This window comes from Streptomyces sp. Xyl84, assembly GCF_059731885.1.
This window is the reverse complement of sequence record NZ_AP029183.1, coordinates 1,254,172-1,366,709: the sequence shown is the minus strand read 5'-3', so window position 1 is coordinate 1,366,709 and position 112,538 is coordinate 1,254,172. Positions and strand designations below refer to the sequence as shown.

102 protein-coding genes and 2 pseudogenes (1 of these 104 running past the window's edge) are annotated in these 112,538 nt (G+C 73.9%); 45 read left to right on the top strand and 59 right to left on the bottom strand.

Annotated features, from left to right (window positions below; genetic code table 11):
- Nucleotides 1–106 precede the first annotated feature (106 nt).
- Nucleotides 107–682, bottom strand: coding sequence for a rhodanese-like domain-containing protein (locus AC6I72_RS37375; RefSeq protein ID WP_498006227.1), 576 nt, complete (start codon nt 680–682; stop codon nt 107–109).
- Nucleotides 683–761: 79 nt separating this feature from the next.
- Here AC6I72_RS37375 and AC6I72_RS37370 point away from each other — a divergent pair, with 79 nt between their 5' ends.
- A complete protein-coding gene (locus AC6I72_RS37370) occupies nt 762–1,043 on the top strand; it encodes a metal-sensitive transcriptional regulator (RefSeq protein ID WP_498006467.1) in 282 nt (93 codons plus the stop codon).
- A gap of 30 nt (nt 1,044–1,073) precedes the next feature.
- On the opposite strand, the gene AC6I72_RS37365 is transcribed toward AC6I72_RS37370, so the two are convergent.
- The 4 genes from AC6I72_RS37365 to AC6I72_RS37350 form a co-directional block, all read right to left on the bottom strand.
- The gene (locus AC6I72_RS37365; protein WP_498006225.1) at nt 1,074–1,943 is read right to left on the bottom strand and encodes a sulfite exporter TauE/SafE family protein; all 870 of its coding nucleotides are present in this window, start codon (nt 1,941–1,943) and stop codon (nt 1,074–1,076) included.
- Nucleotides 1,940–2,302 carry a rhodanese-like domain-containing protein gene (locus tag AC6I72_RS37360; protein WP_498006224.1) on the bottom strand — a complete coding sequence of 121 codons (363 nt, stop codon included), beginning with the start codon at nt 2,300–2,302 and terminating at the stop codon, nt 1,940–1,942. Before AC6I72_RS37360 ends, AC6I72_RS37365 begins: the two co-directional genes overlap by 4 nt.
- 142 nt (nt 2,303–2,444) lie before the next feature.
- Nucleotides 2,445–3,821 carry an MBL fold metallo-hydrolase gene (locus tag AC6I72_RS37355; RefSeq protein ID WP_498006223.1) on the bottom strand — a complete coding sequence of 459 codons (1,377 nt, stop codon included), beginning with the start codon at nt 3,819–3,821 and terminating at the stop codon, nt 2,445–2,447.
- A 476-nt stretch (nt 3,822–4,297) separates the two neighbouring features.
- The gene (locus tag AC6I72_RS37350; protein WP_498006221.1) at nt 4,298–4,969 is read right to left on the bottom strand and encodes a TetR/AcrR family transcriptional regulator; all 672 of its coding nucleotides are present in this window, start codon (nt 4,967–4,969) and stop codon (nt 4,298–4,300) included.
- A 173-nt stretch (nt 4,970–5,142) separates the two neighbouring features.
- Here AC6I72_RS37350 and AC6I72_RS37345 point away from each other — a divergent pair, with 173 nt between their 5' ends.
- The 3 genes from AC6I72_RS37345 to AC6I72_RS37335 all read left to right on the top strand — a co-directional run bounded on the left by AC6I72_RS37345 (nt 5,143) and on the right by AC6I72_RS37335 (nt 8,543).
- On the top strand, nt 5,143–5,541 hold the full coding sequence (locus AC6I72_RS37345; RefSeq protein ID WP_498006219.1) for a VOC family protein: 399 nt from the start codon (nt 5,143–5,145) through the stop codon (nt 5,539–5,541).
- Nucleotides 5,542–6,171: 630 nt separating this feature from the next.
- A complete protein-coding gene (locus AC6I72_RS37340; protein ID WP_498006218.1) occupies nt 6,172–6,801 on the top strand; it encodes a hypothetical protein in 630 nt (209 codons plus the stop codon).
- A complete protein-coding gene (locus AC6I72_RS37335) occupies nt 6,798–8,543 on the top strand; it encodes a M48 family metalloprotease (RefSeq protein WP_498006216.1) in 1,746 nt (581 codons plus the stop codon). Before AC6I72_RS37340 ends, AC6I72_RS37335 begins: the two co-directional genes overlap by 4 nt.
- Nucleotides 8,544–8,743: 200 nt before the next feature.
- Here AC6I72_RS37335 and AC6I72_RS37330 read toward each other — a convergent pair whose 3' ends face one another.
- On the bottom strand, nt 8,744–9,184 hold the full coding sequence (locus AC6I72_RS37330; protein ID WP_498006214.1) for an ASCH domain-containing protein: 441 nt from the start codon (nt 9,182–9,184) through the stop codon (nt 8,744–8,746).
- Between the two features lie 357 nt (nt 9,185–9,541).
- On the opposite strand from AC6I72_RS37330, the gene AC6I72_RS37325 reads away from it, so the two are divergent.
- On the top strand, nt 9,542–10,099 hold the full coding sequence (locus AC6I72_RS37325; RefSeq protein ID WP_498006212.1) for a YcxB family protein: 558 nt from the start codon (nt 9,542–9,544) through the stop codon (nt 10,097–10,099).
- 115 nt (nt 10,100–10,214) lie between these two features.
- Here AC6I72_RS37325 and AC6I72_RS37320 read toward each other — a convergent pair whose 3' ends face one another.
- From AC6I72_RS37320 to AC6I72_RS37310, 3 genes are all read right to left on the bottom strand, one after another.
- Nucleotides 10,215–11,036, bottom strand: coding sequence for a YceI family protein (locus AC6I72_RS37320; RefSeq protein ID WP_498006211.1), 822 nt, complete (start codon nt 11,034–11,036; stop codon nt 10,215–10,217).
- Between the two features lie 143 nt (nt 11,037–11,179).
- Nucleotides 11,180–13,681, bottom strand: a complete 2,502-nt coding sequence (locus tag AC6I72_RS37315) for an MFS transporter (RefSeq protein WP_498006209.1) — start codon at nt 13,679–13,681, stop codon at nt 11,180–11,182.
- Between the two features lie 85 nt (nt 13,682–13,766).
- Nucleotides 13,767–14,261, bottom strand: a complete 495-nt coding sequence (locus tag AC6I72_RS37310; RefSeq protein ID WP_498001593.1) for a MarR family winged helix-turn-helix transcriptional regulator — start codon at nt 14,259–14,261, stop codon at nt 13,767–13,769.
- Between the two features lie 198 nt (nt 14,262–14,459).
- Here AC6I72_RS37310 and AC6I72_RS37305 point away from each other — a divergent pair, with 198 nt between their 5' ends.
- The gene (locus AC6I72_RS37305; RefSeq protein ID WP_498006465.1) at nt 14,460–15,476 is read left to right on the top strand and encodes an NAD(P)H-binding protein; all 1,017 of its coding nucleotides are present in this window, start codon (nt 14,460–14,462) and stop codon (nt 15,474–15,476) included.
- Nucleotides 15,477–15,583: 107 nt separating this feature from the next.
- On the opposite strand, the gene AC6I72_RS37300 is transcribed toward AC6I72_RS37305, so the two are convergent.
- Nucleotides 15,584–16,465, bottom strand: a complete 882-nt coding sequence (locus AC6I72_RS37300) for an NAD(P)-dependent oxidoreductase (protein WP_498006208.1) — start codon at nt 16,463–16,465, stop codon at nt 15,584–15,586.
- A 96-nt stretch (nt 16,466–16,561) separates the two neighbouring features.
- On the opposite strand from AC6I72_RS37300, the gene AC6I72_RS37295 reads away from it, so the two are divergent.
- The gene (locus tag AC6I72_RS37295; protein WP_498006206.1) at nt 16,562–16,969 is read left to right on the top strand and encodes a winged helix-turn-helix transcriptional regulator; all 408 of its coding nucleotides are present in this window, start codon (nt 16,562–16,564) and stop codon (nt 16,967–16,969) included.
- Here AC6I72_RS37295 and AC6I72_RS37290 read toward each other — a convergent pair.
- Entirely contained in the window at nt 16,944–17,354 is a 411-nt protein-coding gene (locus AC6I72_RS37290; protein ID WP_498006205.1) for an SRPBCC family protein, read from the bottom strand. The two genes, AC6I72_RS37295 and AC6I72_RS37290, sit on opposite strands and share 26 nt — an antisense overlap.
- 103 nt (nt 17,355–17,457) lie before the next feature.
- A complete protein-coding gene (locus AC6I72_RS37285; RefSeq protein ID WP_498006203.1) occupies nt 17,458–17,622 on the bottom strand; it encodes a hypothetical protein in 165 nt (54 codons plus the stop codon).
- Nucleotides 17,623–18,034: 412 nt separating this feature from the next.
- Between AC6I72_RS37285 and AC6I72_RS37280 the strand changes: the two genes are divergently transcribed.
- The 4 genes from AC6I72_RS37280 (at nt 18,035) to AC6I72_RS37265 (ending at nt 22,600) form a co-directional block, all read left to right on the top strand.
- On the top strand, nt 18,035–18,733 hold the full coding sequence (locus AC6I72_RS37280) for a tectonin domain-containing protein (protein WP_498006201.1): 699 nt from the start codon (nt 18,035–18,037) through the stop codon (nt 18,731–18,733).
- Between the two features lie 141 nt (nt 18,734–18,874).
- On the top strand, nt 18,875–20,515 hold the full coding sequence (locus AC6I72_RS37275) for an alpha/beta hydrolase (protein ID WP_498006199.1): 1,641 nt from the start codon (nt 18,875–18,877) through the stop codon (nt 20,513–20,515).
- Between the two features lie 127 nt (nt 20,516–20,642).
- Nucleotides 20,643–21,542, top strand: coding sequence for a patatin-like phospholipase family protein (locus AC6I72_RS37270; protein WP_498006197.1), 900 nt, complete (start codon nt 20,643–20,645; stop codon nt 21,540–21,542).
- Nucleotides 21,539–22,600 carry a lysophospholipid acyltransferase family protein gene (locus tag AC6I72_RS37265; RefSeq protein WP_498006195.1) on the top strand — a complete coding sequence of 354 codons (1,062 nt, stop codon included), beginning with the start codon at nt 21,539–21,541 and terminating at the stop codon, nt 22,598–22,600. The genes AC6I72_RS37270 and AC6I72_RS37265 overlap by 4 nt, the downstream gene beginning before the upstream one ends.
- A 296-nt stretch (nt 22,601–22,896) precedes the next feature.
- Here AC6I72_RS37265 and AC6I72_RS37260 read toward each other — a convergent pair whose 3' ends face one another.
- Entirely contained in the window at nt 22,897–23,889 is a 993-nt protein-coding gene (locus tag AC6I72_RS37260) for a L,D-transpeptidase (RefSeq protein WP_498006194.1), read from the bottom strand.
- A gap of 387 nt (nt 23,890–24,276) precedes the next feature.
- Here AC6I72_RS37260 and AC6I72_RS37255 point away from each other — a divergent pair, with 387 nt between their 5' ends.
- Complete coding sequence (locus AC6I72_RS37255) at nt 24,277–25,956, top strand: beta-1,3-glucanase family protein (protein ID WP_498006192.1); 1,680 nt, start codon at nt 24,277–24,279, stop codon at nt 25,954–25,956.
- A gap of 317 nt (nt 25,957–26,273) precedes the next feature.
- Here AC6I72_RS37255 and AC6I72_RS37250 read toward each other — a convergent pair whose 3' ends face one another.
- Nucleotides 26,274–26,663: a winged helix-turn-helix transcriptional regulator gene (locus AC6I72_RS37250; RefSeq protein ID WP_498006190.1), complete on the bottom strand. Its 390-nt coding sequence runs from the start codon at nt 26,661–26,663 to the stop codon at nt 26,274–26,276.
- Nucleotides 26,664–26,819: 156 nt separating this feature from the next.
- Between AC6I72_RS37250 and AC6I72_RS37245 the strand changes: the two genes are divergently transcribed.
- The 5 genes from AC6I72_RS37245 to AC6I72_RS37225 all read left to right on the top strand — a co-directional run bounded on the left by AC6I72_RS37245 (nt 26,820) and on the right by AC6I72_RS37225 (nt 33,718).
- Nucleotides 26,820–27,548 (top strand): alpha/beta fold hydrolase, encoded by a 729-nt coding sequence (locus AC6I72_RS37245; protein ID WP_498006189.1) that lies wholly within the window; start codon nt 26,820–26,822, stop codon nt 27,546–27,548.
- Nucleotides 27,549–27,896: 348 nt separating this feature from the next.
- Nucleotides 27,897–31,112, top strand: coding sequence for a tetratricopeptide repeat protein (locus AC6I72_RS37240; protein WP_498006187.1), 3,216 nt, complete (start codon nt 27,897–27,899; stop codon nt 31,110–31,112).
- Nucleotides 31,113–31,703: 591 nt separating this feature from the next.
- Nucleotides 31,704–32,240, top strand: coding sequence for a hypothetical protein (locus tag AC6I72_RS37235; protein ID WP_498006185.1), 537 nt, complete (start codon nt 31,704–31,706; stop codon nt 32,238–32,240).
- Nucleotides 32,241–32,437: 197 nt separating this feature from the next.
- Nucleotides 32,438–32,590, top strand: a complete 153-nt coding sequence (locus AC6I72_RS37230; RefSeq protein WP_498006183.1) for a hypothetical protein — start codon at nt 32,438–32,440, stop codon at nt 32,588–32,590.
- 210 nt (nt 32,591–32,800) lie between these two features.
- Nucleotides 32,801–33,718 (top strand): LysR family transcriptional regulator, encoded by a 918-nt coding sequence (locus AC6I72_RS37225; protein WP_498006181.1) that lies wholly within the window; start codon nt 32,801–32,803, stop codon nt 33,716–33,718.
- A gap of 301 nt (nt 33,719–34,019) precedes the next feature.
- Here AC6I72_RS37225 and AC6I72_RS37220 read toward each other — a convergent pair whose 3' ends face one another.
- The 8 genes from AC6I72_RS37220 to AC6I72_RS37185 form a co-directional block, all read right to left on the bottom strand.
- Nucleotides 34,020–34,613 (bottom strand): TIGR03086 family metal-binding protein, encoded by a 594-nt coding sequence (locus AC6I72_RS37220; RefSeq protein WP_498006179.1) that lies wholly within the window; start codon nt 34,611–34,613, stop codon nt 34,020–34,022.
- 5 nt (nt 34,614–34,618) lie between these two features.
- Entirely contained in the window at nt 34,619–35,038 is a 420-nt protein-coding gene (gene paaI, locus AC6I72_RS37215; protein ID WP_498006177.1) for a hydroxyphenylacetyl-CoA thioesterase PaaI, read from the bottom strand.
- A gap of 31 nt (nt 35,039–35,069) precedes the next feature.
- A complete protein-coding gene (locus tag AC6I72_RS37210; RefSeq protein WP_498006176.1) occupies nt 35,070–36,395 on the bottom strand; it encodes a flavin monoamine oxidase family protein in 1,326 nt (441 codons plus the stop codon).
- On the bottom strand, nt 36,392–36,631 hold the full coding sequence (locus AC6I72_RS37205; RefSeq protein ID WP_498006174.1) for an acyl carrier protein: 240 nt from the start codon (nt 36,629–36,631) through the stop codon (nt 36,392–36,394). Before AC6I72_RS37205 ends, AC6I72_RS37210 begins: the two co-directional genes overlap by 4 nt.
- Before the next feature lie 25 nt (nt 36,632–36,656).
- Complete coding sequence (locus tag AC6I72_RS37200; RefSeq protein ID WP_498006172.1) at nt 36,657–38,138, bottom strand: amino acid adenylation domain-containing protein; 1,482 nt, start codon at nt 38,136–38,138, stop codon at nt 36,657–36,659.
- Nucleotides 38,139–38,153: 15 nt separating this feature from the next.
- Complete coding sequence (locus AC6I72_RS37195; RefSeq protein WP_498006171.1) at nt 38,154–39,431, bottom strand: MFS transporter; 1,278 nt, start codon at nt 39,429–39,431, stop codon at nt 38,154–38,156.
- A 296-nt stretch (nt 39,432–39,727) separates the two neighbouring features.
- On the bottom strand, nt 39,728–41,440 hold the full coding sequence (locus tag AC6I72_RS37190; protein WP_498006169.1) for a class I adenylate-forming enzyme family protein: 1,713 nt from the start codon (nt 41,438–41,440) through the stop codon (nt 39,728–39,730).
- On the bottom strand, nt 41,437–42,840 hold the full coding sequence (locus tag AC6I72_RS37185) for a KamA family radical SAM protein (RefSeq protein ID WP_498006168.1): 1,404 nt from the start codon (nt 42,838–42,840) through the stop codon (nt 41,437–41,439). The genes AC6I72_RS37190 and AC6I72_RS37185 overlap by 4 nt, the downstream gene beginning before the upstream one ends.
- A gap of 361 nt (nt 42,841–43,201) precedes the next feature.
- Here AC6I72_RS37185 and AC6I72_RS37180 point away from each other — a divergent pair, with 361 nt between their 5' ends.
- The 3 genes from AC6I72_RS37180 (at nt 43,202) to AC6I72_RS37170 (ending at nt 45,311) form a co-directional block, all read left to right on the top strand.
- On the top strand, nt 43,202–43,492 hold the full coding sequence (locus tag AC6I72_RS37180; RefSeq protein ID WP_498006166.1) for a GntT/GntP/DsdX family permease: 291 nt from the start codon (nt 43,202–43,204) through the stop codon (nt 43,490–43,492).
- A 10-nt stretch (nt 43,493–43,502) separates the two neighbouring features.
- The gene (locus tag AC6I72_RS37175; protein ID WP_498006165.1) at nt 43,503–44,441 is read left to right on the top strand and encodes a helix-turn-helix domain-containing protein; all 939 of its coding nucleotides are present in this window, start codon (nt 43,503–43,505) and stop codon (nt 44,439–44,441) included.
- A 96-nt stretch (nt 44,442–44,537) separates the two neighbouring features.
- The gene (locus AC6I72_RS37170; protein ID WP_498006163.1) at nt 44,538–45,311 is read left to right on the top strand and encodes an alpha/beta fold hydrolase; all 774 of its coding nucleotides are present in this window, start codon (nt 44,538–44,540) and stop codon (nt 45,309–45,311) included.
- A gap of 310 nt (nt 45,312–45,621) precedes the next feature.
- Here AC6I72_RS37170 and AC6I72_RS37165 read toward each other — a convergent pair whose 3' ends face one another.
- Nucleotides 45,622–46,080, bottom strand: coding sequence for a PPOX class F420-dependent oxidoreductase (locus tag AC6I72_RS37165; RefSeq protein WP_498006162.1), 459 nt, complete (start codon nt 46,078–46,080; stop codon nt 45,622–45,624).
- A gap of 254 nt (nt 46,081–46,334) precedes the next feature.
- Between AC6I72_RS37165 and AC6I72_RS37160 the strand changes: the two genes are divergently transcribed.
- Nucleotides 46,335–47,003, top strand: coding sequence for a class I SAM-dependent methyltransferase (locus AC6I72_RS37160; RefSeq protein WP_498006161.1), 669 nt, complete (start codon nt 46,335–46,337; stop codon nt 47,001–47,003).
- 185 nt (nt 47,004–47,188) lie between these two features.
- Here AC6I72_RS37160 and AC6I72_RS37155 read toward each other — a convergent pair whose 3' ends face one another.
- Entirely contained in the window at nt 47,189–48,124 is a 936-nt protein-coding gene (locus tag AC6I72_RS37155) for a LysR family transcriptional regulator (RefSeq protein ID WP_498006159.1), read from the bottom strand.
- A 96-nt stretch (nt 48,125–48,220) separates the two neighbouring features.
- Between AC6I72_RS37155 and AC6I72_RS37150 the strand changes: the two genes are divergently transcribed.
- Complete coding sequence (locus AC6I72_RS37150) at nt 48,221–49,246, top strand: amidohydrolase family protein (protein WP_498006158.1); 1,026 nt, start codon at nt 48,221–48,223, stop codon at nt 49,244–49,246.
- A 70-nt stretch (nt 49,247–49,316) separates the two neighbouring features.
- Here AC6I72_RS37150 and AC6I72_RS37145 read toward each other — a convergent pair whose 3' ends face one another.
- Nucleotides 49,317–50,396 (bottom strand): alkene reductase, encoded by a 1,080-nt coding sequence (locus AC6I72_RS37145; protein ID WP_498006157.1) that lies wholly within the window; start codon nt 50,394–50,396, stop codon nt 49,317–49,319.
- Nucleotides 50,397–50,751: 355 nt separating this feature from the next.
- Between AC6I72_RS37145 and AC6I72_RS37140 the strand changes: the two genes are divergently transcribed.
- Both AC6I72_RS37140 and AC6I72_RS37135 read left to right on the top strand, forming a co-directional pair.
- The gene (locus AC6I72_RS37140; protein WP_498006155.1) at nt 50,752–52,197 is read left to right on the top strand and encodes an MFS transporter; all 1,446 of its coding nucleotides are present in this window, start codon (nt 50,752–50,754) and stop codon (nt 52,195–52,197) included.
- A gap of 116 nt (nt 52,198–52,313) precedes the next feature.
- Nucleotides 52,314–53,174 (top strand): helix-turn-helix transcriptional regulator, encoded by an 861-nt coding sequence (locus AC6I72_RS37135; protein ID WP_498006153.1) that lies wholly within the window; start codon nt 52,314–52,316, stop codon nt 53,172–53,174.
- 130 nt (nt 53,175–53,304) lie between these two features.
- Here the strand turns inward: AC6I72_RS37135 and AC6I72_RS37130 are convergent, their stop codons facing one another.
- The 10 genes from AC6I72_RS37130 to AC6I72_RS37085 form a co-directional block, all read right to left on the bottom strand.
- Nucleotides 53,305–54,261, bottom strand: coding sequence for a 3-oxoacyl-ACP synthase III family protein (locus AC6I72_RS37130; RefSeq protein WP_498006152.1), 957 nt, complete (start codon nt 54,259–54,261; stop codon nt 53,305–53,307).
- 24 nt (nt 54,262–54,285) lie between these two features.
- A complete protein-coding gene (locus AC6I72_RS37125; protein WP_498006151.1) occupies nt 54,286–55,266 on the bottom strand; it encodes an aldo/keto reductase in 981 nt (326 codons plus the stop codon).
- Nucleotides 55,267–55,300: 34 nt separating this feature from the next.
- Nucleotides 55,301–55,855, bottom strand: a complete 555-nt coding sequence (locus AC6I72_RS37120; RefSeq protein ID WP_498006150.1) for a carboxymuconolactone decarboxylase family protein — start codon at nt 55,853–55,855, stop codon at nt 55,301–55,303.
- Between the two features lie 161 nt (nt 55,856–56,016).
- Nucleotides 56,017–57,573, bottom strand: coding sequence for an FAD-dependent monooxygenase (locus AC6I72_RS37115; protein WP_498006149.1), 1,557 nt, complete (start codon nt 57,571–57,573; stop codon nt 56,017–56,019).
- 15 nt (nt 57,574–57,588) lie between these two features.
- Nucleotides 57,589–57,882 (bottom strand): putative quinol monooxygenase, encoded by a 294-nt coding sequence (locus AC6I72_RS37110; protein ID WP_498006147.1) that lies wholly within the window; start codon nt 57,880–57,882, stop codon nt 57,589–57,591.
- Nucleotides 57,879–58,571, bottom strand: coding sequence for a histidine phosphatase family protein (locus tag AC6I72_RS37105; RefSeq protein ID WP_498006145.1), 693 nt, complete (start codon nt 58,569–58,571; stop codon nt 57,879–57,881). Before AC6I72_RS37105 ends, AC6I72_RS37110 begins: the two co-directional genes overlap by 4 nt.
- A 4-nt stretch (nt 58,572–58,575) precedes the next feature.
- The gene (locus AC6I72_RS37100; protein WP_498006143.1) at nt 58,576–58,839 is read right to left on the bottom strand and encodes an acyl carrier protein; all 264 of its coding nucleotides are present in this window, start codon (nt 58,837–58,839) and stop codon (nt 58,576–58,578) included.
- Between the two features lie 148 nt (nt 58,840–58,987).
- Complete coding sequence (locus AC6I72_RS37095; protein ID WP_498006142.1) at nt 58,988–59,989, bottom strand: beta-ketoacyl-ACP synthase III; 1,002 nt, start codon at nt 59,987–59,989, stop codon at nt 58,988–58,990.
- Entirely contained in the window at nt 59,986–61,023 is a 1,038-nt protein-coding gene (locus AC6I72_RS37090) for an AvrD family protein (RefSeq protein WP_498006140.1), read from the bottom strand. Before AC6I72_RS37090 ends, AC6I72_RS37095 begins: the two co-directional genes overlap by 4 nt.
- Nucleotides 61,020–61,442, bottom strand: coding sequence for a hotdog fold thioesterase (locus AC6I72_RS37085; protein ID WP_498006139.1), 423 nt, complete (start codon nt 61,440–61,442; stop codon nt 61,020–61,022). The genes AC6I72_RS37090 and AC6I72_RS37085 overlap by 4 nt, the downstream gene beginning before the upstream one ends.
- A gap of 301 nt (nt 61,443–61,743) precedes the next feature.
- On the opposite strand from AC6I72_RS37085, the gene AC6I72_RS37080 reads away from it, so the two are divergent.
- Nucleotides 61,744–62,721, top strand: a complete 978-nt coding sequence (locus tag AC6I72_RS37080; protein ID WP_498006137.1) for an aldo/keto reductase — start codon at nt 61,744–61,746, stop codon at nt 62,719–62,721.
- 228 nt (nt 62,722–62,949) lie between these two features.
- On the opposite strand, the gene AC6I72_RS37075 is transcribed toward AC6I72_RS37080, so the two are convergent.
- Both AC6I72_RS37075 and AC6I72_RS37070 read right to left on the bottom strand, forming a co-directional pair.
- Nucleotides 62,950–63,648: a helix-turn-helix transcriptional regulator gene (locus AC6I72_RS37075; protein WP_498006135.1), complete on the bottom strand. Its 699-nt coding sequence runs from the start codon at nt 63,646–63,648 to the stop codon at nt 62,950–62,952.
- Nucleotides 63,649–63,883: 235 nt separating this feature from the next.
- On the bottom strand, nt 63,884–64,705 hold the full coding sequence (locus AC6I72_RS37070; protein ID WP_498006134.1) for a helix-turn-helix domain-containing protein: 822 nt from the start codon (nt 64,703–64,705) through the stop codon (nt 63,884–63,886).
- Nucleotides 64,706–64,887: 182 nt separating this feature from the next.
- Here AC6I72_RS37070 and AC6I72_RS37065 point away from each other — a divergent pair, with 182 nt between their 5' ends.
- The gene (locus AC6I72_RS37065; protein ID WP_498006132.1) at nt 64,888–66,189 is read left to right on the top strand and encodes a beta-ketoacyl-[acyl-carrier-protein] synthase family protein; all 1,302 of its coding nucleotides are present in this window, start codon (nt 64,888–64,890) and stop codon (nt 66,187–66,189) included.
- Nucleotides 66,190–66,274: 85 nt separating this feature from the next.
- On the opposite strand, the gene AC6I72_RS37060 is transcribed toward AC6I72_RS37065, so the two are convergent.
- The 5 genes from AC6I72_RS37060 to AC6I72_RS37040 form a co-directional block, all read right to left on the bottom strand.
- Nucleotides 66,275–67,807, bottom strand: coding sequence for a cytochrome P450 (locus tag AC6I72_RS37060; RefSeq protein ID WP_498006130.1), 1,533 nt, complete (start codon nt 67,805–67,807; stop codon nt 66,275–66,277).
- Nucleotides 67,804–68,697: a menaquinone biosynthetic enzyme MqnA/MqnD family protein gene (locus AC6I72_RS37055; RefSeq protein ID WP_498006128.1), complete on the bottom strand. Its 894-nt coding sequence runs from the start codon at nt 68,695–68,697 to the stop codon at nt 67,804–67,806. The genes AC6I72_RS37060 and AC6I72_RS37055 overlap by 4 nt, the downstream gene beginning before the upstream one ends.
- Before the next feature lie 52 nt (nt 68,698–68,749).
- On the bottom strand, nt 68,750–69,523 hold the full coding sequence (locus AC6I72_RS37050) for a class I SAM-dependent methyltransferase (protein ID WP_498006126.1): 774 nt from the start codon (nt 69,521–69,523) through the stop codon (nt 68,750–68,752).
- 270 nt (nt 69,524–69,793) lie between these two features.
- A complete protein-coding gene (locus tag AC6I72_RS37045) occupies nt 69,794–70,441 on the bottom strand; it encodes a response regulator (protein WP_498006124.1) in 648 nt (215 codons plus the stop codon).
- The gene (locus tag AC6I72_RS37040) at nt 70,426–71,646 is read right to left on the bottom strand and encodes a sensor histidine kinase (protein WP_498006123.1); all 1,221 of its coding nucleotides are present in this window, start codon (nt 71,644–71,646) and stop codon (nt 70,426–70,428) included. The genes AC6I72_RS37045 and AC6I72_RS37040 overlap by 16 nt, the downstream gene beginning before the upstream one ends.
- Before the next feature lie 146 nt (nt 71,647–71,792).
- Between AC6I72_RS37040 and AC6I72_RS37035 the strand changes: the two genes are divergently transcribed.
- The 5 genes and pseudogenes from AC6I72_RS37035 to AC6I72_RS37015 form a co-directional block, all read left to right on the top strand.
- Complete coding sequence (locus AC6I72_RS37035) at nt 71,793–72,560, top strand: ABC transporter ATP-binding protein (protein WP_498006122.1); 768 nt, start codon at nt 71,793–71,795, stop codon at nt 72,558–72,560.
- Complete coding sequence (locus tag AC6I72_RS37030; protein ID WP_498006120.1) at nt 72,560–75,004, top strand: ABC transporter permease; 2,445 nt, start codon at nt 72,560–72,562, stop codon at nt 75,002–75,004. The genes AC6I72_RS37035 and AC6I72_RS37030 overlap by 1 nt, the downstream gene beginning before the upstream one ends.
- 435 nt (nt 75,005–75,439) lie before the next feature.
- Nucleotides 75,440–75,793 carry a hypothetical protein gene (locus tag AC6I72_RS37025; RefSeq protein WP_498006118.1) on the top strand — a complete coding sequence of 118 codons (354 nt, stop codon included), beginning with the start codon at nt 75,440–75,442 and terminating at the stop codon, nt 75,791–75,793.
- A gap of 187 nt (nt 75,794–75,980) precedes the next feature.
- On the top strand, nt 75,981–76,814 hold the full coding sequence (locus AC6I72_RS37020; RefSeq protein WP_498006116.1) for a helix-turn-helix transcriptional regulator: 834 nt from the start codon (nt 75,981–75,983) through the stop codon (nt 76,812–76,814).
- A 48-nt stretch (nt 76,815–76,862) separates the two neighbouring features.
- Nucleotides 76,863–77,339 (top strand): annotated as a pseudogene (locus AC6I72_RS37015) (DUF3291 domain-containing protein); the annotation flags it as partial.
- Nucleotides 77,340–77,517: 178 nt separating this feature from the next.
- Here AC6I72_RS37015 and AC6I72_RS37010 read toward each other — a convergent pair.
- On the bottom strand, nt 77,518–78,015 hold the full coding sequence (locus AC6I72_RS37010; protein WP_498006114.1) for a hemerythrin domain-containing protein: 498 nt from the start codon (nt 78,013–78,015) through the stop codon (nt 77,518–77,520).
- A 215-nt stretch (nt 78,016–78,230) separates the two neighbouring features.
- A complete protein-coding gene (locus tag AC6I72_RS37005) occupies nt 78,231–79,172 on the bottom strand; it encodes a hypothetical protein (protein WP_498006113.1) in 942 nt (313 codons plus the stop codon).
- A 284-nt stretch (nt 79,173–79,456) separates the two neighbouring features.
- Here AC6I72_RS37005 and AC6I72_RS37000 point away from each other — a divergent pair, with 284 nt between their 5' ends.
- A complete protein-coding gene (locus AC6I72_RS37000; protein ID WP_498006112.1) occupies nt 79,457–81,265 on the top strand; it encodes an FG-GAP repeat domain-containing protein in 1,809 nt (602 codons plus the stop codon).
- A 169-nt stretch (nt 81,266–81,434) separates the two neighbouring features.
- On the opposite strand, the gene AC6I72_RS36995 is transcribed toward AC6I72_RS37000, so the two are convergent.
- The 3 genes from AC6I72_RS36995 to AC6I72_RS36985 form a co-directional block, all read right to left on the bottom strand.
- Entirely contained in the window at nt 81,435–81,980 is a 546-nt protein-coding gene (locus tag AC6I72_RS36995; RefSeq protein WP_498006110.1) for a P-loop nucleotide/nucleoside kinase family protein, read from the bottom strand.
- Between the two features lie 35 nt (nt 81,981–82,015).
- A complete protein-coding gene (locus tag AC6I72_RS36990) occupies nt 82,016–82,396 on the bottom strand; it encodes a hypothetical protein (RefSeq protein WP_498006108.1) in 381 nt (126 codons plus the stop codon).
- Nucleotides 82,397–82,682: 286 nt separating this feature from the next.
- Complete coding sequence (locus tag AC6I72_RS36985; protein WP_498006107.1) at nt 82,683–83,081, bottom strand: DUF6234 family protein; 399 nt, start codon at nt 83,079–83,081, stop codon at nt 82,683–82,685.
- 181 nt (nt 83,082–83,262) lie between these two features.
- On the opposite strand from AC6I72_RS36985, the gene AC6I72_RS36980 reads away from it, so the two are divergent.
- The gene (locus tag AC6I72_RS36980; RefSeq protein ID WP_498006105.1) at nt 83,263–83,697 is read left to right on the top strand and encodes a VOC family protein; all 435 of its coding nucleotides are present in this window, start codon (nt 83,263–83,265) and stop codon (nt 83,695–83,697) included.
- 81 nt (nt 83,698–83,778) lie between these two features.
- On the opposite strand, the gene AC6I72_RS36975 is transcribed toward AC6I72_RS36980, so the two are convergent.
- A complete protein-coding gene (locus tag AC6I72_RS36975) occupies nt 83,779–84,453 on the bottom strand; it encodes a TetR/AcrR family transcriptional regulator (protein ID WP_498006103.1) in 675 nt (224 codons plus the stop codon).
- A gap of 132 nt (nt 84,454–84,585) precedes the next feature.
- Between AC6I72_RS36975 and AC6I72_RS36970 the strand changes: the two genes are divergently transcribed.
- A complete protein-coding gene (locus AC6I72_RS36970) occupies nt 84,586–85,197 on the top strand; it encodes an NAD(P)-dependent oxidoreductase (protein ID WP_498006102.1) in 612 nt (203 codons plus the stop codon).
- A 227-nt stretch (nt 85,198–85,424) separates the two neighbouring features.
- On the opposite strand, the gene AC6I72_RS36965 is transcribed toward AC6I72_RS36970, so the two are convergent.
- On the bottom strand, nt 85,425–86,414 hold the full coding sequence (locus tag AC6I72_RS36965; protein ID WP_498006101.1) for a LysR family transcriptional regulator: 990 nt from the start codon (nt 86,412–86,414) through the stop codon (nt 85,425–85,427).
- Nucleotides 86,415–86,484: 70 nt separating this feature from the next.
- On the opposite strand from AC6I72_RS36965, the gene AC6I72_RS36960 reads away from it, so the two are divergent.
- From AC6I72_RS36960 to AC6I72_RS36925, 8 genes are all read left to right on the top strand, one after another.
- Complete coding sequence (locus AC6I72_RS36960) at nt 86,485–86,802, top strand: hypothetical protein (RefSeq protein WP_498006099.1); 318 nt, start codon at nt 86,485–86,487, stop codon at nt 86,800–86,802.
- A complete protein-coding gene (locus AC6I72_RS36955) occupies nt 86,799–87,545 on the top strand; it encodes an SDR family NAD(P)-dependent oxidoreductase (protein ID WP_498006098.1) in 747 nt (248 codons plus the stop codon). Before AC6I72_RS36960 ends, AC6I72_RS36955 begins: the two co-directional genes overlap by 4 nt.
- 452 nt (nt 87,546–87,997) lie before the next feature.
- Nucleotides 87,998–89,026, top strand: a complete 1,029-nt coding sequence (locus AC6I72_RS36950) for a 3-oxoacyl-ACP synthase III family protein (protein WP_498006096.1) — start codon at nt 87,998–88,000, stop codon at nt 89,024–89,026.
- Nucleotides 89,023–89,763 carry a glycosyltransferase family 2 protein gene (locus tag AC6I72_RS36945; RefSeq protein ID WP_498006095.1) on the top strand — a complete coding sequence of 247 codons (741 nt, stop codon included), beginning with the start codon at nt 89,023–89,025 and terminating at the stop codon, nt 89,761–89,763. The genes AC6I72_RS36950 and AC6I72_RS36945 overlap by 4 nt, the downstream gene beginning before the upstream one ends.
- A complete protein-coding gene (locus AC6I72_RS36940) occupies nt 89,763–91,319 on the top strand; it encodes a class I adenylate-forming enzyme family protein (protein WP_498006093.1) in 1,557 nt (518 codons plus the stop codon). Before AC6I72_RS36945 ends, AC6I72_RS36940 begins: the two co-directional genes overlap by 1 nt.
- Nucleotides 91,316–92,092: a glycosyltransferase family 2 protein gene (locus AC6I72_RS36935; protein WP_498006091.1), complete on the top strand. Its 777-nt coding sequence runs from the start codon at nt 91,316–91,318 to the stop codon at nt 92,090–92,092. Before AC6I72_RS36940 ends, AC6I72_RS36935 begins: the two co-directional genes overlap by 4 nt.
- A complete protein-coding gene (locus AC6I72_RS36930; RefSeq protein WP_498006090.1) occupies nt 92,089–93,693 on the top strand; it encodes a hypothetical protein in 1,605 nt (534 codons plus the stop codon). Before AC6I72_RS36935 ends, AC6I72_RS36930 begins: the two co-directional genes overlap by 4 nt.
- Nucleotides 93,690–94,637: an NAD-dependent epimerase/dehydratase family protein gene (locus AC6I72_RS36925; protein ID WP_498006088.1), complete on the top strand. Its 948-nt coding sequence runs from the start codon at nt 93,690–93,692 to the stop codon at nt 94,635–94,637. The genes AC6I72_RS36930 and AC6I72_RS36925 overlap by 4 nt, the downstream gene beginning before the upstream one ends.
- Before the next feature lie 192 nt (nt 94,638–94,829).
- Here the strand turns inward: AC6I72_RS36925 and AC6I72_RS36920 are convergent, their stop codons facing one another.
- The 5 genes from AC6I72_RS36920 to AC6I72_RS36900 form a co-directional block, all read right to left on the bottom strand.
- The gene (locus tag AC6I72_RS36920; protein WP_498006086.1) at nt 94,830–95,771 is read right to left on the bottom strand and encodes an ROK family protein; all 942 of its coding nucleotides are present in this window, start codon (nt 95,769–95,771) and stop codon (nt 94,830–94,832) included.
- A 41-nt stretch (nt 95,772–95,812) separates the two neighbouring features.
- A complete protein-coding gene (locus AC6I72_RS36915; RefSeq protein ID WP_498006084.1) occupies nt 95,813–97,717 on the bottom strand; it encodes a dipeptide ABC transporter ATP-binding protein in 1,905 nt (634 codons plus the stop codon).
- A complete protein-coding gene (locus AC6I72_RS36910) occupies nt 97,714–98,613 on the bottom strand; it encodes an ABC transporter permease (RefSeq protein WP_498006082.1) in 900 nt (299 codons plus the stop codon). Before AC6I72_RS36910 ends, AC6I72_RS36915 begins: the two co-directional genes overlap by 4 nt.
- Nucleotides 98,610–99,569 carry an ABC transporter permease gene (locus AC6I72_RS36905; protein WP_498006080.1) on the bottom strand — a complete coding sequence of 320 codons (960 nt, stop codon included), beginning with the start codon at nt 99,567–99,569 and terminating at the stop codon, nt 98,610–98,612. Before AC6I72_RS36905 ends, AC6I72_RS36910 begins: the two co-directional genes overlap by 4 nt.
- A gap of 264 nt (nt 99,570–99,833) precedes the next feature.
- Nucleotides 99,834–101,648 carry a peptide ABC transporter substrate-binding protein gene (locus tag AC6I72_RS36900; protein ID WP_498006078.1) on the bottom strand — a complete coding sequence of 605 codons (1,815 nt, stop codon included), beginning with the start codon at nt 101,646–101,648 and terminating at the stop codon, nt 99,834–99,836.
- 319 nt (nt 101,649–101,967) lie between these two features.
- On the opposite strand from AC6I72_RS36900, the gene AC6I72_RS36895 reads away from it, so the two are divergent.
- The 3 genes from AC6I72_RS36895 to AC6I72_RS36885 all read left to right on the top strand — a co-directional run bounded on the left by AC6I72_RS36895 (nt 101,968) and on the right by AC6I72_RS36885 (nt 105,808).
- Complete coding sequence (locus tag AC6I72_RS36895; RefSeq protein ID WP_498006077.1) at nt 101,968–103,272, top strand: ROK family transcriptional regulator; 1,305 nt, start codon at nt 101,968–101,970, stop codon at nt 103,270–103,272.
- A 131-nt stretch (nt 103,273–103,403) separates the two neighbouring features.
- Complete coding sequence (locus AC6I72_RS36890; protein WP_498006075.1) at nt 103,404–104,927, top strand: M81 family metallopeptidase; 1,524 nt, start codon at nt 103,404–103,406, stop codon at nt 104,925–104,927.
- Between the two features lie 71 nt (nt 104,928–104,998).
- On the top strand, nt 104,999–105,808 hold the full coding sequence (locus AC6I72_RS36885; RefSeq protein WP_498006464.1) for a copper homeostasis protein CutC: 810 nt from the start codon (nt 104,999–105,001) through the stop codon (nt 105,806–105,808).
- 110 nt (nt 105,809–105,918) lie between these two features.
- Here the strand turns inward: AC6I72_RS36885 and AC6I72_RS36880 are convergent, their stop codons facing one another.
- The 5 genes and pseudogenes from AC6I72_RS36880 to AC6I72_RS36860 form a co-directional block, all read right to left on the bottom strand.
- The gene (locus AC6I72_RS36880; protein ID WP_498006073.1) at nt 105,919–106,683 is read right to left on the bottom strand and encodes a DUF4232 domain-containing protein; all 765 of its coding nucleotides are present in this window, start codon (nt 106,681–106,683) and stop codon (nt 105,919–105,921) included.
- Between the two features lie 334 nt (nt 106,684–107,017).
- Nucleotides 107,018–107,234: pseudogene (locus AC6I72_RS36875) on the bottom strand (gfo/Idh/MocA family oxidoreductase); the annotation flags it as partial.
- 209 nt (nt 107,235–107,443) lie between these two features.
- Complete coding sequence (locus tag AC6I72_RS36870) at nt 107,444–109,765, bottom strand: galactose-binding domain-containing protein (RefSeq protein ID WP_498006071.1); 2,322 nt, start codon at nt 109,763–109,765, stop codon at nt 107,444–107,446.
- 95 nt (nt 109,766–109,860) lie between these two features.
- Nucleotides 109,861–111,318, bottom strand: coding sequence for a M1 family metallopeptidase (locus AC6I72_RS36865; RefSeq protein ID WP_498006069.1), 1,458 nt, complete (start codon nt 111,316–111,318; stop codon nt 109,861–109,863).
- On the bottom strand, nt 111,315–112,538 hold the 3' portion of the coding sequence (locus AC6I72_RS36860) for an extracellular solute-binding protein (RefSeq protein ID WP_498006067.1). Its footprint extends 459 nt past the window's final position; only the last 1,224 of its 1,683 coding nucleotides appear in the window; its start codon lies off the right edge, out of view; its stop codon occupies nt 111,315–111,317. The genes AC6I72_RS36865 and AC6I72_RS36860 overlap by 4 nt, the downstream gene beginning before the upstream one ends.

Here is a 112,538-nt window from a genome sequence, read left to right as displayed (position 1 = left end):
CCCCGCTCCCCCCTGCCGCCCCGGCTCCGGCGGTCGGCGCGCCGGTCCCGTGGTCCGGGGCGGTGCGCTCCGGCGTGCGCCGGGGCGGCCGGGTGGACCGCGGGTGTCAGCCGGCGAGGGCGGCGAGCGTGGCGTCGAGGTCGGCGGCCCAGGGCCGGTTGTGCGGGAACCTGGCGAGGATCTTCGCCATGCCGCAGGTGTCGGTCACGGCGGAGAGGACCAGGCCGGCGGCCACGCCCGCGGAGAGCAGGCGGGCCCTGCGCCGGCCCCGTGCGGCCAGCAGGTCGGTCAGGATGAGGGATCCGGCGGCGAGACGGACCTGGCGGTCCATGGCCCAGGGGGTGCGGGCGCCGGTGGCACGGTGGAGGTCGTGGCCGAGCCGCTGCCAGGCGCCGGTGCCGCCGGTGAGGGTGGCCGCGGGCACGCCCTGCGCGGCAAGGAGCCGGGCGGCGGTCGCGGACCGGGCGCCGGAAGCGCACACGACGAGGAGGTCTCGGCGCTCGGCGGCCGTCTTCAGGGCGGGCAGGGCCTGCTCCAGGCGGTCGAGGGGGACGTTGTGCGCGCCGGGCAGGTGACCGGAGGCGTACTCGCCGGGCGTGCGGACGTCGACGACCGTCAGCTCCCGCAGGCGGGCGTGCGCCTGGGCGGCGCTGAGGGCGGTGGGGGCAGTGGGGGATGCCATGGGGCTTTCCTTTGCTCTTCCGGGGTCCGCCCCTTCGTTAGAATACCCAGAGGGGTATGACGAAAGGGCGTGGCTCGTGGTGGAACTGGCGATGGCGGCCGAGGAACTGAAGACGGTGGTCAACCGGCTGCGCCGGGCGCAGGGCCAGATCGCCGGGGTGATCAGGATGATCGAGGAGGGGCGGGACTGCGAGGACGTGGTCACGCAGCTGGCCGCCGCCTCGCGTGCGCTGGACAGGGCGGGTTTCGCCATCATCGCCACCGGGCTGCAGCGCTGCCTGACCGATGCGGACATGGCCGCGTCGGAGGACCGGGAGCAGATGCGTGCCCGGCTGGAGAAGCTGTTCCTGTCGCTGGCCTGACGAAGCGGTGCCGCGCTGCTGCGGCGGCTGTCAGGTGAGGGCGTCGAGGAGCATGAACGCGGCCACGGCGAGGAGCAGGACGGCGAAGGTCCGCCGCAGCAGGGCGCCGGTGACCTTGGCGGCCAGACGTCTGCCGTCCCAGGCGCCGAGGATCGCGGCCCCGGTGAACGGTGCGATCACCGCCCAGTCGACACCGGCCGTGGTGGCGCCGCGGGTGGCGAGCGAGGCCACGGAGTCCGCCGAGATGACCAGCAGACTGGTGCCGACGGCGTACGGCATCTCGAACGCCAGCACCGTGACCAGGGTGGGCACGGCGAGGAAGCCGCCGCCGACCCCGAGCAGTCCGGTCAGCGCGCCCAGCCCCGCCCCGGCGCCCGCGACCCTCGCCGGCCGCACCGCCGTCGTACGCTCGGCGGTCGTCCGTGCCGCCGACGTGCGGACGGTGGTCGTGTGTTCGGCTGTCGTCCGGGCGGGGGCCGTCCGGGCGTCCGCCGCCCCTGCTGGGGTCGTTGCGGGGGCGGTCGTTCCGCCGGCGGCCGTCCGGGCGGGGCGGAGCATGCGCACGGCGGCGAGGGCGGCGACGAGGGCGAACGCCGCGGTCAGTACCGGCTGGGGCAGCCGTGCGGCGGCGGCGCCGGCCGCGGCGGCGGGCAGGAGCCCGGCCGCCGCGAACAGGCCGCCGGCCCTCCACCGCACGCTGCCGGTACGGGCGTGGGCGTACAGGGCGCTGAGCGAGGTGGCGGCGACGATGATCAGGCTCGCGGTGGTGGCGGCGGCCGGGGTGAAGCCGAGCAGGTAGATCAGCGCGGGCACCGCCAGGACGCTGCCGCCCCCGCCGAGCGCGCCGAGCGTGAGCCCGACCACCGCGCCGGCGGTCAGGGCCAGGACCAGTGCGCTCACGCCACCACACCGCTGGTGCCGCCGCCGTCGACGACCGGCAGGCCCGCTCGGGCCCAGGCGGTCATGCCACCGGTGACGTCCGTGGCGTCCACGCCCCTGGCCGCGAGTATCCCGGCGGCCCGCCGGGAGCGGCGGCCGGAGCGGCAGACGGCGACGACCGGCCTGCCCCGTACCGCCGGCGGGAGACCGTTCACCACGGCCAGGCGGCTCAGCGGCAGGTGCACGGCGTCCGGCGCGTGACCGGCGTCCCACTCCGGCGTCTCGCGGACATCGAGCAGTACCGCCCGTCCGTCGCTGGTTCGCTCGTGGGCCTGTTCCGGGGTGAGGCGGCCGGGGCCGCGGCGAAGAAACGGGAACATCGGTTGATCACTCCGTGCGGGTGGTGCGGGTGTGCGGGTGGTGGTGCCGCGGCACGGTACATGCGCCTTGGGCTGTGCCTGTGGTGCCTGTGGTGCCTGTGGCGTGGTTGTGCTCGGGGTGCCTGGGGTGCGGGGACGTCGTTCAGCCGGTGCTCTCGGGGGCGGGGGCGGTCAGTCCCGCCTCGGCCGCGGCGTCGAAGCCGTCGTCGATCGCGACCACGGCACGGCCCGCCGCGTCGAGCAGCGACGCGGCGATCGCCGCGCGCGCACCGCCGGCGCAGTGCACCCACACCACCCCGTCCGGCACCTCACCGATGCGGTGGGGCAGTGCGTGGACCGGGATGTGGACGGATCCGCCGACGGATCCGCGCGCACGCTCGGCGTCGCGCCGCACGTCCAGCACCACGACCCGCTCGCCGCGCTCGCGCGCCTCGGCGAGGTCGGCGAAGCGGGCACGCGGGAAGGAGGCGAGCCGCTCGCCCGGGCGGATCCACTCGGCCGCCTCGCCGGTGGCGGCGGCCGCCGGGCGGTCGATGCCGACCCGGACCAGCTCGCGCTGCGCCTCGGCGACCTGCTCGGGCGTCTCGGCCAGAAGGGTGACCGGTTTGCCCCAGGGCATCAGCCAGGCGAGATACGTGGCGAGTTTGCCGTCGCCCTCGAAGTTGACGGATCCGGCGACGTGCCCCTGCGCGAAGGCGACGCGGTTGCGCAGGTCCACCACCCACTCCCCCGCGGCCAGCCGGGAGGCGATCTCCTCGGCGTCCGCGGGCTCCGGCGCGGTGAGGTCGACCGGCGCGGGACCGGCGGCGTTGGCCGGGCTCATGTGCGCGTAGTAGGCCGGAACGTCTTCCAGTCCGCTCAGGAGTCCGGCGACGAAAGTGTCCACGTCCTGGGTCAGCACGGCGTTGCGGGCGCGCTCCTCGCCGATCGTGGTCGCCGCGCCCTCGGCCGAGGCCGCGGAGCAGAAGCTGCCGAAGCCGTGGGTGGGCAGCACCGCGACCTCGTCGTCCAGCTCGTCGGCGAGGCGGTGCGCGGAGGAGTGCTGGGCGCGGGCGAGTTGTCCGGTCAGCCGGGGGTCGACCAGGTCCGGGCGGCCCACGGTGCCGATCAGCAGGGACCCGCCGGTGAAGACCGCGACCTCCCGGCCGCCCTCGGCGAGGACGTACGACGTGTGGTGCGGGGTGTGGCCGGGAGTGGCGATCGCCCGCACGGTCAGGCCGTCATCGACCGCATACGTGTCGCCGTCGGTGACCGGGGTCCGGGTGAAGGCCACGGACGCCCCGGCCGGCACCAGATAGCGGGCCCCGGTCACGCGGGCCAGCTCCAGACCGCCGCTGACGTAGTCGTTGTGCACGTGGGTCTCGGCCACCAGGGCGATGCGCACCCCGCGCCGGGCGGCCGCGGTGATGACCTGATCGATGTCGCGCGGCGGGTCCACCACCAGCGCGGTTCCGGCACCGCCGGCCAGGTGGCTGCGGTTTCCCAGACCCTCGATCTCCAGGGTGTCGACGAAGAACACGACTGCGACTCCTCTCTCGCAAAGTACCCCCGGGGGTATCTGCAAACCACTCTAACAGAGGGACATCGGTACCCCGGGGGGTATACGAGAGGCAGACGGGGCATCGGTCAGGGAGGTGCGCCGGACAGGTGTCCACCGAGGACAGGAGCGGGCCGGCACCGCACTGGTGGCGCGAGCCGCGGAGAGGGAGGGGAAGGGGAGGCGCGCGCGCGATGCCTCAGCCGCAGAAGAGGGGGCTGAGCAGCCCGCCGGAAAAAGCCGGCGCCGTGGAGAAGCCGGCGCGCAGGCCGGTCAGTTCCTCAAGGCGCTTCATTTCCGGGAAAATTGAAGACCGACCGACGCCGTGAGGCAGGTCAGCGCGTGAGGGCAGACCGGGAGGCCACCGGGGCGAGCCGCACCCAGCCGGCCGTGAGGACGGTGAGCGTTCTCAGGCCCCGGGGCCGGGGGTCGAGGGCGGTGCGGAGCCGGCGGGCGGCTCAGGCTGCTGCGTAGGCGGCGAGCGAAGGCTCCAGCAGGCCGAAGGCGCTGTCCGCCTCCGCGGTGACGGTGGCCGAGATCCGGGTGTTGTCCTGGCCGGTGAGGGTGAGTTCCTGGATGCGCTGGAACAGGGTGCGGTGCACGGCGCCGAGCAGGGCGGCGGCGGTGCGGGGGGTGACGTCGCCGCGGGGTGCGCCGGTGGCGTCCGCCAACGCGTCGGCCAGAGCCGCCTCCCGCAGGTCGTGCAGGTCACGCAGACGGGCGGAGAGAGTCGGACTGTCGGCGACCATGCGGGCGAAGCCGGGGCCGGAGAACCCGGCGACCGGGTCGGCGTCCGCGACCGCGTCGGCGAAGGCACGGCGCAGGGCCGACAGGGCCGGCTCACCGGGCTGACGGCCGGTCACCGTCGCGGCCAGGGAGGTGACGAAGACGTCCTGGTGGTCCAGGGCGAGGTCCTCCTTGCGCGGGAAGTAGTTGGTCACCGTCTTCTTCGCCACCCGCGCGGCGGCGGCGATCTCGGCGATGGTGGTCCGCTCGAACCCCTGGGCGAGGAACAAGCCGGTGGCCACGTCGGAGATGAGCTGCCGCGTCTCCTGCTTCTTGGATTCCCGCAGGCCGACGGGAGGAGGGGGAGGCACGGCGGCTTCGGAGGGGTGCGCGTCAGTAGACATGGCGCAATCTTACCCTCGTAGCATTTTTATATTGACTCCCCGAAGTGAACGGGGCTAACTTTACCCCCGTCGTAAGTTCTTCGGAGCGAAGAGCGGGTGGGCGCTGCGATCCGCCCGTTCGTCCGCCCCGGAAACCCGTCCCGTCGCCCCCGGACCCCATGAGGAGAAGCACTTTGCACATCACCGCGTCCACCGCCTCGCTCACCGTCGACGACGTCGCCGCGTCCCAGCGGTTCTTCACCACCCACCTCGGCTACGTCGAGCAGGCCGCCGCCGAGGGATTCGCCTCGCTGTCGCGCGACGACGCCGCGGTGGACATCGTCCTGCTCGCCCGAGGCACCGAGGTGCTGCCGGCCGGCCAGCGCGACCAGCGCGCCTCCGGCCTGATCCTCGCCTTCACCACCACCGGCCTCGAACAGGAGGAGAAGCGGCTGCGCGCGGAGGGCGTCGAGATCGTCATGCCGCTGCGTGAGGAGCCCTGGGGCGAACGCCTCTTCCAGGTCGCCGACCCCAACGGCGTGATCGTCCAGTTCGTCGAGTGGGCCGCCCCGGCCGCCGCCGAGAACACCTGACCGCCCACCGCATCACCACACCTGCCCCGCGCATCACCGCCGAGAATCCGGCAGCCCGTCACCGGCACCCGCACGCTCAGCGCCACCGACGTCCCACAACCAGCGGGGGCCGAGCGCCCTGTGAGGGGCGAGCCGGCCGGAGTGGACGGAACGGGGGGGCGTCGAGCGTACGTGCGCCGCGACCCCGGTCGCCCGGTCGGCGGGTGAGCGCACCGCCCGCCCCGGCAGTGGGCGTGAGCGGAGAGCCGCCCCGCACGGCTTTCCGGCGCCCGCGCAGCGTCCCGGGCCGGCCCGAGGGGGACTCGGGTCCGCCGTGGAGCCACCTCCTCGTGCGCGTGCGGGCGCGCCTTGCCGGTCTTGAGCTGGATCAGGTCGGTCTTCGGTGAAACGGCTGCGCCGTCCCGGCGGCGTACCGCACTATGACTGCGGTCGGATGATCCGTTCTGCTCCGGTGGGCTCCATGGTGACCGGTTGAGATCCGTGGGGATCGGTCGAGACCGTGGGGACCGGTCGGGCGCCCTCGGAACCGTCGGGTTCCGTCGGGCTCCCTCGGAACCGTCGGTATCCGTCGGACCTCACCGGGCGGGGCGGGTCCCGCCGGCAATCCGTGACCGAGGATCCGGGGGTGCGATGGGACGGACGTGGGGGCAGGAGGACGTCGTCCTGCTGGCGCGGTGCGCGGTCGAGGCGGTGGCTCCCGAGGAACTCTGGCTGCTGGAGACGACGGCCGCGGTGTACTTCCGGCGGCCGCGGCGGGGCCGGCGGAACCGGAGGACCGACGACATGCTGGGCTTCGGCCTGGGCGATTCGGTGTCGGCGCTGACCATGACCGCCCTGGGCACGACCCAGGCGGTCGTGACTTTCCTGGCGGCGCAGACGGTGCAGGCGGCCCGCGAGGAATCGTCGGGAGTGCTGGGCGAATGGATCAAACGTCTGTTCGACAAGCTGCGCCCGGGTCAGCGCGGCCAGGGCGCCGGGGCCGCCGAGGGCGAGGCGGGCGGCGGCACGGCGGGGGGTGCCGGGGCGGGAGGTGCCGCGACGGGTGGTGGTGACGGGGCCGCCGGGGCGGATGCGGCCGGAGGCGGGGCGGCCGGCCGTCTTCCGACCGACGAAGTGGCGCTGGACCAGGCTGTGTTGCGGCAGATCTGCGATGTCGCCTACCGCGAGGCGAAGAGGCTGGGCGTGCAGCACACTCAGGCGGAGCTGATGGCGGCGGCCATCGTGGGCCGGCTCGCGATGGGCCGGCAGGTGCAGGAGTGAACCGGCGGCCCGTCGCGGCCGCCGATCCCTTCGCGGTGCCTGGTGCGCTGTGGCCGCGGTTCGTGCTGATGGCCGTCTGTGTCGTGGCGGCCGCCGCCGACCTCGCCGCCCTGCTGGCCGACGCCGTTCCGCCGAGCCCGCTCATGACGTCGAGCCGCTGCAGCGCGATGCTGTTCGCCGCCGTACGGGGCCCGGACGCGAACAGCAGACTCGCCACGTTCATGGCGTACCACGACGACTGCCTGATACCGCCCGACCCGCTGCCGGTCCCACCGGAACTGGCCGTCCTCGTCGTGGTCGGGGCCGGATGCCTGCTCCTGTACGGGCTCACGCCCTACGTGATCGTCCTGCGCCGCGGCCTCGTCCGCATCGACCGGATGCCGGAGCTGAGCCGGGAACTCTCCCGCCTGGCGCGGACCGCCGGCGTCCGGGTGCGGTTTCTCGCCGACCCGCTCAACCCCGGGATCGGCGGCCTCGCCTTCGGACACGTGGGCGCCCGCCGCGTCGTGCTCAACCGGGGACTGCTGGCGCTCGCCGTGACCGACCGGCCCGCGTTCCGTGCCATCGTGCTCCACGAACTGGCCCACGTCCGCGGCGGCGACCTCGACGTCAGCTACCTCACGGTGATTCTCTGGCGGGTGTTCGTGGGGGTTCTGCTGCTGCCCCTCCTGTTCCTCTTCCACGGCAAGGTCGACGGCGTCGACCGGTCACCGCTGGGCGGGGCCGGTTTCTGGGGACAGCTGATCGCCCTCGCGGCCGTGGTCCTTCTCAACCACAACGCCGTCCTGCGGGAACGGGAGTTGTTCGCCGACGTCCGCGCGGCACGCTGGAACGGCAGCGGGAAACCGCTGCTCGCCGTGCTCGCGGCCGCCGAGGCGGCCCAGGACGGCGGCGAGCGCGGGGCGAGCGGCCGTCAGAAGCCGTGGGGGCGGCCGTGGTTGCGCCGGCTGCTCGCCTTCCACCCCCTGCCCGCGGCACGCCGCCGGGCCATCGCCGATCCCGCGGTGGCGCTGGCCCCGAGCGTGTGGCAGTGCTTCGCCGTGGGTCTCACCATCGGCCTCACCTGGGCCCCGGTGCTCAAGAAGGTCTCGCTGGGCCTGGCGCACCTAGGAGTGCCGCCGGCCATGCGGTCGTTCCCCCTGGAGGCCATGACGGCCCTGCCCGTGGCGGCCGTCCCCGCCGGTGCCGTGGTGGCCCTGGGCGTGTGGCGGACGCTGCTCGCACGGTACGGCCCGCGCCCGCTGCTCAGATCCCAGCTGTTCGGTGCCGCCGCGGGCGCGGGCATGACGGCCGCGGGTCTCCTCACCGACCAGGACGCCTTCCTGGGGCCGTACATATTCCGTCTGCCGCTGCCGACGCGCCTCGCGTGGTGGGGGCTGCTGACCCTGCTGAGCTGTGTGTGCGTGCTCTGGACGGCCCTGGCGGCCCTGGCGTGGCGGCCGGCGCTGCGGGGCTCCCGGTCGGCACGGATCGTGTCGCTGCTCGGTTCGTCGCTGGGCGCGACGGTGTTCGGGCTGGTGCTGTCCTGGGCGTTCAGCCTGCGGGTCGAAGTGGACACGCTGGGCCTTCCGCCCCGCGAGTTCCTGCGGCGGTCGCTGCACGGCGCCGCCCCCCTGCTGTCCCTCTTCCCCGGCCGCACCGTGACGCTCACGCTGCTCGCGCTGCTGGTCGCCTTCCCGCTCGCCGGTCTCGCCTCCGCCGCGGTGGTCCGTCTTCGCGGCCGGGGCGGCGGGGCCGGCTGAGAGCTGCGGACAGAAGGGGGTTCCGATCAGCGGGCGGTGCCCGGTGCGTGCGATCGCAAGGCGCCGGAAGGTCCTCGTAGCGGAGCTACCAGGAACCTTCCGACAACGCGACGAGAGCGCGTGCCCGGCGCCGCCCGCCGGGGTTTTTTTCTGTTCGCGGCTCCGAGGGGAACGCTCCGAGGACGGTGGTCACGGCGGCGCTACGGCCGCGGGTCACCGGCCGTTTCGCCGGGTTCGACCACGCGGAAGCGTTCCGCGACGACGAGAGTGTCGTCGTCGACGACCGGGGTGCGCCCCAGGTACTCGCTCACGCCCTCGCTCCGGAAGAACTCCTCGTGGGCGGCCCGCCATTCGGCCACGCCGGAGTAACCGCGTCCCTCGGCCAGCGCGAAGTCGTCGTCGATCTCCTTCATGGGGACGACGCGCACGTCAACGAGTTCGATCGTGACGGCAGGACGGCCTTCGGAATCGAGCACCGAGAATCGCTGACCGGGCGCCGGCACCGGCTCCCGGGCGTGCTCGTAGATCTCCAGGAGGCCCGTGAGCGCGGTCTTTCGACCGCTCACGATCGCCGCCACACCGCGGTCACGTTCCGGTCCGGGGAAGGCGAGTTCGAGGGCCGGAAGGTCGTCATGCGCCATCCGGCGAGCGTACGCAGCGCACACCCGTCGATCAACCCGTCGGGCCCCGGCCGGCTCAGGTGAGGGGAAGGGGTACGTCCCGCCGACGCCTTCCGTGCCGGGACGCGGTTCACCGGGCGGAGCCGGCTCCCCGGCGCACGAGACGGTCAGGGTCCGCCTGCCGCCGGACGCCCGCCAGGACCCGCACGCCGCGATCACCGCTCCTGACCGACGGTCAGGGCCGGCCTGCGGTCACCGTCGGTCCGAGATCGCCGCTGACCTGCGGTCACCGCTGACGAGCGTGCGCCGGGAGCCGCCGTGCGCCGCGAGCCTGATCCTGGTCTAGGATCCCCGGATCGTCTCACAGGGGGAGGGCCCATGGCCGAGGACAGCGCGGTCACCGGCGGCGGCGCGGAGGCCGCCGCCGATGCCGTGGAGGAGGGGGCGGTGCGGCTGGTGTACCGCCCGCAGCCCGCCGACACACTGGTCGGCCTGCGGGTCCGGGCGCGGATCAAGCGGTGGGGGCTGGTGCTCCGCAGCGTGTTCCTCGTGCTGTGGGTGGGCCAATGGCTGGTGGGCACCGTCCACCGGGGCAGCGCCGACGTGGTCTCCACCGCCCTGTTCCTGTTCGTCGTCCTGGTGGTGGGCGGCTACCCCCGGCTGCAGGCCGGCCAGGTGCAGCGGCTCGTCGGATGGCAGGGCGAGTACCGCACCACCGTCTCGCCGGCCGGGATCACCGCCAGGAGCGACTACAGCACGCTCATCCAGAAGTGGGCGGTCCTCCGGGGCTACCGGGAGACACGCGGGCACTTCGTCCTGCTCAGCCGGGACCCCAGCATCATGTGCCTGGAGGTCCTGCCCAAACACGCCCTGAGCGCGGCCGAGGACGTCGACCGGCTGCGGGCCCTCCTGGACCGGCACACCACCCGCGTCTGACGCGCGCGGACACGGACCCGGCCCCCGCGCCGCACCCTCGCGCCGCACCCCTGGGCCGTGCCGAGCGGGAGCGGGCCGGCGTGCGGCCGGGGCCGCCCGGCGGGGCGCGCGGAGGTCAGCCGGCCGGCAGCGATTCGCCCTGGACGGCCTGGATGTCGAGTTCGACCTTGAGGGTGGTGCCGATGGCGGCGATGCCGGCCTGGAGGACCTGGTTGTAGTTCATCGCGAAGTCCTCGCGGCGCAGTTCGGTGGTGGCGCGGAAGGCGGCGCGGGTGCCGCCCCAGGGGTCGGCGCCGGTGCCGAGGTAGGCGAGGTCGAGGTCGACCGGGCGGACGACGCCGTGCATGGTCAGTTCGCCGCCGACCGTCCAGCGGTCCGGGCCGGCGACGGTCACGGCGGTGGAACGGTAGGTGATCTCCGGGTACTGCTCCGCGTCGAGGAAGTCGGCGGACTTCAGGTGGCCGTCGCGCATCGCGTTGCCGGTGTCGATGGAGCCGGCCCGGATGACGGCCCGGACCCGGGACTTGGTGACGTCGTCCGGCGCGATCTCGATGGTGCCGCCGAACTCGGTGAACCGGCCGTGCACGCTGGAGATGCCCAGGTGCTGTGCGACGGCGGCGACGGAGGAGTGCGCCGGGTCGATGGTCCACGGTCCCGGCGGGGGCAGTTCGGTGCCGCCCTGGCGGGCGAGTGTCACCGTGCCCGCCTCGGCCCGGCCGCTCGCGGTGACGATCGCGCTGGAGGCGGCGGGCGCGTACCCGACCGCCGTGACGATGACGGTGTAGGCGCCGGGGGCCAGTTCGGTGGTGTCCCGTACGGCGCCCTCGTGGTCGGCCTCGGCGCGCAGCACCTGCGTGCCCGTCATGTCGGTCACCGTGACGACCGCGTGCGACACGGCCCATCCGTCCCGGGTGCGGATCCTCGCGGTCAGTCCCATCGACGTGTACTCCCTGGAAAAGCGCTGCTGGTAAGGCGTGACGAAAAAGGGTGGGGGAAGAAGCCGGCCCGCGGCCCGGGGGCGTGTGCCGCTCCGCTCGTCGGCGAAAGCGTGCGCCCCCGCTGCCGCGGGCCGGTGGACGGCTACTCGCCGGGGTGGGCGAGTTCGATGTCGTGGCCGTCGACGCCGCGGCCGGCCACGGTCAGCGCGGTCGCCGCCGGCGGGTAGCCCGTCGCGATGACCGTGTAGTCGCCGCTGTCCAGATCGGTGAAGGCGTACGCGCCGTCCGTACCGGTGGTGGCGGTACCGACCACGTTGCCCGCCGCGTCGACCAGCGTCACGCGGGCGTCGGCGAGCGGACCGTGCGGGGCACGGACCACGCCCTGGAGCTGCGCGCCGGCCTGGAGGTCGATCTCGATCCGGGTGACCCCGGCTCCGCCCACCTCCAGCGGCAGGGCGCGCGGCCGGTGCCCGGCGGCGTTCACGGCCACGGTCACCACACCCGGCACCAGCTCGGCGAAGGAGAACTCGCCGTTCTCACCGGTGGTCCCGGTGGCCAGCAGGTCGCCGCGCACGTCGGTGACGATCACCATGGCGTCCTTGACCGGCGCCCCGCTCTCGGCGGAGCGCACCACGCCGCTCAGTCCGCTGGTGCCGCTGAGCAGGATGTCGTACGCCACCGGCTCGCCGTTCACGACGATCGTGGACGCCTGCGGCTGGAAGCCGTCCGCCGAAGCGATCAGCACGTACGAACCCGCACCCGGCGCGTCCACCGCGTAGGCGCCGTCGCCCTGCGCGACCGAGCGGCCGAGCTGGCGGCCCGCCAGCGAGATCAGCGTGACCGCGGCCTGCGGAACCGGCGCGCTCTCCGCACCGCGCACGTAGCCGTGCACGGGGATCCCGCCGCCGCTCTCCCGGGCCGGTTCGCCCGGCGCCAGGGTGGCGACGGCCGCGAGGCGCTGGGTGCTCTCCGGGCCGGGTTCGGTGGTGGCCGCTGCGGTGGCCCAGCTCGGCACCCGCTGCTCGGCGGTGGTCTCGGCCGGGGCGGGTGCGGCGGCGAGGGTCCGGGCGGCCTCGTCCGGCACCGCGGCCGGCGCGGGGGCCTCGCCCGCGTTCTGCTGCTGGGCGGCCTGGGCCAGGGCGCCGGTGGTGCGCAACGGGACCTCCTTGATGAACAGGACGACGAGGAAGGCGACGAACGCGCAGGGCGCGGCGTAGAAGAAGGCGTCGGCGATGCCGTGCCCGTAGGCGCCCTCCAGCCAGGTGCGCACCGGGGAGGGGAGCGCGTTCATGTCGGGCAGTTCGCCGCCGGAACTCATCGCCTTGGCGGCGGCGGCCCGCGCGTGCGGGCTCAGGGACGTGATGGTGTCCTTGGCGTGGTGGCTGATCCGGGTCGACATCACCGAGCCGAGCACGCCGACGCCGACCGCGCCGCCGAGGGTGCGGAAGAAGCTGACCGTCGACGACGCCGAGCCGAGGTCCTGCGGGGCGACCTGGTTCTGCGTGGACAGCACCAGGTTCTGCATCGTCATGCCGACGCCGACGCCGAGCAGCGCCATGTAGAGGGACAGATGCCAGTACGGGGTGTCGTAGCGCATGCTGCCCAGCAGGCCCAGGCCCGCGGTCAGGCACGCGCCGCCGGCCACCAGCCAGGCCTTCCAGCGGCCGGTGCGGGTGATGATCTGGCCGGAGACCATGGAGGCGACGAACAGGCCGCCGATCATCGGGATCGTCATGACGCCCGACATGGTCGGGGTCTTGTCGCGGGCCAGCTGGAAGTACTGCGAGAAGAACACGGTGCCCGAGTACATGCCGACACCGACGAAGAGCGAGGCGAGCGAGGCCAGCGCGATGGTGCGGTTGCGGAACAGGCGCAGCGGGATGATCGGCGCGCTCGCCCTGGTCTCCACCAGCACGAACAGCAGCGCCAGGACGATCACGCCGCCCACCATCGTGAACGTCTGCCACGACACCCAGTCGTACTTGTCGTTCGCGAAGGTGACCCAGAGCAGCAGCAGCGAGGCCGCGGCGGTGATGAAGAAGGCTCCGGCCCAGTCGACCTTGACCTGGCGCTTGGCGACCGGCAGGTGCAGCGTCTTCTGCAGCACCAGCAGGGCGATCAGGGCGAAGGGGATGCCGACGAACAGGCAGTAGCGCCAGCCCAGCCAGGAGGTGTCGGTGATGACACCGCCGAGCAGCGGGCCGCCGACGGTGGCGACGGCGAACGTCGCGCCGGTGTAGCCGGAGTAGCGGCCGCGCTCACGGGGCGCGATCATCGCGGCCATGATGACCTGCACCAGCGCGGACAGGCCGCCCGCGCCCAGGCCCTGGACGACTCGCGCGGTGATCAGCATGGCGGGGTTCTGCGCCAGGCCCGCTATGACCGAGCCCGCGACGTAGATCACCAGGGCTAGCTGGACGAGCGCCTTCTTGCTGAGCAGGTCGGAGAGCTTGCCCCACAGGGGCACCGAGGCCGTCATGGCGAGCAGCGCCGCGGTGACGACCCAGGTGTACGCCGACTGGCCGCCGCCGAGGTCCTTGATGATCGTCGGCAGTGCGTTCGTGACGATCGTCGAGGACAGGATGGCGGCGAACAGGCCGAGCAGCAGCCCGGAGAGCGCCTCCATGATCTGACGGTGCGACATCGGAGCGCCGTCCGGGGAGGCGCCCCCGTGCCTGGCGTGAGCCCGCACACCGGCTGGTGTGGTCGTTGCCATGGGCTTCCTTTACTTACGTGCTTGCGGGTGTACGGGTGGTCTCTTCGAGTACGGGCCCGGGGAGCCGGACCGGGGCGGACCGGCAGTCGCCGAAACTGGCGCGCAGCCGGGTCATCAGCCCGATCAGCTGGCCGACCTCGTCGTCGGTCCAGTCGCTCAGCCGCTCCGCGAGCAGGTGCGTGGTCCGCCGGGACAGGTCGTCGAGCCGGTCCAGACCCGCGGGCGTCAGGCGCAGGATGCGCGAGCGCTTGTCCGCCGGATCGGGCAGCCGGTCGATCCAGCCGCGGGCGGCGACGTGCGCGACGTGCCGGCTGGTCACCGACAGGTCCACGGCGAGCAGCTCGGCGAGCTTGCTCATGCGCATCTCGCCGTGACGCCCCAGCAGGGTCAGCACGGCGGCGGAGCCGGCCGGGCAGTCGGACGGCAGGATCCGCCCCAGGTCCCGTTTCACGGCGCCGACGGCGCTGAGCTGACGCGCAAGCTCCTCGTACTGCGCCCGCTCGGCCACCGCACCTCCCGTAATCGTTGCTTGTAACAACCATAGAGGTGGTTAATTGCCTCGGGCACCCAAATCGGCCCGTGCGGCGCAAAACCTTGGCAAAGGCAAACATTGCGAAGGTAAACGTCGTCGATGACCCCGGTCGGCGACCGGTCCGAGGCGCCGGCTCGTGGGGGCCCGCCCGTGGGGGCCCGCCCGTGAGGCCGGCTGCGGCGCGCCCCGCGGCGCCGCACGCTCGACACCGGGCCCCGGTGGCCGCCGGGTCGAGGGGATCCGTACCGGCCGGTCGCGCCGCCCTGCCTGCCCAAGCGGCAACGGTGCGGCGGAAGCGGACCGCGGAAGCGACACGGACCGCGGGGAGCGACGCGGACCGCCGGAAGCGACGCCCACCGACGGAAGCGAAGCGGACCGCCGGAAGCGACGCCCGCCGCAGGCATCAACACGCACCGCCGGGAGCGACCGCGCTCCGGAACCGGCGGAACCCTCAGTCTCCGGACCAGCCCCAGAAGTAGATCTCCCGCGGCGTCCCCCGGTCGTCGTGCGAAACCGCGCAGCGGCCTCGGACCCGCCCTCGACGGAGCCGAGGCGCTGTTCCTGCTGACCTCCGGCGACTTCGTGGCAGCCGGCGGCAGCCTCCCGGACGTCGTGGAGGCCGTCCGTGCCGGTGGTGTCCGGCAGATCGTCCTGCTGTCCTCGCAGGGTGTCAGCACCGGCGACCACACCTCCGGGCTGGAGGACGCGGTCACGCGGTCGGGCCTGGAGTGGACCATGCTGCGGCCGGGGGGCTTCCACTCCAACACGTTGCGGTGGGCCGCCGCGGTGCGCGGACACCGCACGGTGACAGCCCCGTTCGGGGACGTGGCGCTGCCGACGGTCGACCCGGCCGACATCGCCGGCGTCGCGGCCGCCGCGCTGACGGACCCCGCCCACACCGGCAACGTCTACGAGCTGACCGGGCCGGCAGCGGTCTCCCCACGGGAGCAGACGGCCGCGATCGGAGCCGCGCTGGGCGAGCCGGTGCGGTTCGCCGAGCAGAGCCGGTCCGAGGCCAGGGCGGAGATGGCGCGGTTCATGCCCGAGCCGCTCGTGGAACGCACCCTCGACATCCTGGGCGCGCCCTCACCCGGTCTGCGGCGCGTCGGCCCGGACGTCGAACGGCTCCTGGGCCGCCCGCCCCGTACCATCGCCCAGTGGGCGGCACGCAACGACGCGGCCTTCCGGTGACCCGCCGCGACCGCGGGGACCGGCCGATGCCGCGCAGGGTCCGGCCACAGCGTCTCCGCCGGGGACCGTGACCAGCACCCGGCCGGGCCGCGCCGGCCGCTGGCCGGTCAGCGCACCAGCAGGTCGACCACCCCCGTCAGGTCCTCCTCGCCGCTGCCCTCGGCCAGGCGGCGGCGCATCAACCGGAAGTAGGGGGCGAGCAGTTCGGGGCTGGCCCCCTGCTGCTCGGCGGTGCTCAGGAAGGTCGGCGTGCCGGCCACCTGCATGGCCAGGCTGGAGACGACGCCCTCGGTGTAGTCGCCGCTGCGCAACCGGGCGGCGGTCTGGTGGAGCGCCGGGGCCATCGCCGCGAGCCAGTCGGCCAGCAGCGGGGCGAACGCCACGGGGTCGATGTCCTCCTTGCGGATCAGGGCGAAGGCGTGCGCGGCACCGGCGAACATCCCGTACATCGCGCTGAGCAGCGCCACGTCGTGCAGGGCCGCGAAGCCCGCGTCCTCGCCGACGTAGGTCGTGCCGGCCGGGACGCTCAGGGTCTCCTGGTGCCGCTCGATCAGTTCCCGCGAGCCGCTGTAGAAGACGTAGCCGCCCGCCTCGGGGACACCGATCATCGGAGGGACGGCCATGATCCCGCCGTCCAGGTAGCGGGCACCGCGCTCGCGGGCCCAGCCGGCGCGGGCGCGGGCCTGGGCGGGGGTGCCGGTGGTCAGGTTGACCACGTCCCGACCGGTCAGGTCGGTGCCGGCCAGCACCTCGCCGACCGAGGTGTCGTCCAGCAGGCAGACGACGACCAGGGTGTTCGCCGCGACCGCCTCGGCGGCGGTGTCCGCGACCCTCGCACCCTCGGCGGCGAGTGCCGCGGCGCGGGCCGGGGTGCGGTTCCAGACGGTGAGGGGGTGGCCCGCGGCGAGCCAGGTGCGGGCGAGCGCGGTGCCCATGGCCCCGAGGCCCAGCAGGGTGAGGGGAGTCTTCTCAACAGGGGTGTGTGTCATGGCGGTTAGGCTGGTCTCCCGCCCGGAGGTGATCAAGTACGCACTTGGGAGTGGGTGGTTACCCCGGGGTGAGCGAGCACGTCAGAGGGGTGGGGCATGACGACGCTGAACCGGCCCGGCACGGCAGGCGGCCACGTCTGCGGCATCGACACCGCCATGGAGGTGATCGGCGGCAAGTGGAAGGTGCTGATCCTCTGGGCGCTGCACGAGCACCCCTGCCGTCGCTTCGGCGAGCTGCGCCGGCTGCTGCCGGGGATCACCGAGAAGGTGCTGGCCTCTCACCTGCGCGAGCTGGAGGCGGACGGGGTGGTGCGCCGCGTCTGCTACGACGAGGTGCCGCCCCGGGTCGAGTACTCGCTGACCGAGGACGGCACGCGCCTCAACGACGCGCTCGGGCCGCTGGCCGCCTGGGGCCGGGAGCGGCCGGCCCCTTCCGGCCGGGACGAGGAGGCCGGCCGGGATGTGCCGCGGCAGGAGGTCAGGCGGACTCCATCAGCTTCTTGAGCCGGGCGAGGTCGGCGGCGACCATGCCGGCGTCCCGCTCGAAGTCGTCGTCGCTCGTCCCCGGCCGGCGGCGGAGGGTGAACACCACCTCGCTGCCCGTGCCGTCGGCGATCACCCGGACCGGGTTGTGGACGGTCTCCCCCGAGGGCAGGGTGACGTCGTGGTCGAGCACGCCCAGCTCGTTGCGTGGCGTGAAGGCGACCTCCACCCGCCCCATGGGGGAGGACGGCGCGACCCATCGGCCATCGGTCTCCTCGATGGAATCTCCCAGCCCCTCGGCCCACGCGGGCAGGTTGGCCGGGTCCGACGCGTACGCGTAGACGTCCTCGACGCCGCGGTCGATGCGGACGCTGAGGTGGCGTGATGCGTTGCCGGTGCTGTTCATGGCAGTCACGGTAGCGGGCCGCCGGCACCGTCCTCTTGAACGAATCAGACAGGGACCGGGCCGGCCCGGCGCTCCGGGGCCGCCGCGGCGCGGGGGCCGCGGGTCAGAAGGCGTAGCGGAGGGTGAGCCAGGGCGGGTGCGCGGCGATCAGTTCCCGTACGCGCTGCACGGCGGCCCCTTTCAGGCCGGTGCGGTAGCGGACGTCGTCGTCACCGTTCTGCGAGCGCTTGGCCTGCTGGAGTTCCGGGCGCGGCATGAGGTAGGGCATGAAGTGAGGTAACGCCTGGTCCCTCCATTGTTCTCCCTCGTCCCCCCGTCCGTTCTCCCTCGTCCCCCGTCGGTGCCGATCGTGTTCCGACCGGGGCCGTACCGGCCTCCGCGGCGGGCACGGGACGTCGTCTCACGCAGGGACGCCCGACCACCGTCCGCCCGCCGGCGCCGGGCGGGACCGGGAACGTCAACAGATCACCCGGCAGTGCCCCACACGAGCGAGCACGATTCGCGTCACCTCGACGGGTGCGCGATGCGTGCGGCGGCCTTGCCGCGCACGGCGACCACGCGCGCAAACACATCGTTCCGGACAACAGGGACGGCCGGCCATTAGATTCGCTTATCAGGAGAATCGTTCCGCTGGGGGAACCTTCGGGTGCATCGTCCCTGAGCGGAAAGGAGTCGTCCGCATGGCCGACTGGAAGCAGATCAGCGGTGGCCTGGTCCGGATCGCGGTGGGGTCCCGGACCAGCGTCTGGGGAGTGAACTCGGCCGGGAACATCTACCGTTACACGAACAACGACGCCAGCCCGTGGCAGCAGGTCCCCGGCGCACTCACCGACATCGGCGCGGGCGCGGACGGCACCGTCTGGGGCGTCAACTCCGCCGGGAACATCTACCGCTACACCGGCGACCAGGACACCAACCACTGGAAACAGATCAGCGGCGCTCTCGTACGGATCGCGGTGGGGTCCCGGACCAACGTCTGGGGGGTCAACTCGGCCGGGAACATCTACCGTTACACGAACAACGACGCCAGCCCGTGGCAGCAGATCCCCGGCGCACTCACCGACATCGGCGCGGGCGCGGACGGCACCGTCTGGGGCGTCAACTCCGCCGGGAACATCTACCGCTACACCGGCGACCAGGACACCAACCACTGGAAACAGATCAGCGGCGGCCTGAAGGCCATCTCCTCGGGATCGCGCACCACGGTGTGGGGTGTGAACGCGGGCGGGAACATCTACCACTACACCAACAACGACGCGAACCCGTGGGTGCAGATTTCCGGCGCACTCACCGACATCGGCACGGGCGCGGACGGCACCGTCTGGGGCGTCAACTCCGCCGGGAACATCTACCGCTACACCGGCGACCTGCCCGGCTGACCCTGGACCTCGCCGCCCCCGGCGGTGCCACCGGGGCGGGGCCGCGTCCGGTGAACCGTCGGCTGCCGCTGTGGGGGTATCGACCCCAACCTCCGGCGCTCACCGGTGACTTGAGGGTTCCGTCACGCCATAGTGACCGGCATGACCACTTCACCACGTGTCACTGGCGCACCAGGAAGGGCCGGCGCGACGCGGCGCACGGCGCTCGGGGGACGGCCGCCGGCCCGGCGGAGGGCGCTGCGGGGAGCCGGGCTCGCCGCGGCGGCGGCCTTCGTGACGGCGCTGCTCGCGGCACCGGACGCGACGGCCACGGCCCCGGCTGCCGGGGCGACGGAGACGGCCGCCACGGCCACGGCGGCCGCGTCCACCGGTTCCGGTCGGGGGACGGCGGCCCTCCACTGGCGGGCGTGTCCGTTCCCCGGTGCGCCGGAGGAACTGCGGTGCGCCTCGGTCCGGGTGCCGGTGGACTACGCGCACCCCGAGGGGCCGACCACGACGGTGACCGTGGACCGTCTCCCGGCGACCGGCGCGCACCCGGTGGGCAGCCTGTTCTTCGATCCGGGCGGACCCGGCGGTTCGGGCACGCGGGCCGTGTACGCCGAGTCCCTCGGCTCCAAGGTGTTCTCCGCCGCCACCCGGGAGCACTTCGACGTGATCGGCCTGGACCCGCGCGGCATCGGGCTCAGCACTCCGGTGCGCTGCGATCCGGCGCTGCTCAACCGCCGTGTCTCCCTCTTCCCGAAGGACGAGGCCGCCTTCGAGCGCCTGGTCACCCGCAACCGGGAACTGGGCGAGAGCTGCCGCCGGCTCACCGGGCCGCTCGTGGACCACGTCGACACGGTCAGCGCCGCACGCGACCTGGAGGCGCTGCGCCGGGCGCTCGGCCAGGGCAGGCTCAACTACCTGGGGCTGTCCTACGGTTCGCAGCTCGGCGCCACGTACGCCGCCCTGTTCCCGCAGCACATCCGGACGCTCGCGCTGGACGGCGCGCTCGACCACTCGCTGCGCACGACGAGCCTGTTCCGCGACGAGGCGCACGCCTACGAGGACGCTTTCGACCGGTTCACCGACTGGTGTGCGCACACCCCGTCCTGCGCCCTGCACGGCACCGACGTGCGGTGGCTCCTCGACACCCTGGTGGCGAGCGCGGACCGTACGCCGCTGCCGGCCCCGCAGTGCGCCGAGGCGGGCGACTGCCGTGCGACCGTGACCGGGGAGGACATCCGGCTCAACCTGCAGAACCTGCTGCTCTTCCCGGCCCGGCGCGACAACGCGGCCCGCGCCCTGCGGCAGGCCGCGGACGGTGACGCCTCGGCGTTCTCGCCTGCGCTCGCCGCCGGGCCGAGCGACGCCATCATGAACGGCAGCGGCATCGCGGTCGAGTGTCTCGACTGGCCGACGCCGGTCCGGACCCTGGCCGACCTGCGCCGGCTGCGGCGGCTCGGCGAGGCGTCCGCGCCCCGGCTCGGCGGCGCGTCCCAGTCGTGGACCATTCTGACCGGGTGCGCGGGCCGGCCGGCACCCGTGGTGAACCCGCCGCGTCCGCTCCGGGTCCGCGACGCGCCGCCGATCCTGATCACCAACGCCACCCACGACCCGTCGACGGCGTACCCGTGGGCGCTGCGGCTGCACCGCGGGCTGGCGTCGAGCGTGCTGGTGACCCGCGAGGGCGACGGCCACACCAGCTACCTCGCCCACGGCACCAGTCACACCCGGGACGCCATCGACACGTACCTGCTCACCGGCCGGACCCCGGCGCCCGGCACGGTCTACGCCGACTGAGCGGGCCGTTCCCGCAACCGCCGCACCGCCGCCCCGCCTCGAAACGGCGGCGGCCCCCGCAGGACGGAGCCCGGACCCGCGGGGTCCGCCGCGGGTTTGCGAGGCCGTGCCGGGGCACTCTTCGGTCATGGAGGACAGCCGACCCGCCCGCCCACCGGCCCGTGCTTTCGTGCTGGGCGGCGGCGGTGCGCTCGGTGCCTACGAGGTCGGCATGCTGAAGGCCCTCTTCGCCGCCGGTGTGTATCCGGACCTGGTCGTCGGCACCTCCGTCGGCGCGATCAACGGTGCCGCCGTCGCGGCCGACCCGTCGCGCGCGTCGGTGGCCCGGCTCGCCGACCTGTGGACCGGTCTGGGGCGGGCCGGCGTGTTCTCCGGATCGCTGCTCGGGCGGCTGGGCACCGCCGTGCGCAGCGGCACCCACCTGTACCACCCCACGCCGCTGCGCGACCTCCTCTCCTCCCACCTCCCGGTGACGCGGGTGGAGGAGCTGGCCCTGCCGTTCCAGTGCGTCGCGGCGAACATCGAACGGGCCGCCGAGCACTGGTTCGCCGCCGGGCCACTGGTGGACGCCGTACTCGCCTCCTGCGCGGTGCCCGGGCTGCTGCCGCCCGTCCGGCTCGACGGCGAGCACTACGTCGACGGCGGCCTGGTCAACAGCATCCCCGTCGGCCGCGCGGTGGCACTCGGCGCGAGCGAGGTCTACGTCCTTCAGGTCGGCCGCGTCGAACGCCCGCTCTCACCGCCGCGCGCCCCCTGGGAGGTGGCGCTGGTGTCGTTCGAGATCGCCCGCCGGCACCGGTTCGCCCGCGACATGGCGGACCTGCCGCCCGGCGTCACGGTCCGCGTGCTGCCGTCGGGCTCGGCACCCGAGGAGGGCACCGGCACCCTGCGACAGTTGCGGCACCGCAGCTTCGGGCGGACCGCCGAGCGCATCGAACGCGCCTACGCGGCCTCCTCCCGGTACCTCGACACCGCCCTCGGCCGCGCCCGCGGCACGGCGGACGGCACGTCCGACGGCCCGCCATGACCGTCCCGGGTGCGCGTGCGGGCGGCCCGGCACGGCTCACGGGCCCGCTGATCACCGGGCTGCGCCGGACCCTCACCACGGCGCTGCTGCTCGCCCTCCTGCCCGTGGTGGCCGCGCTGCTCGTGGTCGCGGCCCTGCTGTGCGCGCCGGTCTCGCTCGCCACGCGCGGCCCCTGGAGGCCGGTACGGATCGCGTCCTTCGCCCTGCTGTACCTCGTGGTGGACCTGGCCGGGCTGGTGACCGCCGCCTGGCTGTGGGCGCGCCGGCTGCCCGAGGGGCGGGAGGGTGCGAAGCGGCGCGCCGCGGACGCGTTCGCCGTGCTGGAGAGGCTGCTGAGCGTGCTGCGGCGGGCGGGCCAGCGGCTCTTCCGGCTCCGGGTGGAGGTGACGCCCCCGCTGCCGGACGGGTGCGGGGGTGCGGCGGGGCCCCTCCTGGTCCTCGCGCGGCACGCCGGGACCGGTGACTCCTTCCTGCTGCTGCAGACACTGCTCGGCCGGGCCGGGCTGCGGCCCCACACCGTCCTGAAGCGGTTCCTGCGTGCCGATCCCGCTCTCGACGTCCTCGTCGGGCGGGTCCCCCACTGCTTCCTGCCCTCCTCCGGCGGCCGGGACCAGGACGCCATCGGGGACCTGGCGGCGGGGCTGGGCCCGGGCGACGCCCTCGTGCTGTTTCCGGAGGGCGGCAATTTCACCCCGCGCCGCCGCAGGCGTGCCATCGCCTCGCTGCGCCGCCGGGGGTCGGCGGCCCGGGCGCGGCGGGCGGAGCGGATGCACCACGTCCTGCCGCCGCGGGACGCCGGTGCTCTCGCCGCCATCGCCGCCGCTCCCACGGCCGACGTGGTCTTCGTGGCGCACACCGGCCTCGATGTCGTCCACTCGGTCCGCACCGCCTGGAGCCGGCTGCCGCTGCGCGAGAGCGTGCGGGCGCACTGGTGGCGCGTACCGGCGAGCCGCGTGCCCGCCGGGGACGACGCCCGCAGCGAGTGGCTGCTCACGCAGTGGGCCCGCGTCGACCGCTGGACGGCCGGCCACGCCGGCCCGGACGCGACCCACGCGTAGGCCCCGCCCGCCGGGCACAGACGCACGCATGAGGCCCCCGCGCGCGGGCGCAGATCCTCGCGTGAGGGCCCCGGACCCGGGCGCAGACGGCACGCGCGAGCCCCGCCGCCCGGGCACGGACCCCCGCGTGAGGCCCTCACGCCCGGGCCACAGATCCCCTCGTGAAGGCCCTCACTCGCGGGTACAGACCCCTGCGTACGGCCCCGCCCCGGCCCCGCCCGTCCGGGCGCGGGACAGATGCGGGGCCCCGCCGTCGAGGGACCCGCGGACGGTGGCGCGGTCCCGGCCGCGGCGCGTCACAGCGAGGCGGTCGTGCTCTCCCCCGACGCGCTGCCCGCCAGCCACTTGTCCCAGCCGAGGTTGAAGTCGGCGTATCCGTTGTCGGGATCCGCCTCGGCGCGGGGCGAGCCGGTGATGGTGACGGGGTCGCCCTGCTTGACCTGGTCGTAGAACCACTTGGCGTCCGACAGGGAGAGGTGCACGCAGCCGTGCGAGCCGCGGGCGCTGCCGCTGCCCGGCTGGGGGTCGCCGGTCGAGTAGTGCACGTAGGTGCCGGACTGGGTGAGGTGGACGTCCCAGGGCAGCGTCAGGTCGTAGAAGTTGGGGCTGCCCTTGTCACAGCTTATGCCGACGCTGCAGGAGGTCATGTGGACCTTCTTCTGCTTGTCGATGACGGCCATCGTGCCGTTCCACGTCGGGTACTGGGCGCTGCCCGCGTTGATGGACAGGGTGCGGACCGCCCTGCCGTTGCGGGTCACCTTCATGGTGTGGCCGCGCACCGAGACGGCCGCGCGCACGTCGTCGCCCACCTTGAAGGTGTGCGTGTAACCGTGCACGCCGTAGCGGCCGTTGCCGTTGGCGACGCCGGTCAGGTCGGCGTCGATCTTCACCGTCGTACCGGAAGGCCAGTACTTCTCGGGCCGCCAGTCCGCGCGCTTGTCGCCGAACCAGTGCCAGGCGCCTGCCACCGGCTGCGAGGCGCTGACCTTCATGTGCTTCTCGACCGTGGCCCGGGCCTTCGGCGCCACCGGGTTGCTGAAGACCACCGAGATCGGCATGGCCACCCCGACGGTGGTGCCCGTCTGCGGGGTGATCGTCTCCAGCAGCATCGGCGGCCCCGCGGGCTTCGTCGGTGACGGGGAGGTACTGGCACCGGCACCCGGCTTGTGCGAACCCTTCGCGTCGGCACCGGTCGCCCGGTCACCGCCGTCGTGCCCACAGGCGCTCGCGCCCACCAGCACCGCGCCCATGACGAGTGCGATCCCTATGCCGCCCCTGCGCCGTCCCATGCCCTGCCTCGCTCTCTCGACTCCGATCCCGACGGGCCCACTCCCCTGCCAGGCTCACTCCCCTGTCAGACGGTGAAGGCGTGGGGACGGGTTCCCCGGTACTTCGCAAAGCGTCTCTCAAGATTCGCGCCGTGAGCAGGTCCATCGGGGTGGTGTCCGCGAACGGTCGCGGACGGTTCCCGACTGCCCCCTGCCGCACGCCTCTTGACCCGCCAATTGGTGCAGTCCAATAGTGGTAGCGCTCCCACCCCCACCTCCGGTTCCCCTTGCTCCCCACCCCCCTCCTCCTTTTCTGCCTTCCGGCCCCCTCCCCCCTCTCCCCCCTCCCCCTCTGCTCTCCGGCTCCCCCTGCCAGGCGTCAGCCCCCACACCCACCCAGGAGGCCTTGTGCTCTCCCGTCGTGCCCTTCTCACCGCCGCGGCGGCCACCGCGACCGCTCTGCCCCTGACCGCCGCCGGTACCGCCACCGCCGCCCGCCCGCGAGCGGGCGCCTCCGCCGCCTCCCTGCCGATCGCGCTCGCCGACAACTCGGGCGGCTCCGCACCGGTCTACGCCTACATATCCGGTGCCGACACCTCCGGATGGCCCGGTTTCGTCACCGCAGACGGCGTCTTCCACCGGCTGCCGAGTCCGTCTGCGGTCCTGACCCCGGTGCCCGACTACTCCATCGCGCTCGGCGGTCCGGGTTCCGCGCCCACCCGGCTGACGCTCGGCGACTACGTGATCGGCGGACGCGTCTGGTTCTCGACCGGGCGGAAGATCCAGTTCTTCGTCAACCCGCCGGGCGGCAACGGCGGCGTGCCCGGCCTGGTGCAGCCCGGCTTCACCAGCACCGACCCCAACTGGACGACCAGTTGGACGTTCTGCGAGTTCACCTACAACGCGGCGAACCTGTACGCCAACGTCAGCTACGTCGACATGGTCGCCCTGCCCGTCTCGATGGCCACCACCGGCGCCGCCGGGAACCAGTCGGTGCCCGCGCTGCCCTCGGGGGCCCTGACTTCGATCGCCTCCGGGCTGCGGGCCCAGCACGCGGCGGACGGGGCACCCTGGGACCAGCTCGTGGCGACCGACTCCTCGGGCACGGTGCTGCGCGTGCTGGCGCCCTCCCACGCGCCCACGGACTTCGGCGCGTACTGGCGGCCGTACCTGGACCGCGTGTGGGACTACTACCGCACCCACACCCTCACCGTGGACGGGCAGGGGTCCGTCGGCGCGTACTCCGGGACCGTCAGCGGCGACGTGCTCACGTTCGCCGGACTGGACACCCACGGGGTGCCCTTCACCAAGCCCTCCGCCGCCGACATCTTCGGCTGCGCGAGCGGGCCGCTGTACAACTCCGGGCCCGACGCCCGCGCCGCCGTCGCCGCGCGCCTCGCCGCCGCCCTCAACCGCTCCAGCCTCCTGGTCCCCGGAGGCGCGTCGCAGCCGAACGGAGTCACGCCCGCCCAGTACTACACGGAGCCGGTCACCAACCACTACGCCCGCCTGGTGCACCAGTACGCGGCGATCGGCTACGCCTTCCCGTACGACGACGTCGGCCCCACCGGCAGCGCCCCGGTCGACGGCCACCTCCAGGACCCCGCGCCCACCTCCTGGACCATCACCCTGGGCCCCGGCGGCTCGGGGACGGTCCCGCCGCCCGGAGGTGGCGGCACGAGCGCCTACTCCACCATCCAGGCGGAGGACTACACCGCCCAGAACGGCACGCAGACCGAGACCTGCACCGACACCGGCGGGGGCCGCGACGTGGGCTACCTGGCGGCCGGGGACTGGCTGAAGTACACCTCGGTGGACTTCGGGAGCGCGTCCCCGGCGCAGTTCCTGGCCCGGGTCGCCTCCGGAGTCGGCGCGGGCGTCAGCGGCGCGATCCGTGTCCGGGTGGACAGTGCCACCGGACCGCAGATCGCCGAGATCGACCTCGGCTCCACGGGCGGCTGGCAGAGCTGGCGCACCGTGCCCGCCAACATCACCCGCGCGGTCACCGGTGTCCACGACCTCTACCTGACGTTCGCGGAGAGCAGCGTGGAGTTCGTGAACGTCAACTGGTTCACCTTCACCCGCTGACCCTCACCGGCACACGCCGCGAGGACGTGACGGGCCGTCGGTCCGGGCGCCGCCGCGCCGGCGGGGGCAGGACACCCCGAGCCCCTGGGCCCTCTCGTCGAATTCCCGCCTGGCCCGCCCTCCGGGCGACGACGGGAAGGGGACGAGAGGGTTTAGAGCTGCGAACAAAAGTGGGTTCCGATCAGCGGGCGGTGTGCGGTGCGTGCGATCGCAAGGCGCCGGAAGGTCCTTGTGGCGGAGCTACCAGGGCCTTTCGGCAACGCGGCGAGGGCGCGTGCCGGGCGCCGGCCGCCGGGGCCCACTTTTGTTCGCAGCTCTTAGGCGGACGGGGCCGGAGGGCGGGCGTCGTACTCGGCGCGGGCGGTGTCCATCTGGGCCAGGTGCGTGGTGCTCCACTCCAGCAGGGGCAGGGTGGCCTGGCGGAGCGTCCGGCCCATCGGGGTCAGTTCGTAGGTGACGTGCGGCGGCATGACGTTGCGGACGGTCCGGGTCAGGATTCCGTCGCGTTCCAGGCCGCGCAGGGTGACGGTGAGCATGCGCTGGCTGATTCCGTCGACGGCACGCTTCAGTTCGGTGAAGCGGCGCGGTCCGTCGCTGAGGTTGCGCACGACCAGCAGCGACCACTTGTTGCCGACGATGTCGAGCACTTCGCGGGTCCGGCAGGGGTCCTCCCCCACCGGCCGCGGCTCGCCGTCCGCTGCGCTCATGGTTACCTCCCGGGAACCGGGGCACCGAAAAGTGCCTGATTGTCGGAACGTGGCGGGCGCGCCACGATGATTCCGGTTCTCGAAGAGTACCGAGGCACCAGCAGGAACCACCGCGTCTGTGTGCCTCCTCACCCCGAAGAGGGAGATCGTTTTCCCATGACGTCGACATTCCTGCTGGTACATGGCGCCTGGCACAGCGGCCGGTGCTGGGAGCGGGTGGTCCCGCTGCTGGAGTCGGCGGGACACCGCGTGTTCGCACCGTCGCTGACCGGCTACGGCGACAAGGCGCACCTCCTCGGTCCCGACGTGGGTCTCGACACCCACGTCGAGGACGTCCTGCGGCTGATCGACGAGGAGGACCTGACCGACGTGGTCCTCGTGGGGCACAGCTACGCGGGGCTCGTCATCTCGTCCGCGGCCAACCACGTCCCGGACAGGATCGCGCACCTCGTGTACCTCGACGCGATGGTCCCGGAGCACGGCGAGACCGCCGCCGACGTCCAGCCCGTGACCCGCGACCTGATCGACCGGGCCGTGACGTCGGGCAGTGGGTGGCGCGTTCCGCCGCTGCCCGAACTGCCCGCTCCCTTCGGCCTGTTCGGGGTCACCGACCCGGCGGACGTCGCCTGGCTGCGCTCGATGCTCTCCGACCAGCCCGTGCGCTGCCTGCAGCAACCGGTCCAGCTGGACAACCCGGCCCTGCGCGCGGTTCCGCGTACGCACATCCACTGCGTCGGCGTGCGGCCGGAAGGCATCGTACGGCGGCCCGTTCCCGCGATTCAGCCCAACGGTTCCCCGGCTCGCGTCCGGGAACTGCCCACCGGGCACGACTGCATGATCACCATGCCGGCCGAACTGAGTGAACTCCTGCTCAAGCTCGACTGATCCCGCCGCGCGGCCGGACGGCGGATCCGGCGACGCGGCCGACGGGGCGGCGCGGTGACGCGGAGGGAAGGGCGGGGTGGCAGGCGGGTGCGACCGGGCCGGGGCCGCCCCCCTCCCGCCGGACGCCGGCCGTGGTGCGAGCGGACCGCACGCTCGGACGCCGTAGGCCCGGACCGGCCGTTCACCGGCTGTTCCTGATCAAGCGTCACTTAGCATGCCCGGGACCAGTGTTGCAGCCGATGAGGTGCGCCCGCAGCGTGCGCCCACCGTCCCGCCGCGGGGCCGGGCGCACCGAAGGAGCCGGGCGTACGCTGCTTGGTCAACCGATCAAGGGGAGGAACAGCGGCGATGAACGACTCGGGCGGACGCGGAGGCTGGCTGCGCGGGAGGCGGCAACGACGCGTGCGGCAGAACCTCGACGCGCTCCAGGGCACGCTGGCGACGATGGGCATGACCTACCGGAGCCTGACGGAGCGGCTGGACGGCCTGATCGGTGACGGGCAGGTCGAGGAGGCACTGCGGCTGGCCGAGGCCGCACGGGCCGGCGGGCAGCCCGACCTGCGGGCGGCGGCCGAGATCGTCACCTGTCTGCTGGAGACGGTGAACGGTCGCCACGCCGAGGCCCTGGCGGCGCTGGACCACGCGCTGGCGCTCGCCGGAGCGCAGGCGGAGCCGGACGTCGCCTACCACCGGGGCGCGATCTACGCCCGGACGGGAGACCTCGCGCGGGCGGCCGAGCAACTCGCCCTGGCCGCCGCTTGCGACGTGGAGCGGGTCGCGGTGAACGCGTCGCTCTCCCTGGGCCACCTGTACGCGGAGGCGGGGGAGGACGAGCGGGCGCTGCCGTTGCTGCGCAGGGCGCACGAGTGCGGTCAGGCGCCCGTCGTGACGCGCGCGGCGTTCGATCTCGCCCTGCTGATGCGGCGCGCCGGTGACCTCGCGGCAGCCCGCGCGCTGTACGAGCAGGCAGCGGCCGACGACAGCACCGCGATGGCGGGGCGGGCGCGGATACAGCTGAGCGAGGTGCTGACCGAACTCGGCGCGTACGACGAGGCGAGGGCCTGCCTGGAGGCGGTGGCCGAGGCGGACCCCGACCCGCACCTCGCCGCGGCGGTGGCGATCGACGTGGCCCGGATGTACCACGCGGAGGGCGACCCGCGGGAGGCCGAACGGCGGCTGCGGGCGGTGGCCGCGGCCGGGGACCACCGGCACGTGCAGCGCGCCCGGCTCGTGCTCGGCACACTGCTCGCGGAGTCCGGCGAGACGGAGCGGGCGGTCGGTGAACTGCGGGCCGCCGCGGAGGGAGACGATCCGGGCCTGAGCCAGGAGGCCGCCTTCCGCCTGGCCGGCGCGCTGCGCGAGGACGCCAGGTTCCTGGTCACCGCCGACCCGGCCACGGTGCTGCCCCTGCTCGACCTGGCGCCGGGCCCGGTCGCCGACGTCTACCGCACCTCGGCCGAACTGCACGGCCCCGCCTCCCCCGCCGTGCGCCGCCAGGTGCTGGCGCTGGACGCCGCGCGGCGCAGGGATCCCGCGCTGTCGGCGCGGATCAGCGCGGTGGCGCTGCCGGAGGCGCCCGCACCGCGGTGGGGGCGTGTCGAATGGTCCACCGGCACTCGGCTCGGCGGGTTCCGCTTCACCGCCGCGGCTCACGAGGGCCCGGTGACCTGCGTGGCCACGGCCACGGTCGACGGCCGGCCGGTCGCGGTCACGGGCGGCGCGGACGGCGCGGTACGGGTGTGGGACCTGACCACCGGCCAGGAGAGCGGGGCGGCCCTGCGCGGCCACGAGGGCGAGGTGGCCTCGGTGGCGGTGACCGCGGTGGACGGCCGTACGCTGCTGGTCAGCGGGGGACGCGACCGGACCGTACGCCTCTGGGACCTGGCGGCCCGCCAGGCCGTGTGCCCGCCCCTGACCGGCCACTCCGGCGGGGTGACCGCGGTGGCCACCGCCGTGGTCCGCGGCCGTGCGGTGGCGGTCACGGGCGACGAGGAGGGAGTCGTACGGGTCTGGGAGGCGGCCACGGGCAAGCCGGCCGGCGCTCCCCTGGCCGACGGCGCAGCGGTGCGGGCGATGGCCACGGCCGTGATCGGCCGCCGCACGGTGGCGGTCACGGGCGACGAGGAGGGAACCGTACGGATCTGGGACCTCGCCAAGGGCAAGCAGGTCCAGCAGCCGCTGCGGCTGCACGACACCGGGGTGGAGTGCCTGAGCACGGCGGTCCTGGACGGCCGCCCGGTCGGCGTCGCCGGCAGCCTGGGCGGTCAGGTCGTCGTGTGGGACCTGGCGGGCAACGAGCAGGTGGGCGCGATGCTCACGGGCGAGGCCGGCGAGTTCGGCGGCACGGCGGGCGCGGCGCTCGCATGGCCGGGCGGCCGCCCCCACGTGGTGACCGGCGGCTCCGCGCGCGTGGCCCGTATCTGGGACCTGGCGACCGGCGAGGAACGGGGATCCGTCTTCACCGGTTCCGGCGGCCGCATCGGCGCGCTGGCCGTCGCCGAGGCCGGGGGGCGGGTCCTGGCCGTCCTGGCCTGCGCGGACGGGAGGATCCGGGTGTGGGAACCGTCGGTCGGCACGGCGCGGCCCGTCCCGCCCTCCGGTCACCGCAACTTCGTGGCCGCTCTGACGACGACGGAGCTGGACGGCCGGGCGCTCCTGGTCAGCGCCGACGAGGGCGGCACGGGCCGGATATGGGACCTCGCCACGGGCGAGCCGGTCTGCGAGCTGGCCGGTCACGCGAACATGCTGACGGCGGTGGCGACGGCGGAGATCGAGGGCCGCCTCACCGTGGTCACCGGCGCCCGCCACGAGACCGTCAGGCTGTGGGACCCGGCCACCGGTGCCCAGTCGGGAGAACCGCTGGCGCCCGACGGGGGCGTCACGTCCCTCGCGACGGCACGGCTCGACGGCCAGCCCGTCCTGGTCACCGGCGACGGTGAAGGAGAAGTCGGCATATGGGACCTGACGCGCCGCCGGTTGCTGCACGGTCCTCTGCCGGGCCACGACGACGACGTGGAGGGCGCGGCGTTCGCGCGGCTGGAGGGCCGGACCGTCGTGGTCACCGTCGACGCCGCCGGCGCGGTCCTGGTGCGGGACCCGGCGACGGGCACCCGGGTCGGCACGCCTTTCTCCGTCCTGGAGCTGCCGGACGGGGACGGGGACGAGCCCGACGAGTACGTCGAAGCGGTGGCCACCGCGGTCCTCGACGGCAGGCCCGTCCTGGTCGCGCTCTGCGAGGTGAACGACAAGGCGGTCCTGCGGCTGTGGGACCTGGCGACCGGTACGGCCCTCGCCGGGGACCTGGCGGTGCACGACGTCCATGCCTCCGCGCTGACGACGGCCGTCCTGGACGGCCGCGCGGTCGCCCTCACCGGTGGCGGTGACGGCCGGGTCCGGGTGTGGGACCTGGCCGGCCGTGAACAGGTCGGCCCCGACGTGGTGGTGACCGCCCCGGTCGGCGCCGTGGCGCTGGCACCCGACGGCCGGCTGGCCGTGGCCTACGACTCGGAGGTGACGGTCCTGGCGCCCGGGAGCGCAGAGGCCGAAGGGACCGTAGGAGGCTAAGAGCTGCGAACAAAAGTGGGTTCCGATCAGCGGGCGGTGTCCGGTGCGTGCGATCGCAAGGCGCCGGAAGGTCCTTGTAGCAGAGCTGTCAGGGCCTTCCGGCAACGCGGCGAAGGCGCGTACCGGGCGCCGCCCGCCGGGGCCCACTTTTGTTCGCAGCTCTAAGGGCGATAGCGGGCGAGGAGAGCGGCCAGGCCGCAGGGAGCGCAGGGGCCGTGGGGAGTGAGGAGACCGCAAGGGGGGAGGGTGCCACGGGGGCCGGCCGGGACTGACCTCCGCGGTGCGCGGACCGCGCGGCAGGGGCAGGGGCAGGGCGGCAGCGGTCCCGTCTGTCCCCTCCTGCCCCGCCTCCCTGCCCTGCCCGCGTCCCCGTCGTCGTCCCTCCCGGCACCCGCTGCCCGCGTCCCCGCCGGAAGCCACTGCCGGCGTCCCTGCCGGAAGCCACTGCCGGCGCCCCCGCCGGCGTTCCCTCGCACTGCGCCGTCCAGGGGACGCCCCGGCTTCAGGCCGCCCGCTCGGTGGTAGGTCTGGCCGGTGTCCGGGCGCGTCCGCGCGGGTCCCCGGTCACTCGGGCGACGATCAGGAGCGAGCATGGCCTCAGCGCGCACGTCCCGGCCCTCCGGCCGCCGGGGGCACCTGCCCCTGCGGAAACGCTGGCGCCGGGCGCTGCACGAGCACACCGTGCCCACCCAGCGCTCGCTCATGGCGGCCTGGCTCGGCTTCGGCTGCACCTTCGGCACGGCACGGCTGATCACCCACGGCATCCGGGGCAGCTGGCTGCCCTGGGGAAACGTCTCCGCCGACCGGACCCACCTGCACCACTACAACTTCGGTATCGCCACGCTGGCCGGTGTCGGACTGGTGGCCGTCCGCGGTGACGACGCGTATGTCGGCCACCCGGGGATCGGCGCCCTGTACGGCGCGGGTTCGGCGCTGATCGCCGACGAGTTCGCCCTGCTGCTCGACCTCAAGGACGTCTACTGGGCCAGGCAGGGACGCGTCAGTGTGGACGTCTCCCTGGGGATCCTCAGCGCTCTGGGGCTCTATCTGACCGCGGTGCCGTTCTGGCACGAGATCACCAGGGTCACCCGCGACCACCTCCGCGTACACCCGGCCGGCGCCGCCTGACGCCTGCCTCGCGGTCCCGTGCGGCAGGGCACGGCAGGTGCCCGGGGCCGGCCGGTGAGGCGCTGGGCGGTGTCGGTGACGCGGTCCTCCGCGCCTTGCGCCATGGCCGCATCCAGGCCGGCCGGCAGCGCGGCGCACTGCCGGGACCTCCCTCGGGAGGGGGTGGGGTCGCGCGGTTGCCCGCAGGACGGGCGGCGGTGGACCACGGGCCGGCCGGTGACCTCGGTGCCGCCCCGCGCGCCGGCCTGGTCGAGCACCTGGCCGGAGAGGACCGGGTGCCGCGCGAGCGGGTGCGGGCGCAGCCGGCGGAGTTCGCCGGCCTCGTCCTGACGGGCGGCCCGCTGGGGTGAGTCCGCCGGGCCCGGGCGTCGGACAGCGCGCGGCCGGCCCGGCGGGGGCGCGCTCGCCGTTTCCGGTCCGCAGGCCGTACCCGGCGGGGACGGTGATCCATCGAACTCCGGTGCCCCCGTCAGCTCTCAGCCTTCAGTGAAAGAATGGCTTTCCGTTCATATGACCAGGTATCCATGAACAGTGGCATCGAGAACTAGGGGGAGCAGGGAGTGCTCGAACTGCGTGAGATCGAATGCCTCATCACCCTCAGCGAGCAGCTTCACTTCGGCCGGACGGCCCACGAACTCCACATCTCGCAGTCCCGGGTCAGCCGCCTGTTACGGGACGCCGAGCAGAAGGTGGGCGGGCAGCTCTTCGACCGGTCCAGCCGGCATGTGCGGGTGACCGCCCTGGGACAGGTGCTGATCGACCGGCTGCGGCCGCTGTACGAGCAGTTGAACGACGCGTACAGCGAGGCCGTCGCCCAGTCGCGCGGCACCGCGGGCACCACCCGGCTGGGCTTCACCGGCGCCGCCGGCGGCGGGTACGCGGCCAAGCTGATCCGGGCCGCGCGCACCTACGCCCCCGAGTGCCGGATCGTCCTGCGCGAGGTGCCCTGCGTCGACCTGCTCGGGCCGCTGCGGCGCGGCGAGGTGGACGTGCTGGTGGCCCGGCTGCCCATCCGCGAGCCGGATCTGACGGTCGGTCCGGTCCTCGGCCACGAGCCCCGGGTGCTGGCCGTGGCGCTGGACCACCCGCTGGCCGGCCGCGTCTCCGTGCGGATCGAGGACATCGCGGGAGAAACGGTCTTCCGCCTCGCCAACACGGCGCCCGGCTACTGGCGTGACCACCAGGTGCCGCTGGTGACCCCGGCGGGCCGTACGCTGCGGCTCGGGCAGGAGGTGCGGACCTGCCAGGAGATCCTCTCGCTGACGGCGGCGGGCCAGGGCGTCGCACCGCTCGCCGAGTCCGTTGCGCGCTACTACGCCCAGCCCGACGTCGCCTTCGTCCCGATCCGGGACCTGCCGACGACGTCGGTGGCCCTCGTGTGGCGCACCACCGAGGAGAACGCGCGCATCCGCGCCCTCGCCTACTGCGGCCGGCAGCTCGGCGCGGAGAAGGACGTCCTGCTCGACCGGTCGGCGTGACCCGGCGACGCCGTGCGGCACACGGGCACCGCGCGCTGCCGGACACGGCGCCCGGCCTCCGGGAGGGGCGACGGTCCCGGGCCGGGCGCGGGGGCCGGGGCCGGCGGAGGACCGCTGCCGGGAAGGACGGTTGCCGGACGGGACGGCCGCCAGGCCGGTGAAGTGTGGTTGCGGGACCGGCCGCCGGACCGGCGCAAGGCGGTTGGCGGGCCGGTGAAGGACGGTTGCCGGAACGGCCCGGCCGCCGGGCCGGTGGAGGGCGGTCGTGGCGCCGTCCGCCGGTCCGGCCGGTGTCACCCGGCTATGCGGGCCACTTGGGTGAGCGGCCCAGCAGCGCGAGGACGCGGTCCAGCAGCGGGCCGCCGTCCCGGACCGGCAGGGCGGGCCGGAAGGACGCGTCCGGTGCCCGCCGGTTCGGTCCGTCCGGCACCTCCTCCGCGTAGGGCAGTACGGCCGTGAGCGTCTCCTCGTCGAAGGGGGCGGGGATGCTGAGGGTGGCGGCGACGTCCCAGCCGTGCACGACGTAGTCGACGAAGTGGAACCCGATCGCGGTGCGCGCGGGGAACATCTGGCCGCCGCGCACCTGCGGCAGCCAGAACTCGCCGTCGAGCACGCCCTCGCGGGCGAACGCGGCGGTGACCCGGCGGCTGGAGGCGCGGAAGACGCCCGCCGGGTCGTCGTCCACCGGCCGGTCGGCCCAGACGGAGTCGTCGGACACCTCGCCGTCGGCGGCGGCCGCGAATCCGTGGTTCTGGCCGGCCATGTGGGCCAGCAGCTGCCGCAGCGACCACTGCGCGCAGGGCGTGGGCAGGCCCAGCTGGTCCGGCTTGACCTGGTCGACGATGGCCTCGGTGACCTCGAGTGCCCGGCGGTCGAAGGGACGGATGTCAGTCATCGCACTCATCTCTGTTCGGCTCGCTTGGGCAGGGAGCGGCTCTGACCGCGGAACTCGGCGATCACCGTGCCGTCGCTGCGGCGGACGGTGACGTCGTAGATGCCGTTGGCGCCGGACCGGGAGCGTTCGACGGCTTCCGCGACGAGGTCGTCGCCGGCCCTGGCCGGGCGCAGGAACGTCACCTGGGCGGCCTGCGCGACCGTGGTCGCGCCTCGGGTGTTGCAGGCGTAGGCGAAGGCCACGTCGGCGAGGAGGAAGAGGTAGCCGCCGTGGGCCGTGCCGTGGCCGTTGACCATCGTGGGGGCGAGACGCAGGCGGGCGGTGGCCGTGCCCTCCGCGATGCCGTCGACCGTGATGCCGAGGTCCTGGCAGGTGCGGTCCTCGCGGTACATGGCCTCCGCGCGGCCCAGCGGGGTTTCGTCCACCTGTGTGCCCCCAGTGGTCTGTGACGACTCCTCAGTCATCGTAGGCCTTGAGGACCTCGGTCGCCGCCCGCCGGCCGGAACGGACGGCGCCCTCCATGAGTCCGAAGAACTCGGTGCTGGTCTCGGTGCCCGCCCAGTGGACACGGCCGTGCGGGGTGGTGAGGTGGGGGCCGAGGGCGGCCCAGTCGCCGATGCCGAACAGCGCGGCGTAACAGCCCCTGCTGTACTCCTCGTTGATCCAGTCCGTGACGTGGTGGGCGATGGGCTCGGGCAGTTCCGGGAAGAGCCGCCGGGCCTGGGAGACGGCCGCCTCCCGCTGCTCGCGCGGGTCGAGGGCGGCGTACTCGCGGGCCTCGCGTCCCGTGACGAAGCCGGTGAGGATGCCGACGCCGTCGGCGGACGGGGAGTCGTCCACCGTGGACAGCAGCGGCCCGTCGGCGCTGACCGACCAGCCGGACAGCCCGTACTCGCGCCACAGCGGCCGCTCGTAGACCAGGTGCACCTTGACGGCGCAGCCGGGGACGGTGGCGGAGGCCGCGCGGCGCGACGGCAGTCCCGGGCGGTACTCGATGGCGTCGGCGAGCAGCGGCGGTACGGCGACGATCAGCGAGCCGGCCTCGTGGACGCCGCGGTCGGTGTGCACGCGCACCCCGGATACGGTCTCCTCCACCACCCGGACGGGTTCGCCGAGCCGCACCCCCTCGCCCAGTCCGGCGGCGAGCAGTTCGCTCAGGCGGTGGGCGCCGCCGTCGACCCGGTCCTCCTGAGCGCCGCCGGCGAAGGCGTTGAGGAAGCGGATGCCGCCTCCGGACTTGAGGTAGAAGGCCATGTGCAGGACGGACACGTCGGCCGGGTCGGCGGCCATCATCTCGCCCAGGAACAGCGGGAAGAACAGCCGGGCGTCGGGGTGGTCGACGCGCTGCCCGATCCATTCCGCGGCGCTGATCCGGTCCAGGTGCCCGGCGTCGGGGGTGAGCCAGGGCGCGTCGGCGCGCACCGTGCGGGTCACCTCGTCCAGGGCGTCGAAGAGCTGCCCGAGGGCGACCGCGCTCAGCGGCGGGAACCGGCCGTCGCGGCCCTGCGGGCCGCCGCCGACGGAGAACCGGCTCTGTCCGTCGGTGGTGGTGGGCACGGTGGCCAGGCCGAGCCCGGTGATGAGGGCCTTCAGCTCGGTGTGCCGTTCGCCGAGGTAGGCGGCTCCGGCGTCCGCCCACTGGCCCGGGGCCACCTCGATGCCGTGGGTACGGCCGCCCACCCGGTCCCGGGCCTCCAGTACCGTCACCTGCCGTCCGTGGGCGGCGAGTTCGGTGGCGGCGGTGAGTCCGGCGAGTCCTGCTCCGACGATGAGGGTGCTCACGCGCTCACGCTCGCAATCAGCTCGGCCACGGCCCGGGGCGTGGGGGCGTCGAGGAAGGTGTCGATGGTCAGTTCGGGGCCGAGGTCACGGGCGATGGCGCTGATCACCCGGGTGGCGAGCAGGGAGTCCCCGCCCGCGTCGAAGAAGTCGGAGTCGGCGGTGACGTCGTCCGTCTCCAGGACCCGGCGGTAGATCCCTATCACCTGGTCGACGGTGCTGGCCTGTGGGGCGGACATGTGTGTTCTCCTCGGGTTCGCCGGCTCAGGCGCCGGTGGTGTAGCGGTGGTGGGTGCGGCGGCGGTCGACCTTGCCGCTCGGGGTGTGGACGAGTTCCGGCACCACGGTGATGCGGTGGGGCCGCAGGTGGCCGGGGCTGTGCCGGCGCAGGTGGGCGCGGAGTTCGGCGGCGAGATCGGTGCCGTCGTCCGGGCGGCCGGCCGTCACGTAGGCGACCACCACGGTGTGGTCGCCGGCGGCGACACCGGTGGCGGCGGCGGAGGCGACGCCGGGGTGGGCGCACAGATGGGCCTCCACCTCGGCCGGGTCGACGCGGATGCCGCGGACCTTGATCTGGTCGTCGAGCCGTCCCTCGTGGTGCAGTTCGCCCCTCTCGTCGCGCCTGACCCGGTCGCCGGTGCGGAAGTGGCGGACGCCGTCGAGGACGGGGAAGCGTTCGGCGGTGGCCTCCGGCAGGCCGAGGTAGCCGAGGGCGAGGGCGGGCCCGCCGACGAGGAGTTCGCCGTCCTCGCCGATCCGCTCCCGTACGTGCGGCAGGGCGCGGCCGATCGGGGCGGAGCCGTCCTCGGGCGCCCGGGAGTGCGGGCCGTGCAGGTCGCCGGCGTGGGTGACGAGGGTGGTCTCGGTGCAGCCGTAGGTGTTGACGAGCCGGATCCGGTCGGTGCCGGGCAGGGTGCGCCAGTTGCCGAGCCGGGCCCTGCTGGTCGCCTCGCCGCCGATGACGACCGTGCGGACGCTCTCGGGCAGGGCGGTGCCGCCGTCCTCCGTGAGGTGGTGGACCAGTTCGTGCCAGAAGGCGGTGGGCAGGTCGAGGACGCTGACGCGGAGGCGGTCGAGCATGCGCAGGAACCGGGGCAGGGAGCCGCTGTGGGCGTCGGCGTCGAAGACCAGGGTCGCGCCGCGGGTCAGGGTGGGCAGGATCTCCTCGAAGGAGGTGTCCCAGTTCAGCGAGGCGAACTGGAGCACCCGGTCGCCGGGGCCCACTTCGAGCAGCTCGGCGAGGGAGTGGACGGCGGCGGCGACGGCCGCGCGGGGGGTCACCACCGGCTTGGGCCGTCCGGTCGATCCGGAGGTGAACAGCACGTAGGCCGGGTCGTCCGGGGCGGGCGGCAGGGGTTCGAAGGAGCCGTCCGCATCCGGGAGTCCGGGGCCGAGGACGGGCGGGCCGAAGGGTTCCGGGTCCGGGCGCGTGGTGAGCACGGTCCGTATCGCCGCCGTCTCGGCCAGCTCCTTCTTGCGCTCGGCGGTGAAGGCCGGGTCGATGGGGCAGTAGGTGCCGCCGGCGGCGAGGACGCCGAGGAGTGCGGCGACGGTGCCCGCACCGCGGTCGGTGAGCACGCCGACCGTGCCGGGCCGGGGGCCGAGGGCGGTGGCCACCTGGGCGGCGCGGTCGCGCAGGGCGGCGTAGGTCGTGGATCCGGCGGCGTCGACGACGGCGACGGACCGCAGGTGCAGGCCGGCGGTCCGCCAGAAGCGCCGCAGGACGTCCGGGAAGGTCTCGGGCATGAGGGTCTCCGGGGGTCAGAGGTGGTCGGCGTCGGCGGCGCGGGCGGGCTGCGGCGCGGGCGGCAGGCCGCCGTGGGGTGCGGTGGCCGCCTGCTTCTCCGCGCGTCCCTGGACGAGGAGACCCGTGCAGGCCACGACGGCCAGGGCCATCACCGCGACGCTGTACACGGTGGTGGTCGGGCCGAGCCCGTAGCGCTGCACGGCGAGCCCAGCGATCACGGCGGGCACGCTGAAGCCGAGGTAGCACACGACGTACATGCCGGCCATGAGCCCGGCGCGTTCGTCGGGCTCGGCCAGCGGCGCGATCGTCTGGAAGGCGCCGAGGAAGCCGGTGCCGAAGCCGTAGCCGGCGATCACGATGCCGGCGAAGAACAGCGCCGGGGAGGGTACGACCAGGGCGCCGAGGGTGGTGCCGATGCCGATGAGGAAGGCCGCGAAGCCGAGGGTCATGGTGGTGCGCGGCGGCTTGCCGCGGCGCACCAGCGCGCCGACGGCGCCCGACCCGGTCTGGGCGAAGATGACGAGTCCGCCGACCAGATGGCCGCCGAGGCGGAGGGTGTGGGCCGCGATGGACGGGCCGAGCGACATGTACAGTCCGCCCACCGCCCAGACCGCGACGAGGGAGGGGGCCACGGTGAGGAACAGCGGCCGGATCCGGCGCGGCACCGCGAGGCGCGGTACCAGCGACGCGGCCGCGCCGGGCCGCCCGGGGGAGGTCTCCGGCAGCAGCGGGGTGACGAGCGCGGCGAGCGCGAACGCCGCCAGCAGCAGCGCGTAGACCAGGACCTTCGGCGCGGGCGCGTACTCCACGAGGAGTCCGGAGCCCAGGGCGCCGAGCGCCAGGCCGGCGATCGGCGCCAGGCTGTTGACCAGCGGGCCCAGCCGCGGCCGGTGCGGTGGTTGCAGGTCGAGCAGCGCGGAGCTGGTCGCCCCGGTCGCCGCGCCGGTGGCGAGGCCCTGGGCGGCACGCGCGGCGAGCAGCGGCCCGACCCCGTCGGCGGTGATGAACAGCAGCATGCTCACCACCTCCACGACCAGGGCGGCGCCCAGGACCTTGCGGCGGCCGATGTGGTCGGACAGCTTGCCCACCACCAGCAGCGCCGCGAGGAGTGTGAGCGCGTACATCGCGAAGATCGCGGTGAGCATGCCCGCGGAGAAGTGCCACTGACCCTGGTAGACGGCGTACAGCGGCGAGGGTGCGCTCGACGCGAACAGCAGCAGGCACTGGACGGTGGCGATCAGCCAGAAGGCGAACGGCCGGGAGAGTCCGGCCCTGCGGTGCGTCCCGCTCATACGGCGGCCACCTCCCGTGCCCGCCGCGTGCGCCCTGCCTGTACGAGCGCCGTCGCCCGTGCCCGGCGCGGGCACCCCGCCCGCACGCCGGCCGCCTCACGTACCCGGCGCGGGCACCCCGCAGGTACGCCGGCCATCCCGCGTACCCGAGGCGTGCGCCCCGCAGGTACGCCGGCCGCCTCACGTACCCGAGGCGTGCGCCCCGTCCGTACGACCGCCGCCGGCCCGGGCCGTTCGTCGTGTGTCACTGCTGTCCCTCCGCCTGCTGCCGCGTCCACTCCGTGCACCCGCCTCCTTCAGCCCGCCGGACCGGTGACCAGGGCCGAGGCGTGGCGCGTACGCAGCTCGCGCTTGAGGACCTTGCCGGTCGGACCCGTGGGATAGTCGTCGCCGCCGCGGGCCACGGACACCGCCGCCAGCGGGTGCAGCCCGGCGGCCGTCAGCTCCCGGTTGGCGGCCTCGCGTATCCCCGCCGGGTCGCTGAGCGGGCTGTCCGCCTGCAACCGGACCACCGCGAGGGGCAGTTGACCCTCACCGGAGGGCGCGGGCACCCCGATCACCGCGCAGTCCTGGACGACGTCGGCCAGATCGGCGATCAGCACCTCCTCCAGCGGCAGGCTGTGCACCGGACCGCCGGCCGTGTGGATCACGTCCGCGGTCCGGTCCAGGTGGTAGAAGCGGCCGTCGGGCCTGCGTACCGCCACGTCACCGGTCAGCCAGTAGCCGGCCAGCTCACTGCTCGCGGTCAGCGCGGGGTCGTTCCAGTAGCCCGGGGTGCGGGTCGGTGTCTTCACGCCGAGGAGGCCCACGGTGCCGTCGGGCACCTCGTTGCCGTCGTCGTCCAGCACCGCCGCCTTCTCCACCACCTCGACGGGCATCCCGACACAGCGGTCGTCGCGTTCCGACTCCGGCGTGGTGACCTGGCCGAAGAGCGCCATGCCCATCTCGGAGGAGCCGAGCCCGTCGATGTAGCGGGACCCGGGCAGGGACGTGGCCCCGGCGTCCCCCTTCGGCAGCAGCCACGGCTGGATCAGCCCCACCGGCCGCTCGCCGAGGCTCACCAGCCTCCGGATGTGCCCGTAGTGCGCGCTGTCCCCGGTGTTGAACCAGGTGTGCACCTTCGCGGCCCCCTTCACCGGCAGCTCGCCGGTGGCCAGTTCCACGAACGTGCGCGGGAAGGAGGCGACCATGGTCGGCTGGAAGACCTCCATCACCGGTTCCACCGCGCTGCGCCGCCAGTCGGCCATGGTCAGCGTCGGCAGTCCGAGCAGGATGGTGGTCAGCAGATAGCTGAGACCGCCCGCGTGCGTGTGCGGCATCAGCGACAGCAGCCGGTCGTACGGCTCGGCCGGGAAGCGCACCATCCGGGCCTCCTTGCCGACCCAGAACTGGTGGTGCGCCACCTGCGTCGACTTCGGGGTGCCGGTGGTGCCCGAGGAGTGGATGAGCGCGACCACCTCGTCGGCCGCGTGCCGGTACGGGTACGGGTCGGGCAGCGAGCCGGAGCCGGGGTCATGGGCGCGTACCTCGGCGCTGGGCACGATGAACCGGGGGCGCGGCCGGCCCGGCCGGTAGGTCGCGCCGATCGGGCGCGGGTCGTCGGCCACCACCCCGGTCACGCCCACATGGTCGAGATAGCGCCGGGCCGTGGTGACCGGCATCGCGTCGTTGACGAGCGCGGGGATCGCGCCGAGCGAGGTCAGCGCCAGGAAGTGCAGGATCGGCTGGAGTCCCTCGGCGATGTACAGCGCCACCGGTTCGCCCGGCCGGACCCCGTTGGTCCAGTACCAGCGGGCGTACTGGTCGCGGATCGCGGCCAGCTCCCGCAGGCTGTACCCGCGCAGCACGACGTGACCGCGCGCGTCCAGGCGGTGGTCGTACACCAGCGGCGCGTCCAGGTTGGGGTTGTGCCGCAGCGCGTGCTCCAGGAAGTTGCCGGCACCCAGGTCGGGGTCGGTCATGAACTTCTCGCGCACGGACAGGGGGGCGACGGGGCTGTTCCCGGTCACTGGGCCTCCCCCTGGGCGACGGCGACGGAAGGCCGGCCGGCGGCCGCGGTCCCCGCCGGGGACCGGCCGTGCCGGCGCCACCACTGCTGCCCTTCGGGCCTGAGCGTCTGGATCGGGTCGTAGTACTCGTGCGTCCTCGCGAGCGCGTACGGGTCGTCCTGCTCGATCGAGGTCAGGTAGTTCTTGGTCCAGTACGAGATGCCGCGCTCGCGGTCGTAGTGGTCGACCTGGTGCACCCAGCGCTTGCCGACGAACGGCACGTCGCACACCAGCCGCGGCGTCGCGAACCCGGGCAGGTACCCCATGATCGCCTGCTGCAACTGCTGGGCCTCGCCCAGCGACACCCGCCAGTGCTCGGCGTTGGGGGTCATGTCGCAGAGGTAGAAGTAGTACGGCATCACTCCCGCGCCGTCGAGCAGCGCGAAGCACAGGTCGAGCAGCCGCTGCGAGGTGTCGTTCACCCCGCGCATCAGCACGCCCTGGTTGCGCACGTCGCGCACTCCGAGGTCGAACAGTGTGCGGGCCGCCTCGGCATTGAGCTGGGTGACCTGCTGGGCGCTGTTGACGTGCGTGTGCACGGCCAGGCTCACTCCGCGCTTGCGGGCCGTCTCGGCGAGGGTGCTCACGGTGCGGCGGGCCTCGTCGGAGAGCCAGTGCTGCGGAAGGTCCATCAGCGCCTTCGACGCCAGCCGGATGTCGCGTATGTGCTCCAGTTCCAGGAGCGCCGAGACGAAGGACTCCAGACGCGGCCAGGGAACGTTGGCCACATCCCCGCCGGACACCACCACATCACGCACGGTGGGAGTACGGCGGAGATAATCCAGCATCGCCGCATAGCGGTCCGGCTGTTTGGCCGAGAACCTCATTTTGGAGATCTGCGGGGTGGAATTCCCCACCAGGTCCATTCGCGTGCAATGGCCGCAGTACTGGGGGCAGGTGGACACCAGTTCCGCCAGTACCTTGGTGGGGTAGCGGTGGGTCAGGCCCTCCGCCGTCCACATCTCGGCCTCGTGCAGCGAGTCCCGGGACGCGTACGGGTGGGACGGCCACTCGGGATCGCGGTCGGAGAGCACCGGCATCATGTGCCGGCGCACGGGGTCCGCGTACATCGCCTCGGTGCCCGGGACGTCGTCCGGCACCATCATGCTCAGCACGTAGGGAGGCAGGAGGAGGGACATCGTGGCCCGCTCCGCCTGGTCACGCTCCAGATCACGGTAGAAGTCGCCGGAGAGCAGATCGCCGTAGACCGCTTCCAGTTGCCGCACGTTCTTGACGCAGTGCACACGCTGCCACTGCGGGTCGCGCCATTGCTCCGGGGTGACCTCGCGCCATCCGGGAATCCGGCGCCAGTCCGGTTCGGTCAGTTCTCTGCGTCGATAGGCATAGGGCTGGTGAGGCATGCTTCCCCCAGGGGAATAAGGGTGGAGAGCCCAATCAGGGAGCCGTGGATTCGCCCGTGTGCCGTGAAGTCGCCCATGCAAGGCGGAACGCCCCCCGTTGAATCAGGCATATGTCCTGCCGCTGACAAGATCCTCACCCAGGCTCAAGGGGCGATCAAGCGCGGAATCCGCATCGATCGATGCGTCGTGCAACTCGATGCAGGTGAGAGGGGACGGCTGCCGGCGGGGGGTTCACGGCGTGTTCATCTTCCCCGCGGGAGCGGACGGCTGTCGTATACCGGTCCTTCCCGGGACGGGTCAAGACGCCCGGCAGGACAGGGCGGTTTCACGTGAAACAGGGCGTTGTGTCCGGTGGGCGGCCATGGAGCCGGCCCGCGCTTCTGCGGCCGACGGCCTCAAGTCCCTCGCCACCGTCCTGCTCATCCTCGGCGGCGCCGGCGCGTCCCAGCAGGTGCTCCGGGTCTCCGGCACCGGGGATGCCATCGCCTCCGCGGCCGCGGGAGCCCACCGCGACGTGACCCTGCTCGGCCCGGATCGCGGCGCTGCTGTCCCTGAGCACGGGTTCGGCCACCGTCGGCGTCGTCTGCGCCACCGGCATCGTCGCCCCGGGTGGGTGCACCGCACCCACGCCCCCGCCCCGGGATGGATCTAGCGTGGCGGACATGGAAAGCGACAACCAGCTCGGTGACTACCTGCGTGCCCGCCGCGCGATGATCACGCCGCGGGACGTCGGCCTGCTCGACGGCGGGGAACGGCGGGTGCCGGGGCTGCGGCGGGACGAGGTGGCGCTGCTGGCCGGGGTGAGCACGGACTACTACATCCGCCTGGAGCAGGGCCGTGAGCGCAACCCGTCCGAGCAGGTGCTCCGGGCGATCGCCGCGGCACTGCGGCTGGACGGTGCCGCGGCCGGGCACCTGTTCCGGCTCGGTCTGCCCGTCTTCGCCACGGCGGCCGCGGCGCCGGCCGTCGCCCCGGAACTGGTGCGGCTGCTGGACGGCCTGCGCGACGTGCCGGCCTTCGTGGTCGGCGCGGCGCAGGACGTGCTGGCGGCCAACGCGATGGCGCGCGAGCTGTACCGCGGGTTCGCCCGGTACGACAACCTGCTGCGGATGATCTTCCTCGATCCGTTCGCGCGGGAGTTCTACGTCGACTGGGACAGGGCGGCGCACACCGCGGTGGGCAACCTGCGGGCGTCCTCCTCGCAGTTCCCCGACGACGAGCGGATCGAGCGGATCGTCGGCGAGCTGAGCGTGCGCAGCCCCGCCTTCACCGGCCTGTGGGCACGGTACGAGGTCCGGCCCCGCACGCAGGAGGACAAGCACTTCCGTCACTCCCGCGTCGGGGAACTGCGGCTGCACTTCGAGGCGCTGGCCGTCACCAGCGCCCCGGGCCAGCACCTGTCCGTCTACAGCGCGGAACCCGGCAGCCCCAGTGCCGACGCCCTGCTCCTGCTCCGCCGGCCGGCCGAACAGGGCCCGGCCCCCGCCGACCGGGACACCGCCGCGGAGGAAGGGCACGCCCGGTCACCGGATCACGACCGCCCACGGCGTCCGTCCGCCCCAGGGGGCGCCGCGCCCGTCGGACTCACCGGCGCCGGGTGACCCGCTCCCCGCGGGGCCGGCCGCCGCTCTCCGCACCGGCCGGCTCCCCCTCCCCCACCCCTCCCCACTCACTCACCGAAGAAGGCACCTCGAACCATGCTGCTCCCCTCCACCGAGGCAGGCCGGGGACGGCCCGTCGTCCTGCTGCACGCCCGGCCCACCGACCGCACCATGTGGGACGCCCACCTCCCGCTGCTCGCCGGGGCCGGTGTACGGGCCATCGCCCTGGACCTGCCCGGCCACGGCGACGCGACCGTGCCCGACGGCCGCGAGGTGGCCCCCTGGTCGGACGTGCTCGACACGCTCGGCCACCTCGGGGCCGACCGTTTCGTGCTCGCCGGGAACTCACTGGGCGCCCTGGTGGCGCTCCAGACCGCCGTCACGGCACCCGAGCGGGTGGAGGGCCTGGTCCTGGTCGGGTACCGGCCCCACGACCAGCCCGCCTCCCCGCGTCTGGACGCCGCCTGGGAGGCCGAACGGACGGCGCTGGCCGCCGGCGACCTGGACGCCGCGGTGAAGGCCGGCGTCGAGGCGTGGACCTCGGCCGGGGCGGCCGAGGAGGTACGCGGCCACGCCGCCCGTATGCTCCGCCGCCGACTGACCGACCAGCTCACCCACGGCGAACCGCCCCAGGCGGCGGACCCCCTCGGCACCGGCCCGGCGGCGCTGCGCACGCTCAGGGGCGTGCCCGCTCTGGTCGGCGTCGGTGAGCACGACCTGCCCGACTTCCACGAGGGCGGCGAGGGCCTGGCCCGCGACCTCGGTGCGGATCGGACCGCCGTCATCCCCGGCGCCGGGCATCTCGCGCCGCTGGAACAGCCCGCGGCGTTCTGCGCCCTGCTGCTGGACTTCGTCCGCCGCCTCCCGTAGCAGTCGCCGCCCGCGCACAGGTAGGACCCGCCCCTGGCCGGCCCGGCTCGGTCATGGGCGGGTCGCAGCGGGGCGCGGTTCGGGGACCGCACCGCTGGAGGCGCGCCGGCCGGCGCCCCGGGACGACGGCACGACGGTCACCGCACAGCGGTTGCGCGGCGGCCTCCGACGTCTCACCGGTACTGGGGAGTCAGGGCCGGGAGGTCCGGGCGGGCTCATGGTCGCGGGCGCCGGACACGTCGTGCCCCGCCGGGGCCGGTGGTCGCGGGCGCCGGACACGTCGTGCGCCGCCGGGGCCTGCGGACATCCTCTAGCCGTCGATGTCCAGGGCCGTCCCGTAGAGCCGCTCGACCGCCAGCCGGATGACGACCCTGCGCTCGGCGACCTGTTGCGCCAGGAACGCGTCCTCGTCCTCGGGCTTCGCGGCCGCCGGGATCATCGCGAGCAGTTCCCGCCCGACCGCGTCCCCGGGAACCGTCGTGGCCTCGGACGTCTGCGCCGTGCCCTCGGCGACGGCGAACGACCAGACGTCGCCGCCCTGCACGTGCAGGGCCGCGTGCGGGTCGCGCCGGAGGTGCTTGACCTTGATGCGGTCGGCCGTGGTCGACAGCCGGACGACGCGGGCCTCGGGGTCCCAGCTGTAGAGCATGGTGGTCAGGTGCGGGTGGCCGCTTCGCTTGACGGTGGCGAGGGTCCCGAACTGCTGCTTCGCGAGCAGGTCGGAGAGGGCTTCGTCGGACAGGGGGCGGGGCGCGGGTCCTTGAGTCATGCTGCGATCAACTTCCGCGCCGGGCACGGCATTCCACGTCCTCACCGACCGGTCCGGCATTCCACGGCCTCACCGACGTGACCGAAGGGTTGCGAGGCGAGGGCCCGCCCGCACCCGGCACCGCGTCGGCGCCCGCACCGGTACAGCCGGACCGTGACCAACCATGATCAACCGGGGCGGACGCGTCGCGTCCGCCCCGGTTGGGACCCCAAGTCCAGCGCGCCGCCCTGTCGTTGCTGCCCTATCGTTGGCTGATGCGCACGCACTCCATCGACCGCCCGGCCGATCTCGACACGGTCCGTGAGTCCTACGACCGCGTGGCCGACAACTACGCCCACATGGTGCAGACGACGGGAATGGGCGACATCCGCCGCGATCCGTGGCTCAAGGCGTCGATCGACGCCTTCGCCGACACGGTGGGCGACCTGGGTCCCGTCCTCGACGTCGGCTGCGGCCCCGGCACGGTGACCGCCTACCTCGCCGAACGCGGACTCGACGTGTCCGGGGTGGACCTCTCCCCCCGCATGATCGAGAACGCGCGCCGTCTCCATCCGCAGTGCCGCTTCAGCGTCTCCTCCGCCACCGACCTCGACCTCGCGGAGGCGTCCCTGGGCGGTGTGCTCGGATGGTGGTCGCTGTTCAACCTCCCCCGTGACGTCCTGCCGCAGGTCCTCGGCATGTTCGCCCGCGCGTTGAAGCCGGGCGGCCACTTCATCACCGGCACCCACGTCGGCGAGGAGGACCTCGTGCGCACCGAGGCCTACGGCGGCGTCCCCGTTCGCTGGACGACGCACAAATGGCGGCCGGAGCAGTTCGTGGAGCTGATCGAGCAGGCCGGACTGAGTCCGGTCGCCGAACTGCGGCTCCCCCCGGACGAGCACAGCGGACCGAGTGTGGTGGTCATGGCCAAGCGCTGCGGCTGACCGGGCCGCTAGGCCCTGTCGACAATTTCCCGCCTGCCTCGCGACGCCATGCACGCACTCTCGCCGCACCGGGCCCAGACCCGAGTACATCCAGTACGAGGGTCAGGGCCCGGCACGCCGAGAGCACGCACCTGACGCCGCGAGGCCCGCCCTCCGGGCGGACGACGGGAATGTGACGACAGGACCTAGCCCTCCGGGTGCGCCTCACGGCCGGCCGTCCGGCGGGCGATGTCGACGTATTCCGCGACGAGCGTGCCGCGCCGCGCACTCCTCCAGGCCAGGCACACGTGGGACGGGGCCAGGCCGTCGACGAGGACGTGGGTGATGTCGGGGCGGCCGAAGTACAGGGCGGTCGAGAGCGGGACCACCACGACACCGCGTCCCGCGGCGACGTGCTCCAGCAGTTCCTCGATGTTCCGTGCGCCGGGGACCGGCGGCCCCGCGTGCTCTTCCGGCGACGCGGGGGACACCGGGGACCCAGGGGACGCCACGGGCGCCGGAGACGCCGTGGACGCTGAGGGATCGTCGCGTCGGTCGGGCACGCCGTCGAGAAGCATGCGTTCGGCCGCCAGCTCGGCGACGTGCACCCTCTCGCGCTCCGCGAGCCGGTGACCGGCCGGCAACTCGACCACCAGCGGCTCGCTGAACAACAGCTCGGTGGACAGGCCGTGCGTGCCGACAGGCAGCCGCAGGTGTCCGACGTCGACCCGGCCGTCCCTGACGAAGTCGGCCCGGTGCGGGTAGTCCATGCGGACCACCTCCACCAGGACCTCGGGGTGGCGCGCGGAGAACTCGCGGACGGCGGGGGCGATGGACACGCCGGGCGTGAACCCGACCGTGAACCTGCGCAGGCCCGCGGCCACGTCGCGGACGCGGCGGCGGGCGGCCTGCGCCGCCGCGAGCAGACCGAGAGCTTCCTCCAGCATCGCCTCACCGGCCTCGGTGAGCCGGGTCCCCCTGGTGTCCCGGTCGAACAGGGTGACCTTCAGGTCGGCTTCCAGCGACCGGATCTGGCGGGACAGGACCGGTTGCGCGACGTGCAGGGCTTCGGCGGCACGGACGAAGCTCTCGTGCTCGGCGACGGCGACGAAGTAGCGCACTTTGCGCAGGTCCAGGTCCACAACCCGTCCTCCTGCCCTGCGGTGATGCTCTCAGGGTATGACAGCGGCCGTGCAAGGTCTTGGACGGTCCGCGCCGGCCGAGCGGACCATGCAGGCATGAGAATCATCTGCGTCGAAGAACACACGGTCGACCGGGAGATGGCGAAGGCAGCCGCACCCGCCCTGCTGCGGGAAGCGCCTTACATGGGGACTCAGCAGGCCGCGGAGGCTCCCTGGCCGCGGGGCAGCGGCCGTCCGACGGTCGTCTCGATGCGGGAGGCCGACGAGCTGGCCGCCGACCTCGGCGAGGGCCGGATCAAGGCGATGGACGAGCACGGCATCCAGATGCAGGTGGTCTCCTTCGCCACGCCGGCCCAACTCGCCCCGCCTGACCGGGCCGTGGCCCTGACGCGGGCCGCCAACGACCGGCTCGCCGCCGCGATCAGGGCGTATCCGGACCGGCTGAGCGGATTCGCGGTCCTGCCGTGGCAGGATCCGCGGGCGGCGGCCGCCGAACTGGACCGGGCCGTCGGCGAACTGGGCCTGAAGGGAGCGCTCATCGTGGGCCGCCCGGGGGAGACGTTCCTGGACGACCCGCGGTACGCGCCCGTGCTCCACAGGCTCAGCGACCTGCGGGTGCCCCTCTACGTCCACCCGTACCACCCGCTGCCGCAGGTGCAGGAGGCCTACTACGGCGGCTTCTCCCCCGCCGTGAGCACATGGCTCTCACTCGGTGCGTGGGGCTGGCACAACGAGGCCGGCGTGCACGTCCTGCGACTGATCCTCTCCGGAGCCTTCGAGCGGCACCCCGGCCTCCAGGTCGTCAGCGGCCACTGGGGGGAGATGGTCCCGTTCTTCCTTCAGCGCCTCGACGACGCGCTGCCGCCGAGGACGACCGGTCTGCCGGGCACCATCACCGAGATCTACCGCAGTCACGTCTGGGTCACCCCCAGCGGGATCTGGGGGCTGCCGCACTTCCAGTTCGTTCACCAGGTGGTGGGTGCGGACCGGATCATCTGGTCCGTCGACTACCCGTATCTGGCGCTGGACGGCACGCGCGCCTTCCTCGAGGAGCTGCCGGTCAGCCACGAGGACAGGGAGAAGATGACCCACCTGAACGCCGAGAAGCTGTTCGGCCTCTGAGGTTCTCCGTGCGGATCAGGACGGAGGAAGGGGCGAGGCGGGCGCCCGGCCCGCCGCGCCCCCGGCCCGCTCAGACCGCCTGGAGGAAGGGGTAGTCGGTGTAGCCCTCGGCGCCCGGGGAGTAGAACAGCTCCGGACGCGGTGCGTTCTCCGCGTGGCCGCCCTGCCAGCGCTCGACCAGGTCGGGGTTGGCGATGACCGCGCGGCCCACGGCCACCGCGTCGGCGTGCGCCGCCTCGATCAGCGCCACCGCCTCCTCGCGCGTGGTGGGCGAGGAGAAGCCGCTGTTGGCGATCAGCCTGCCGCCGAAGCGGCGGCGCAGTTCCTGGACCAGGTCGCCGGCGGGCTCGCGGTGCAGGACGGAGAGGTACGCCAGGCCCAGCGGACGCAGTCGGTCCATCAGGTGCCCGTAGGTGGCCAGTACGTCGTCCCGGTCGGTCTCGACGGCGTCCTGGATGTTGTGCTCCGGGGAGATCCGCAGCCCGACCCGTCCGGGACCGACGGCCCCGGCCACCGCCGTCACCACCTCGGCGACGAAGCGGGCCCGGTTCTGCGGTGAGCCGCCGTACTCGTCGGTGCGCCGGTTGGCCGCCGGGGACAGGAACTCGTGGAGGAGGTAGCCGTTGGCGCCGTGGATCTCCACGCCGTCCAGGCCCGCCTCCTGGACCGCCCGGCGGGAGGCGGTGACGAAGTCGTCGAGGGCCGCCCGCGCCTCCTCGGCGGTCAGCGCGTGCGGCACCGGGTAGGGCTGCCTGCCCTTCTCCGTGTGCCCTTCGCCGTCGATCGCGACGGCGCTGGGGGCGACGACCCGGCGGCCGCCGTTGACGTCGGGGTGGGTGACCCGGCCGCCGTGCATGACCTGCATCACGATGCGGCCGCCGCGGGCGTGCACCGCCTCGGCCACCCGCCGCCAGCCGGCCACCTGCTCGTCGGTGACGATGCCGGGCTGGCCGACGAAGGCCTGCCCCTCGTGGTTCGGGTACGTGCCCTCGGTGATGATCAGGCCGAGGCTCGCCCGCTGCCGGTAGTGCTCCACCACCAGGTCTCCGGGAACGCCCCCGGCGCCGGACCGCATCCGGGTCAGCGGGGCCATGACGACCCGGTTGGCGAGTTCGAGGTCTCCCAGGGAGACGGGCGTGAAGATGTCCATGTGCGTGGGCAACGGAATGCGCGTGATCAGGATTTCCGGATCCGGCCGACTGCGACGGACATCACTTCCCGATCATGTTCCTCTCCTTGCCGTACGCTCCCGGTGGACGCCGTCGGCTCCGGTACCGGGGCGCCGGCCGCCGGGCCTTGTGTCCGCCGGGTCCCTGCCGGCGACGAGGGCACCGGCTGCCGCGAGGGCGGTCCCGGCCGGCCCGTCGGCCCCGGGGGACGGGCCGTTCACGGCCCAGGGCGCGGCGGCCGGTCCCCGCGAGGGTGGCACTGGCAGTGACAGTCTCCGCAGGAGTGCCGTCGAGGGGGATCTGGCTGGTCCGGGCCGCGCGTCCGAGGCTGGAGGCATGACAACCGCTGAAACCTCGCCGACCGTCGCGCCGGAGCGCTCCGGCTCCGCGTCCGTCCGTATGACGGGCCGTCAAGTCGCCGCTCTGGTGGTGCTCCTGGCGTCGCAGTTCATGATGGCCGCCGACTTCTCCGTTCTGAACGTGGCGCTGCCCGAGGTGGGCACGGCGCTGGGCTTCTCCACCGGCTCCCTGCAGTGGATCACCACGACCTTCGCCCTGTGCGCCGCGGGCTGCACCCTGGTCTTCGGCCGGGTCGGCGACTTCGTGGGACGCCGGCGCATCTTCACCGTCGGCATGCTCGTACTGACCGTGTCCTCCCTGATCGGCGGCCTGGCCGACTCGCCCGCAATGCTGCTGGCCGCCCGTACCCTGCAGGGGCTGTCGACGGCCGCCGTCACGCCCGCCGCGCTCGCCCTGCTCACCACCGCCTTCACCGAGCCCGCCCTGCGCACGCGGGCGCTCGGCCTGAACAGCGTGATGATGAGTTCCGGTTTCAGCGTCGGCGCGATCCTCGGCGGTGTCCTCACGGACGTGTTCTCCTGGCGCTGGGCGTTCTTCATCAACATCCCCGTGGCCCTCGCCGCGATCCTCGTCGTGCCCCTCGTCGTCGACGAGAGCCGCGCCGAGCAGCGCAGCCGTATCGACCTGCCCGGCGCCGTGCTGATCACCCTCGGCCTGTTCGCCGGGATCTACGGTGTCACCCGCGTCGGTGAGAACGGGCTCGACGCGGCGGCCGGTGCCGCCCTGATCGCCGCCGCCGTCCTGCTGGGCGCCTTCTGGGCCGTCGAGAGCCGCACGGCCGACGCCCTGGTCCCGGTGCGGGTCCTTAAGCGGCCCGACATCGCCTTCGGCAACCTTGCGGCCCTGTTCATCTTCGGCGGCGAGACCGCGTTGATCTTCTTCACCGGTCTGTACGTGCAGAACGTGCTGGGTCTGTCGTCCCTGGTGGCCGGTCTGGTCCTGCTCGGCATCGGTGTGGGCCAGATCATCGCGGGCACGGTCGGCCCCCGTCTTCTCCAGCGGGTCCCGCCGCGCACGATGCTCGGCGTCTCCCTGGCCCTCCAGGGCGCGTTCATGCTGCCGGCGCTGTGGGCGAGTGCGGACTCGCGCTGGCTGATCCCGCTGATCGCCACCCAGTTCGTCAACGCGTTCTTCTCCATGACGGCGGCACTGTCCTTCATGGTCATCGCCACCTCCTCCGTCGACACCGACATGCAGGGCATGGCGACCGGTATGGCCACCCAGTCCCAGCAGGTCGGCATCGCCATCGGCATCCCGCTGGTCAGCGCGGTGTTCGCGGCCACCATCGGCCAGGGCACGGTGACCGCCGCCGAGCAGCTGTCCGGCATCCACGTGGCCGTCGGTGTCGACGCGGCGTGCCAGATCGCCGTCGGCCTGCTGCTGTGGGCGGTGCTGCGGCGCAAGGCGGCCGCGCGCGGCTGACGCACCGTCCGCAGGGCGCCACGGCGGATCGTGGCGCCCTGCGGGCCGCTTCGGCGGGGCCCGCGCCCCGGCCGGACGCCGTTGCGTTCGCCGCGTGGGACTTCATAATCGGAAGGGTGGAAGACATCGTGAACACGGACCTCGGCAGCTACCTGCGGCAGATGCGCGAGCGCGTCCGGCCCGAGCAGCGGGGGCTGCGCAGCGGCGGCGCCCGGCGCGTCCCGGGCCTGCGGCGTGAGGAAGTGGCTGCGCTCGCCGGTGTCAGCCAGACCTACTACACCCGGCTCGAACAGTCGCAGACCGCGCACGCCTCCCCGCAGGTCCTGCTGTCCATCGCCCGCGCGCTGGACCTCGGCCCCGACGAGCGGGACTACCTGCTCAAGATCGGTACGCCGGTTCAGGACCCGCAGGCGGCGGCGCCCTGCGGCGACCAGGTCAGCCCGTCCACGCGGATGCTGGTGGAGTCGCTCGGCACCGTGGCGGCGGCGGTGCTGAACTACCGCTGCGACATCCTCACCTGGAACCCGCTGTTCCACAAACTGTTCGCGCCGCACCTCGGCTTCGACGCGCCCGACCGTCCGGGGCAGCGCCCCAACATCATCAAGATGAACTTCCTCGACGAGGACGTCCGCGCGCTGTACACGGACTGGGCCACGGAGTCCGAGTCGAACGTGACGTATCTGCGCTACATCTCCGGAAACCACCGGCACGACCCGCAGCTCGCCGAGCTGATCGGCGAACTGACGATACAGAGCGAGGAGTTCGCCGCGCTGTGGTGCCGTCAGCGGGTGGCCAACTGCATCGAGGGCACCAAGCTCTTCGACCATCCGGTGGTGGGCGAGCTGGAGTTGATGTACCAGTCCGCCGACCTCCAGGACGGCAACATCCTGAAGTTCTACCACGCGGAACCCGACTCCCCGCACGAGGCGGCCCTGCGGCTGCTCACGGTGGACCTGGACCGGGTGCACCACCGCTGAGCCGCGGGCGGGCCGGCGGGCACCGGGCGGACGGACGTCCGCCGGCACGGGTGCGCCGGCACATGTGAGAGGGGGCGGTGCCCCGGCCGTGGAAGGCCGGGGCACCGCCCCCTCTCGTGCCGCGGGCCGGCTACGTCCGCCGCAGGGCCGTCACGCCCCAGGTGAAGCCCGAGCCCGCCGTCGCCACGATCACCAGGTCACCCGGTCCGATCCGGCCGTCCCGTTCCAGCTCCTCCAGGGCGGCCAGCGGGTCCGCGCCGCCGAGGTGGCCGTCGAGGCCGTACTGGAACACGCTCCGCGAGGCGTCCACGCCGAGTGCGGCCAGGTAGTCGCGGTGGGTCTCCTGGTTGCCATGGGTGACCAGGAAGTACGCCACGTCCGCGACCTGGCGCCCGATGTCCTTCAGGACCCGGTGCGTCAGGGTGGTGAAGTTGTCGAGGAACGCCTCGCCGAGCCCGTCGAGCTTGTCGCCCCGCTCGACCTTGACCTCGCCGTCCTTGAGCTGCCCGTAGTACGCGTCCACCCAGCGCGGGTCGGTGTGGTGGGCGGCGCCGAGCACGTCGTAGGCGGTGTGCGCGGGGTCGGCGGTCAGCAGGACGGCGGCGGCCCCGTCGGCGAAGTTGAACAGTTCGACGTAGCCGGTGCCGTACTCGACCAGTTCACTGAGCCGGTCCGCGACGACGACCAGGGCGTACTTGTGGGTGCCCGCCCGCACCTGGTCGTCGGCGAGTTTGACGGCCACCATGCCCGCGTTGCAGAAGTTGGAGACCTCGTAGCAGTGCGCGTCGGTGATCCCCAGCTCCTGCGCGATCTTCGCCGCGGGCGACCAGAAGGGGGTGCCCCACTCGCTGGAGCCCGCGTACAGGACGAGGCCGATCTCCTCGGGCCGCACCGGATTGCGCTCCAGGAGCCGGGCCGCGGCGGCGCGGCCCAGGCCCCAGGAGGTCTCGCCCTCGGCCAGCACCGAGAACTTCCCCGACGGCAGGACCCGTTCCAGTTTCGCGAGGTCCACCCCGGAGGCCCGGGCGACCTCGTCGACGCTTCGTTTTCCACCGGGCATGGACAGCGCGTAGTCGGCTATTCCCACGGTCTTCTCCCACCTGCGGTTCGGTCAGACGTATTCGACGACGGCGTGCGGCACATAGGGCGCCTCCAGCCGTTCCGTCTCGGTGCCGTCGAGCACCAGGTCAAGCGCCGCGACCGCGTCCCGCAGGTGATGCGGGGCGGTCGCGCCGACGACGGGGGCGGTGACCGCCGGCCGGCTCAGCAGCCAGGCCAGGGCCACCTGCGCCATGGGCACGCCCCGTTCGGCGGCGATGTCGGCGACCACGCGCGCGACCGCGCGGTCGGCCTGCTCCGTGGGCCCGTAGAACCGCTCCTGGACCGGGTCGCCGGCGGTGCGGGCCGATGCGGTGTCCCAGTCCCGGGCGAGCCGCCCCCGGGCCAGCGGACTCCACGGGGTGACGCCGACGCCCTCGGCCAGGCAGTACGGCAGCATCTCCCGTTCTTCCTCGCGGTTGATCAGGTTGTAGTGGTTCTGCATGCTCACGAACCGCGTCCAGCCGTGCAGTTCGGCCACGTACTGCGCCCTGACGAACTGCCAGGTGTGCATGGAGGAGGCGCCGAGGTAGCGGACCTTGCCCGCGCGCACCACGTCGTGCAGGGCCTCCATCGTCTCCTCGACGGGTGTCTCGGGGTCCCAGCGGTGCACGATGTACAGGTCGATGTAGTCGGTGCCCAGCCGGCGCAGGCTCGCGTCCACCTCGCGCATGATCGCCGAGCGGGACAGGCCGCCGGACAGCGGGCTGTCGGTGAGCTTCTCGTACACCTTGGTGGCGATGACGACGTCCTCGCGCCGGGTCAGTCTGCGCACCGCCCGGCCCAGGAACTCCTCACTGGTGCCGAGGGAGTAGATGTTGGCGGTGTCGAAGAAGTTGATGCCGAGGTCGAGGGCCTGGGCGACGAAGGGCAGGCTCTCGGTCTCGGGCAGCGACCACGGGTGGGTGCCGAGCCCGGGTTCGCCGTAGCTCATGCAGCCCAGCGCCAGCCGGGACACCTTCAGGCCGGACGAGCCCAGCCGCACGTACTGCAACGTCGTTCCTCTCGGGTCGTTCCGTGCCGGGCGGTCAGTTCGTGACCTGCTCGCGCACCTCGGTCAGGCGTCCCCAGGAGGCGATGCCCTCGTCCAGCGGGATGTCCAGGCTGGCCAGGTACATGGCGGTCATGGCGCTGTGGCCGGCCAGGTGGGTGACCTCGGCGATCTCGTTCTGCGAGTAGTGCTCCCGCAGGGCGCGGAACGCCTCCTCGCTCGCCCTGTGGTCGACCATGCAGTCGGTGACGTAGCGGACGAGGGCCGCGCGGGAGGCCGGCATCTCGTCGTAGCGGCCCTCCTCGATCGCCCGGATCTCGGCGTCGTCCAGGCCCGCCTTCTTCGCGAGCGGGTAGTGCAGCAGCCGCTCGAACTCGCTGTCGCGCAGCTTCGCCACGCGCAGCACGATCACCTCGCGGTCCAGCAGGCCGAGCAGGCCGACGGTGAAGGTGGCGCCGAGCGCGAGGTGCGCGGCGGCCGAGTCCTTGGTCAGCAGCAGCGCCCGGGTCAGGTTGGACTGGAACTTCTCGTACACCGCGCGCTGTTCGGGGGTCATGTCGGCGACTTCGGTGAGGGTGACGCGGGGGGCCATGGTGATCTCCTCGGAGGATGGTGCGGACGGTCGGGGACCGGACTCGGGTGGTCGTGGCGGCGGCCCGTCGGGGCCGCCGGTCTCAGGTGGTCGTGGCGGGCGGCCCGGCGGGGGCCGCCGGACTCAGGTGTCGTGGCGGCGCCCGTCGGGGGCCGCCGGGTTCATGCCGGTACGGCGGTCAGGGGTGCGGTGGTGGTGCGCGTGTGGCGGGCCAGTGCCCGGGTCAGCGTGCGCGCGTCGGAGACGGGGTCCCCGCCCAGGGCGACGACGGTGTCGAGGTGGCCGTCGGGGCGTACCACCAGGGCCTGGGCGGCGCGGCCGAGCTTGCCCAGGAGCAGGCCGGGCGGGCGGCCGCCCAGGTCGGTGAGGAGGACGCCGTCCACCTCCGCGCGCAGGGCGTCCACGGTCCGCGTCCACTGCTCGTGGCGGTACTGGAGCCCGGGCCACAGCAGGACCGTGAAGCGGTCCACGGCGAGGACGGGTTCGGTGCTGGTGGCGCGCCAGCCCAGCGGCAGCCGCTCCCCCGGCACCAGGGTGCCGCGCCGGGGCCGGGGACCGTAGTGGGTGTCGAGCTGGGCGAGCCGGGGCGCCAGGACCCGCTCCAGGGCGCCGGTCGCGGTGCCGAGGCGGTACAGGGCGTCGCGGGCCAGGATGCGGCGCCGGGTGGAGTACAGACCGATGCGGGCGAGCCGGGTGGACAGGCCGGCCACCTCGTCGACCGCGGGGCGGCGCTCGGTGTCGTAGCTGTCCAGCAGGTCGGGACGGTAGTCGCCGCGCACCACGCCGGCCAGCTTCCAGCCCAGGTTGACGGCGTCCTGGATGCCGGTGTTCAGGCCCTGCGCCCCGGACGGGCTCATGGCGTGCGCGGAGTCCCCGGCGAGGAAGACCCGGCCGCGCCGGTAGCTGCTCGCCGAGCGGACGTGTGCGGTGAAGACGCCGCTGAACCGCATGTCCCCGAGCCGGCGCGCGCCGGGCACCCGCTCGGCCAGCAGCCGTTCGAAGAAGGCGCGGTCGGGGGTGTCGCCGGTGTAGTCGTCGGGGACGCTGGCGCCGACCCGGAACACCCCGTCGCCCAGCGGCGCCAGCACCATGTTGCCGGACCGGGTCAGGTAGTACGCGGCCTCGCTGCTGGTGGTCTCGCCGAGGATCTCCGCGTCGGTGATGGCGAGCCGGGTGCGCAGGGTGCGGCCCGCGAACCGGAAGCCGAAGGCGTCGCGGACGGTGCTGCCGTAGCCGTCGACGCCGACGACGTAGTCGTAGCCGCGGGTCTCGGTACGGCCGTCGGGCAGGCGCAGCCGGCAGGTGACGCCGTGCGCGTCCTGGGTGCCGTCGAGGAAGGTGGTGTCGTAGGCGATGGTTCCGCCCAGTGCGGTCAGGTGCTCTTCGAGGATCGCCTCGGTGCGCCACTGCGGGATGGTGATGGCGAACGGATAGCCGACGCCCCGCAGCCGGTCGAACCGGACCAGGCCGATCATCTTCTTCTCGGAGTAGTAGTTCATCTGGTCGAAGTAGTGACCGTTGTCGACCAGTTTCCGGCCCACTCCGACGCGGTCCAGGAGTTCCAGGACCCGGGGCCACAGGATGGTGGCGCGGGAGTGCGGGCTCTGTCTGCGGAGCTTGGAGATGACGTCGGCGCCGATCCCGTGTGCCAGCAGCTCGCCGGCGAGCACCATCCCGACCGGGCCTGCCCCCACGACGAGGACGCGCGGCCGCTGCATGTCAGCCACCCCCGGTCAGGCGCCGAGCGGGCGGAGCCGGTGGACGGAGGGCGGGCGGACGAAGGCGCCGTCGGTGGCCGCGAGGAAGGCGGCGACGTACTCCTGCTTCATGTGCAGGTCGATGGCGGCCTGGTCGGCCCACTCCTCCACCAGCACGATCACGTGGTCGTGCTCGGCGGACCGGAAGGCGTCGAACCGCAGCGCGCCCTCCTCCTCGCGGGTCTCGGCGCACAGCCGCGCGAAGGCGTCCGCGGTCTGCTCCGTCCGGTCCGGTACGACGTCGAAGAGGACGGTGATCTCGATGCTCATGCGGGGGTCACTTCCTGGGCGGTGAGGTCGTCGAGGGCGACGGGGGTCAGGGGTTCGCGGGAGCGGCCGGGTCCGGCGCACTCCTCGGGGGCGGCGTTCCAGTGGCGCAGGACGAGGCGGGGACGGCCGGACGGGGTCCACTCGGCGTCCACGCAGAGCGCGTGGCAGGTGCCGACCAGTGCGCGGGGGGCTTCGGCCCGGTCCGCGAGCAGGGCCCGGGTCAGCAGGTTCAGGACGCCGCCGTGGGCCACCACCAGCAGCCGTCCGGCCCCGCGGTGCGCGGTGAGGATGCCGGCCAGCGCGCCGCCGAAGCGGGCCAGGGCGGTGTGTCCGCTCTCGCCGCCCGGCGGCGTGTACCCCGGATCGGTCAGCAGCCGCCGCATCGTGGCCGGGCGGCGCCGGGCGAACTCGGCACGGTCCAGGCCGTCGAGTGCGCCGAGGTGGCGTTCGCGCAGGCCGTCGGCGCGGTGGTGGGGCACGTCGAGCCGGCCGGCGGCGTACGCGGCGGTCTGCGCCGCCCGGGACAGCGGCGAGGAGTACACCGCCGCCCAGCCGTCCGGCGGCAGCGACCGTGCGGCCCGCTGTGCCTGCCGTACCCCCTCGTCGTTGAGCGGGGCGTCGGTCTGCGCCTGGAACCGGCCGGCCGCGTTGAGTGCGGTCTCTCCGTGCCGGAGCAGGACCACGCGCACGGGCTCAGGCGGCGGTCGGGCCGGCGGCGGCGGGAGCGCCGAGGGCCTCGACCACGCGGGCGGCCTCGTCGACGCTCTGCCCGGAGGTGAGCACGCCCTCCGATATGGAGACGCCGAGCCGCTTCTCCAGGATCAGGGACATCTCCAGCAGGGCCAGCGAGTCCACGGCCAGGTCGTCGAAGACCGTGTCCGGGGAGACCTCTTCGGCCGGGATGTCGAACTTGCCGGTGAGGATGTCGATGATCATCGTGGTCACGGAGCCGGTCATGATTCACCTTTCGTGGTGCAGGGGCGGGGGCTGGGCGAAGTGCGGGTGTGCAGGAGGGTGTGCCGGTGGGTCCGCCGGAGGGTGTGCAGGGGGCTGCCGGCGGTGGTGGGTGGGCCGGCCGGTGTGCCGGTGGGGGGCCGCGCCGGGATCAGCCGGCCGGCAGGTCCGGCCAGGTCAGTGTGGCCGAGCCCCAGGTGGCGCCGCCGCCGAAGGCGGTCAGCAGGACCCGGTGTCCGGCGCGCAGGGTGCCGTCGGCCAGGCCGTCGGCGAGGGCGAGCGGGACGGAGGCGGCCGACGTGTTGCCGACGTGCTCGATGTTCGTCACCGCGCGGTCCGGCGGCAGCCCGAGCTGTTCGGCCACGGCGTGGATGATGCGCGTGTTGGCCTGGTGGGCCACGAGCCGGTCCACCTGCGCGACCTGCCAGCCCGTGCGCTCCAGGACGGTGCGCGAGGACTGGGCCATGCGGCGCACCGCGGCGAAGAAGACGGACTTGCCGTCCATGCGGAAGTACCGGTCCTCGGGCCGGGGCGTGCCGCCCCGGGAGCGCTCCTCGGCGCCTCCGCCCCGGACGGTGATCAGGTCGGCCAGTGAGCCGTCGCTGCCCAGGTCGACGTCCAGCACGGCGCCGGGCTCGTCGCGGGTCCCGGACCGCAGCAGGACCGCGCCGGCCCCGTCCCCGAAGATGACGGAGGTGGTGCGGTCCTCGGGGTCCAGGATGGTGCTGAAGGACTCCGCGCCGATCACCAGGACCCGTCCGGCGAAACCGGCGGTCACGGCGGCGGCGCCGGCCTGGAGCGCGTAGAGGAACCCGGAGCACACGGCGGCCACGTCGAAGGCCGGTACCCCGGTCAGGCCCAGGCGGTCGGCGACGGCCGGCGCAGTGGCCGGGCAGGGACGGTCGGGCGTGGTGGTGGCGACGATCACCAGGTCGGCGCCGTCCGCACCGGCGTTCTTCAGGGCGCGCCGGCCGGCTTCGACGGCCAGGTCGCCCGTGCTGGTGCCCGGGTCGACGACATGGCGCGTGGCGATGCCGGTGCGGGTCCGGATCCAGTGGTCGGAGGTGTCCAGGTGCCGGGCGAGGTCGTCGTTGGTCACGATCCTGGGCGGTACGTGTCCGCCCACACCGGCGATCACTGCTGCTCGGGTCATGCCGCCGCACGCCCCTCGGGAAGCCGGTGGGCGACCGCCGACCGCACCTGGAGCCCGGCGAGTTCACCCGCCACGGTCAGGGTGCGCCAGGTGCCGTCCGCCTTCTGCAGCAGGCCGGCGTCGTCCAGGCGGGTGGTCACCGGGACCCGGCGGCCGGGGCGGTCCGGGCGGGAGGCGGTGAGCACGGTCTGCCGCATCCACAGGGTGTTGCTGTCCTGCCGGCGCATGCCGTCCAGGTCGTACAGCATGATCTGGGCGAGCTGGAGGGCGGTGACGAAGGCGTCGATCATCGACACCGACGGCTGGTACGCGCCTTCGAGCCCGGCGGCCGGCACCGGGGCGCCGTCCTCGTGGACGACGGTCAGCGCGGCCTCGGCCCGCAGCGCCCGGTGGTCCACCCGCACGTCGTGGATCAACTGGCGCCGGGTGGTGAACCCGGTGCCGAAGTAGCGGTCCGCGGCCGGTCCGAGCAGTTCGTCCAGGCCCGCGTGGGTGCCCGCGCGGGGCGCGGCCGCGACCGGCGCGTGCTCGATCTCGCAGCGCACCCGCATGGTGCCGATCGCGCAGTCCACCACCGACACCACGCGCGCGGGATCACCGGCGGCCGGGTCGGTGCCGCGCAGCGTCGCCCGGGCCGGCAGCCCGGCCAGGTCCTCCTGCGGGCTGCTGCCGGCCGCCATCCGCACCCTGCGCAGCCAGGCGCCGCGCAGGTCGGTGCCGGGGCCGCGCAGGCAGGCCTCGGCCAGCTGGGCGGCGACGACGAGGCCGTCGACGGTGCTGAAGTGGGGGCGCAGGTCGGTGCCGGCCGCCTTCTTCGACCAGTCGGACGGGTAGCGCACGCCCACCGAGGAGCGCGCCTGGACCGTGCCGTCCGCGACGGCGAGCGCGACCTCGCCGATGTCGTAGCCGACCCGGCGGAAGCCGCGGCCGAAGAAGCGCCGCTCGGCGGGGCCGAGGTGGTCGTCGACGGACATCGGCACGGCCGGTGCCGAAGTCGCGGCCGCCGGCGCGATGGGGGTCGGAGTCGGGGTCATCGGTGCTCCGTTCGTCGGGAAGGGGCGAGCCGGGGCGGCGGGGCGGTCGCCGGGCGGAGTCCCGGCCGGCGGGCGCCGCCGCGCCGGACCGCACAGGTGAGACGTGCCGTGCAGGTGCGGTGGCCGAGGTCGTCGGTGAGGACGATCTCGTACGAGGCGGTGGTCTGCCGCTCGTCGAGGGGCCGGCACACCCCGGTGACGGTCCCCGAGGAGACCCACCGGTGGTGCGTGCAGGAGAGGTCGACGCCGACCGCGTTCCCGCCGGGTCCGGCGTGCAGGAACGCGGCGACGGAACCCAGTGTCTCCGCGAACACCGCATTCGCCCCGCCGTGCAGAATTCCCAGCGGCTGGCGATTTCCGGAAACCGGCATGGTGCCCACGACGATTCCCGGTTCGCATCGGATTATCTCTATGCCCATCTGCCGGGTGAGTTGTTCTCCCGCGTATGAGCCGTCGACCCTTATGGGCCCGAGCATCATGTTCGGCATTGGTCTCCGTCTTTTTCCGCGGCCCGCACCGGCGGACCGACAGGAGTCAAACACGAGGACCCGACCGCCATAAGGGGCATGGCCTGTTGCTGCCATTCCGGTGGTAAGTGCGCGGTGTTCCGCGAGACTTGTGGCCCGGCGGCGACCCGCCGTCCATGTACTCGTGCTTCGGTACGCTCGGCCGTACGTGTCTGTACGGGGGATCGACCGATCAGGAAGGGAGCGCCGTCCGGTGCAGCGTGTTTCGCTCGGAGGGCTCGATGTCTCGCGCATCGGCCTGGGAGCCATGACGATGTCCGACTACTACACGGGCGCGGGGAGCGACGAGCAGGAGGCCGTCCGCACCGTGCGGCAGGCCCTGGACCTGGGGGTCGACTTCATCGACACCGCCGAGATCTACGGTCCGTTCGTCAACGAGGAACTGGTCGGCCGTGCCGTCGCCGGACGGCGTGACGAGGTGGTCATCGCCACGAAGTTCGGGCTGGTCGCGCACGACGGCGCCGGGCCCAACGTCCTCGACAGCTCACCGGCCAATGTGCGCAAGGCGGTCGAGGGCTCGCTCCGGCGGCTGGGTACGGACCGCATCGACCTCTGCTACCAGCACCGCGTCGACCCGGGGACGCCGATCGAGGAGACGATGGGCGCGCTGGCCGAGCTGGTGCGGGAGGGGAAGGTCCGGTACGCCGGGCTGTCGGAGGCCGGTGAGGACACCGTGCGGCGCGCGCACGCCGTGCACCCGGTGGCCGCGGTGCAGACCGAGTACTCGCTCTGGTCGCGCCGGCCCGCCGAGCCGCTGCTGCCGGTGCTGCGGGAACTGGGCATCGGGCTCGTCGCCTACTCGCCGCTCGGCCGCGGCTTCCTGACCGGGGCGATCCGTTCCACGGCGGAACTGGCCGCGGACGACTTCCGGTTGAGCACGCCGCGGTTCGCCGACGGCAACTTCGAGCGCAATCTGGCCATCGTCGACGAGGTGGAGGCCGTCGCCGCGGACGCCGGCGCCACGCCCGCCCAGGTCGCGCTGGCCTGGCTGCTGGCGCAGGGCGACGACGTGGTCCCGATCCCCGGCACCAAGCGCGTGGCCCGCGTCAAGGAGAACGCGGCGGCCGACGCCGTCGTCCTGACCGCGGACCAGCTCGCCCGGCTCGACGCGCTCACTCCGCCGAGCGGCGAGCGGTACGCGGAGGAGGACCTGGCGCGGACGGGGTTGTGAGCGGGTACGTGCGTCGTCACGCCGGTCAGGACTGAAGAACACCTCCCGGTCAGGGGCGAAGGCCGCGTCCCGGTCAGGGACGAAGGCCATGTCCCGGTCAGGGACGAAGACCGGCGTCCCCGTCAGGGGCGGAGGCCGCGTCCGCCACGCCGGACACGTCGGGCGGACCGGCCGGGGCGAGCCTGGGGCGCGGCCTCCCGCCCCGGCCGGCCACCGCCCGGCGGCAGGTCAGATCCACTGGCGCCGGGCCGCTTCCACCCCCGCCTGGAAGCGGCTCTGTGCGCCCATCCGGACCATCACGGCCGCGATGGTCCGGCGGACGGTGCGGACCGACAGGCCGGTGCGCCGGGAGATGCCCTCGTCGGTCAGGCCCTCGGACAGCAGTGCCAGCACCTCCCGGTCCCGGCCGGCCGGAACGCCGTGCCCGGGGGCGTCCGCCGCGGCGGACGACAGGGCCGAGCGCGCCCACACCTGGTCGAAGAGCGCCTGGTAGGCCCCGACCAGTACCCGGCCGCGCAGCAGCGTGGCCGGGGAGCCTGCCGGGCCCGGGTCCGACGGGACGACGGCGAGGTCCCGGTCGGCGACGGCCATCCACACCGGGAGCCGCGGCAGCGCCCGGACGGCCGCCCCGGTGGCGGCGATCCGCCGGATGTCGCCGGCGTAGGCGGGATCGCAGCCGACGTCCGCCAGGTGCAGGGCGCGGATCCGCGCGCCGCGGCGGACCAGTTCGGCGCTCAGCGACGTGAGCCGCTCGCGCACCCGTGGGTCGTAGGGGCGCCGCGGCAGCGCGAGCCGGAACTCGCGCACCGTACGGTGGCGCAGCGTGTCGAGGAGAGAGGCCAGGGCGTCGTAGTCGGGCAGTGCCTCCAGCGTGGTGCGGGGGATCGTCCGGCGGTCGTCGGGTCTCATCGACAACTGGTTTTCCATGCCCTCATTCCACTGTGGAAATCGATACGTGGATTTAACATGGCGTTTCCTTATGCGTCAGGAATCAGCCCTTGAGGGAAGGGGTCTGCGGTGCGGCGAGAGCCCCCTTCGGGCGTGCCATGTCATCGTCGGCAGACCCAAGGGTGGAGCTGACTTGAAGTGGTGTCAAGCGGCAAAAATTTGCCGCTGTCGAGCATTCCGGTTCTGTGTAATAGTGACTCCCGGACAGGAGCCACTACGCCGGCATGAGTGCCACGAAGCGTGCGCCTGGCCGGTACGCGGGGAGGAGGACCTGGGCGGTGACAACCAACTCGGTCTGTGAAACATGGGGGAGAGAGAGATGGAAGCGTCCGCCCTGGCGAAACGCGATGATGCGTGGCCCGGCGTCCCACAGTTCCCGGCATTCGGAATCATTCAAGGCACTCTCCAATAAAGCCTGGAGGGTCGCGTCTTCCGGATACCGGAAGAGTGCGAAGCGCAGTTGGGCGAGGTACAGCGAAGCCTGTCGATGCCAGTCGACTATCTGCTCTCGCGACTCCGGATTCTGCAGTACCCAGCGCATGAGATTGGCCCGCGGTTCGCGGACCCAGGGGAACCACTGAACCATCAGCTCGTTGCAGGCGATGACGTTCCACGCGTGGTCGATGAGATAGGCAGGGAAATTCGACTGCGCATCGACGAACTGCTTCAGGCGGGTCATCCTGCCGTCGTCGCCCTGCGGGTGCTCCTCGTCCGACACCTCGGTCCGCCGGTACCAGTACAGCGCGGTCCGTTCGTCCGGTCCCAGGTCCAGCGCGTCCGCGAGGCTGGTCAGCGTGTCCGCGGTGAGCGGCACCTGCGCCCCGCTCTCCAGTGCCCGGTACCAGCGTTCGCTGACGCCCATCCGGTGGGCGACCTCCTTCTGGGGCAGCGCCTTGGCGCGGCCGAGCCGTGCGCCGGCCTCGGCGCGCCAGGCGCGCAACAGTGCGGGAAGGTCACCGAATTCGAGCTGGAATTCCTCCGGTTCCCCGCCGGTCGAAGCGGGTCCGGATATGTCGGTTTCACTGGTTCCGGTCACGATTTCCCCCGATCGCTGCTTAATCCGAGAGTCAACTCTAACGGAGGCTTGATCGCCGCCGTCGGCTGAGTGCTGGTCAGCCGGTGCCTGGCACAAGGGAGTTCGGCCGGAAAACACCGGCCGGACGCCTGAGAACGCGCTTCAAACGTCAGAGAAGTCACACTGAAATCGAGGATCAGGCTGTGAAGCACATCACGAACGCGGAAACACCGAGCGGCGCCCGGCAGGGCCGGCGCGTCGTGGTCACCGGAGTGGGCGCCATCAGCCCCCTGGGACGGGGCGGCGAAGCCCTGTGGGAGGGCCTGCTCGAGGGCCGCTGCGGCATCCGCCCGCTGGACGCCCCGGAGTTCGCCGGCCATCCCGTGCGCATCGCGGGAACCGTGCCCGTCGATCCGCTCGACCTGTTGCCCAAACCACAGGCCCGGCGCATGAACCGGGCCGCCCTCTTCGCCGTGCTCGCCGCCCGCGAGGCCTGGCAGGACGCCGGTTTCGCCGCGGAGGGCACCACGGCGAGCGGCCTCGACCCGGAACGGGTCGGCGTGTGCGTCGGCACCATCATCGGCGGGGCGCCCGTGCTGGTCGACGGCGACCGGCGGCTGCGCGACCGGGGCGTGCGGGCGGTCCCGCCGCTCACCGCCCCCATGACGGTCCCCTCCCAGGCCGCCTCACAGATCTCGCTGGACCTGCGGGTGACGGGCGAGGCCCGGACCGTCGTCAGCGCCTGCGCGTCCGGCACCGAGGCCATCGGGCAGGCCATCGACCGGATCCGGTACGGCCATGTGGACGTCGCGCTCGCCGGCGGGGCGGAGGCCGCCGTCACCCCGGAGATCATGGCCGCCTTCGCCGCGATGCGCGCGCTGTCGGCGCGCAACGACGAACCGGGGGCCGCGTCCCGCCCGTTCGCCAAGGACCGTACGGGATTCGTGAACGCCGAAGGCGCGGGCCTGCTGGTGCTGGAGGCGGAGGAGCACGCACTGGCCCGCGGGGCCCGCATCTACTGCGAGGCCGCCGGGTGGGGCCTGTCCGCCGACGCGCACCACATGGCCGCGCCGGACCCGACCGGAGGCGGTGTCGCGGTCGCCCTGCGGCGCGCCATCGCCGACGCGGACGCGTCCCCCGCCGACGTCGTGCACGTCAACGCGCACGCCACCGCGACCGTGGAGGGCGACCTCGCGGAGGCGGCCGCCCTGCACACCGTCTTCGGCGACGGGGAGGGGACCGTGCCCGTGCCCGTCACGGCGCTCAAGGGAAACCTGGGGCACCTGCAGGGCGCGGCCGGCGGGGTGGAGGCGGTGGCGGCGGCCCTCACCCTCCACCACGGCACCATCCCGCCCACCCTCGGCTGCGACGACCTGGACGACGCCATCCCCCTGGACGTGGTCCGCACCGTGCCCCGGCCCCTTCCCGGACACGGCGACCTGGTGCTGAGCAACTCCTTCGGTTTCGGCGGCCACAACGCGGTACTGGCGCTGCGCCGCGGCTGACGGCGGGGCGCCGCGGCCGGCGGCACTGGGCCGCGGCGGGCGGCGGGGCGGCGAGGGCCGCCGGCGAGCAGCGGGCGGCCCTCGCTCACCCGTCGTCCGCCCCCTCCCCCGCCCCCGCCCTCGCCGGGAGGAGGGACGCGGTGGTGCGGGGCGGCGGGGAGCCGTCCCAGGGGGTGGCCCGGTCGAGGACGGCACCGGCGCGCAACGGAAGTGACGCCGGCGCGCGCAGCACGACGTGCGGCCGGTAGCGGGGCGGCCCCTCGGCGAGCCGGGGTTCCACGACCCGCTGCGCGAACCGTGTGAAGGCCAGCTCGGCCTCCAGCCGGCCCAGCGGGGCACCGAGGCAGTAGTGCGTGCCCAGTCCGAAGGACAGGTGCCCGCCCGCGTCCTCCCGCTCCGCGTCGAAGCGGTGCGGGCAGCCGAAGACGGCGCCGTCACGGTTCGCCCCCGCCAGCAGCAGCACCATGGTCGTACCCCGGGCGACGCGGGTGCCGCACACCTCCAGGTCCTCACGGGCGTGGCGGTGCACGATCTGGAGGGGTGGCTGCAGCCGCAGCACCTCCTCGACCACGGCCGGCGCCGTCGTCCGGGGGCGTTCGCGCAGCGCGGCCAGGACCCGCGGGTGCTCCAGCAGGAGCAGCAGGCCGTTGGCTATGAGGCCGACCGTCGTCTCGTGCCCGGCGTTCAGCAGCAGGCGGCAGGTGGTGACGACCTCCTGGTCGGTGAGCCGTTCGCCGTCCGGTGCCGCCGCCAGCAGCCGCGACATGACGTCGTCCCGCGGTTCGGCCCGCCGCTGGGCCGCCGTCCGGAGGAAGAAGGCGGTGAGTTCGGCCTCGGCCCGGCGGCGTTCGGCGAGGCCGGGCGGGGGCACGCCGAGGAACGCCAGGTACGGGTCGACCGAGCGGCCGAGCAGGGAGGATCGTAGGCGGTACCAGTCCTGGTCGCCGGTGTCGATGCCGAGGACCCGGCAGATGACGGTGACGGGCAGCGGGGAGGCGAGGTCGGCGACGCCGTCCATCCGTGACCTCGTCGCCGCCTCGTCCAGCAGGTCGTCGATCAGCTCCCGGATCATGGGCGCCAGCCGCCGCGCGGCCCTCGGAGTGAAGTCGGGGGCGGCGAGCCGGCGCAGCGCCGTGTGCCGGGGCGGGTCGCTGAACAGGAACGACGGCAGCTCCATGGCGGGCGTCCCCTGAGCCCGGTCGGCCTGCTCGGCCCCCTCGACCGGCTCGTTCTGCGGGCCCTGCTCGCTTTGCCGGTAGAGCAGGGCGTGCCGCCGGTCGTTGCTGGCCCGGGGATCGCGCAGTACGGCGCGGCAGGCCTCGTGGGAGGCGAACACGACCACGGGCCGGCCCGGGACCCGCACGGGCTCCGCGGCCCGGATCTGCTCGTACAGCGGGTAGGGATCGGGCCGGGACCGCGCGGCGAGGATGCGCCGCAGGGTGGACACCGCGTCGTCGCCACCGGGGCCGTCCGGCGAGCTGAACACCGCGTCCGCGCCACCGGACCCTTCCAGCGAACTGAACACCGCGTCCGCGCCACCGGACCCTTCCGGCGGGCCGGACACCGGGTCGGGGCCACCCGGCCGGACCGGCGGGGTGGCCGCCGCGCGGCCCGTCACGGGGCCGCCTCGAAGGTACGGACGGCCCAGTCGCCGGGCACCAGCCCGCGGTGTGCGGCCAGCTCACCGAAACGGCGTACGGCACGCAGCCCGTCCCCGGTGAGTTCGTAACGCAACGTCCGGTAGTACGTGAGCAGTTGGGGGGCGGTGAAGCCGGAACCCGGCGCGACCTCGGCGGCCACCCGCTCCAGGTGCGCGAGCGCGCTGTCCCGTGCCGCCAGCAGGGCGCGGTGCACGGCGGCGACGGTGTCCGGGTGCTGTTCGGCGTACTCCCGCCGCACCGCCCAGACGGCGAAGACCATGGGCAGCCCGGTCCACCGCGTCCACAGTGCCGCGGTGTCGTACACGGTCGCGGGTTCCCCGCCCGGAACACCGTGGAAGTGGACCCTGAGCGCCGGGTCCCCGATGACGACGGCCGCGTCGCCCTGGCGCAGCAGTTCCGCCGTGTCGGGCGGGCCGGTGAAGTAGCGGGGTGTCAGCCCGAACCGCTCCTCCAGCAGGAACCGGGCCAGCAGCACGGTCGTACGGCTGGCCGAGGTGAGCCCGACGAGCGGTGCGGGGGTCGTCTCCAGGGGGCGCCGGCTGACGATGTTGCAGGACATGACGGGTCCGTCGGCCGCGATGGCCGGTCCCGGTAGCAGCAGCAGGTCCTCGGTGTGCCGCAGGTACGCGGCCAGGCTGACCGGCCCGAGGTCGAGTCCGCCCGCGGCCAGCCGGTCGCCGGCCGCCTCCGGGGTGAGGGACACCAGGTCCACGTCGGGCAGGAGCCGCGAGCGCCGCAGCCCCCACAGGAGGGGGCGGCAGTTCAGGAACGAGATGTGGCCGACGCGGGGCCGACGCTGCCGGGCCGCGGGGTCCAGGCCTACGGTGCCGAGTCCGGTGGTCGGCATGGTCATCACTCCCGGTGGGTCGGAGGGAAGGCGGAGGGTGCCGGGCGGGCCGCTACTTGCGGCCCCACGACTGCACCAGGGCGGGCGCGAGGTCCCAGAAGTCCCCGTCGTCCAGCAGGGCGTGGAACTCCTCCAGCTCGTGCGGGGTCACATAACCTCCGGAGAGCAGCGGTTCGCGCGACATGTCCACGGTCCGCCGCCAGAAGTCGGCGAGCCGGGTGCCGCCTTGCAGGTTCTGGGTGACCGTGTTCGCTCCGACGTCACGGTAGCCGTAGCCGAGGAACGAGCCCGGCTGGCCGCGGGACCACCAGCTGTCCGTGCCCAGCGTTCCGCAGATCAGGCTGCTCCAGCGCTGCATGACCTTGCGGTAGGCGGCGTTCGGTGAACTCTCGACGGGGAACCAGCAGAACGACTCGATCAGCACGAAGCCGCCGGGCCGCAGCCAGCGCAGCATCCGGCGCATGACGTCGTCGCGCTGCGGCAGGTGGCTGAGGACCAGCCGGGCGTGGATGACGTCGAAGGACTCGTCGGGGAACGGGTCGCGGGTGACGTCGTGCACCAGGCGGCGCAGCCGGGGTTCCGGTATGCGTTCCAGCAGGGTCGTGTCGAGGTCGGTGGCGACCACGTCGCCCTGCGGGGCCCGCCCGCACAGCCACCGGGCGACGGAGCCCGAACCGGCCCCCACTTCCAGGCACCGTGCGTCGCGTGCCACCCCGAGCGCTGCCAGCGTCCGGGTGCACAGAGGATCGAAGACCTCGGCGAGCAGGCGCAGCCGGGTTTCCTCGTCCTGGTCCAGAGCGAACAGGGTCTCGCCGTACTTCTCCATGGCGCGCCTTTCGGTTCCGAGGGGCTCAGCGCAACTGCGGGCAGCCAAACACGGCGCCGCGCCGGGCGCTAACTCCCGTACGCCTGCTGACAGGTTGCTGCCAGCTGCGGGCCCGGCGCCGCGACCGTGCCGGGCCGGACCGGGAACGTGCAGCGTCGCCCGTGAGCGCGCAGGCGGTGTCTCCCGCTCACGGCCGCCGCGCCGGGGGATCCACGGCGGGGCGGCCCCGTTCGCCCTGGCGGGGCCGCGGGACGAACGGGGGCGGTGCCGTCAGGTCCGCAGGAAGGCGAGGACCGCCAGGACCCGGCGGTGGCCGTCGGTGTCGACCGGCAGGTCGAGCTTGCTGAAGATGTTGCCGATGTGTTTGTTCACGGCCGCCTCGCTGATGAACAGGTGCTTGGCGAGGTTGGCGTTGGTGCGGCCCTGCGCGACGAGCGCCAGGACCTCGCGCTCCCGGGCGCTCAGCCGCTCCAGCGGGTCCTGGCGCAGCCTCACGAGCTGGGTGATGACCTCCGGGTCGACCACGGTGCCGCCGGCGGCCACGCGCTCGGTCGCGGCGACGAAGTCCGCGACCGCGCTGACCCGTTCCTTGAGCAGGTACCCCACTCCCGCGCCGCCGCCCGAGTCGAGCAGGCGCAGCGCGTAGGAGCGTTCCACGTACTGGCTGAGCACGAGCACGGGCAGGGCCGGGAACTCCTCGCGCAAGGTCACCGCCGCCCGCAGCCCGTCGTCGCCGAGCGTGGGCGGCATCCGTACGTCGGTGACGATCAGGTCGGGCCGGTCGGCGCGCACCGCCGCGACCAGGGCGTCGGCGTCCCCGACCGAGGCCACCACCTGGTGACCGACCCGCTCCAGGAGGCCGACCAGGCCTTCGCGCAGCAGCACGGCGTCCTCGGCCACGATCAGGCGAAGCGACACGGAACCTCCACGTGCAACAGGGTGGGACCACCGGCGGGGCTCGACACCCGCATCCGGCCGTCGAGCGCGGTGACGCGGTCCGCGAGCCCGGTCACGCCGCTGCCGGCCGCGGGATCGACCCCGCCGTGACCGTCGTCGGCGATGTCGAGGACCAGCAGATCGGAATGGTAGCGGCCGCGCACCGAGGCACTGGCCGCCCCGCTGTGCCGGGCCACGTTCGTCAGGGCCTCGTTGATGAGGTAGTACATGGTCGTCTCCAGTTTCCTGGGCAGCCGCTCGGGCAGCCGCAGGTCGACCGTGACCGGGATCGGGAAGCGGCCGGCGTAGTCCTCGACCGCCGCGACCAGACCGTGGTCGGCGAGGACCGGCGGGTTGAGACCGCGGATCAGCGCCCGCAACTCCTGGTGCGCGGTGGACAGCTGGGCCTCGGCCCGGGTCAGCAGCTCGGCCTGCGGGGAGTCATCCGGGATCTCCAGTCGCATGAGCCCCAGCGTCATGCCCAGCGAGACGAGCCGTTGCTGGGCGCCGTCGTGCAGGTCGCGTTCGATGCGTACCCGCTCGGCGTCGAACGAGTCGAGCAGCCGCGCCTGCGAGGCCCGCACCTCGCGCAGTTCCTCGCCCAGTTCCCTGTCGCGCGGGGCGAGGAAGGTGCGGGCCATGGCGGCCCGCGCTCCCGCCCACGAGGTCACCGTGTACGGGGAGGCGAGCAGCACGATCGCGCCGAACACCGTCCACGGCCAGGTGCCGCCGTCGGTGGAGGCGAAGGTGAGGGCGGGGACGCCGAAGGAGAAGCCGAGGACCATCAGGTCCATCCACCACAGCGCCGCCGCGGACAGCAGCGCGAAGAGCAGCTCCCGCCAGGTCACTTGTTCCTTCAGGCGGGCGGCGGTCCAGGCGCGCGGGCCGGGCGCGTCCGGCGCCCGGTGCGGGTCGGGGAGGTGGTCGAGGTCCACCAGGCGCAGCCGGCGGCGCTCGACGCGGGCCACCAGGGTGGCGACCAGCACCATGCCGACCAGCGGGGCGACACCGATCAGGACGACCAGCAGCGCGAGGCCCGCGGCCAGTCCGAGGGTGAGGACCGGCACGGCGGCGGCCCCGGCCACGACGCCGCTGCCGAGGTAGGCGAGCGACCGCCAGGGCCAGCTGGAGGTCAGGAAGCTGAGCGGAGGCCGGGTCATGGCCTGCCAGGCTGTCGTGGGTCGCATGCGGTCAACGTAACCGCGCGGAGCGGCAGATGAGGGCGCGTCCGCCCGACGAGCGGCCCCGGACGGGCAGAGGTAGAGCTGCCTCTACCTTCGAAGTAGAGGGTGGATCAGTGCCCCGGGCACCCGCCGTACGGTGAAGTCGACGTATGACGACAACGAGGCGGGCCCCGGTGCGGGACGCGGTGGAACTCCAGGACGTGCGCAAGGTCCACGGCAGCGGTGGACATCGGGTGACCGCGCTGGACGGTGTGTCCTTCGGCTTCCCCGGCGGCACCTTCACCGCGATCATGGGACCTTCCGGTTCCGGGAAGTCGACCCTGCTGCAGTGCGCGGCCGGTCTGGAGCGGCCGACCGCCGGCCGGATCGTCCTCGCCGGTGTGGACATCGGCCGGCAGAACGAGAAGGAGCGCACCCGGCTCCGCCGCGACCACGTCGGATTCGTCTTCCAGGCCTTCAACCTGGTCGAGTCCCTGACCGCCGCGCAGAACGTGGAGCTGCCGTCGCGGTTCGCCGGCCGCAAGGTCAGCGGGCAGCAGGTCGCCGACGCGCTCGCCGCGGTCGGACTGGCCGACCGGGCCGGGCACCGCCCCAGCCGGCTCTCCGGCGGTCAGCAGCAGCGCGTGGCTCTGGCCCGCGCCCTCGTCACCCGGCCCGACGTCCTCTTCGCGGACGAGCCGACCGGTGCCCTGGACACCGTCACCTCCCAGGAGGTGCTGCGCATGATGCGGATGCTGGTGGACCAGGAGGGCCAGACCACGCTGATGGTCACCCACGACCCGGTGGCGGCCGCCACGGCCGACGTCGTCGTCTTCCTCAAGGACGGCCGGATCGCCGACCGCATCGCGCTGGACGGCCGCTCCGGCCGCGACGAGGCCGCCGCCGTCGCCACCCACATGACCCGGCTGGAGGCGTGATGCTGATCCTCGCGAACGTACGGGAACGCTGGTCCGGCTTCCTCGGCGCCTTCATCGCCGTCCTGGCCGGCGTCACCCTGATCACCACCACCCTGGTCGTCTACGACTCCGCCCGGCCGAGGGTGCAGCCCCGCTACGCGGGCACCGCGGCCCTGGCCCTGCCGCGGCAGGCCGCCGACACCGACGGCAGCCCCGAGGACCGGATGCCGTGGAGCAGGGACGAGGCGGCTCCGCTGCTCGCCGGACTCCACCGGATCCCCGGCGTCACCGACGCCGTGGCCGACCGCTCCTTCTACGCGCAGGCCGTCGTGAACGGCAAACCCGTCGCCGACGAGGGCGCCCTGGAGTCGGGACACGGCTGGGGCAGCGTCCGCACGGCGCCCTACCGCCTGGTCTCCGGGCGGGCACCGCGCGGCACCGGCGAGGTCGTGGTGGACCGCGCGCTGGGCGCCGCCGTGGGCAGCGAACTGACCGTCAACATCACTCAGGGACGCCGGCAGTTCACCGTCACCGGCACGGTGGACGGCCCCGGCTACTACTTCAGCGAGGCGTTCGCCGCCCGGCAGCAGCCCGGCGTCCGCGCCATCGCCCTGATCACCGGCAGGGGCGCGGACACCGGGGCCGTCGTCGGCGCCGCCCGCAAGGTGCTCGGCGACCGGGGCGACGTCGTCTTCGGGGACGGCCGCGCCGAACTCCAGCCCCGGTACATCGAGCACAAGCGCTTCCTCGGCGTCCAGCTCATCAGCGCCATGGCCGCCCTCGGCCTGTTCACCACGGTGTTCGTGGTGGCCTCCATGCTGGTCCTGGCGACCGGGATGCGGCGCCGCGAGATCGGTCTGCTGCGCACCATCGGCGCCGCTCCTCAGCAGGTCAAGCGCATGATCCTGGGCGAGGCCACCGTGGTCGGCCTGCTCGGCTCGATCGCCGGCTGCGCGACCGGCGTCGCCGCCGCGCCACTGCTGCGGAACATCCTGCGGAACCTGGGCGTGACCCCGCCGGACATGGCGATCACCGTCGCCGCCTGGCCCCTGCTCACCGGCTGTGCGGTCGGGGTCGGGGTCAGCGTGACCGGCGCGTGGACCGCGGGGCGCAAGGCCGCCCGGGTCTCCCCCGTCGAGGCGCTGCTGGACAACGGCCGCGCCGACCGGGGCATGGGGCGCGGCCGTTGGATCGCCGGTCTGGCCGTCCTGGGCCTGGGCGTCTTCCTGGCCATCGGCACGGCCGCCTCCAGCGCCGACCACCGGATCAACGCGGCGATCTTCGCCACGATGACGCTGGTCGTCGCGGCGGCCCTGCTGGCTCCCGTGTTCATCGGCCCCGTCGGCCGGTTCCTGACCGCCCCGTTCCAGCGCGGTGGCTCGGCCGCTGCGATGCTGATCCGCGCCGAGCTGGTCGCCGACCCGCGCCGGGCCGCCTCGCTGGTGGCGCCCGTGATCGCCGCCGTCGGGTTCGCGGTGCTGCTCAGCGGGATGGTGGAGACGATGCGGGTGGCCTACCCGGCGGGCGAGGCGCTGAAGGTGAAGGGGCAGACGATCGTGACGGCGAACGGCATCCCCGGCAACACCGACGAGGCCGTCGCCGCCAACCCGGTGGGCAAGGCCGCCCTGCCGGCCCGCGCGTTCGTGCTGAGGGGCGGGCGGACCGCCGGGGGTCCGGGGTACGCCGGCGCGGTGGCCGGGGCCACCGTGCTGGACGTGCTGGGCAGCCGGGACCCGCGCTGGAGCAGGCCGGGCCAGGCGGTGCTCGGCGAGCACACCGCGAAGGACCTGGGGCTGAGGAAGGACCAGGAGGTCCCGCTCCGCTTCGCCGACGGCGCCCTCGTCACCCTGCGCGTCGGTGCGGTCCTGCCCGACGACCCGGCGCGCGGTGACTTCGTGGTCCCCCGCGAGCTGGTCCGGGCCCACGATCCGGCCGCGCTGACCGACGACATCTTCGTCCCGGGCGGCGCCAGGGCCTCCGGCGCGATCCCCGGCACGGCGCTGCACGACGCCGCCGAGTACGCGCTCGCCGACTACGAGACCGACGCCCGGCTGACCGACAGCCTGGCCATGATGCTGATCGTGATCTCCGTCGGCTACAGCGTGATCGCCGTCGCCGACAGCATGGCGACGGCGGCGCACGGCCGGCGCCGCGACTTCGCGGTGATGAGGTCCGCCGGCGGCACCGACCGGCAGCTGCTGTGGGTCTCGGCCGGTGAGACCGCCCTGCTCATCGTGATCGGCGCCGCCCTCGGAGTGCTGGTGACACTGCCCCCGCTGGCGGGCATGGCCTCCGGCCTGTCCCAGGCCACCTCTTCCGACGTGTCGCTGCGCGTCGACGCCGGCGCCCTCAAGACCGCCGTCGCCGCCACCCTGCTGGCGGCCGTCCCGGTGGGGGTCGCCGTCACCGCGAAGACCCTGCGCGGGCAGGCGGCACGGGCAGGACGGACCCGGCGAAGCGCATGACCGGCGGCGCGCAGGACCGGCGGCGCGGCCCCGAGTCCGCCGGCCCGGCCCGGGGAGTTCCCCGGATCGGCCCCGGGGGTTCCGGGGCCGCCGCGGCACGCGGCTGGAAGGCGGGGAACGGGGGGAAGGCCGGGGAACGGCGGGAAGGCCGCGGGACGGCGAGAAGCCCTGGGGACGGCGGGAAGGCGTGACGCCGCGTGGGTGGGCCGACCGGCATCCGGGAGGGGGCGGGGCGACGGGGCGGCTCTCGCGCGGGGCCGGGCCGTCGTGCGGCGCGGCGTGCGCCGCCGGGCTGAGGAGTGCGGTCGCCAGGACGGCGACCGGCATCGGGAGGGAACGATTCGGCGTTCTCGTTCGAGGGACAGGGCGTCTGGCGCGCGCCGGGTGGGGCATCGCTGTCACTGACCGCACTTGGTTCGGCAGAGAGAGATCACCGTGACACTTCGCTCCCTCACCGCGGCCGCCGGCGCTGCCTGCGGTGCCCTCGTCCTGCTTCTGGCCGTGCCCGGCTCGGCCGCCGCGGCGACCGGCCAGTTCCGCTACACCTACACCACCGCCGAGGGGTACGAAGCCGTCGGCTTCCTGAACAACCCGGAGAGCGGCACCTGCATCAACCTCCCCGCGCCCGGCGCCGACCCGGACGCCGTCTCCCGCGCGCCGAAGAACCGTACGGACGCCACCGCCACCGTCTTCCTCGACGCCGACTGCGAGGGTGACACGTACTACGTCCTGCGCCCGGGGGCGGGTGCGTCCGACCGTCTGCTCCTGCGTTCGGTCGTCTTCTCCTGACCGCCTGACCAGACCTGACCAAGCCTGAACAGACGTGAACAGGCGCTGCGGTGCTCCTGGGAGCCACCGCCGCCCCGTTCGGCAAGGGCGCTCTCCGCCGGGACGGTTCCGGGGCCGGCGGAGGGCGCCGCCGCGTCCTCCGTCCGGTGTTTCTATCTCCCGTCCGGGTTGTTCCTAGAATGGCCGGGTGGAGGACATCGACGCGATCGCGGTGCTGCAGGATCCGGTACGGCGTCGCCTGTACGAGTACGTGGTGGCCCAGGGCCGGGAAGTCGGCCGCATCGAGGCGGCCGAGGCGGCCGGGGTGGCGCGCACGCTCGCCGCGCACCATCTGGACAGGCTGACGGAGGCCGGGCTGCTGGAGAGCGGCAGCCGCCGCCTGACGGGCCGCTCGGGGCCGGGGGCGGGCCGTCCCGCCAAGGTGTACACGCGGGCGCGGGCCGAGCGGTCGGTGTCGCTGCCCGGCCGCGACTACCGCACCGCCGCCGAACTGCTCGCCGAGGCCGCCGAGGAGGCCGGGATCGACGCCGGGCTCTGCGCGGCCGCGCGCCGCCGGGGCGAGGCCCTGCGGGGTTCGGCGAAGCCCTGCGGCGGCCTCGAAGAGGCCATGGAGATGCTGGCCGCCCGCGGCTACGAACCGCACCTGGAAGGCGGCGAGGACGAGGCCCCGGACAGCAGGAAGGGCCAGGGCTCGGACGGCACGGGGGGCACGGCAGGGGCGGCCTCGCGGATCGTGCGGATGCGCAACTGCCCCTTCCACGCCGTCGCCGAGCGCTTCCCGCCGCTGGTCTGCGGCATGAACCTCGCCTTGCTGGAGGGGCTGCTCGGGACGGACGGACCACTGCGTGCGCGCATGGACGCGCGGCCGGGCGAGTGCTGCGTGGTGGTCGAGTCTCCCGCGGACGGGTCCTCAGCAGTCGGGCAGCAGGCGGTCCTGGGTATCCGGGCACCAGGCGGGTCCCCGGTGGACGGGCAGCAGGCGGAGCCTCGGCGGACCGGGCCTCCGCGGACCGACATCTAAAAACAATCACCATTGACATAGAAAAACGGGGCGTGCTGAGATGAGGTCATGACCGCATCCGGGCATGCCGCCCACCTCCACCTCGCCCAGCTCAACGTCGCCACGCTCCGCCACCCCCTCGACGACCCGCGCACGGCGCCGTTCGTCGAACTGCTCGACCCGGTCAACGCCGCCGCCGACAAGGCGCCTGGCTTCGTGTGGCGGCTCGTGGAGGAGGGGGCGGCCGACGCCACCGGCCTGCGCCCGGCGGGCGAGGGCGTCATCGTCAACCTGACGGTGTGGCAGTCCCAGGAGGCGCTGTGGGACTTCACCTACCGCAGCGGCCACCTGGAGGCGATGCGACGGCGCCGCGAGTGGTTCGAACGGCACGTCGAGGCGCACCTGGTGCTCTGGTGGGTCCCCGCCGGTCACCACCCGACCGTCGACGAGGCCCTGGAGCGTCTGGCGGAGCTGCGGGAGCACGGGCCGGGGCCCCGGGCGTTCACCTTCGCCTCCTCCTGCACGGCGGCCGAGGCGGCCCGGCACGCCGCGACCGCCGAGCACCTTCAGGCCGGCCGGCACCTCCGTACCGCCGAGCACCTTCCGGCGACCCAGCCCCTTCCGGCCGGGCAGGCACGGCACGAGCCGGCCGGCGCGGGCGGGCGACCGGCGGCGGCCGGGGGCACGGCACCGGTGTAGTACGGCAACGCCCGGGCCGCGCAGGTCACTTGCCGGCGGAGGCCACCAGCTCCCGCACCTTGTCGACGTCCCCGCAGCGCTCGTCGAGATACTTGGCGCGCGCGGCCCGGAACGCCTCGCCGAGCTGGGACCGGCGGTCGGCGGCGACGTTCTCCCGAGCGTCGTTGAGCAGGGTCCGCTCCTCCTCGTCGGCGTGGTGGTTGACCGCGGTGACGAGTTCCTCCAGTTTCTCGTCCCACTCCTCGGAGCCGGTGTCCTCCACCTCGAGCAGGGCGAGCAGGGCCTCGTTCGCCTCATGGTGCTCGTGCACACTGTGGTCGACGTCGTCGCCCTCCACGTTCTTGTAACGCCGCAGGGCGGGATAGACCTCGTCCTCCTCCGCGGAGGCGTGGGCGATGAGGAGCTGGGCGAACTCCCCGAGCGCCGCGGCCCGGTCGGCCTCCGCGTTGCGCATGGTGCGGAAGAGATCCTCCATCCGCCGGTGGTCCTTCAGGATCAGTTCGACGACGTCCGTGGACGGCACAGTGACTCCCCACTGCTCGGTGACAACGTTCCGCCCCCGCGGATACCCCCGTCGCCGCGATCGAGACCTGCCACCCGAGCGGGTGCCCGCCCCGGCGGCGAGGAGCGGTTCACCGGCCGCCAGGGACCGAACGCGCGGCAGGGGCGAGGCAAGCAGCCAGAGCACCGACAGCGCTCCCCCGACGGCGGCCGCAGAAGTCACCGCGCGCATGGCCTTCAGGCCGCTGTGATCTTGTCTCCCCGCACCAGCGTCCGTATCAGCGCAGCCCCCGTCAGCACCGCCGTGAGGTGCAGGGTCACCGCCAGGGCGGCGTTCTCCGGGTAGTGGACGTCGCTCGGGTGGGCCAGGGTCACGTACACCGTGGCCGGCAGGCGCCAGCCGCTCCACGCGAACATCGAGCCCGATCCCAGCCACGCCGTCGCGAGCAGGAGCGGATACGACAGCCGGGCCGGCCGGCGTCGGCGCAGGGTCAGGACGGCGGCGGACGCGGCGAGCGCCCAGCAGGCGCTGACGCCGACCAGTACGTGCCGGCCGGCCGGCCGCTCGTCGGGGTCCGCGATGCCCAGCAGGCCACCGGCCGCCCAGTAGAGCCACACCGAGCCGGTCAGGGCGCCGGTCACGACGGGCCACCACGGCCCTGACGAGGCGCGGGGCCCGGTCCGTCGCGGGCGGCGCAGCGCGTGGGGCCGGCGCCGCCGCAGGTAGGCGGGGAACGCGACGGCCAGTGCGAGCCCGGTCGCCACGAAGCTGCACTGGAGCAGGACCGCCTCCCAGCCCGGCATCACCGCGGCACCGTCCGACTGCCCTGAGCCTGCCGGGCTCCGGGTGCGGGAGTCCACGAGGGCGCTGACGGCCACGAACGGCAGGATCGACACCAGGAAGCCCGAGCCGGCCCAGGCGACGAACCCCACCAGCCGGCCGGGGATCCGCATTCCCCAGGGGCGTACCAGCGCCAGCCCGAGCGTGATCCCGGCCGCGGCCATGCCCATCGTGACGGTGTTGAGGACGAGCCAGCCGCCCAGGCCGAACCCGTTGCCGACCGGAAGCAGTCCCAGCAGCGAACCGGCCACCCACGACACCTTGACGACCAGGTACGGCACGAGGGCCGCCGCCGCCCCGTACGCCGCCGCGCGCCCGATCCGGTCCCCACGCTCCACCGCGCCTCCCTCCGCCGGGACCCCATCCTCCGGCGCCCGCGCCGCCGTCCGCGTCAGCCCCCGGGCGCATCCCGCTCCCCCGCACGGCTGGCCCGCCCTCCGCCCCGCGGACCCCCTGCGCCGCACGGGGCCGGGCGCGGAGCGTCGTACGACCGGGCCGTGGAGCCGGCCGTACACCGGGGCGTGACGCGGGGTGTACAACCAATTCGCCTCGCCGGCGGTCGGACTGGCGAGGACGCACCAGGTGGCGTCCCGGTCCGTTCGTGCAGGAGGAACGTTTCTTGTTGTCCCGACACCCCGATCGGCGCCGTCTCGGCGCCGCCATCGTCACTGTCCTGGCCGTCACACTCACCACGGGCCCGCTGGCCGCGGCCCCGGCGGGCGCGGCTCCGGCTCCCGTGACGGCGGGGGCGAGCGGCCTGCTCCCGATGGTCCCCGGCGCCCGGCTCGCGTCCGCGGGTGCCCTGGGCTTTCTGACGTACGTCCCGCACGACGGCGAGGACGGGAAGCTGCGCTGGACCCCGTACGCGGGCGGGGCCACGCGCGACACGGTCTACGACGCGGTCGACGACCTCGCCGACGCCTCCGGGGACACGGTCGTCGTCACCAGCGGCGACACGTACGGGACCAAGGTCCTGGACATGTCCACCGGGACCTCGTTCGGCATGAAGGAGGTCGACGACGGTCTGGACAGCCTCTACGGGGGCACCGCGGGGCCGGCCCTCTTCGTCCGCGGGGCCACGAAGCTGTGGCTGGAGACCAGGGACGCCGAACCGCGGCCGGTCCAGGGCATGCCGGAGGGCGCCTCCTACGACCGGGTGCGGCCGGGGGACGCCACGCACGGCCTGCTCAGCGTCAGGACGGCGCAGGACGGGCAGCGCTTCGGCCTCGTCGGCCTGAGAGACGCCACCCTCAGCTTCCCCTACCCGCAGCAGGCGCGGAACCCCGTGGTCTCCGGCAACCGTCTGGCCTGGGTGGAGGACGACACCGCCACGAAGACCCTGCGGGTGGTCGTCCGCGACCTGACCACCGGCGCCGAGACGGCCGTCGCCGTGCCGGGGACCACGGCGGGCGGGAGCCTGGAGTTCGGGCTGCTCGGCGACTGGGTGACCTACGGGACCACGGCCCTGCACATCAGGACCGGCGAGAAGGTCCAGCTCCTCGACGGCGCGGACGTCTCGTCCGCCACCCCTGACGGCGCCGCGCGGATCGTCCAGGGCAGCAGCACCGCCCAGGGCAAGGGCTTCTACCGCGTCTCGCTCGGCACGGACGGCCGGCCGGTAGTGCGGCTCCTCGCCCACGCCGGCACGCCCACCTCCGCCCAGCACGACATCGACGGCGACGGTCTCGCGGACCTGCTGGGCCGGGACTCCTCGGGGGTGCTGTGGCGGGACAGCGCCCAGGACGGACAGCCGCGGGCGCGGATCGGCGGTGGCTGGCAGACCTACGACAAGATCGAGAACGTCGGTGACATCGCGGGGCCGAAGAGCCCCGGCTTCACTCCCGAACTCGTCGCCCGCGACAAGGACGGCGTGCTCTGGCTGTACTCGGGCCGGGAGGACGGCAACTTCTCCCCGCGCGTGCGGGTCGGCCCGGGCTGGCAGACGTACGCGCACATCACCGGCGGCAGCGACCTCACCGGCGACGGCCGCCCCGACGTCGTCGCCATCGACAAGAGCGGCGACCTGTGGCTCTACCGCAGCACCGGCAGCACGTCCCGCCCCTTCGAGGCCCGCGTGCGCATCGGCCACGGCTGGGACATCTACAACCAGCTCAACGCCGTCGGGGACCTCGCCGGAAGCCCCGCCGGTGACCTCGTCGCCCGCGACAAGGACGGCGTCCTGTGGCTCTACCTCGGCAAGGGCGACGGCACCTACGCGCAGCGCACGAGGATCGGCGCGGGCTGGCAGGTCTACTCCCAGCTCGTCGGCGCCGGTGACGTCGACCACGACGGCAAGGCCGACCTGTTCGCGTACCGCCCCGACACGAGCACCGTCTACCTGTACTCCGGCACGGGCGACGCCACGCGGCCGTTCGAGGCCCGCACGGTCTCGGACGCCCACACGGGCCACGCGTACAACCACATGAGCTGACCCGGAGGCCGGCTGCCGCTCCGGGCATGACGTGCCGCCCGTCCCGCCCGGAGCGGCACCGGCACCGCGGGCGCCGGTGGGCTCCCCCGGCGCCCGCCCCCGTCTTCCGGCCCACGCGGCACGCCACCCACGCGGGCCGGCCCCTCGCCGCCCGGGCCGCCCCTCGCCGTCAGGGGCGCGCAGCCGCAGGCACCCGCGCGAGCACGAGGTCGGCCAGTTCCGGCGGGGCCAGTTCACCGTCCAGGAACACCGTGTCCCGCGGGAGCACGTCGACGGCCGCCAGACAGGCGGGGATCCGGGCCTTGCACCAGGCGCGGATCCGCTCGTCGCCCGCCGGGTCGCCGGGTGTGAAGGACCGGCCGTCGATGCGTGCGGCCAGCACGCCGGGAGGGACCTCCAGGAAGAAGTGGAGGACCTCCACGTCCGCGTCCGCGAGCGTGCCGAAGATCTCGCCCACGTACGCCGGATCGACCAGGGTCATCGGCACCAGTACCGGCCGCCGGTACTCCTCGACCAGACCGACCGCCAGGGCGGCCACCTGGCGGCGCCACAGCCGCAGATCCTGGAAGTCGCCGGTCGGCACCTCCACGATCCCGCGGAGCACGTATCCGACCGTCTCCGGGTCGAACACCAACGCCTGCGGCCAACGGGACCGCAGTTCCTCCACCAAGGTGGTCTTGCCACTGCCGAACGCGCCGTTCACCCAGACGAGCACAGGCTTCTCCTTCACCACGGACAGGGCCGGGCCTCTCAGGCCGGGCGGTGGAACGTCCCGGGTACGGGCCCGCGGAAGCTCCGGTACCCGGCGGGCAGACGGCACGGCCCGGAGGTCGTGACCGTCGTGGTCCTGACCTGCGCGTCGGCGATGGTGACCACCCGCGGACCGCCGCCGGCCGGACCGGCCTCGACGGACACGGCCCGGGTGCCGGCCGCCGCTACGGAAACGGCCCCGGCCGGACCAGCCTTGACGGTCACGGCCCGGGTACCGGCCGGACCGGGTTCCACGGACACGGCCCGGGTACCGGCCGCCGCCGTGGAGTTCGGGCCGGCGCTGGACGCCCCGCACACGCTCGCGAGGAGCGCGGCGGCGGAGGCGAGCACCGCGGCGGCGGAGACGTGACGGCGGTTCATGAAGCGTCCTCTGCTGCGAACATCGGCTGGCACCCGGACAGAGCGCGGACCGACGGCGCGCGTTTCACCGGTCGTCGACTGTGACGGGACGGTGACAACCGTCGGGCCGTCCGACGGCCGGGCCGCCCCGCCGTCGGCACCTTTCCGCGCGAGAGCGGGGCACGCTTCCGGGGTGGGGTGTGGCCGCGCGGGAAGAGCTACGGTGCCGGGGGTGCGGTGGATGCAGCGGCGGTGCAGGGCACACCCGGCGCGCGGCCCCGCTCTGCGCCAAGTTGCCTTCCTTGCCTCAGCAGTTGGCGCTGTAACGGACGCATCCGACCGGTGGGCGGTGACTGCGGTCCCAGTCGTGCTGCGCGGCCGTCAGCACTCCGCCCGCCAGGAGCGCCGCCAGCAGGTGCGCGGTGACCGTCCATCGGGCGCGGAAGACGGCCGCGAGAAAGGCCACCACGAGTACGGCGACCAGCAGTGTCCGTACCCGCCCCATCTGGGCGAGGGCGGCTGCGTCGAACTCCGCCTTGTCGCCCTGCGCCGCCCAGACGTCCAGGCCGTAGCCGTAGACGGAGTCCAGCAAGAGCCAGGCGGTTTCCAGCAGGAACAGCGGGATCGCGAGGGCGAGGTCCACGCCCGGGCGCGTCCGCTGCGACCAGGGGCGCCGGCGTCTCGGGGCCGCAGGAGGGTCCGCCATGGGTGCAGGCTGCCGTGACCACGGGGCGGCGCGCATGAGTACCCGTAGTCACGGCCGGTGTCCGGTCGTCCGGGCCGGACGGACCGCGCTCCGTGCGGCCGGCCGCACGGGCCCGCCGGCGTCGACGGGAAGGCGCTCATAAAGGAGTTGACCAGGGAAGTCACACTGCTACGGTGGCCCGATGGCATCGGTCAAGCAGTTCCAGGTCACCTTCGACTGCGCGGATCCCGAACGCGTCGCCCGCTTCTGGTGCGAGGTGTTGGGCTATGTCCTCCCGCCTCCGCCGGACGGATTCGCCACCTGGGACGATTTCAACAGCTCGCTCCCGCCCGAGGAGCGCGGCGCATGGTCCGCCTGCAAGGATCCCACGGGCGTGGGCCCGCGCATGTACTTCCAGCGCGTCCCCGAGGGGAAGGTCGCCAAGAACCGGGTGCATCTCGACGTGCGGGTCGGCACCGGACTCGTGGGTGAGGAGCGCCTGGCCACGCTGCAGGCCGAGTGCGAACGCCTGATCGCGCTCGGCGCGGTACGCCTGCAAGTGCTGCTCGCCGACGAGAACAACGAGTCCTGCATCCTGATGCAGGACATCGAGGGCAACGAGTTCTGCCTCGACTGACCTCCCTCCGGGACGGCGACGTCCCGGGAGCAGGAGCCCTTCACCCCGCTGCGGGGGGGAGGGCTCCTGTCGTTCCTCCTGTCACTTCCCCGCCAGGAGTGCGGCGACATCGGCCGCCGGCCGGCCCGTGTGGAGGCTGATCAGGTCGGCGATCAGGTCGTCCAGGGGCGGCCAGGGGATGTCCCCGTGGTCGTTGTAGAGGCTGATCAGGCCGTGCATCGCGGTCCAGAGCATGAGTCCGGCCTGCCACTGCCGCTCCGCCGTGGAACCGCGGCCCCTTCCGCCGGCGGCCGCCAGCGAGGCGACGACCGACTCCAGCAGTTCGGCGCCGGCGCCGTGCGCGGACCCGGGGACGAGGTCGGCCGGCATCCGCCCGCCGAAGAGCGTCCGGTAGTGGCCGGGCTGCTCGACTCCCCAGTGCACGTACGCGGCGCACCGGGCGACGAGGTCGGACAGCGGGTCCGGCGCGGAGCGCGCGGCCTCCTCCATCAGGCCGGCCAGTTCGTCGTAGCGCAGGCGCAGGACGTGCTCGATGAGCGCACCCAGATCCGCGAAGTGACCGTAGATGCTGGCGGGTGCCACCCCGACCTCCCGCGCGACCTGCCGCAGTGTGAGCGTCTCCGGCTGGTCGAGGGTGGCCAGCAGCTTCGCCGCGGCGTCCACCAGCTGGGCCCTGAGCACCTGTCCCTGCCCCCGCGGATTGCGGCGGCGACGGGCGGGGGCGGCTTCCGGCGCGGTTCCCTCGTCGGACGACACGTTGCCCCTTCCCACCAGTGCGAACCGTTCACCAACAGGTGTTCATGCTACAGCGCCGGGCCGCCTTGACAGCCGTAACCAACAGTCGTTTACTCATCTCACCAACAGTTGTTCAGTCAAGGACGGACCACCATGCGCATCGCGATACTCGGCGCCTCCGGCAGGGTCGGCGGCCTGCTCACCACCCAGGCCCTGGAACGAGGGCACGAGGTCGTCGCCCTCGTCCGCACCCCGGGCCGGGTCACCGTGCCCTCGCGGGAGCGGGTCGACGTGCGGCAGGCCGACGTCTTCTCCCCGCAGACCTTCCCCGGCCTGGACGACGTCGACGTGGCCGTCTCGGCCATCGGCATCGGCAAGAAGGACGGGCCGGGCGCACTGGTCGCCGGGGCCGGGCTGCTCGCCGCGGCGCCGGTGCGCACGGTCTGGCTCGGCGCCCTGGGGTCGGGGGTGTCGACCGGCGCGGGCGGGCGGATCTACCAGGCGGTGATGCGGCTGGCCGTCGGCAAGGAACTGGCCGAGAAGGCCGAGGCCGACCGGATCGCCCTGAACGCGGGCGCCACCGTGTTCCACGCGCCGGACCTGACCGACGGTCCCGTCAGCCCCGGACGCCGCGTCGTCCCGCTCGCGGAGCTGCGCCGCCCCCTGCTGCCGCCCAGGATGTCCCGCGCCTCCGTGGCCGCGCTCATGCTGGACGAGGCCGAGTCGGCCGGCCACGCCGGTGAAGTCGTCGTGCCCCTGGGCTGACCACCCGCCGCACGGGCGCCGGTCCGCCCGCCGCCGGCCCGCCGCCGCCGGCTGCCCGCTGCCTGCCGCCCGCCTCTTCCGCTCATGCCTCCTGCCTCCTGCCTCCTGCCTCCGCAGGGGGTGACCGGCGGGGACGGACGCGGTCATGTCCGCGGTGCACCACCGGGGCAGGAGGAGACCGCCGAAGCGGTGGCCGCGCAGGGAGACGGCCGGTCTCCCGCCCGAGGTCAAGGAGACGAGCGCTCGCCCCGGCGCCCGTCGCCGTCCGGGCCCGCCGGCCGCCGGGGTCCCGCGGGACGGCTCGCGTGCGGTCCCCCAGAGCGGCTCGCGGGCGGTCCTTCCGGGCGGCTCGCGGACGGTCCCTCCGCAAGGCTGACGTGCGGATGTGCTTCGAGGGCGGCGGCCACGAAGGACGCGACCAGCGGGCGGCGGTCCTGCTCGTTCCAGGCGAGCACGAGGCGGCTGGGCGGCGCGTCGGTCACCGGGACGCCGACCAGCCCGGCCGGGACCGGTTCGACCAGCGAGCGGGGCAGGACCCCGATCATCCGGTTCATCGAGACCATGTGCAGCATCTGGACCACGTCGGCGACCTCGGGACCGGTGCCGTCACCCCCGGGGACCCCCTTCCAGCGGGGCAGCGTCTCTCCCTCCAGGTCGGACATCCGCGCCGCCGCGCGCCCGGCCAGCCGGTGCCCGGCCGGGACGACGACCAGGCGGTCCTCGGTGTGCAGCGTCTCGTGCGCCAGGCCGTCGAGGTCGTCGAACGGCACGTAGAGCAGGCCGACGTCGGCCCGGCCGTCGTGCAGGAAGTCGGCACGGTCGGCGGGGCCGCTGAAGAGGATGTCCACCCGGCGGGCGTCGGGCTGGTGAGCGTACCCGGCCAGCAGCCCGGACAGCAGGCCGGCGTCGCCACCGGGTTTGAGGACGAGCCTCAGCGGGGCCTCGGTGTCACCGGCGCGCCGGGCCCTGCGGACGGCGGCGGCGACCGCGTTGAGCGCGTGCCGCCCGTGTTCCAGCAGCGCCCGCCCGGCCGGGGTCAGCTCGACGCGCCGGCTGGAGCGGACGAACAGCGCCACGCCGAGGCGGCTCTCGGTCCGCCGGATCGCCTTCGACAGCGCCGGCTGGGCGATCGAGAGCCGGACGGCGGCCCGGCCGAAGTGCAGTTCCTCGGCGACCGCGATGAAGTACTCCAGCTCCCGGGTCTCCAGTTCACTCATGCCACCAGGTTATCGCCCGATGTCCAACCGGTCTTGGACGTGCACGGCTGCGGGTGCCGAGAATTGCTGCATGATCCAGCACACCATGATTGTCTCCTTCGACGAGCCCCTTCCTTCGGGGACCCTCGATCAATACCTGTCAGACATCGAGCGGGTGATGCGCGCCACCGGGCTCGTGGAGTCGGTCGTCACCCGCCGCCACCTTCCCGTCCCCGGTGAAGAGGCCATCCCCGCACTGATCGGGTCCGCGATCGTGCAGGTCGCCGTGGCCGACCTGGACACGCTGGCGAAGACGTTCACCGCGCCCGGCCTGCACGAGGTCATCGGCCGCTGGCAGTCCCGGCACCCGTATCAGGTCGCCTGGGCGAACCACGAGGTACTGGCATGAGCGGCGGGTCCCGCAGGGCGGGGCTGGTCACCGGGGCCGGCAGCGGGATCGGCCGCGCGGCGGCGCTGGAGCTGGCCCGCGGCGGCGCGGCCGTCGCCGTGCTCGACATCGACGCTGACTCGGCGGCGGAGACGGCCGGGCTGATCAGGGCGGAGGGCGGTGAGGCGCTGGCCGTGACCGTCGACATCGCCGACGAGCGCTCGGTGCGGGAGGCCGTGCAGCGCACGGTCGCGGCGTACGGCGGTCTGCGGTTCGCGGTGAACAACGCGGGTCTCGCCTCGCACCACCGGCAGCTCGACCAGATGTCCCTGGAGGAGTTCGAGCAGGTGGTCCGGGTCAACCTGGCCGGGACCTTCCTGTGCATGAAGCACGAGCTTCCCCTGCTCGGGGACGGCGGCGCGATCGTCAACGTCGCCTCCAACGGAGGCCTGTACGCGATCCCGACCGCACCCGCCTACGTCGCCGCCAAGCACGGCATCGTCGGGCTCACCAAGGTCGCCGCGGTCGACTACGCGCCGCGCGGCATCAGGGTCAACGCCGTCTGCCCCGGACCGACCCGCACGCCCGGGTTCGAACGGGTGGCGGCCGGCACCGATCTGATCGCGCTCCAGGAGTCGATCACACCGCTCGGCCGGATGGCGACCCCGGAGGAGGCCGCGGCGGCGGTGGTCTGGCTCTGCTCGGACGCCGCGTCCTACGTCACCGGGATCGCGCTGTCGGTCGACGGCGGCCGACGGGCCTGAGCGCCGTCACGACCGGGCGACGCCCGGCCTGAAGGCCTCGGTGCAGCACACGCCCTGGACACCTGGGACACATTGGACGCCTGGGACGCTTGGGACCGCCCCGGGCCCCCTGGGCGTACCAGGCGTCCAAGGCGTGCCCAGGGTGTGTCCAGGGTGTGTCCAGGTTTCTCGGCGGTTCCGGCCGTCCTGCGCGTGTCCCGGCTGCCGGGTGTGTCCCATGTCCCCCGGCCGGCCCCGCACGGCGACGAGGTGACCGCCCCCGGCCGGCGACATCGCTACGCCCGCCGGACAAGCCTTGCGCACCTCGTCTCCCTGATCATCCGTCTCGTCCCCGCCCACGTGGCGACGGCGCCGGCGGCACGGTGCCTCGGCCCTGCTGCGTGCCGGGGCCTATGCCGGGTGAGTACGCGTGCTCAGGCGGCGGGGCCGGCCGGCTTCCTAGTCTCGGCGGCATGCAGAGGGATCACGCCGATCGCGGCACCGGCCTGCGGGTCGGCATCACAGGGGTGGCGTCGTGCCTGCCGGAGGCCGAGGTGACGTCCCGGGAACTCCAGGAGCGCGTCACCGCGGCCTGCGGCATCACGATGCCGGCGCGCATGCTGGAACGGGTGACGGGGATCGTCGCGCGGCGGACCGCGCGGCCGGACGAGTACGCCTCCACGCTCGCCCTGCGGGCCGCGCGCACCGCGCTGGAGCGGGCCGGGACAGGACCGTACGACATCGACCTGCTGGTGTTCGCCTCCGCCACCCGGGACGTGGCCGAGCCGGCGACCGCACACATCGTGCAGGCCGCGCTGGGCTCCCGGGCGCACGCGCTGGACGTGACGAACGCGTGCAACAGCTTCGTCAACGGCATCGACACGGCACGGGCGATGATCCTGGCCGGCCGGGCCCGCCGGGCCCTCGTGGTCACCGGCGAGACACCGAGCCGCGCCGTGCGGTACGCGCCGGTCGGCCCCGGGCAGCTCCGGGACGGCTTCGCCGGCTACACCTTCGGGGACGCGGGCGCCGCGGTCGTCCTGGAGGCCGTGGAGCGGGGCGGCATCCTCGACGTGGACACCGAGACGCACTCGGAGCACTGGGCGGTCGGCGGCATCTTCGGCGGCGGTTCGCGTCATCCGCGCGGTGACGAGCACACCTACTTCCGGGGCGACGGCGCCGAGTTGCGGGAGGTGTTCGAGAAGGTCGGCACGTCCGTGCTCGACCGGACCAGGCAGCGCACCGGTCTGGACTGGGACGACTTCCGGCACGTCCTGGTGCACCAGGTCACCGTGCCGTACCTGGAGCGGTTCGTGGAACTGACCGGGCTGCCCCGCGACCGGCTCGTCGTCACCGTTCCCGCACTGGGCAACATGGCCAGCGCCACGCTGGGCGTCCAACTCGACCTGGTGCACGCCGGGTTGCGGGCCGGGGACCGGGTGCTGTTCGTGGGCCTGGGCGGCGGCGTGAGCATCATGACGATGGTCTGGGAGAAGGCATGAGCGCGCTGTGGGTCGTCGTGCCCGCCCATCAGGAGTCCGCGCGGCTCGGTGCCACGCTGGACGCGCTCGCCGCCCAGACCGACCGTGACTTCACCCTCGTCGTCGTCGACAACGCCTCCACCGACGGCACGGCGGCGCTCGCCCACGCCTTCGCCCGCCGGGCACCGTTCCCGGTGCACGTGCTGCACGAGGCGGAGAAGGGGGTCGGGTGCGCCGTCGACACCGGGTTCCGGTACGCGATCGCGCACGGTGCCGCCCTGCTCGCGCGGACCGACGCGGACTGCCTGCCGCGGCCCGGCTGGACGGCCGCCGCCCGCGCCGCGCTCGTGCGGGGCAACGGCCTGGCCTGCGGGCGCATCGACGCCCGCCGCGACGAGCACGGGCCGCTGGGACGGGCCGCGTTCCGCACCCTGGTCCGCGTCGCCGCCTGCTTCGGCCGGCTGAGGCCGGCCCACCGGCGCCGCCACGGCTACCTCGCCCCCTACCGGATGCACGCCGGGAACAACATGGCCGTCACGGCCGCGCTGTACGAGGCCGTGGGCGGTATGCCGCGCCGCCCCTCCCCCACCGACCGGCTCTTCCTGAACCGGGTGCGCCGCCACACCCGGGCCATCGTGCACGTGCGCGCCATGGTCGTGGAGAACTCCACCCGCCGGCTGCGCGCGTACGGTCTCGTCGGCACCGCCCGCTGGTACCTCGACCGGGGCCCGGGCCGGCACGGGGAGGACCCGCGCTGATGTCCGCCGCCCTCAGCTCCCCCGGCAGCCTCGACGCCCTCGCGCGCGGCCTGCGCCGAGACCCGCACCGCCCGGCCGTGCTCACCGCCACCCGCACGGGCGCCGTCCGCGTCGGGGCCACCCGCGGCGACCTCGCGGACCTCACCGAGGTCTGCGCCGCGGCCCTGCACGCCCGGGGCGTGGGCCGCGGCTCCACCGTCGGCGTCGCCGTGCGCCCCGGTCCCCGTGCCCTCGCGGTCATGCTCGCCCTGCACCGCCTCGGCGCCCGCGCCGCCGTACTGGACCCGGGCGCGGGTCCGGACGTGCTGCGCTCCCGGCTCGCCCTGGCCCGTCCCGAGCTGGTCCTGGCCGACGCCGCCGCGCAGGCCGTGGCAGGCTGGGCCCGGCCGCTCGCCCGGCGCGCCCGGCTGGCGCTGCCCGACCTCGCCGCGCTGGGCCCGGTGGCCACGGTGGGCCCCCGGCTGCCGGGCTGCGCCCCGGCCCTGGACACCACGGCCCGCTCCACGGTGCTGCCCCGCCCGGTGGACGAGGACGGGGACGCGGTCATCGTGTTCACCTCGGGCACCACCGCGCGGCCCCGTGCCGTGGTGCACACCCGGTCCTCGCTCGCCGCGGGCATGGCGACAGTGGCCGGCCTGGTCGGGCCGGAGGCGGGGCTGCCGGTCCTCGGCGGCACCTTCTTCGTCCTCGTCCCGTCCCTCGCGAGCGGCGCGCCGGTGGCGCTGCCCGCCCGCGCCCCGCGTGTCCTGGCCCGGCAACTGCGCCGACTCGCGCCGCAGGCCACATACCTGACGCCGCCTCAGCTGAGGTCGGCGCTGGCGGCGGGGGCCCGGTTCACCGGGCGGGTGTGGACGGGTTCGGCGCCGGCCGGCGCGCGACTGCTGGGCCGGGTCAAGGACGCGGGCGCCCGCGAGGCCTGGGGGGTGTACGCGCTGACCGAGCTGTTCCCGGCGGCCGCGGTGGAACACGCCGACAAGGCCGCCCACACGGGCGACGGTGACCTGGTCGGCCACCCGCTGCCGGGCGTGAGCGCCGAGGTGGACGCCTCGGGTCAGCTGCTGCTGTCGGGCCCGGCGGCCCGCGACCGCTGCCTGGGCGAGGACCCGGACCCGTGGATCGCCACCGGCGACCGGGCCCGGCTGGCGGAGGGCCGGATCGTGCTGGAGGGCCGCACCAAGGACATGGTGCTGCGGCGCGCGGAGAACATCTATCCGGGTCTGTACGAGCCGTCGCTGCACGTGCCGGGCGTCGAACTCGCGCTCCTGGTCGGCGTACCGGCCGGGGACGGCGACGAACGGCTGGTCGCCCTGGTGCAGCCGTCCGAGGGGGCCGGCCGCGCGGCGCTGCGGACCGCGCTGGCCGGACCGCTGGAGCGGATGGGCTCCGCCCGGCCGGACGCGGTGCTGTTCGCCCGGATCCCGCTGTCCGGGCGCTCCCGCAAACCCGACCGGGCCGCCGCCGCCCGGCTCGCGGAGCGGCGCCTCGGGCAGCGGCACGCGGCCGGGCGGCGCGCCCGCGAGCAGCGCCCCGGCGAGCGGGGAGGGGGGCGGGGATGAGCGCCGGCACGGACGCGGTACCCCTGTGGGTGGTGGTTCCGGCGTACAACGAGCAGGCGGGGATCGGCGCCACGCTCGCGGCGCTCGCCGCCCAGACCGACACCGGCTTCGCGCTGGTCGTCGTGGACAACGCCTCCACCGACGCGACCGCGGAGGTGGTGCGCGCCTTCGCCGCCGGGGCGCCGTTCCCGGTGCACCTGGTCCATGAGGCCGAGCCGGGCGCCGGGGCCGCCGCCGACACCGGGTTCCGGTACGCCATCGGGCGGGGCGCCACGCTGCTGGTGCGCACCGACGCCGACTGCCTGCCCGCCGCGGACTGGGTCGCGCGGGCGCGCGCCGTGCTCGGGCGCGGTGCGGAGCTGGCCTGCGGCCGCAGCGTGCCGCGCCGCGACGAGCACCCCTCGTTCGCGGAGCGGTACCTGCTGCCCGCGGCGGTGCGGGCGAGCGCGCTGTACGGCCGCTGCCGGGCGGCCCACCGCGATCCCCGCTACCGGGCGCCCTACGTACTGTGCCACGGCCACAACCTGGCGGTCACGGCCGCGCTGTACCTGCGCTGCGGGGGCGCTCCGCGGGTGCCGCTGGGGGGTCCGCCCGAGGACGTCGTGCTGCTCAACCGGGCCCGCGAACACAGCACGCGGATCGTGCGCGCCGAGCGGATGGTGGTGCAGGCCAGCCTCCGCAGGCTCCGGGCCTGGGGCGCGCGCCGCACCCTGCTGTGGCACTGGGACCGCCGCTACCGACCCGCCGACCTGCGAAAGGTGCATGTGCGATGACTGCCGCGTCCGGTACGACCGGGACGGACCTCACGGCCGGTACGGCCCTCAGCGCCGGTACCGGCTTCACGGCCGGTACGGGCCACACAGAGGGTGTTGACCGAATCGGCGGTACGGACCACACAGCGGGTGTCGACCGAACCGGCGGTACGGATCCCACGGCCGGTACAGACCTCGCGGCTGTTGCGGACCGAACCGCCGTTGCGGATCGCACGGCCGGTACGGCCCGAACCGCCGGTACAGACCTCACCGCCGGCACGAGCCTCACCGCCGGTACGGCCCTCTCCGCCGGCGCGGACCTCTCGGCCCTCCCGGCCGGTGCGGACGGCCCGTCCGCCTCGGCCGCCTCCGACGTCCCGTCCACCGCGGCCGCCTCCGACGTCCCGTCCACCGCGGCCGCCTCGGACGGCCCGGCCCTCGCCACCACCTCGGACGGCCCGGCCCCCGTGGCCGCCTCCGAGGGGCCGGTCGTCGGGGCCGGTGTGCGGGCCGCCCGGTGCCGGGACCGGCGGGTCTACACCCGGTCCCATCCGGTGCTGTTCGCGCTGCTCGCCGTCGCGCGCCGCCGGGGCGCGGTGACCCGGCTGGGCGGCGGCACGGTGCTGGTGCACGGCGGCGACGCGTACCGGCAGGCCCTCACCCGTGTTCCGCTGGACCGCGCGGCGGCCGGCACCACCGGTGGCGCGGTGCGCGAACTGTCCGGCGGCGGAGCCCTGTTCGACCAGGAGGGCGCCGGGCACCGTGCCGCACGGCGCGCCGTCCTCGACCCGCTCGGTGCGGCCGGCACCGAGCGGCTGCGCCCGGTGTGGCTCGAGGTCCTGGACCGCCGCCTGGCCCCGCTGGGCGCGGGCCGCGCCGTCGACCTCGTCCCGCTCGCCCGTGAACTGGCCGGCGCCACGGTCCGCGCGCTGCTGGAGGTGAACGCCGGCCCGGAGCGGATCGCCGGGGCCGCCGCGCGGGCCGCGGCGACCGCCGTGCGCGGCCATCTGCCCGGGTTCCGGCCGCCGGGCAGCGCGCGGGCCGCCGCCGAGGCCGCCGCCCGGCTGGCGGCCCTGCTCGCCCCTGACGCCCCGCGGGCGTCCGACGGGGAGCCGGGCCTGCGGGCGATGCTCGCGGTCGCCGCCGTCAACACCACCGTGGCGGCCCTGCCCCGCGCGGCCGCCTGGTGCGCGGACGCGGCGCTGTGGGACCAGGCGGCCGACGACCGGCTGCGGCCCGCCCTGGTGGGCGAGCTGCTGCGGGTCACCGCGCCGTCGCCGCTGCTGCCGCGTGTGGCGGCGGCCGGCGCGGATCTCGGCGGGTGCCCGGTGCGGGCCGGGGACCGGCTGGTCCTGGTGGCCCGGCACGCCGCGCGGGCCCATGCCGATCCGCCGGACGCGCTGTGCCCCGCGCCGCCCGCGGTGGCCCGCCTGGTCTTCGGGGCGGGACCGCACACCTGCCCCGGCGCCCGGCTGGCCCGCGCCCAACTGGACGACGTACTGGCCGCGTTGGCCGCGTACCGGCCGGTCGTGGTGCGTGCCCGCGTGGACCGGCGTGCCGCGCTGCCCGGCTGGCGGACGCTCACCGTCCGGGCCACCAGCGGGACGCGGGAGGGCCGGTGACCACCGTCGCGGTGACCGGGGCGAGCGGCTTCTGCGGGGGCCGGGTGGCCCGCGCGGCGGCCGCCCGGGGGGACGAGGTGCTGTGTGTGGGGCGGCGTCCGGGGCCCGTCGGGCGGCACGTCGTGTGGGACGCCGCCCGCGAGGTGCCGGACCTCTCCGGTGCCGACGTGGTGGTGCACTGTGCGGCGGCGGTCGGTGACCCGGTGCCCGGCTCGCGCGCCGAGGCGCTGATGCGGGCGGTCAACGTGGACGGCACGGCACGGCTGCTTCAGGCGGCGACGGGCCGGCCCGTGGTGTGGGTGAGCAGCGCCAGCGTGTACGCGCCGGGCCCCGGCCGTGCCCGGCTCACCGAGGACCATCCGGTGCGCGGCCAGTTGAACGCGTACGGCCGGACCAAGGCGGCCGGCGAGGCGCTGGCGCTGGCCGCCGGGGCCGTGGTCCTGCGGCCCCGGGCGGTGTACGGCGCCGGGGACCCGCATCTGGTGCCCCGGCTGCTCGCCCGGGTCCGGCGCGGGCTGCTCCTGCTGCCGGGGCCGAGCGTCCCGCTGAGCCTGACGGCCGTGGAGAACCTGGCCGCCGCCTGCCTCGCCGCCGCCGGCTGGCCGCCGGGCGCCTACAACATCGCCGATCCGGTGCCCTACGACCGGGACGCGGCCGTGCGGGCGGTCCTGGCGGCCCACGGCGTGCGGGCGAGGATCCGCCGTGTGCCGCGCCCCCTCGCCCGCACGGTGGCGGGGGCCGTCCAGGCACTCGGCCGGCTGCGTCCGGAGCGGGAACCGTTCCTCACCCCGTACGCCGTCGACCAGCTCGCCGCGCCGGTCGTCCTGGACGTGTCCCGCGCGCGGTCCCGGGGCTGGCGGGCCGGCCGCGACCTCACCCACTACACCGGCGAAATCACCGCCGCCCGCGCGGCGGAGGGCGGCCGGACGCGGGGGCGGCGGTGAAGGGCGCGTACGGGACGCCGAGGGCGCCGGCGCCCCCTGCCGTCCTCCGGGCGAGGTCCGGGGCCCCCGTCCTCCGGGCGAGGCCCGGGGCCCGGACCCGTGGCGCGGGACCGTGGCGCGGGACCGCCGCCCGGGACCGCGGCTTCAGCGGCACAGGCAGGGGCGGTGGCGGGGGCGCCGCAGGTCCTTGCGCTACGCCGTCGCCCTCAGCTCCGTGCCCAGTTCCCGTCGGGCGCGGGCGGCGGCGCCGACCGGGACGGCGTCGGCGGCCAGGGCGGCCCGGACCAGGCGGACGGGGTGGCCGCTGACCGGGGGGTCGGCGGCCAGGGCGGACAGGACGGCGGGTTCCAGCAGGGGCCAGGCGCGGCTGACGCCCCCGCCGACGACCACCGTGGTGATGTCGGCGACGCCCGCCGTGATCACGATCGCGCGGGCGATGCCCGCCCCCGCCGCGCGGTACACGGCGAGGGCGTCCTCGTCGCCCCCGGCGGCGGCCTCGGCGACTTCCCGGGCGGTACGGCTGCGGCCGGTGCGGTCGGCGTAACGGGCGCCGATGGAGCGGCCGGAGGCCAGCGTCTCCAGGTGCCCCCGGCCGCCGCAGGAGCAGGGCAGGTCGCCGAAGCCGGGGATGTGCCCGATCTCGCCGGCCGCGCCGTGCGGGCCCGCGTACAGGGCGCCGTTGGTCCACAGGGCGCCGCCGACGCCGGTGCCCAGGGTCATGCCGAGGACGTCGGCCTCGCCGCGCACCGCTCCGCCGCAGACCTCTCCGTAGAGGAAGGCGTTGACGTCGTTGTCCAGGTAGGCCGGGACGCCGAGGGCCGCTTCGACCGCGGCGGTGACGGCGAATCCGGCCCAGTCGCGGAAGGAGTCGCTGGCGACCAGGATGCGGCCGTTCGCGGAGTCCACCACCCCGGCGGCGCCGATCCCGGCGCCCACCAGGCGGCCGGGCGTACGGGCCAGCAGCGGGGCGAGCGCGTCGAGCGCGGCGCCGACCATGGCCGGGCCGCCCTCCTGTGCGGGGGTGGCGGTCTCCGCGCGGTCGAGGACGGTCAGGTCGTCGGAGCAGAGGACCACCTGGGTGGTGGTGCCGCCGATGTCGATGCCGGCGAGGAGCGGCCGGAGGGTGGGGGGCATGGCCGGTTCCTGCGGGGTGTGCGGGGTGGGAAGGGGTCGGGTCACGCCTGGGCCTCCGTACGGCCGGCCGCGAGGGTGGCCAGGCGCTCGGCCCTGCGGCCCCGCTGCACCACCGGGTCGGGCACCGGTACGGCGGCCAGCAGACGGCGCGTGTAGTCGGTCTCCGGGTGCAGCAGGGTCCTCCCGGTGGGGCCCTGCTCCTCGATCCGGCCGGCGCGCATCACCACGACGCGCTGGGCGAAGTGCTGCACGACGGCGAGGTCGTGGGAGACGAACAGGCAGGCGAAGCCCAGCTCGCCCTGGAGTTCGGTGATGACCTCCAGGACCGCTTCCTGCACGCTGACGTCGAGCGCGCTGGTGGGTTCGTCGGCGACCAGCAGCCGGGGTTCCAGTACCAGGGCGCGGGCCAGGCTGACCCGCTGGCGCTGTCCGCCGGAGAGTTCGCGGGGTGCGCGCCGGGCGACCTCGCGGGGCAGCCGGACCCGGTCGAGGACGGCGGCGACCTTGGCCTGCCGGTCCTTGGCGGACAGGTCGCGGCGGTGGATCCGGAGCGGTTCGGCGACGCACTCGCCGACGGTCATCCGGGCGTCGAGGGAGGCCACCGGGTCCTGGAGGACGACGCCGATGCCGGCCCGCAGGGCCCGGCGGGCCCGGGCGCGGGTGCGGGCGAGGTCGGCGCCGAAGAGGGAGACGGTGCCGGAGGTGGGCGGGATGAGGCCGAGCGCGACCCGGGCGGCGGTGGACTTGCCGGAGCCGGACTCGCCGACCAGGCCGAGTGTCTGCGCCGGTTCGACCCGGAACGACACTCCGCCGAGGGCGCGGACGGCGGCCTTGCCGCGGCCGAACAGCACGGAGACGTCCCGCAGTTCGACCACGGGTTCGGCCGCTGGTTCCGCCGCTGGTCCGGCAACGGATGCGTCCACGGATTCAGTGGCGGATTCGGCTGCGGATCCGTCCGCGCGGCCTCCCGCGGTCCGGTCCCCGGAGGCGCTGGGGCCGGCGGGCGGGGCCGACGGCCCAGCCCTGCGGGCCTGGGCGGTCGCGGGAGGCCGGCCGGTGCCGTGCTCCGCCGCGGCGGACCCGGCGGACCCGGCGGAGCCGTCCGCCGCCCCGGCGACGGACAGCCGGGGCACTGCGGCCAGCAGGCGCCGGGTGTAGTCGTGGGCGGGGCGCAGCAGGACGTCCTCGACCGGCCCGGTCTCCACGATCTCCCCGCGGTACATGACGGCGACCCGGTCCGCGAAGTCGGCGACGACGCCCATGTTGTGGGTGACGAGCAGCACGCCGGTGCCGGTCTCGGCGGCGAGCCGGCGCAGCAGGTCGAGGATCTCGGCCTGCACGGTGACGTCGAGCGCGGTGGTCGGCTCGTCGGCGATGAGCAGTCCGGGCTCGTTGGCGATGGCCATGGCGATGACGACGCGCTGGCGCTGGCCGCCGGAGAGCTGGAAGGGGTAGGCGCGGGCGCGCTTGCCGGGTTCGGGGATGCCGACGCGGCGCAGCAGTTCGACGGCCTCGGCGGCGGCGTCCTTGGCGGTCACCTCGCGGTGGTTGCGGATCACCTCGGCGATCTGCTTGCCGATCCGGGTGAGCGGGTCGAGCGCGGTGGCCGGCTCCTGGAACACCATGGAGACGGTCCTGCCGCGCAGCGCCGCGAGGCTGTTCTCGGGGGCGCCGACGATCTGGGTGCCGGCGATGACGGCGCTGCCGGTGGCGCGGGCGTTCGCGGCGAGCAGGCCCAGCGCGGCGAGCGCGATGGTCGACTTGCCGGAGCCGGACTCGCCGACCAGGGCCAGCGTCTCGCCCGGCCGGACCTGGAGGGAGACACCCTTGACGGCGGGTACCTCGCCGGTCTCGGTGGTGAAGACGACGCCGAGGTCGTCGAGTTCGAGGATCGGGCCGGACGCCGCGGTGCGGGCGGCGGCGGGGCCCTTGGTGGTGGCGGTCATCCGCGTCCCCTCACATCGAATGCGTCGCGGAGTCCGTCCCCGATCGCGTTGAACGCCCACACCACCAGGATGATGGCCAGGCCGGGCGGCAGGATCAGCCACCAGTAGCCGGAGTAGGCGGCGGTGAGTCCGGCGGAGAGCATGCCGCCCCAGTCGGTCTGCGGCGGCCTGACTCCCATGCCCAGGTAGGAGACGTAGGCGACGAGCAGGATGGCGTCGGCGACCTGGAAGGTGGCGGCGACGATGACGGTCGAGACCGAGTTGGGCAGGATGTGCCGCAGGATCGCCCGGGCGTGCGTGCCGCCGATGGCGCGCAGGGTCAGGACGTAGTCGCGGTTCTTCAGGGTCAGTGTCTCGGCGCGGACCAGCCGGGAGGGCACCAGCCAGGACACCAGGCCCAGGATGAGGACGAGCCCGGCCAGGCCCGGGGTGGTGATGGCGGAGACCACGAGCAGGATGAACAGGGCGGGGATCGCGATGCCGGCGTCGACGACGCGCATCATCACGGCGTCGATCCAGCCGCCCGCGTATCCGGCGGCGGCGCCCCACAGCGTGCCGATGACGGTGGCGAGGACGCCCGCGGCGAGGCCGACGACGAGCGAGACCTTGCCGCCGTACATCAGCCGGCCCAGTTCGTCGTGGCCGACGGCGTCGGTGCCCAGCCAGTGGGCGCCGCTGGGGGCGAGGTTGACCTGCTGGAGCATGGTGTGGGTCTGGTCGGTGGAGTACACCAGCGGGCCGGCGAAGCAGAACAGGAAGAAGAGGACCACGACGGCGAGCCCGACGACGGCCAGCCTGTTGCGCAGGAAGCGGCGGACGGCGAGCCGTGCGCCGGAGGCCTCACGCGGGGCGGCGGCCTTCGCCGGGACCGTGTCCGGCTGGATGACGGCGCTCATGCCCGGCCTGCCTTCACTCGGGGGTCGATGATCCGCTGGACGATGTCGGCGAGCAGGGTGCCGGTGACGGTGGCGACGGCGATCACCAGGACGCAGCCCAGCAGGACCGGGTAGTCGGAGGACTGTGCCGCCGTCCAGAACAGCAGCCCCATGCCGGGGTAGTTGAAGAGCTGTTCGACGACCAGGGCACCGCCGAACAGCACGGGCACGTAGTAGCCGAGCATGGCCACCACGGGCGTCAGCGAGTTGCGGAACACGTGCCGCCGCAGGATGGCGCCGGGGCGGGAGCCGCCCGCCCGGGCGGTGCGGACGTAGTCCTCGGAGAGGTTCTCCAGGGTGGCCGCGCGCATGTACCGGCTGAACACCGCGACCATGGAGGCCGCGCCCGCGACGACCGGCAGCACCAGGGCCTGCGGGTCGGAGAAGACCTGGCCCAGGGTCTCGCCCTGCGGGGCCTGCGAGGGGAACCAGGCGAGCTGCTGGCTGAAGACCAGGACCAGGATCAGGCCGAGGAAGTAGACGGGCGTGGAGTAGGCGATGAAGCTGAGCGTGGTGATGACGTAGTCGGCCGCCTTGTTGCGGCGCACGGCCTGCCACATGCCGAGCGGGATCGCGAGGACGAGGCCCGCCAGAGCCGACAGCACGGTGAGGACGAGGGTCTTCGGCAGTCGCTCGGTGATGAGCTGGGAGACGGGCTCGTTGAGGGTGTACGAGGTGCCGAGGTCGCCGTGCAGCAGTTGGCCGAGGTAGTAGAAGTACTGGACGGGCAGGGACTTGTCCAGGCCCTGTTCGTGGTTGAAGCGGGCGATCTGCTGGGCGGTGGCCTGCGGCCCGAGGATCCCGCGCGCGGGGCCTCCGGGGAGGGCGTGCAGCAGGCCGAAGACGACGATCGTCACGATGACGATCACGGCGACGGCCTGCAGGACGCGTCTGATCAGGTACGAGGAAGTGCTCATGTGTTTTCCGGTCGCTTCGTCTCTGTGGCGCGCGGGCGTCACCTGGACAGGGGCGTCACTGCGACATGGGCGCCGGCGCGGGTGCCGGCCCGGCGGGTGCCGGTGCGGCAGACAGGTGGGCGGCGGGTGCCGGTGCGGTGGGTGCCGGGTGGGCGGGTGCCGGTGTGACGCGGGTGTGCGGCGGGGGTGTGCGCGGGGTGCGGCCGGCCGGGCGGCCGGGTGCCGCCGGCCGGGTGCCGCGGGCCCGCGCGGGAGGGACCGGACTTACTTGGTCCACTTCCACATGGCGGGGTGGAAGTTGGCGAGGGAGTCCTGGGCGAAGCCGCCGAGGCCGTTCCTGACCACGGAGATCTGGTAGTCGGGCTCGGGCAGCCAGACCACGGGGAGGTCCTTGGCGAGTGCGGCGCTGTACTTCTGCACCGCCTCGTTCGAGGAGGAGGTGGTGGTCTCGGTGATCAGCTTGTCGACGTCGGCGTTGGAGTAGCTGCCGAAGTTGGAGCCGCCGCCGGTGGCGAAGAGCGAGTCACCGCTCGGGTAGGCGGGGAAGTACCAGCTGCCCGCGGTGCCGAAGAAGGACAGCTGCCACTTGCAGCCCGAGTCGCCGGCGGTGCACTGCCCGGCCTGCGACAGCACGGAGTTGACCGGTGCGGTCTTGATGCCGAACTTGATGCCGGTCTTCGCGAACGACGACTGCAGCGCGCTCATCATGTTGTCGGTCACGGTCGAGCCGGACTGGGACAGCACCTGCATCTCGAACTTGGTGCCCTTGTCGACGCCCGCGCCGCACTGGTCGCCGCCGGTGCCGGGGCTGGTGCACACCATGGTGCCGCCCTGCTCGCTCCAGCCGTGGTCGGTGAGCAGCTTCCTGGCCTTGGCGGTGTCGAACGGGTACGGGTTGTTCTTCTGCTCGGCGGAGACGAAGGACGACTCCTGGCCCTGCGGGATCGGACCGTAGGTGGGAACGGCGCTGCCGTTGAGGACCACCTTGGCCAGGGTGGTCTGGTCCACCGACATCTGGATCGCCTGGCGGGCGTACAGCTGCTTGAACACCGGGCCCATGGCGGGGTTGTTGAAGTTGTACGGCATGTAGGTGATCGCCCAGCCGCTCCACGGCTTGACCGAGTAGCCCCTGGCCTTGAAGGACGCCTCCTGGCCCAGGTCCGTGGCGTTGATGTAGCCGTAGTCCACGGTGCCCGCGCGCAGCGCGTTCTCCTCGGCGTCCGTGGTGGTGAACGGCAGCAGGTTGACGTTCTTGATGTTGGCCTTGCCGCCGCCGTCGTACTTCGCGTTGGCGGTCAGCTGGACCTTGCCCGCGGTCGAGAACGACTTGATGGTGTACGGGCCGCTGACCGTCTTCCACAGCGGGTCGGTCGCGTAACCGGAGATCTTCTTGGCCGCGTTGTTGAGGTACGTCCAGACCTGCTTGGCCCCGGCGGGGGTGCGGTCCAGGTCGGAGACGGCGCCGGAGTCGCCGGTCTTGTCCCAGACGTGCTGCGGCATGGTGCGGATCATGCTCAGCTCGTTGGCGAGCATCCACTCCTGGTTGTACGCCTTGTCGAAGGTGAGGGTGAAGTGCGTGGCGTCGATCGTCTTGAACGAGGTCCAGTTGTCCGGTGCCTTGCCCGGGCTGTAGCTGGCCCAGTCCGCCTTGTTCGCCTTGACGAGGTTGAACCAGAATTCCACGTCACGGGAGGTGATCGGCTTGCCGTCGCTCCAGTGGCGGTTGCCGAGGGTGATCGTCACGCTCTTGCTGTCCGCGGCGAACTTGGCGTCGGTGGCCAGCGAGTTGGCCTTGTTCCAGCCGACCTTGCCGGTGGAGCCGTCGTACGCGATCAGCGGCTCCCACACGGCCTGGGATATGGAGGAGTTGTTCGTGTTCAGATGGGCGGCGGTGCCGACCGGGAGGATCCAGTTCGGTGTGAAGTTCGCCGGGAGGGCGTAGTTGACGGTGTCCGACGACGACGGACCGGAGGACGAGGTACCGCCTCCGGAACAGCCGGTGACCAGCGCGCCGGTGATGACGGCGGCACCCGCGACGAGGGCCCAGCGGCGGCCGGCCGCCGTGTGAGCAAGGAACATGACTCTCCTCAGAGTGAAAGGACCCGCAAACGTCCCGGGAGGACCCGGACCGGCGCCGCGGGATCGGCGCTGTGCATGGCGACAGTCAACGACGGACGCGCCGAACAAACAAACAAGAATTAGTAACAAGTAAGTTACTCCGATCTCGATGAAAGTCCCCTCCGCCCGCTCCGGACGCCTCCGAAGGCGTTTATGCACCATTTTGAGGCGGATTCACGATGCACCAGCACGCTCCACTTTCTTCACGGAGCTGTTCCCCGCCCGCCAGGACGGGCGTACTGTCTCCGTCACACCCAACACCGCGGAAGTTACTTCGTACATGACTGAAATAAGTGCACGGGACCGCAAGAGCACCAAGGGCGTGTCCGCGAAAGGCACCGCGTCGAAGGGCGCCACGACGAAAAGCCCCACGCCGAAGGGCGCGACCCTCGCCACGCGGGTCCTCGAACTCGTCGCCTCGGGGCAGGCCTCGTCCCGCGCCGAACTCGCGCAGCTCCTCGGCGCGGCCGCCTCCACCATCTCCCTCACCGTGGCCGAGCTGGTCGAACGCGGACTCCTCGCCGAGGAGGGCACCCAGTCCTCCACCGGCGGCCGCCCCCGCAGGGTGCTCAGGGCGGGCAGCACCGACGAGTACGCCGTCGCCGCCGACGTCGGCGGCCGGCACGCCCGGATCGGTGTGGTGCTCCCGGGCGGCGGGGTCGGTGACGTCGCCACCGTGCCCTTCGAGATCGCCGACGGTCCCGAGGCCGCGCTGCCGCGGCTCGCCGAGCACCTGGAGGCCCTCGCCCAGCAGCGGGGCCGCGACCGGCTGCGGGGCGTCGGGCTCTCCCTGCCCGGCCCGGTGGACGTCACCGCCGGCGCGGTCGTCCTGCCGTCCCGGATGCCCGGCTGGAACCGCTTCCCGGTCGCCGCCTGGCTGGAGGAGCGCTTCGGGGTCCCGGCCGTCGTCGACAACGACGCCAACTGCATGGCGGTCGGCGAGCAGAGCGTGCGGCCCGCCGGGCACCGGCAGTCGATCACGGTGAAGATCGGCTCGGCGATCGGCGCCGGTGTCATCGCCGACGGGCACCTCTACCGGGGCGCCACGGGTGCCGCGGGCGACATCACCCACATCCGCATCGACGGCGGCGGCGCCGACGTCCCCTGCTCCTGCGGGAACACGGGCTGCCTGGAGACCGTGGCCTCCGGTGCCGCGCTCGTGCGGATCCTGCGCGAACGCGGTCTGGACGTCACCAGCCCCGAGGACGTGGTCCGCCTCGCCGGCGACGCCGACCCGGAGGCCACCCGCGCCGTCCGTCAGGCGGGCGACCACCTGGGCCAGGTGCTCGCCGCCAACGTCAACTTCTTCAACCCGGACGCCGTCTACCTCGGCGGCATCCTGTCCACCCTGGAACCGTTCGTCGCCGCGGTGCGCAGCCAGCTCTACGAGAGCTGCCACCCGCTGGTGACCGAGCACCTCACCATCGAGCGGGCCGTCCTGGGCGCCGACGCGGGACTGGTCGGGGCCGGGCTGTTCGCCCTGCAGCGCGCCCTGGCCCGCGCGCTGAGCGAGGCCGGCGGCACCGCCGCCCGCGCGGGCGGCCCGGACCGGTTCCCCGCCGTCACTCCTCTCCCCAGGAGCTGACGGCCGCTCGACTCGGCGTGGGCCGGACGAACCCGCGCCCGGCCCACGCCCCGAGCGGCCCACGCCCCCCTCCCCGACCGCACACCCCAGGCCAACTCCACGCCCCACGCCGTCCACCCGCACGAGGAGCCATGTCGCACACCCGCACCGCCGTCGCCCGCCCGGTCATCGCCGTCGCCGGCCTCGGCATCGAGTCCTCCACCTTCTCCCCGGCCCGTACCGAGGCCCCTGCCTTCTACCCCGCACGCGGTGCCGCGATATTCGACCGGTACCCCTTCCTCGCCCCCGGCCGGGAACTGCGCGAGGCCGCCGAATGGCACGGCGCCCTGGTCGGCAAGTCGCTGCCCGGCGGCACCGTCACCGCCGCCGCCTGGACCGCGCTCACCGACGAGCTGATCGAGCGCCTCGCCGCGCTGCCCCGGCTGGACGGACTGTGGTACGACATCCACGGCGCCATGACCGTGGAGGGGATCGACGACGCCGAGGCCGTGCTGCTGGAACGCATCCGCGCCACCGTCGGCCCGGACGTGATCGTCTCCACCTCGATGGACCTGCACGGCAACGTCTCCCGTGAACTCACCCACCGCAGCGACCTGATCACCTGCTACCGGATGGCGCCGCACGAGGACCACATGGAGACCAAGGAGCGTGCCGTGCGCAACCTGGTCGACCTGCTGGTCTCCGGCGCCCCCCGCCCGGTCAAGGCGTGGGTGCCGGTGCCGGTGCTGCTGGCCGGCGAGCAGACCTCCACCCGGATCGAACCCGCCAAGAGCGTGTACGCGGCCGTCGACGAGGTCGAGGCCGCCGACGGCGTCACGGACGCCGCGATCTGGGTCGGCTACGCCTGGGCGGACGAGCCCCGCAACCGCGCCGTCGTGGTCGTCACCGGTGAGGACACGGCGGCCGTCGCGGCCGGTGCCGAACGCCTCGCCCGGGGCTTCTGGGACGCCCGCCACGACTTCGGCTTCGTCGCCCCGACCGGCACCTACGACGAACTCCTCGACGAGGCCCTCGCCTCCGACCAGCGGCCGTACTTCATCAGCGACACCGGCGACAACCCCACCGCGGGCGGCGCCGGCGACGTCACCTGGGGCCTGACCCGGCTGCTGGAGCGTCCGGAGTTCCAGAAGGACGACGGACCGACCGTCCTCTACGCCTCGGTGCCCGGCCCGGCCGCGATCGAGACGGCGGTGGCCGCCGGGGTCGGCGCCACCGTCACCGTCACCGCCGGTGCGGAGGTGGACGACCGGCACGCCGGACCCGTCACCCTCACCGGGGTGGTCCACTCGGTCCGGCACGGCGACCGGGACGCCGAGACCGAGGTCGTCGTCCGCGTCGGCAGCGTGTACGCGATCCTCACCAGGCTGCGCAAGCCGTACCACCACGAGCACGACTTCACCGACCTCGGCCTCGACCCGCGCTCCGCCGACATCGTGATCGTGAAGATCGGCTACCTGGAGCCGGAGCTGTTCGACATGTCGGTGGGCTGGAAGATGGCCCTCACCCCGGGCGGTGTCGACCAGGACCTGGTGCGCCTGGGCCACCGCCGCATCCGGCGCCCCATGTTCCCCTTCGACCGCGAGATGGCCGACCCGGACCTGACGGCCCGTATCATCCCGGCCTCCGACCGGCCGCTCACCGGGGACGACGAGTGACCGGCCGCACCACACGGCCGCTCGACGCGACCGGGCCCCGGACCGGCGGGGCGGACCCGGCGCAGGCTCCGGTGGAAACCGGCGAGGTCGCCGCGGACGGGCGGCCCGGTCCGGCCGGACGGGGTCCGCGGCCCGCGCTGGAGATCGCCGTCACCTCACCGGCGGGCGCCCGGGTCGCCCTCGCGCACGGAGCCGACCGCGTCGAACTCTGCACAGGTCTCGAACTGGGCGGTCTGACCCCCTCGGCCGCCCTGGTCGAGGCGGTCGCCGCCGTGGGTCTGCCGGTGCAGGTGCTGGTCCGGTGCCGTCCGGGTGACTTCGTCCACGACGCCGAGGAGACCGCCCTGATGGTCGCCGAGGTACGGTCCGTGCTCGCCTCCGGGGCCAGCGGCGTGGTCGTCGGCGCGCTCACCGCCGACGGCGGCCTCGACACCGGCGCCGTCGCCCGCCTCGCCGAGGCGGCCCACGACGCGGGCCGTCCGGTCGAGGTGACCCTGCACCGCGCGATCGACGTCTCGGCGGACCCGGTCGCCACCGCCGCGCTGCTGCCCGGCCTGGGACTCACCCGGGTGCTCACCTCCGGCGGCGCCCCGGCCGCCGCGCAGGGGCTCGCCCGCCTCGCCGCCATGGTGGAGGCCGCGCCCGGCGTGCAGGTGATGGCGGGCGGCGGGGTGCGCCCCGCCGACATCCCGGCGCTGACCGCCGCGGGCGTGGCAGCCGTCCACCTCTCCGCCAAGCGCCGCGCCGCACCCCGGCGCGGCGGCGCGTGGATCCCGCTGGGCGCCGCGAGCGGGTCCGCCGAGCAGGACACGCACTTCGTCACCGACCCGGCGGTGGTCGCCGAGGCCCGGAGCATGCTGGAGCCGCGCTCCACCGGCTGACCGGGGCGGGCGGGCGATCTGTGACCGGCCGGCGGACCGGGCCGGCGGGCGGCGGGTGACCGACCGGCGGACCGGGCCGGCCGGTCGGGGGCGTCGCTGCGCGAACGGGTTCACTTGCCGGAGCCGACGTGGTAGCCGACCGGGTCGACGTAGACGTCGGGCGCTTCTCCGTCGGGGGCGGCGACGGTGATGTTCAGGCCGTCGAGGTTCACGATGGAGGACACGGTCTCGTTGGGCGGGGTGACGTCGAGCCTGGTGTAGGTCTTGCCGGAGCCGCCGGTGGCCGGGATGTAGTGGAGCAGGAAGCGGGTCTCCTCGCCGGGCGCGATGGTGACGGTGGAGGCCGTCGTGTCGGTGCGGGCGGCATCGGGGCCGGTGTCGCCCAGGCCGTCGGGGCCTATCAGCTGGACGCCGGGGAAGCCGTGCATGCTGCACGAGCTGGGGCCGTTGTTCTTCAGGCTGACGACGATCTCGTTCTTGACCATGGCGGAGGCGGCGCTGAAGCCGAGGTTGTCGGTCTTGCAGCGGGCACCCGACCCCTTGGCCCCGGCCCGCGTGGTGGTGGCGCCGCCGCCCGAGCGGGAACCGGAGGAGGAACCGGAAGACCCGGAGACGGAGCCGGACGAGCCCGAGCGGGAACCCGCACCCGAACCGGAGGCCGGGGCGGAACCCGAGCCGGACGTCGAGCCGGAGCCGTCGGCCGAACCCGAGGCGGCGTCGGAGGCCGAGGACCCGTCGCCGGCGGAGCCCTGCGCGGCGGCGGACGCGTTCGTACCCGAAGCCGCACCGGATCCGGTACCGCCGCCGCACGCGGTCAGCGAGAGGCTTGCGGCCGTGACGACGAGGGCGAGGACGGAGAGCTTCTTGACGCGCATCGGTAACTCCTGGGAAGCGGTGTCGTCCCGCTCGTGCGAACCGAACGGGGCGCTGTCACCTCATGGGACACCCGCGGCCGGGTGATCCGCTGCGGTGGGAGGTGGATCAGGACGCCCCTGTGACAGACGAGTCGAACGGCCGTGACGAGGAGACGGCGCAGTCCACGCAGACGGCGCACACCCGACAATCCGGCCCGGTTCAGCGGGCGGTGCGGTCCCCGCGGTGGCCGGAGATCCGTCCCGGGTGGGTCTGACCGCGCTCGAAGTACGCGACCGGCTCGGGGGCGAGCGGCTCGATCCCGCGGGGGCGTGCCGCCCGCGCGCAGCGACTCGGGAGCAACAGGCCTGTGGTGTACTGCCGTTGGGCGTGCCAGTCCTTGAAGTACCAGTCGCCGCCGTAGCCGACGAAGTGCCGCACCCACACGAGTCTTGACCTCGCCGATCCCGCCGCGCGCGATGATGTCGCGCATCAGCCGTACGACGGGCATGTGGCGCATGTCGTGGCCGACGTGGAGGCGGGTGCCGGTGGCGCGGGCGGTGCGTGCGATGCTGCCGCGCAGCCCGTAACCGATGACGCCGAGGCGCAGGTCGCCAGGTCCTGTCGTGGGGTCGTCGGTCATGGCGTGACCGCCTTTCTTCGGGGGCGTGCCGGTGCGGGGGCGGGACGCGGGGGCCGCGGGCGCGCGGGCGCCGCGGACCGCCGACCGGTCCGTGGCGCCCGCTGCCCTGCTGCCCTGCGGAGGTGCTGTCCTGCCGCAAGTCAGGGGTGCACGAGGACGTGGGCGAGTGCCACCCGTCCGGTGCCGGTGAGCCGGACACGGACGTAGCGGGCGGTGGTGTCGGTGTCGAGGAGGGTGGGGCGCAGCGCCTTGCCGGTGATGTGCACGGTGGTGGCGTCGGAGAAGTCCGCCGAGGCGGCGAGCTGCACGTCGAAGCCGGCGGTGGCCATGGAGGCGTCGTTCCAGACCTCGACCTGTCCGACGTGGTGGGGGGCGCCGAGGTCCACCTGCCACCAGGCGCCCGGCTCGGAGAGGGTGCGGGTGTCGGTGGTGGTGTCACCGTCGGTGGCGCGGACAGCCGCGGCCGTGCCGTCGGTGGAGGACTGGCGGGCGGTGCCGGTGCGGGCCAGGTCGGGGCGGAGCCGGTCGACGCGGCCCCGGCCGTCCGCCCCCGCCGCCTCGGCGACCTCGACGGCCTCGGCCGGCAGCCGGTCCAGCTTCGTGTGGTTGCCGGTCATGGTGGAACCGGTGCCGGCGAGGGCCGGGGCGTCGGTGTCGGTCCAGTTGCCGGTGGCGTGGTTGTCGATGCCGTAGTCGGCCCAGTTGGAGACCCACTTGTAGCCGACGCGGGTGACGACGTTGCGGGTGACGGCGATGTGGCTGGACTGTTCGTCGAGGTAGATGCCGTTGCCGTCGCGTTCGGTGTTCCCGTACGCGCTGCGGTCGATGTAGTTGCCGGAGATCACGGTGCCGGGCTGGGCGCCCTGCGTGTAGATGGCGGCGCCGTCGTGCTGCGCGTCGGCGACCCGCATGACGTCGGTGATCCTGTTGTCCGTGATGCGGTTGTCGCGCAGCACGGACTGCCGGGCCTCGGGCTGGTTCCAGCCCCAGCCCACGGAGATGCCGGAGTACGGGAGGTGGTCGAGGGTGTTGTGGTCGATGACGGTGCCGGCCTCGTAGCCCGCCCAGATGCCGACGGCGTCCGTGTACTCCACGCCGGTGCGGAGGACGGTGTTGTACGAGACCGTGTTGCGGGCCCCCGCGAGTCCGGGGGCGGGCGCGGGGTCGGTGTCACCGATGTACGCGGCGCCGGAGGAGAGGTCGGTGAAGCGGGAACGGGTGAGCGTGGAGTCCTGGGTGCCCTGTTCGAAGGTCACGCCCGCGCCGCCGAGGCGGGTGAAGGCGGCGTGGTCGATCACCACGTGGCGGCCGCCGCGGACGGTGAGCGCGGCGGCGGGCTTGGTGTAGTAGCGGCCCGCGTGGTCGACGGGGCCGGTGGCACCGGTCAGGGTGAGACCGGCCTGCGTGCCCGCGTAGCCCTCGTCCGTGTCCGGCTGCCGGTAGGCGGCGTAGGCGAAGCCGATGCCGGTGACGCGCACGTCGTGCGCGCCGTCGAGCACGAGGAGCCCTTCGGTGACCGGGGTGACGGCCTGGGAGCGGCGCGGGTCCTCGCCCTCGCGGGGCAGGTACGTGACGGTGCGCGCGGCCGAATCCCAGACGAACTCGCCGGGCTGGTCCAGGAGTTCGCGGGCGTTGTCGAAGTAGGCGACCCCAAAGTAGCGGGAGGAGTCGACGGCCGTCGAGTCCCAGGCGGGTCCGGTGCGGTCGGTCCCGGACGCCGAGTTGGTCCAGCAGGGCTGGGCGAAGGTCAGCACGTCGCCGGTGACGGCGGCGATGCGGCAGTGGTAGTTGCGCCAGCGGACGCTGATGACGGCCTCGGCGTCGGTGGGCCGGGCCCAGTGCGCGATGCCGGTCTTCTCGGCGCCGCTCATGCCGGTCCGGGTGGCGTCGCAGACGGCGGCGGGACAGGACTCGCCCCGGGCGCGCACGGCTCGCCGCCCGTCGACGAACAGCTGGCGGGGTGTGATGCCCTCGGGCACCTTCGCGGTCCAGGTGCCGTCGCCGTTCACCGACCAGCCGGTCAGGGTCCGCCCGCCGGAGAGCACGGGCCGCGCGCCGGGAGCCGCGGTCCAGGTGACCCCGGAGTCCTGCGCGCCGAGCTTCAAGGGGGTGTTCAACGTGTAGGTGCCGCCCGCGAGTTCGACGCGCACGGCACGGCCGGTGACGGCGCGGGCGGCGTCCCGCGCGCCCTCCACCGAGCAGGGACGCCCGGGGGTGCAGTGGGCCCCCGAGCCGTGCGGCGCGGCGTACAGGACCTTGGGTGCGGGGGCTGTGCCCGGGGCGGCCTGGGCGGCGGGCGGCGGGGCGAGGAGCAGCGCCGCTCCGACGAGGAGGGCGGCACCGAGGGTGCGGACCGTGCGGGGGGTGCCGGCCGGGCCCGTGGGGGCGGCCGGGCCGCGGGTGGCTGCCGGGACGGTGGCGGCCGGCCCGGTGGGGCGCGTGGTGCGGGTGAGTGGTCCCATGCGATGTCTCGTGCGATGCCTCATGCGATGACCTTCCGCTCGGGGACTGTGGTGCGGGGCCGGTGCGGGCTCTGCGGGCGGGGGCGGCCCGGCGCTCACGCTGCGGCCGTCCAGTCCGGGTGCCCCGGCATCGGCGGGTTCTCCGCGCCGAACAGCCAGTCCCGCAGGAACCGGTCCAGCGAGCGGTCGCCCGTCACGGTGACGGCGTGGGCGATGAAGTCCTCGCTGGTGACCGTGCGGTCCCTGAAGCGGCGCGGCCACAGGCCCATGATCCGGTCGAACCGCCGCCCGCCCACCTTGAGCCGCAGCGCGTAGAGCACCAGCGCGCCCCCGTCGTAGATGTTGGTGCCGCCGAGCGCCTTGGGCAGTCCGGGCGGCCCGTCGCCGGCACGGACCGCGTCGAGCCTGGCGTACGTCGCCTTCATCTTGTCGGCCATGACGGACCAGCCGCGCTCCTCGCTGTAGAGGGCGGCGTAGTACACGGCCGGCCCCTCGTTGAGCCAGGCCTGCTGCCAGTCGTGCGGGGTGACGCTGTCACCGAACCACTGGTGGGTCAGCTCGTGCACCATGGTGGTCTCGTACGTCGGGTCACCGCCGGCGCCGGTCCTGAACCAGTTGGTGCCCATCAGGGTGAGCGTCGTGTTCTCCAGGGCGTCGGTGTACCCGTCGTAGATGTGGAGGCCGTACACGGAGAACGGGTAGCGGCCGAACTTCGCCTCCAGCCAGGCGAGATGGTCGGCCGTGCGGGCCACGATCGGGGCGTAGACGTCCTCCTGGCCCCGCGGGACGACGTGCCGCAGCGGCAGCCCGGTGTGCGAGGTGCCGTACAGGTAGGTGCCCTTGACGACGGCGATGCCGAGCAGTTCCGTCGGCATGCGCTCGCGCAGCGCGAAGTGCCACACGGCCGATCCGTCGGCGCGCTCGTCCTTGCCGGTCAGCACTCCGTTGGCGGTGGCGACGTACCCCTGCGGCGCGTGGATGTGGAAGGTCCAGGTGGCCTTGTCGGACGGTGTGTCGTTGCACGGCAGGAACGTGTCGGCCCGCGACGACTGGGCGGCGCAGGCGAAACCGCCGTCGGAGCCGAACCGCCAGCCGGTCAGTCCGGCGCGCGGCGCCTTGCCGTTGCCGCGGTAGGCGACGGTGACCTCGAAGGGCGCGTCCTCGCGCAGCGGCGCGGCCGGGGTGACCGTCAGCTCCTGGCCCGACCGGCCGGCGGACAGGGCGTGGGAGGCGGGGCGGCCGTTCACCGTGACCGATTCGACGGTGTGGCCGTCGGTGTCCAGGTTGAACGACGACAGGTCCTGCGTGGCCCGCGCGTTCAGTCTCACCACCGCCGTGAAGTCGTAGGTCACGGGGGTGAAGTCGAAGGTCAGGTCGTAGTGGACGACCTGGTAGCCGCCGTTGCCGAGGGTCGGGAACAGCGGGTCGCCGACCCCGTCGGAGCCGGGGCGCGGGTCGAAGCCCGCGGCACCGGCGGGCGAGCCCAGCACCGGTACCGTGAGCGCCGCGGCGACCGCCGCCCTGGTGAGGAACGCGCGTCTGCTGGTGGTCACTTCTTCTCCTTCCGCTCCTGCTGCGAGGCCTGCTCGAACTCGGCGCGGCATGTGTCGCCGCCGGCGCGGCGCCACTTCTTGACCAGCGCGTCGTACGCCGAGAGCGGTTTGCGTCCGGTGATCAGGTCCTTGAGGCCGTCGAGGTGGATGGTGTAGAGGCTGCCGAGCCCCTTGGAGTCCCAGGTCGGCGAGGAGTAGCTGAGGGTCGGGTCCTCGATGAGCTTCGGGATGAGCACCGCGTACGCCTCGTGCACGTAACGGGCGGCCTGCGGGTGTGTGGCGCTGAAGAACGAGGGTGTGGCGGAGGCGAGTTTGCCCCACGGCACGGTCACGTCCTGGGTGCCCTGCTTGGTGAGGACGGGGGTGCCGTGCGCGTCCCGCTCGTAGTCGACGTTCTCGACGCCGTAGTTGATGAGGGTGTATTCGAGCGATCCGAAGGGCGAGGCGGCGAAGTCGGCGAGCCGCAGCAGTTCCCCGACCCGCTTCTGGCTCGCCCTGCGGATGTAGCAGTTCTGGAGGGAGACGTTGTCGGTCCAGGTGACCGCGTCCTTGCCGACCGGGACCATGGGCCGTACGTCGAAGGACCGGTCGATGGCGGCCATGGCGTCGACGTATCCGGTGGCCGTGGTCAGGTACGCCGGCATGCCGTCGTAGACGTAGGCGGCCCTGCCGTTCCTGAACAGGTCCGTGTACTGGGCCTTCTGGGCGCCGGACATCTGGACGGTGCCCGGGTAGTAGCAGCCCGCCCGGTAGAGCTGGGCGGCGGTCTCGACGGCGTACCGGTACCTGTCGTCCTCCAGCTGGTAGGTCCACTTGCCGGTGGTGCGGTCGAAGCGCCAGAAGTGCTGGGCGCCGGCGGACATGGCGAGCAGGTTGGTGCTGCCGCCGGTGAAGAAGTACTGCTTCTTCCTGGCGTCGGTGAGGTCCTTGGCCAGCTCGACGAGCCGTTCGATGCTGTCGATCTGGTCGAGTCCGGTGACGCCGGCCCGCCGGAACAGGTCGGCCCGGTAGAAGCCGGTGCCGCCGCTGCCCGAGCGGGCGATAGGGATGCCGTAGAGCTTGCCGCCCTTGATGGCGTCGCGCCAGGCGTACTGGGGGATGGCGGCCAGGTTCGGGTAGGCCTTGACCTTGTCGCCGGAGAGGTGGGGGCCCAGGTCGGCGCATTTGGCGGCGAGGAAGGAGCCCACGTTGTCGACGCCGCCGGTCTCCGGGTACATGAA

Bases quoted from the DNA above. Each gene is read 5' to 3' on its own strand.
- AC6I72_RS37375 (WP_498006227.1), bottom strand. From the start codon at position 682: ATGGCATCCCCCACTGCCCCCACCGCCCTCAGCGCCGCCCAGGCGCAC.
- AC6I72_RS37360 (WP_498006224.1), bottom strand. From the start codon at position 2,302: ATGTTCCCGTTTCTTCGCCGCGGCCCCGGCCGCCTCACCCCGGAACAG.
- AC6I72_RS37350 (WP_498006221.1), bottom strand. From the start codon at position 4,969: ATGTCTACTGACGCGCACCCCTCCGAAGCCGCCGTGCCTCCCCCTCCT.
- AC6I72_RS37340 (WP_498006218.1), top strand. From the start codon at position 6,172: ATGGGACGGACGTGGGGGCAGGAGGACGTCGTCCTGCTGGCGCGGTGC.
- AC6I72_RS37330 (WP_498006214.1), bottom strand. From the start codon at position 9,184: ATGGCGCATGACGACCTTCCGGCCCTCGAACTCGCCTTCCCCGGACCG.
- AC6I72_RS37325 (WP_498006212.1), top strand. From the start codon at position 9,542: ATGGCCGAGGACAGCGCGGTCACCGGCGGCGGCGCGGAGGCCGCCGCC.
- AC6I72_RS37320 (WP_498006211.1), bottom strand. From the start codon at position 11,036: ATGGGACTGACCGCGAGGATCCGCACCCGGGACGGATGGGCCGTGTCG.
- AC6I72_RS37315 (WP_498006209.1), bottom strand. From the start codon at position 13,681: ATGTCGCACCGTCAGATCATGGAGGCGCTCTCCGGGCTGCTGCTCGGC.
- AC6I72_RS37300 (WP_498006208.1), bottom strand. From the start codon at position 16,465: ATGACACACACCCCTGTTGAGAAGACTCCCCTCACCCTGCTGGGCCTC.
- AC6I72_RS37295 (WP_498006206.1), top strand. From the start codon at position 16,562: ATGACGACGCTGAACCGGCCCGGCACGGCAGGCGGCCACGTCTGCGGC.
- AC6I72_RS37290 (WP_498006205.1), bottom strand. From the start codon at position 17,354: ATGAACAGCACCGGCAACGCATCACGCCACCTCAGCGTCCGCATCGAC.
- AC6I72_RS37285 (WP_498006203.1), bottom strand. From the start codon at position 17,622: ATGCCCTACCTCATGCCGCGCCCGGAACTCCAGCAGGCCAAGCGCTCG.
- AC6I72_RS37280 (WP_498006201.1), top strand. From the start codon at position 18,035: ATGGCCGACTGGAAGCAGATCAGCGGTGGCCTGGTCCGGATCGCGGTG.
- AC6I72_RS37275 (WP_498006199.1), top strand. From the start codon at position 18,875: ATGACCACTTCACCACGTGTCACTGGCGCACCAGGAAGGGCCGGCGCG.
- AC6I72_RS37270 (WP_498006197.1), top strand. From the start codon at position 20,643: ATGGAGGACAGCCGACCCGCCCGCCCACCGGCCCGTGCTTTCGTGCTG.
- AC6I72_RS37265 (WP_498006195.1), top strand. From the start codon at position 21,539: ATGACCGTCCCGGGTGCGCGTGCGGGCGGCCCGGCACGGCTCACGGGC.
- AC6I72_RS37260 (WP_498006194.1), bottom strand. From the start codon at position 23,889: ATGGGACGGCGCAGGGGCGGCATAGGGATCGCACTCGTCATGGGCGCG.
- AC6I72_RS37250 (WP_498006190.1), bottom strand. From the start codon at position 26,663: ATGAGCGCAGCGGACGGCGAGCCGCGGCCGGTGGGGGAGGACCCCTGC.
- AC6I72_RS37245 (WP_498006189.1), top strand. From the start codon at position 26,820: ATGACGTCGACATTCCTGCTGGTACATGGCGCCTGGCACAGCGGCCGG.
- AC6I72_RS37240 (WP_498006187.1), top strand. From the start codon at position 27,897: ATGAACGACTCGGGCGGACGCGGAGGCTGGCTGCGCGGGAGGCGGCAA.
- AC6I72_RS37235 (WP_498006185.1), top strand. From the start codon at position 31,704: ATGGCCTCAGCGCGCACGTCCCGGCCCTCCGGCCGCCGGGGGCACCTG.
- AC6I72_RS37220 (WP_498006179.1), bottom strand. From the start codon at position 34,613: ATGACTGACATCCGTCCCTTCGACCGCCGGGCACTCGAGGTCACCGAG.
- AC6I72_RS37205 (WP_498006174.1), bottom strand. From the start codon at position 36,631: ATGTCCGCCCCACAGGCCAGCACCGTCGACCAGGTGATAGGGATCTAC.
- AC6I72_RS37200 (WP_498006172.1), bottom strand. From the start codon at position 38,138: ATGCCCGAGACCTTCCCGGACGTCCTGCGGCGCTTCTGGCGGACCGCC.
- AC6I72_RS37195 (WP_498006171.1), bottom strand. From the start codon at position 39,431: ATGAGCGGGACGCACCGCAGGGCCGGACTCTCCCGGCCGTTCGCCTTC.
- AC6I72_RS37185 (WP_498006168.1), bottom strand. From the start codon at position 42,840: ATGCCTCACCAGCCCTATGCCTATCGACGCAGAGAACTGACCGAACCG.
- AC6I72_RS37180 (WP_498006166.1), top strand. From the start codon at position 43,202: ATGGAGCCGGCCCGCGCTTCTGCGGCCGACGGCCTCAAGTCCCTCGCC.
- AC6I72_RS37175 (WP_498006165.1), top strand. From the start codon at position 43,503: ATGGAAAGCGACAACCAGCTCGGTGACTACCTGCGTGCCCGCCGCGCG.
- AC6I72_RS37170 (WP_498006163.1), top strand. From the start codon at position 44,538: ATGCTGCTCCCCTCCACCGAGGCAGGCCGGGGACGGCCCGTCGTCCTG.
- AC6I72_RS37165 (WP_498006162.1), bottom strand. From the start codon at position 46,080: ATGACTCAAGGACCCGCGCCCCGCCCCCTGTCCGACGAAGCCCTCTCC.
- AC6I72_RS37160 (WP_498006161.1), top strand. From the start codon at position 46,335: ATGCGCACGCACTCCATCGACCGCCCGGCCGATCTCGACACGGTCCGT.
- AC6I72_RS37150 (WP_498006158.1), top strand. From the start codon at position 48,221: ATGAGAATCATCTGCGTCGAAGAACACACGGTCGACCGGGAGATGGCG.
- AC6I72_RS37145 (WP_498006157.1), bottom strand. From the start codon at position 50,396: ATGGACATCTTCACGCCCGTCTCCCTGGGAGACCTCGAACTCGCCAAC.
- AC6I72_RS37140 (WP_498006155.1), top strand. From the start codon at position 50,752: ATGACAACCGCTGAAACCTCGCCGACCGTCGCGCCGGAGCGCTCCGGC.
- AC6I72_RS37120 (WP_498006150.1), bottom strand. From the start codon at position 55,855: ATGGCCCCCCGCGTCACCCTCACCGAAGTCGCCGACATGACCCCCGAA.
- AC6I72_RS37115 (WP_498006149.1), bottom strand. From the start codon at position 57,573: ATGCAGCGGCCGCGCGTCCTCGTCGTGGGGGCAGGCCCGGTCGGGATG.
- AC6I72_RS37110 (WP_498006147.1), bottom strand. From the start codon at position 57,882: ATGAGCATCGAGATCACCGTCCTCTTCGACGTCGTACCGGACCGGACG.
- AC6I72_RS37100 (WP_498006143.1), bottom strand. From the start codon at position 58,839: ATGACCGGCTCCGTGACCACGATGATCATCGACATCCTCACCGGCAAG.
- AC6I72_RS37095 (WP_498006142.1), bottom strand. From the start codon at position 59,989: ATGACCCGAGCAGCAGTGATCGCCGGTGTGGGCGGACACGTACCGCCC.
- AC6I72_RS37090 (WP_498006140.1), bottom strand. From the start codon at position 61,023: ATGACCCCGACTCCGACCCCCATCGCGCCGGCGGCCGCGACTTCGGCA.
- AC6I72_RS37085 (WP_498006139.1), bottom strand. From the start codon at position 61,442: ATGGGCATAGAGATAATCCGATGCGAACCGGGAATCGTCGTGGGCACC.
- AC6I72_RS37075 (WP_498006135.1), bottom strand. From the start codon at position 63,648: ATGGAAAACCAGTTGTCGATGAGACCCGACGACCGCCGGACGATCCCC.
- AC6I72_RS37055 (WP_498006128.1), bottom strand. From the start codon at position 68,697: ATGCCGACCACCGGACTCGGCACCGTAGGCCTGGACCCCGCGGCCCGG.
- AC6I72_RS37050 (WP_498006126.1), bottom strand. From the start codon at position 69,523: ATGGAGAAGTACGGCGAGACCCTGTTCGCTCTGGACCAGGACGAGGAA.
- AC6I72_RS37040 (WP_498006123.1), bottom strand. From the start codon at position 71,646: ATGCGACCCACGACAGCCTGGCAGGCCATGACCCGGCCTCCGCTCAGC.
- AC6I72_RS37035 (WP_498006122.1), top strand. From the start codon at position 71,793: ATGACGACAACGAGGCGGGCCCCGGTGCGGGACGCGGTGGAACTCCAG.
- AC6I72_RS37030 (WP_498006120.1), top strand. From the start codon at position 72,560: ATGCTGATCCTCGCGAACGTACGGGAACGCTGGTCCGGCTTCCTCGGC.
- AC6I72_RS36990 (WP_498006108.1), bottom strand. From the start codon at position 82,396: ATGAACCGCCGTCACGTCTCCGCCGCCGCGGTGCTCGCCTCCGCCGCC.
- AC6I72_RS36985 (WP_498006107.1), bottom strand. From the start codon at position 83,081: ATGGCGGACCCTCCTGCGGCCCCGAGACGCCGGCGCCCCTGGTCGCAG.
- AC6I72_RS36980 (WP_498006105.1), top strand. From the start codon at position 83,263: ATGGCATCGGTCAAGCAGTTCCAGGTCACCTTCGACTGCGCGGATCCC.
- AC6I72_RS36970 (WP_498006102.1), top strand. From the start codon at position 84,586: ATGCGCATCGCGATACTCGGCGCCTCCGGCAGGGTCGGCGGCCTGCTC.
- AC6I72_RS36965 (WP_498006101.1), bottom strand. From the start codon at position 86,414: ATGAGTGAACTGGAGACCCGGGAGCTGGAGTACTTCATCGCGGTCGCC.
- AC6I72_RS36960 (WP_498006099.1), top strand. From the start codon at position 86,485: ATGATCCAGCACACCATGATTGTCTCCTTCGACGAGCCCCTTCCTTCG.
- AC6I72_RS36955 (WP_498006098.1), top strand. From the start codon at position 86,799: ATGAGCGGCGGGTCCCGCAGGGCGGGGCTGGTCACCGGGGCCGGCAGC.
- AC6I72_RS36950 (WP_498006096.1), top strand. From the start codon at position 87,998: ATGCAGAGGGATCACGCCGATCGCGGCACCGGCCTGCGGGTCGGCATC.
- AC6I72_RS36945 (WP_498006095.1), top strand. From the start codon at position 89,023: ATGAGCGCGCTGTGGGTCGTCGTGCCCGCCCATCAGGAGTCCGCGCGG.
- AC6I72_RS36940 (WP_498006093.1), top strand. From the start codon at position 89,763: ATGTCCGCCGCCCTCAGCTCCCCCGGCAGCCTCGACGCCCTCGCGCGC.
- AC6I72_RS36935 (WP_498006091.1), top strand. From the start codon at position 91,316: ATGAGCGCCGGCACGGACGCGGTACCCCTGTGGGTGGTGGTTCCGGCG.
- AC6I72_RS36930 (WP_498006090.1), top strand. From the start codon at position 92,089: ATGACTGCCGCGTCCGGTACGACCGGGACGGACCTCACGGCCGGTACG.
- AC6I72_RS36920 (WP_498006086.1), bottom strand. From the start codon at position 95,771: ATGCCCCCCACCCTCCGGCCGCTCCTCGCCGGCATCGACATCGGCGGC.
- AC6I72_RS36915 (WP_498006084.1), bottom strand. From the start codon at position 97,717: ATGACCGCCACCACCAAGGGCCCCGCCGCCGCCCGCACCGCGGCGTCC.
- AC6I72_RS36910 (WP_498006082.1), bottom strand. From the start codon at position 98,613: ATGAGCGCCGTCATCCAGCCGGACACGGTCCCGGCGAAGGCCGCCGCC.
- AC6I72_RS36905 (WP_498006080.1), bottom strand. From the start codon at position 99,569: ATGAGCACTTCCTCGTACCTGATCAGACGCGTCCTGCAGGCCGTCGCC.
- AC6I72_RS36900 (WP_498006078.1), bottom strand. From the start codon at position 101,648: ATGTTCCTTGCTCACACGGCGGCCGGCCGCCGCTGGGCCCTCGTCGCG.
- AC6I72_RS36895 (WP_498006077.1), top strand. From the start codon at position 101,968: ATGACTGAAATAAGTGCACGGGACCGCAAGAGCACCAAGGGCGTGTCC.
- AC6I72_RS36890 (WP_498006075.1), top strand. From the start codon at position 103,404: ATGTCGCACACCCGCACCGCCGTCGCCCGCCCGGTCATCGCCGTCGCC.
- AC6I72_RS36880 (WP_498006073.1), bottom strand. From the start codon at position 106,683: ATGCGCGTCAAGAAGCTCTCCGTCCTCGCCCTCGTCGTCACGGCCGCA.
- AC6I72_RS36870 (WP_498006071.1), bottom strand. From the start codon at position 109,765: ATGGGACCACTCACCCGCACCACGCGCCCCACCGGGCCGGCCGCCACC.